Annotated in this window: 72 protein-coding genes and 7 tRNA genes (1 of these 79 running past the window's edge); 21 read left to right on the top strand and 58 right to left on the bottom strand. The window is 68.2% G+C overall.

The window, feature by feature from the left end; translation table 11 throughout:
• From lysS to tatA, 3 genes are all read right to left on the bottom strand, one after another.
• Positions 1-2,057, bottom strand: the 5' portion of a protein-coding gene (gene lysS / locus M5D76_RS02390) for a lysine--tRNA ligase (RefSeq protein WP_248921789.1). The gene continues 187 nt to the left of window position 1, outside the view; the window shows 2,057 of its 2,244 coding nt (coding positions 1-2,057); the start codon lies at positions 2,055-2,057; its stop codon lies off the left edge, out of view.
• A 148-nt stretch (positions 2,058-2,205) separates the two neighbouring features.
• Positions 2,206-2,679, bottom strand: a complete 474-nt coding sequence (gene greA, locus M5D76_RS02385) for a transcription elongation factor GreA (RefSeq protein WP_248921788.1) — start codon at positions 2,677-2,679, stop codon at positions 2,206-2,208.
• Between the two features lie 53 nt (positions 2,680-2,732).
• Positions 2,733-3,053 carry a twin-arginine translocase TatA/TatE family subunit gene (gene tatA, locus M5D76_RS02380; protein ID WP_248921787.1) on the bottom strand — a complete coding sequence of 107 codons (321 nt, stop codon included), beginning with the start codon at positions 3,051-3,053 and terminating at the stop codon, positions 2,733-2,735.
• Positions 3,054-3,221: 168 nt separating this feature from the next.
• Here tatA and M5D76_RS02375 point away from each other — a divergent pair, with 168 nt between their 5' ends.
• From M5D76_RS02375 to epsC, 3 genes are all read left to right on the top strand, one after another.
• A complete protein-coding gene (locus M5D76_RS02375; RefSeq protein ID WP_248921786.1) occupies positions 3,222-4,097 on the top strand; it encodes a spermidine synthase in 876 nt (291 codons plus the stop codon).
• 263 nt (positions 4,098-4,360) lie between these two features.
• Positions 4,361-5,272: a cysteine synthase A gene (cysK, locus tag M5D76_RS02370; RefSeq protein ID WP_248921785.1), complete on the top strand. Its 912-nt coding sequence runs from the start codon at positions 4,361-4,363 to the stop codon at positions 5,270-5,272.
• Positions 5,269-6,021: a serine O-acetyltransferase EpsC gene (epsC, locus tag M5D76_RS02365; protein ID WP_248921784.1), complete on the top strand. Its 753-nt coding sequence runs from the start codon at positions 5,269-5,271 to the stop codon at positions 6,019-6,021. The genes cysK and epsC overlap by 4 nt, the downstream gene beginning before the upstream one ends.
• A gap of 30 nt (positions 6,022-6,051) precedes the next feature.
• On the opposite strand, the gene M5D76_RS02360 is transcribed toward epsC, so the two are convergent.
• The 4 genes from M5D76_RS02360 to M5D76_RS02345 form a co-directional block, all read right to left on the bottom strand.
• Positions 6,052-6,918: an LOG family protein gene (locus M5D76_RS02360; RefSeq protein WP_248921783.1), complete on the bottom strand. Its 867-nt coding sequence runs from the start codon at positions 6,916-6,918 to the stop codon at positions 6,052-6,054.
• A gap of 72 nt (positions 6,919-6,990) precedes the next feature.
• Entirely contained in the window at positions 6,991-7,950 is a 960-nt protein-coding gene (locus tag M5D76_RS02355; protein WP_248921782.1) for a phosphatase PAP2 family protein, read from the bottom strand.
• 185 nt (positions 7,951-8,135) lie between these two features.
• A complete protein-coding gene (locus M5D76_RS02350) occupies positions 8,136-9,005 on the bottom strand; it encodes an NAD(+) diphosphatase (protein ID WP_248921781.1) in 870 nt (289 codons plus the stop codon).
• Positions 9,006-9,086: 81 nt separating this feature from the next.
• On the bottom strand, positions 9,087-9,566 hold the full coding sequence (locus M5D76_RS02345; protein WP_248921780.1) for a macro domain-containing protein: 480 nt from the start codon (positions 9,564-9,566) through the stop codon (positions 9,087-9,089).
• 381 nt (positions 9,567-9,947) lie between these two features.
• Between M5D76_RS02345 and M5D76_RS02340 the strand changes: the two genes are divergently transcribed.
• Positions 9,948-11,111, top strand: a complete 1,164-nt coding sequence (locus tag M5D76_RS02340) for a Fic family protein (RefSeq protein ID WP_248921779.1) — start codon at positions 9,948-9,950, stop codon at positions 11,109-11,111.
• A 110-nt stretch (positions 11,112-11,221) separates the two neighbouring features.
• Here the strand turns inward: M5D76_RS02340 and M5D76_RS02335 are convergent.
• The 9 genes from M5D76_RS02335 to M5D76_RS02295 all read right to left on the bottom strand — a co-directional run bounded on the left by M5D76_RS02335 (position 11,222) and on the right by M5D76_RS02295 (position 19,052).
• Positions 11,222-11,298, bottom strand: a tRNA-Pro gene (locus M5D76_RS02335).
• Positions 11,299-11,437: 139 nt separating this feature from the next.
• Entirely contained in the window at positions 11,438-12,442 is a 1,005-nt protein-coding gene (locus M5D76_RS02330; RefSeq protein WP_248921778.1) for a type I phosphomannose isomerase catalytic subunit, read from the bottom strand.
• A gap of 189 nt (positions 12,443-12,631) precedes the next feature.
• The gene (locus M5D76_RS02325; RefSeq protein WP_248921777.1) at positions 12,632-13,558 is read right to left on the bottom strand and encodes a 4-(cytidine 5'-diphospho)-2-C-methyl-D-erythritol kinase; all 927 of its coding nucleotides are present in this window, start codon (positions 13,556-13,558) and stop codon (positions 12,632-12,634) included.
• A gap of 74 nt (positions 13,559-13,632) precedes the next feature.
• Positions 13,633-13,932: a Veg family protein gene (locus M5D76_RS02320; RefSeq protein ID WP_248921776.1), complete on the bottom strand. Its 300-nt coding sequence runs from the start codon at positions 13,930-13,932 to the stop codon at positions 13,633-13,635.
• Positions 13,933-14,142: 210 nt separating this feature from the next.
• A complete protein-coding gene (nagB, locus tag M5D76_RS02315) occupies positions 14,143-14,877 on the bottom strand; it encodes a glucosamine-6-phosphate deaminase (RefSeq protein WP_248921775.1) in 735 nt (244 codons plus the stop codon).
• A 150-nt stretch (positions 14,878-15,027) separates the two neighbouring features.
• A complete protein-coding gene (gene rdgB / locus M5D76_RS02310) occupies positions 15,028-15,660 on the bottom strand; it encodes an RdgB/HAM1 family non-canonical purine NTP pyrophosphatase (RefSeq protein ID WP_248921774.1) in 633 nt (210 codons plus the stop codon).
• 40 nt (positions 15,661-15,700) lie between these two features.
• Positions 15,701-16,438: a ribonuclease PH gene (rph, locus tag M5D76_RS02305; RefSeq protein WP_248921773.1), complete on the bottom strand. Its 738-nt coding sequence runs from the start codon at positions 16,436-16,438 to the stop codon at positions 15,701-15,703.
• 208 nt (positions 16,439-16,646) lie between these two features.
• Positions 16,647-18,341: a glucose-6-phosphate isomerase gene (pgi, locus tag M5D76_RS02300; RefSeq protein ID WP_248921772.1), complete on the bottom strand. Its 1,695-nt coding sequence runs from the start codon at positions 18,339-18,341 to the stop codon at positions 16,647-16,649.
• Between the two features lie 141 nt (positions 18,342-18,482).
• Entirely contained in the window at positions 18,483-19,052 is a 570-nt protein-coding gene (locus M5D76_RS02295; protein WP_248921771.1) for a hypothetical protein, read from the bottom strand.
• Positions 19,053-19,176: 124 nt separating this feature from the next.
• Between M5D76_RS02295 and trxA the strand changes: the two genes are divergently transcribed.
• On the top strand, positions 19,177-19,494 hold the full coding sequence (gene trxA, locus M5D76_RS02290) for a thioredoxin (protein WP_248921770.1): 318 nt from the start codon (positions 19,177-19,179) through the stop codon (positions 19,492-19,494).
• A 113-nt stretch (positions 19,495-19,607) separates the two neighbouring features.
• On the opposite strand, the gene M5D76_RS02285 is transcribed toward trxA, so the two are convergent.
• From M5D76_RS02285 to M5D76_RS02265, 5 genes are all read right to left on the bottom strand, one after another.
• Positions 19,608-20,072 (bottom strand): metallophosphoesterase family protein, encoded by a 465-nt coding sequence (locus M5D76_RS02285; protein WP_248921769.1) that lies wholly within the window; start codon positions 20,070-20,072, stop codon positions 19,608-19,610.
• 8 nt (positions 20,073-20,080) lie between these two features.
• Complete coding sequence (locus M5D76_RS02280) at positions 20,081-20,812, bottom strand: LytR/AlgR family response regulator transcription factor (protein WP_248921768.1); 732 nt, start codon at positions 20,810-20,812, stop codon at positions 20,081-20,083.
• Between the two features lie 64 nt (positions 20,813-20,876).
• Entirely contained in the window at positions 20,877-22,256 is a 1,380-nt protein-coding gene (locus M5D76_RS02275; protein WP_248921767.1) for a sensor histidine kinase, read from the bottom strand.
• Positions 22,253-23,479, bottom strand: coding sequence for a glycosyltransferase (locus tag M5D76_RS02270; RefSeq protein ID WP_248921766.1), 1,227 nt, complete (start codon positions 23,477-23,479; stop codon positions 22,253-22,255). The genes M5D76_RS02275 and M5D76_RS02270 overlap by 4 nt, the downstream gene beginning before the upstream one ends.
• Before the next feature lie 63 nt (positions 23,480-23,542).
• Complete coding sequence (locus tag M5D76_RS02265) at positions 23,543-24,148, bottom strand: QueT transporter family protein (RefSeq protein WP_487250682.1); 606 nt, start codon at positions 24,146-24,148, stop codon at positions 23,543-23,545.
• Between the two features lie 252 nt (positions 24,149-24,400).
• On the opposite strand from M5D76_RS02265, the gene M5D76_RS02260 reads away from it, so the two are divergent.
• Positions 24,401-25,318 (top strand): YitT family protein, encoded by a 918-nt coding sequence (locus M5D76_RS02260; protein ID WP_248921765.1) that lies wholly within the window; start codon positions 24,401-24,403, stop codon positions 25,316-25,318.
• An 87-nt stretch (positions 25,319-25,405) separates the two neighbouring features.
• On the opposite strand, the gene M5D76_RS02255 is transcribed toward M5D76_RS02260, so the two are convergent.
• The 4 genes from M5D76_RS02255 to arcC all read right to left on the bottom strand — a co-directional run bounded on the left by M5D76_RS02255 (position 25,406) and on the right by arcC (position 34,068).
• Entirely contained in the window at positions 25,406-28,273 is a 2,868-nt protein-coding gene (locus M5D76_RS02255) for a leucine-rich repeat protein (RefSeq protein ID WP_248921764.1), read from the bottom strand.
• A 230-nt stretch (positions 28,274-28,503) separates the two neighbouring features.
• On the bottom strand, positions 28,504-32,034 hold the full coding sequence (gene nifJ, locus M5D76_RS02250) for a pyruvate:ferredoxin (flavodoxin) oxidoreductase (protein WP_248921763.1): 3,531 nt from the start codon (positions 32,032-32,034) through the stop codon (positions 28,504-28,506).
• A gap of 202 nt (positions 32,035-32,236) precedes the next feature.
• Positions 32,237-32,899 carry a hypothetical protein gene (locus M5D76_RS02245; protein WP_248921762.1) on the bottom strand — a complete coding sequence of 221 codons (663 nt, stop codon included), beginning with the start codon at positions 32,897-32,899 and terminating at the stop codon, positions 32,237-32,239.
• A gap of 209 nt (positions 32,900-33,108) precedes the next feature.
• The gene (gene arcC, locus M5D76_RS02240; RefSeq protein WP_248921761.1) at positions 33,109-34,068 is read right to left on the bottom strand and encodes a carbamate kinase; all 960 of its coding nucleotides are present in this window, start codon (positions 34,066-34,068) and stop codon (positions 33,109-33,111) included.
• A gap of 284 nt (positions 34,069-34,352) precedes the next feature.
• Between arcC and gluQRS the strand changes: the two genes are divergently transcribed.
• From gluQRS to M5D76_RS02225, 3 genes are all read left to right on the top strand, one after another.
• Positions 34,353-35,312, top strand: a complete 960-nt coding sequence (gene gluQRS / locus M5D76_RS02235; RefSeq protein WP_248921760.1) for a tRNA glutamyl-Q(34) synthetase GluQRS — start codon at positions 34,353-34,355, stop codon at positions 35,310-35,312.
• 81 nt (positions 35,313-35,393) lie between these two features.
• A tRNA-Ser gene (locus tag M5D76_RS02230) sits at positions 35,394-35,484 on the top strand.
• Between the two features lie 263 nt (positions 35,485-35,747).
• Positions 35,748-35,824 (top strand) — tRNA-Arg (locus M5D76_RS02225).
• Between the two features lie 93 nt (positions 35,825-35,917).
• On the opposite strand, the gene M5D76_RS02220 is transcribed toward M5D76_RS02225, so the two are convergent.
• Positions 35,918-36,283 (bottom strand): hypothetical protein, encoded by a 366-nt coding sequence (locus M5D76_RS02220; protein WP_248921759.1) that lies wholly within the window; start codon positions 36,281-36,283, stop codon positions 35,918-35,920.
• 157 nt (positions 36,284-36,440) lie between these two features.
• Positions 36,441-37,727 (bottom strand): serine--tRNA ligase, encoded by a 1,287-nt coding sequence (serS, locus tag M5D76_RS02215; RefSeq protein ID WP_248921758.1) that lies wholly within the window; start codon positions 37,725-37,727, stop codon positions 36,441-36,443.
• 120 nt (positions 37,728-37,847) lie between these two features.
• Between serS and M5D76_RS02210 the strand changes: the two genes are divergently transcribed.
• On the top strand, positions 37,848-38,066 hold the full coding sequence (locus tag M5D76_RS02210; protein ID WP_248921757.1) for a DUF6724 family protein: 219 nt from the start codon (positions 37,848-37,850) through the stop codon (positions 38,064-38,066).
• 107 nt (positions 38,067-38,173) lie between these two features.
• Here the strand turns inward: M5D76_RS02210 and M5D76_RS02205 are convergent.
• Positions 38,174-38,260: transfer RNA gene (locus tag M5D76_RS02205), tRNA-Leu, on the bottom strand.
• 228 nt (positions 38,261-38,488) lie between these two features.
• On the opposite strand from M5D76_RS02205, the gene M5D76_RS02200 reads away from it, so the two are divergent.
• From M5D76_RS02200 to M5D76_RS02170, 7 genes are all read left to right on the top strand, one after another.
• Positions 38,489-40,405, top strand: coding sequence for a serine/threonine-protein kinase (locus M5D76_RS02200; protein ID WP_248921756.1), 1,917 nt, complete (start codon positions 38,489-38,491; stop codon positions 40,403-40,405).
• Positions 40,392-41,672 carry an FhaA domain-containing protein gene (locus tag M5D76_RS02195; RefSeq protein ID WP_248921755.1) on the top strand — a complete coding sequence of 427 codons (1,281 nt, stop codon included), beginning with the start codon at positions 40,392-40,394 and terminating at the stop codon, positions 41,670-41,672. Before M5D76_RS02200 ends, M5D76_RS02195 begins: the two co-directional genes overlap by 14 nt.
• 1 nt (position 41,673) lies before the next feature.
• The gene (locus M5D76_RS02190) at positions 41,674-42,087 is read left to right on the top strand and encodes an FHA domain-containing protein (protein ID WP_248921754.1); all 414 of its coding nucleotides are present in this window, start codon (positions 41,674-41,676) and stop codon (positions 42,085-42,087) included.
• Positions 42,084-43,388, top strand: coding sequence for a Stp1/IreP family PP2C-type Ser/Thr phosphatase (locus M5D76_RS02185; RefSeq protein ID WP_248921753.1), 1,305 nt, complete (start codon positions 42,084-42,086; stop codon positions 43,386-43,388). Before M5D76_RS02190 ends, M5D76_RS02185 begins: the two co-directional genes overlap by 4 nt.
• A gap of 1 nt (position 43,389) precedes the next feature.
• The gene (locus M5D76_RS02180) at positions 43,390-46,242 is read left to right on the top strand and encodes an FtsW/RodA/SpoVE family cell cycle protein (protein WP_248921752.1); all 2,853 of its coding nucleotides are present in this window, start codon (positions 43,390-43,392) and stop codon (positions 46,240-46,242) included.
• A gap of 73 nt (positions 46,243-46,315) precedes the next feature.
• Positions 46,316-48,277 (top strand): Stk1 family PASTA domain-containing Ser/Thr kinase, encoded by a 1,962-nt coding sequence (gene pknB / locus M5D76_RS02175; protein WP_248921751.1) that lies wholly within the window; start codon positions 46,316-46,318, stop codon positions 48,275-48,277.
• Between the two features lie 183 nt (positions 48,278-48,460).
• On the top strand, positions 48,461-50,356 hold the full coding sequence (locus tag M5D76_RS02170) for an adenine deaminase (protein WP_248921750.1): 1,896 nt from the start codon (positions 48,461-48,463) through the stop codon (positions 50,354-50,356).
• Here the strand turns inward: M5D76_RS02170 and M5D76_RS02165 are convergent.
• The 19 genes from M5D76_RS02165 to M5D76_RS02075 all read right to left on the bottom strand — a co-directional run bounded on the left by M5D76_RS02165 (position 50,353) and on the right by M5D76_RS02075 (position 93,321).
• Positions 50,353-53,394 (bottom strand): ATP-binding response regulator, encoded by a 3,042-nt coding sequence (locus M5D76_RS02165; RefSeq protein WP_248921749.1) that lies wholly within the window; start codon positions 53,392-53,394, stop codon positions 50,353-50,355. The two genes, M5D76_RS02170 and M5D76_RS02165, sit on opposite strands and share 4 nt — an antisense overlap.
• 20 nt (positions 53,395-53,414) lie before the next feature.
• Positions 53,415-53,786, bottom strand: coding sequence for an Hpt domain-containing protein (locus tag M5D76_RS02160; protein ID WP_248921748.1), 372 nt, complete (start codon positions 53,784-53,786; stop codon positions 53,415-53,417).
• Positions 53,787-53,853: 67 nt separating this feature from the next.
• Complete coding sequence (locus M5D76_RS02155; RefSeq protein WP_248921747.1) at positions 53,854-55,521, bottom strand: EAL domain-containing response regulator; 1,668 nt, start codon at positions 55,519-55,521, stop codon at positions 53,854-53,856.
• 299 nt (positions 55,522-55,820) lie between these two features.
• A tRNA-Arg gene (locus M5D76_RS02150) sits at positions 55,821-55,896 on the bottom strand.
• Positions 55,897-55,977: 81 nt separating this feature from the next.
• A complete protein-coding gene (locus M5D76_RS02145; RefSeq protein WP_248921746.1) occupies positions 55,978-56,655 on the bottom strand; it encodes an SUR7/PalI family protein in 678 nt (225 codons plus the stop codon).
• 48 nt (positions 56,656-56,703) lie between these two features.
• A complete protein-coding gene (locus tag M5D76_RS02140; RefSeq protein ID WP_248921745.1) occupies positions 56,704-57,588 on the bottom strand; it encodes a phosphoribosylaminoimidazolesuccinocarboxamide synthase in 885 nt (294 codons plus the stop codon).
• 202 nt (positions 57,589-57,790) lie between these two features.
• Positions 57,791-59,341 (bottom strand): sensor histidine kinase, encoded by a 1,551-nt coding sequence (locus M5D76_RS02135; RefSeq protein WP_346348393.1) that lies wholly within the window; start codon positions 59,339-59,341, stop codon positions 57,791-57,793.
• Positions 59,342-59,415: 74 nt separating this feature from the next.
• On the bottom strand, positions 59,416-60,135 hold the full coding sequence (locus tag M5D76_RS02130; RefSeq protein WP_248921744.1) for a response regulator transcription factor: 720 nt from the start codon (positions 60,133-60,135) through the stop codon (positions 59,416-59,418).
• Positions 60,136-60,358: 223 nt separating this feature from the next.
• Positions 60,359-61,633, bottom strand: coding sequence for a Tat pathway signal protein (locus M5D76_RS02125; RefSeq protein ID WP_248921743.1), 1,275 nt, complete (start codon positions 61,631-61,633; stop codon positions 60,359-60,361).
• 1 nt (position 61,634) lies between these two features.
• The gene (locus tag M5D76_RS02120; protein WP_248921742.1) at positions 61,635-61,913 is read right to left on the bottom strand and encodes a TIGR03905 family TSCPD domain-containing protein; all 279 of its coding nucleotides are present in this window, start codon (positions 61,911-61,913) and stop codon (positions 61,635-61,637) included.
• Positions 61,914-62,040: 127 nt separating this feature from the next.
• Positions 62,041-69,852 (bottom strand): InlB B-repeat-containing protein, encoded by a 7,812-nt coding sequence (locus M5D76_RS02115; protein WP_248921741.1) that lies wholly within the window; start codon positions 69,850-69,852, stop codon positions 62,041-62,043.
• A 218-nt stretch (positions 69,853-70,070) separates the two neighbouring features.
• Entirely contained in the window at positions 70,071-78,059 is a 7,989-nt protein-coding gene (locus M5D76_RS02110) for an InlB B-repeat-containing protein (RefSeq protein WP_248921740.1), read from the bottom strand.
• 293 nt (positions 78,060-78,352) lie between these two features.
• Positions 78,353-86,374 carry an InlB B-repeat-containing protein gene (locus M5D76_RS02105; protein WP_248921739.1) on the bottom strand — a complete coding sequence of 2,674 codons (8,022 nt, stop codon included), beginning with the start codon at positions 86,372-86,374 and terminating at the stop codon, positions 78,353-78,355.
• A gap of 207 nt (positions 86,375-86,581) precedes the next feature.
• Positions 86,582-87,928, bottom strand: coding sequence for an adenylosuccinate lyase (gene purB / locus M5D76_RS02100; RefSeq protein ID WP_248921738.1), 1,347 nt, complete (start codon positions 87,926-87,928; stop codon positions 86,582-86,584).
• Positions 87,929-88,127: 199 nt separating this feature from the next.
• A complete protein-coding gene (gene argH / locus M5D76_RS02095) occupies positions 88,128-89,558 on the bottom strand; it encodes an argininosuccinate lyase (RefSeq protein ID WP_248921737.1) in 1,431 nt (476 codons plus the stop codon).
• Positions 89,559-89,655: 97 nt separating this feature from the next.
• The gene (locus tag M5D76_RS02090) at positions 89,656-91,122 is read right to left on the bottom strand and encodes an argininosuccinate synthase (protein WP_283102006.1); all 1,467 of its coding nucleotides are present in this window, start codon (positions 91,120-91,122) and stop codon (positions 89,656-89,658) included.
• Positions 91,123-91,738: 616 nt separating this feature from the next.
• Positions 91,739-91,814 (bottom strand) — tRNA-Lys (locus tag M5D76_RS02085).
• Positions 91,815-91,897: 83 nt separating this feature from the next.
• Complete coding sequence (locus tag M5D76_RS02080; protein WP_248921736.1) at positions 91,898-93,181, bottom strand: aminopeptidase; 1,284 nt, start codon at positions 93,179-93,181, stop codon at positions 91,898-91,900.
• 66 nt (positions 93,182-93,247) lie between these two features.
• Positions 93,248-93,321 (bottom strand) — tRNA-Gly (locus tag M5D76_RS02075).
• 502 nt (positions 93,322-93,823) lie between these two features.
• Here M5D76_RS02075 and M5D76_RS02070 point away from each other — a divergent pair.
• The gene (locus M5D76_RS02070; RefSeq protein WP_248921735.1) at positions 93,824-94,075 is read left to right on the top strand and encodes a glutaredoxin family protein; all 252 of its coding nucleotides are present in this window, start codon (positions 93,824-93,826) and stop codon (positions 94,073-94,075) included.
• Positions 94,076-94,219: 144 nt separating this feature from the next.
• Here the strand turns inward: M5D76_RS02070 and M5D76_RS02065 are convergent, their stop codons facing one another.
• The 5 genes from M5D76_RS02065 to M5D76_RS02045 all read right to left on the bottom strand — a co-directional run bounded on the left by M5D76_RS02065 (position 94,220) and on the right by M5D76_RS02045 (position 103,758).
• A complete protein-coding gene (locus tag M5D76_RS02065; protein WP_248921734.1) occupies positions 94,220-97,768 on the bottom strand; it encodes a hypothetical protein in 3,549 nt (1,182 codons plus the stop codon).
• A 146-nt stretch (positions 97,769-97,914) separates the two neighbouring features.
• Positions 97,915-101,034, bottom strand: coding sequence for a glycoside hydrolase family 3 protein (locus M5D76_RS09245; RefSeq protein ID WP_248921733.1), 3,120 nt, complete (start codon positions 101,032-101,034; stop codon positions 97,915-97,917).
• 265 nt (positions 101,035-101,299) lie between these two features.
• Positions 101,300-101,581, bottom strand: coding sequence for a PTS sugar transporter subunit IIB (locus tag M5D76_RS02055; protein WP_248921732.1), 282 nt, complete (start codon positions 101,579-101,581; stop codon positions 101,300-101,302).
• 191 nt (positions 101,582-101,772) lie between these two features.
• Positions 101,773-103,245 (bottom strand): PTS ascorbate transporter subunit IIC, encoded by a 1,473-nt coding sequence (gene ulaA / locus M5D76_RS02050; RefSeq protein ID WP_248921731.1) that lies wholly within the window; start codon positions 103,243-103,245, stop codon positions 101,773-101,775.
• Between the two features lie 63 nt (positions 103,246-103,308).
• Entirely contained in the window at positions 103,309-103,758 is a 450-nt protein-coding gene (locus tag M5D76_RS02045) for a PTS sugar transporter subunit IIA (protein WP_248921730.1), read from the bottom strand.
• A 223-nt stretch (positions 103,759-103,981) separates the two neighbouring features.
• On the opposite strand from M5D76_RS02045, the gene M5D76_RS02040 reads away from it, so the two are divergent.
• A complete protein-coding gene (locus M5D76_RS02040; protein ID WP_248921729.1) occupies positions 103,982-104,830 on the top strand; it encodes a DeoR/GlpR family DNA-binding transcription regulator in 849 nt (282 codons plus the stop codon).
• Positions 104,831-104,961: 131 nt separating this feature from the next.
• Here the strand turns inward: M5D76_RS02040 and M5D76_RS02035 are convergent, their stop codons facing one another.
• The gene (locus tag M5D76_RS02035; RefSeq protein ID WP_248921728.1) at positions 104,962-105,639 is read right to left on the bottom strand and encodes a transaldolase family protein; all 678 of its coding nucleotides are present in this window, start codon (positions 105,637-105,639) and stop codon (positions 104,962-104,964) included.
• 355 nt (positions 105,640-105,994) lie between these two features.
• On the opposite strand from M5D76_RS02035, the gene M5D76_RS02030 reads away from it, so the two are divergent.
• Both M5D76_RS02030 and M5D76_RS02025 read left to right on the top strand, forming a co-directional pair.
• Positions 105,995-107,839 carry a magnesium transporter gene (locus M5D76_RS02030; protein ID WP_248921727.1) on the top strand — a complete coding sequence of 615 codons (1,845 nt, stop codon included), beginning with the start codon at positions 105,995-105,997 and terminating at the stop codon, positions 107,837-107,839.
• A 2-nt stretch (positions 107,840-107,841) separates the two neighbouring features.
• Positions 107,842-109,131 (top strand): Nramp family divalent metal transporter, encoded by a 1,290-nt coding sequence (locus M5D76_RS02025; RefSeq protein WP_248921726.1) that lies wholly within the window; start codon positions 107,842-107,844, stop codon positions 109,129-109,131.
• A 149-nt stretch (positions 109,132-109,280) separates the two neighbouring features.
• On the opposite strand, the gene M5D76_RS02020 is transcribed toward M5D76_RS02025, so the two are convergent.
• From M5D76_RS02020 to M5D76_RS02000, 5 genes are all read right to left on the bottom strand, one after another.
• Positions 109,281-110,324, bottom strand: coding sequence for a PRC-barrel domain-containing protein (locus M5D76_RS02020; RefSeq protein WP_248921725.1), 1,044 nt, complete (start codon positions 110,322-110,324; stop codon positions 109,281-109,283).
• A gap of 76 nt (positions 110,325-110,400) precedes the next feature.
• Entirely contained in the window at positions 110,401-110,862 is a 462-nt protein-coding gene (locus M5D76_RS02015) for a YtxH domain-containing protein (protein WP_248921724.1), read from the bottom strand.
• A gap of 75 nt (positions 110,863-110,937) precedes the next feature.
• Positions 110,938-112,299: a cyanophycin synthetase family protein gene (locus M5D76_RS02010; protein ID WP_248921723.1), complete on the bottom strand. Its 1,362-nt coding sequence runs from the start codon at positions 112,297-112,299 to the stop codon at positions 110,938-110,940.
• 89 nt (positions 112,300-112,388) lie between these two features.
• Positions 112,389-113,720, bottom strand: a complete 1,332-nt coding sequence (locus tag M5D76_RS02005) for a hemolysin family protein (RefSeq protein WP_248921722.1) — start codon at positions 113,718-113,720, stop codon at positions 112,389-112,391.
• 428 nt (positions 113,721-114,148) lie between these two features.
• Complete coding sequence (locus M5D76_RS02000) at positions 114,149-115,153, bottom strand: endonuclease domain-containing protein (RefSeq protein ID WP_248921721.1); 1,005 nt, start codon at positions 115,151-115,153, stop codon at positions 114,149-114,151.
• Between the last annotated feature and the right edge of the window lie 190 nt (positions 115,154-115,343).

Below are 115,343 nucleotides of genomic sequence, written 5' to 3'. Positions count from 1 at the left end.
AGCGGCATGTCGCAGACGCTGCCGGAGGGGCGCATGCGGGCGGCGGCCTGGATCAGGCCGGAGAGCTCGTCGCACGCCCAGAGCACCTTCTCCATCTTGAGCGTGGGCTCGGGCAGCTCCTGGTTGAGGTCGCTGTTGTGCGTCTGGATCGACTTGGCGAGCTCGGGGTTGGCGCCGGCCTCCGCGAGGATCTCGGCGGTCTTCACGGTGTGCAGCGAATCGTCCTGCCACTTCTCCCAGTCAAGGTCGTGCAGTAGGCCGACGATGCCCCAGAACTCGACGTTCTCGGGGTCGTGCTTCTCGGCGAAGTGGCGCATGAGGCCCTCGAGGGTCTCGGCGTGGCTCACGTGGAAGGGGTCCTCGTTGTACTTAACGAGAAGGGCATGGGCCTCGTCTCGCGAGATCCCCGCCTCAAGGCGCGTGTCGCGGGTTGCACCCGCAAGCGCGCTCGCGCCGGTCTCGGCGTCCGAGAAGAGCGTGTCGAGGTCGGCCGCGGCGTTGTCGGTCTTGGCGCCGGCAACCTGGGCGGCGATGTCGGCCTTGGTGACGGTCTCGGGCTTCATCTGCGGGAAGAGCAGCACGTCGCGAATGGCGGGCTGGTCGCAGAAGAGCATCACCATGCGGTCGATGCCGTAGCCCACGCCGCCCGCGGGAGGCATGCCGTACTCGAGGGCGCGCACGTAGTCGTAGTCGTAGCCCATGGCCTCGTCGTCGCCGAAGTCCTTGGCCGCGACCTGCTCGGCGAAGCGGCCGGCCTGGTCGACGGGGTCGTTCAGCTCGGAGAACGCGTTGGCGTACTCGTGGCCGCAGATGACGAGCTCGAAGCGGTCGGTCAGGCGCGGGTCGTCGTCCTTGCGCTTCGAGAGCGGGCTGACCTCCTCGGGGTAGTCGCAGACGAAGGTCGGGTTGACCAGCGTGGCCTCACCCAGCTCGTCGTAGATCTCGAACAGGAGCTTGCCGGCGCCCCAGCTCTCCTCCCACTCGATGTCGTGGGCCTCGCAGAGCTCGCGCAGGTGCTCGATGGGCGTGTCCATGTCGATGTGCTCGCCCACGACCTCAGAGGCGACCTCGGACAGCGGCACCGAGCGCCAGGTGCCGCTCATGTCGACCTCCTGGCCCTGGTAGGTGATGACCTCGCGGCCCTCCTCGCAGCCGCAGGCCTCGCGGGCGATCATCTTGAAGAGGCCCTCGGTGAGCTCCTTCATGCCGTCGAGGTCGGAGTAGGCGCAGTAGGCCTCCATCGAGGTGAACTCGGGGTTGTGCGTGAGGTCCATGCCCTCGTTGCGGAACTGGCGGCCGATCTCGAAGACGCGCTCCATGCCGCCGACCATCAGGCGCTTGAGCGGAAGCTCCGTGGCGATGCGCAGGAAGAAGTCGCGGTCGAGCGCGTTGAAGTGCGTGACGAACGGCTTCGCGTTGGCGCCGCCCAGGATGGCGTGCATCATCGGCGTCTCGACCTCGATGTAGCCGTCCGACTCCATGTAGCGGCGGATCAGCGACACGATCTGGCTGCGCTTGCGGAAGACGTCGCGCACCTCGGGGTTCATGATGAGGTCGAGGTAGCGCTGGCGATAGCGCACCTCGCGGTCGGTCAGGCCGTGGAACTTCTCGGGCAGCGGGCGCACCGACTTCGACAGCAGGCTCACCGTGCGGGGCGCGAGCGAGAGCTGGCCGCGCTTCGTGCGCACGACGGGACCCTCCGCCTGGATGATGTCGCCGAGGTCAAGCTGGCCGAGAAGAGCCCAGCTGTCCTCCTCCATGTCGTTCACGCGGCAGAAGAGCTGGAGCTGGCCCGTGACGTCCTCGAGCTGGATGAAGACGAGCTTTCCCTGCTTGCGCAGGGCGCGAACGCGACCGGCGAGCGAGTAGACGTCCTCGGTGTCCTCGCCGTCGGCGAGCCCGGCGTAGCGCTCGTCGATCTCGGCGGCGTGCGCGGTCACCTTGCTCTTGACGGGATAGGGGTTGACGCCCGCGTCGATCAGCGACTGGCGCTTGGCGCGACGCACCTCACGCTCATCGTTGATGTTGACTTCCGATGCCTTGGGCTGGTCGGCCATCGCTCCTCCTTCTTGTGGCTGGGCCGCTCGCGCGGCGGATGCTTGTTTGAAAAGTCACGGGGCTAATCATAGCCCCGCAAACGCAAAAGCGCCCTGTGCCCACGGAAAGACCGTGGACGCAGGGCGCCGCATTGCGAAATCAGGGCAACTAGCGGCTGATGTTGGTGATCTTGTAGGAGCGCTTCTTGCCCATGGGGGTCATGTACTCGACCTTGTCGCCCACCACGTGGCCGATGAGGGCGGAGCCCAGCGGCGACTCGTTGGAGATGCGGTGGTTGATCGAGTCGGTCTCGGTCGTGCCGACGATCGTGAAGGACGTCTTGCCCTTCTTGTCCTCGACCTCGACGGTGGTGCCGATCGAGACGGAGATGTGGGCGTCGTCGGAAGCCTCGACGACCTTGGCGGTCGCGAGGATCTGGCGGATCTCGTTCACGCGAGACTCGTTCTGCGACTGCTCCTCCTTGGCGGCATCATACTCGGCGTTCTCCGAGAGGTCGCCAAAGCCGCGGGCCTCCTTGATGCGCTCGACGATCTCGTCGTGCTTCTCGCCCTCGCGGTACTCGAGCTCCTCGACGAGCTTCTGACGGCCCTCGGGAGTGAGGATGATTTCCTTGTTAGCCATAAGATGCGCTTTCTCTTGGTGGTGAAACGTGGTCGGCTCGGTGCCGAGAAGAGCTACTCGGCGAGCTTGGCGCCGCACTTGGTGCAGAAGTCGGCGTCGGCCTCGTTCTTGGCGCCGCACTTGCTGCAGAAGACGGCCGGGGCCTCGTCGGCGTCGGCGTCAGCGTCGTCCTCGTCGGCGACGGTCTCGACGTCCTCGGCCTCGGCCTCGGGCTCCTTGACGTCCTTCGCCTCGTCGCCCTCCATGCCCTCGCGGACGTTCTTGACGGTCTTGCCAAGGGAGCTGCCGAGCTTCGGGAGGTTCTTCGGCCCGAAGATGAGCAGAACGATGACGAGGATGATGACGATCTCGAGGGGTCCAAGGCCAAGAATCATTGTGAAAGCCTCCAACTGCAAGTCGGTTACTAAGTCTGGTTAGTCCATAACGCCCTATCTTGGACGATGCGGCAACGGTAGTATAGCCGAGACGCCCGATAACTCACAATCTCTACGACCAGCGCCTCGCGCCGCAGCCGCCGGGCCGCCCGACAAAGGACCATCCGCATGCCCACAGCCCTCATCGTCCTCATCGCCATCGCCCTCACGGTCGACCTCTGCCTCCTCGTGGTCGTCCTCGTGCTCCGTGCGCGCGGCGTCATCATCTACCCCAGGACCAAGTTCGGCCCCGCCCTCGTCTTCGACTCGACGGACGACGACGGCACCCCCATCCGCCTGCTGAACGTCAACGGCAAGTTCCAGTCCGTCTGCTACGTCGAGCCCGCGCGCCGCTGGGACCTCGCCTGCATCTACCACCAGTACTTCGCGCAGATCGTCGACATCCAGCGCGACCTCTTCGACGCCGAGGACCCCGCCAAAGACGCCGCCGAGAAGAACACGCCCTCCCCCGCCGCCGCGCGCCAGGCGCTCGTCATCGGCGGTGGCGGCTACTCGTTCCCCAAGTGGCTCGCCGCGAACGCAGCGGATGTCTCGACCACCGTCGTCGAGATCGACCCCAAGGTCACCAAGATCGCGCGCGAGCGCTTCTTCCTCGACGAGGCCCTCGAGCGCTTCGGCGGCCGCCTCGACCTTGCCTGCGACGACGGTTGGGGCTTCCTCGCCTCGAGCGAGAAGCGCTTCGACGTCATCGTGAACGACGCCTTCGGCGGAAAGCGCCCGCTCGGCCCCCTCAAGACCGACGAGGGCGCGGCCGCCGTGGCGGCGCACCTCACCGAGCGCGGCGTCTACCTCGCCAACGTGATCAGCCCCCTCGAGGGGCCGGACACCCAGGTGCTCGACGAGTCCGTGGCAGCCTGCAAGTCGGCCTTCGCCCACGTCTACCTCATCCCGGAGTGCCCGGAGGAGCCCACCACCACGGGCGACAACGTGCTCGTCGCCAGCAACGCGAAACTCGACATCGCGGCAGAGTACGCGCTCGACTAGCCGGCGGGGAGGACGGACGCGCCGCGGGGTGGAGGGGCGCCTCCCGAGGCGCGCGCCCGTGGTGCCGGGCGAGTTCGCGCCACAGGCGCGCTGTCCGAGCCCGGCGCCACGGGCCGCGCCCCAGGCCGTGGCTCCTCTCGCCCGCCCCATGAGACGGGGCTGTAAAATCCTACTTGCAAGGTAGGTTTTGACGTGGCACTCTCTTTACTATGTCAGCGACGGGGCCCGCACGGGGGTGCGGCCGTCGCACCGAGGGAGGAACCATGCACGCATCCAGCAAGATCGAGGACCTCATTGGGTCCACGCCGCTCGTCGACCTGTCCGCGCTCGCGGGAGGCGCCGCCACCATCCTGGGCAAGTGCGAGAGCGCCAACCCCGGCGGCTCGGCCAAGGACCGCATCGCGCGCGCCATGCTCGACGCCGCCGAGCGCAACGGAAGCCTGCGCCCCGGCGGCACCGTGATCGAGCCCACGAGCGGCAACACCGGCGTGGGCCTCGCGATGCTCTGCGCGGCGCGCGGCTACAAGATGACCCTCGTGATGCCCGAGACGATGTCGGTCGAGCGCCGCCGCCTCGCGGCTGCCTACGGCGCGAAGATCGTGCTCACGCCCGGCGACAAGGGCATGTCCGGCGCCGTCGAGCGCGCCGAGGAGCTGTGCCACGAGACGCCCGGCTCGATCGTGGCCGGCCAGTTCACCAACCCCGCCAACCCGCAGGCGCACTACGAGACCACCGGCCCCGAGATCTGGGCCGACACCGACGGCGACGTCGACATCCTGGTCGCGGGCGTCGGCACCGGCGGCACCATCTCGGGCGCGGCGCGCTTCCTCAAGGAGAAGAGCCCGGCCGTTCTCGCCGCGGCCGTCGAGCCCGCGGAGTCTCCCGTGCTCTCGGGAGGGGCGCCCGGGGCCCACGGCATTCAGGGCATCGGAGCCGGCTTCGTGCCGAAGACCTATGACGCCTCGGTCGTCGACGAGGTCATGCCCGTCGAGACCGAGGACGCCTTCCAGATGAAGGACCGCCTCGCGAGCGAGCTCGGCCTGCTCGTGGGCATCTCGTCGGGCGCTGCCGCGAGCGCCGCCGTGGAGCTTGCCGGCCGCGCCGAGAACGCGGGCAAGACCATCGTGTGCATCCTGCCCGACACCGGCGAACGCTACCTCTCGGTGAGGGCATGACGACGCTCGCGGCCGAGCGGCCGCTCGGCAACGCGGCCGACGACGACTTCGACGGAGAGGGAGGCGAGATGACGACGGGCGAGACCAGGCACTCCGGCCTTCGCACGCACGAGGACTCCGGGTCCGCGCCGGAGGGCGGCAGCATGTCGCTCTTCGCGCTCATGCGCGAGGACGCCCAAGCCGCGTTCGAGCGCGACCCCGCGGCGAGCTCCCTGTCGGACATCGTGCTCTTCTCGACCGGCACCCACATCGTGTGGGCGCACCGCCGCCACCACTGGCTATGGACGCACGGCTGGCGCCGCACCGCGCTCTGGCTCGCCAAGCGCATGCGCCGTCGCCTGGGCGCCGACATCCACCCGGCCGCGCAGATCGGCCGGCGCCTCACGATCGACCACGGGTTTGGCGTCGTCATCGGCGGGACGTCCGTCATCGGCGACGACTGCCTCATCTACCAGAACGCGACGCTGGGCATGACCGGCAAGCACGGCGGCAAGCGCCACCCGACGCTCGGCAACGGCGTGATGGTGGGTGCGCACGCGACGCTGCTCGGCGACATCTCCGTCGGCGACCACGCGAAGGTCGCGGCCGGCTCGGTGGTCGTGCATGACGTGCCGAGCGACGTGACCGTGGCCGGCGTGCCCGCCAAGGTCGTGCGCGACCGAAGGTTCTGCGGGTCGTGCCTCGTGCGCTACGGCGTCGACCCGGAGTCGCTCGACAGCGAGGACGTCCGCTGGAGCTGCGGGCTGTAGGCGCGGCTGCGGGCACGCCGCACGGCGGCGCTACTGCCAGCGAACGATCTCGCCTGTGGCGACCTGCACGGCCTCCTCGGGGTCGTCGGTCATGAAGGCGAGGTGGGCGTCCATCTGCGCGACGTTTCCGGCCGCGGCCACGGTGTAGCGCAGCCACTCGAAGAGGCCGGCCCAGTAGTCGCAGCCGAAAAAGGCCACCGGCGTGCGCTTGATCTTGTGGGTCTGGGCCATCGTGAGCAGCTCGAACGCCTCGTCGAGGGTGCCCAGCCCGCCGGGACAGATGATGGCGCCCTGCGAGTACTTGAGGAACATGGTCTTGCGCACGAAGAAGTAGCGGAAGCTCATGCCCAGGTTGACGAAGTCGTTGATGCCCTGCTCGAGCGGGAGCTCGATGCCGAGCCCGACCGAGACGCCACCCTCCTCGGAGGCGCCGCGGTTGGCGGCCTCCATGATGCCGGGGCCGCCGCCGGTGATCGTGGCGACGCCGGCCTTAGCGAGCAGGGAGCCGATGCGCACGCCCTGCTGGTACAGCGGGTCCTCGCGCGACGTGCGCGCCGAACCGAACACGGCCACGGCCGGGCCCAGGCCCGCAAGCGCGTCGAACCCCTCGACGAACTCCGACTGGATGCGCATGGCGCGCCACGGGTCCTGGCTGCGCCAGTTGGCCTGCTCGGGCGCGAACATGCGCTCGCCCGAGGTCTTCTCGGGGACCATCCAGTCGCGGTAGATGACCGAGCCGCGGCGGTACGTCCCGCCGTCGGGCCAGCCGTCGCGCGAGGCCTCGCCGGCGCTCGCGCCGGCGGGCACGCCGGGCTCGCCGGCGAGGTCGGCGCCCTGCCCCGGGCGGGCCTCGGCGGCGGCGCGCGGGCTCTTCTCGTCATGCGTGGTATCAGGCATGGTGACCCCCTTTGCAGAGAGGATTCGTCAAAGACGCGAGGTTGTGCGCCAGGCGGTGCAGCGGGCAGTGCGCTAGGCGGCCTGCTTGGCGGTTCGCCTCTCGATGGCCGAGAAGAGCGCCGGCGCCACGTACATCCCGCCCAGGAACGTGAGGCAGTACCTAACGAAGGTGCCCGCGAAGGGGCCAGGCAGCGCGCCCTGGAGCGCCTTGCCGATGACCACGTGCAGCAAAAGCACGCAGACGACGCCCACGAGGACGCGGACCACGCGCTGGCGCGCGACGAGGCCGTCGGTCGAGAAGCCCACGAAGCGGCGCTCGAGGAACCATCCGACGAGGAAGCCCACGAAGATGCCGCCGGCCTTGTAGCAGTCGACCGTCATCTCGATGGGGTCGACGAGCAGCTTCCCGTCGGCGTAGTCCATGGGATAGGGCTTGACCGTCACGTAGACGAGGAACGCCGCAGCGAAGGCCAGGCCGCAGACGAGCACGATGCGGTCGCGCCCCTCGGCGGCGTCGGCCCAGGAGAGCAGCGCCTGCGAGAGGGCGATCATGAGGCAGCCCTCGACAAGGCCGACGAGGACGTCCTGCGGTGTGTGGCAGCCTAGGAACAGGCGGGAGAATATGACGACCAGCACGAACGTGCCCGTGAGGACGAGGGGCCAGACGAGCTTGCGCCAGGCCCAGCCGAGCGCGCCGATCGCCGTGGTCGCGGTGAGGGTGTGGCCGCTCGGGAAGGAGTAGCCCGTCGCACCCTCGATCGCCTTGCTCGACGCGACGATGCGCGAGTCGCGCACCCAGGGACGATAGGCGCACACGGTGTTCTTCACGAGCTGGTTGACGGTGTTGCCCAGCGCGAACGACGTGATGGCTACCGAGCCCTTCGTCTTGTCGACGCACCAGAAGATCGCGAACGGGATGACGAGGAACAGCGCGTTGACGGCGGCGGCAGAGGCGGTCGCAAAGAAGTTCTCGACGCCGGGGCCGGCGGCCTCGCGCAGGCCCTGCAGCCACAGGAGAATGTTGATGTCCATGTGATACCTCCGGTTGGTAGCACCGCGTGACATGGTGGGGGCCCATGGGCGCCGCGCGCCCTGGCCATGGCTGCATTCTAGCCAAACCCAGGCACCTGACCCGCAGCCTGGGCGCGGAATGCGCGTTCGCGTCGCCGTGCGGAGGGCCGCGAGCATGGCGGGGCCGCGCTCCCCCGAGGCGGCGCCTAGCGCGCGGCGTGCTCGTCTCGCCAGCGGCACATCATCTCGTTGGTGAGACTGAGGTCGTCGCCCTGGCCGGCGATGTCCTCCGGCGCGACCCAGGCCGCGCGGCCGAGCTCCTCGGCGTCCATGTGCAGGGTGGGGTCGCCGTCGACGTCGCACCAGAAGCCGGCCAGGACGTCGCCCGCGACGCCCCAGGGCTGCGACTTGTAGTACTCGATGTTCTTGACGGAGATGCCGAGCTCCTCGCGGACCTCGCGGCGGACGCACTCCTCGAGGGTCTCGCCGATCTCGACGAAGCCCGCGACGAGGGCGTCGATCGGCGCGTAGCGGCCGGCGGCGTAGCGCGTGAGCACGATCCGGTTGCGCTCGGGGTCGCGCACGCACACGATGACGGCGGGGTTGAGCCGCGGGAACACGAGGGCGCCGCAGCTGGGGCACTCCATCGCGCGCAGGGTGTCGTGGCGGCGCAGCGCGGTGCCGCACGTGCCGCAGAAGCGGTTGGACGCGTACCAGCCGGCCAGGTGGACGGCCGTGTAGACGAGGTACATCTGCTCATGGGTGCCGCGGCGCTCGAGGCGAAGCGTCCTGTTGTGGGTGAGCTCGAAGCCGGCCGGGACCTCGGCGCGGCCGCAGTCCGGCGCAAGCCAGACGCGCTCTCCCCCGATCTCGAACAGGTAGGTAAGGTCGGCGAGAAGAGCCTCGCCGACGTCGACGCCCACGCGGGGCAGCTCGAAGGTCGCAGTCGGTGCGTCGCCCACGAGGCGCACGGCGACCTCCTGCCCGCGCACGAAGGCGACGACGTCGCCGAGTTCGGGGGTGGCGTCGGGCAGGTACTCGTTGGCGAGCCTGGCGGGTGCGATGTCCTGGATCATGCGCGGCCTTTCGGGTGGAGGCAAAAGCTATCAGACCAAAGCTTAGCGCTCTGGCCGCGCAAGGGCTGGCGGTGTCGCACGCTAGGCGCCGGCGCCGTACAGGACGAGAATGACGTCCATGTCGGCACCTGCGTCCGTGGCAAGGAAGGACTCGATGGTCTCGGTCGCGACGACAAGGGCCTCGTCCTTGGGGTAACCGTAGATGCCCGCCGAGATGAGGGGAAAGGCTATCGACGCGCAGCCGAGGTCGGCCGCAAGCGCAAGCGACGAGGCATAGCAGCCCGCGAGCAGCTCGCGCTCGCCACGGGAGCCGCCCTGCCAGACGGGACCGACCGCGTGGATCACGTAGCGCGCCGGCAGGTCGAAGGCGGGCGTGGCGACGGCCGACCCCGTGTCGCAGTGGCCTATCTCGTCGCACGCCGCCTGAAGGCGCGCGGCGCCAGCGGCGCGAAAGATGGCGCCGCAGACGCCACCGCCGGCGAGCAGGTGCTCGTTTGCGGCGTTGACGATGGCGTCCGCCTTGGTCCGAACTATGTCGCCGTGCACGATGCGAAGGGGCATGGTTCCTCCAGCAGGTCGTCGCTATCCGAGGGTCTGTCCGTCGGCAGTGTAGTACCAGAACGGGCACATGAAAACAATCAGGTGGAAACCATGACCCCCTCATCAGCTCAGGCCGGCATCCAGGTGGCCGAGGCGAAACGATACGCGGGCGCGAGGGGCCTTGTGACGGATTAGGGTGCTTAAGGTTGCGTTAGCGCGTTGGCGACGGCTCTAATAACAGGTTAATGGTTCTAAAGTTGCGTTAGAGCGTTTTTGAAAGCTCTAATAACAGGTTAGGGGGTCTAAAGTTGCGTTAGAATTGAATTGATTACGCTAATGACAGGTTGAGGCGACTTATCTTGCATTAGCGCTGACGGAGATCGCTCGACCCGAGGAGGGGACATGCGCATAACGGGAACGCGACAGGGAGCCCTGACCACCAACCTGCCCGGGATTGCGGAGTACCAGTCGTTTCGTCCCTCTCGGCTTGACGACGTTCTCCCCCTCTCGCTCGACAGCCAGACCACCGCAACGCTTGCCCTGTGCGCGCGCAGGATCGGCGAGATGGAGGGCATGTCGAGGTTCATTCCCAATGCGGACATGTACCTCACGATGTACGTTCGCAAGGAGGCCCTGCTCTCCTCTCAGATCGAGGGCACGCAATGCACGTTTGACGACGTGCTGGACCCGGCCGCCAAGGATGCGTGGTCGAAGGACGTCGACGAGGTCGTCAATTACGTGCGCGCCGCAGAGCTTGCAGTCAAGGAGATGGACGAGATGCCGCTTTGCGTTCGGCTCTTGCGGATGGTCCATCGCGAGCTGCTTGCGGCCGGCCGCGGCGCAGAGCGACAGCCCGGCGAGATTCGAGATTCGCAGAACTGGATAGGGCCAGCGGGATGCACGATTCAGAACGCGGCGTTTGTTCCGCCGAACGTCGACGACATGAGGGAGGCCCTCGCGGATCTCGAGCGCTTCATACACAGGGAGGACGTCGACCCCGTGATCAAGGCCGCCCTCGTCCACTACCAGTTCGAAACGATCCACCCGTTCCTCGACGGAAACGGGAGGCTTGGCCGCCTTCTCGTCACCCTATCCCTCATGAATGATGGCGTACTCACCCGCCCCATCTTCTATCCGTCCTACCAGCTCAAGCTGAACCGCACCGAGTACTACCGGCGCTTGACGCTCGTCAGGGAGCAGGGCGACTACGAGGGCTGGGTGAAGTTCTTCTGCACCTGCCTGGCGGAGAGCGCGCGTGATGCAGCGCAGTCGCTGCAGGCGCTCGTAGAGCTGCACGCCCACAGTGAGGAGCTCATCGAGAAGAACCTCGTGCGAGGGGCGGCCAATGGACACGCGCTGCTGCGGCTGCTCGAAGCGCATCCCATTGTCACGACGGCCATGGTGCGCGACGAACTCGGCGTAAGCCGAACCACGGCCGCGAGCCTCATCGATGAGTTCAGGAGCCTTGACCTGCTGCGCGAGACCGACGCCCAGAGAAAGCGCTATCGCACGTTCTGCTACGAGCCCTATCTCGAGATCCTCAGGACGGGAAGCGACCCGCTCTGATGCAAGCAGGCAGGGCGCGCGAAAAGGCACACAAACTAAGGTCGCGCCTCAAAAAAAGACAGGCAAAGAGAAAGGCCAGGGGCACGAATCCCCTGGCCTTCTAACAATCGTGGTCGGGTTGACTGGATTTGAACCAGCGACCTCTCGGTCCCGAACCGAGCGCTCTACCAAGCTGAGCCACAACCCGTAGCGTAGACACTTTAGCAGAACTCCGGCCGCGTGCCCCCGACATTGCAAAAAGACAAAAGCCGTTCACGAGAGACGACACCCGCAGCGCGGCGGGGTGCGCGACGGAGGTGCAGGCGGGTGCAGCGCGGCGAGGTGCGCTAGGACTCGGGCACCCAGGAGACGATGAGCTCCATGTCGCCCTCGAGGGTAAGGTCACCGCTTCCCGTCAGCGCGAGGAAGTGGCTGCCGCGGGACAGTTCGCTCTTCTCGGCACGGCAGGCGTCAGAACCCGCGGAGGTGACGGTTCCGCCCTCGCCCTCGATGACGGAGGCGCACATGAAGGGGTGGTCCTGTGCGAGGGTGACGGGCGCGTCGGGACGGACGCGGACGCGCGCGACCTCGAAGTACTTGCAGGTCATGAGCTTGGTGATGCCGTCGACCTCGGGGGCCGTGACCTCGCCGGAGTTCTTGAGCGGAGCGTCGTAGTCGATCACGTCGAGGCATTGCTCCATGTGGAGCTCGCGCAGGGTGCCGTCGGCCTGCGGGCGGTCGAAGTCGTAGACGCGGTAGGTGACGTCGGAGGACTGCTGGGTCTCGAGGATGAGCGCGCCCTTGACGGCGTGGACGGTCCCGGGCTCGATCGCGAAGAAGTCGCCCTTCTTGATCGGGATCTCGTGGAGCAGCTCGCCCCAGCGCTTGTCGGCGACCATCTGCGCGAACTCGTCGCGGTTATGGGCGTGCTGGCCGATCATGACGCGGGCGTCAGGCTCGGCCTCGGCGATGTACCAGCACTCGCTCTTGCCGAGCGAACCGTTCTCGTGGGCGGCGGCGTAGTCGTCGTCGGGGTGGACCTGGACGGAGAGGTAGTCGGCCACGTCGAGGATCTTGATGAGCAGCGGGAAGCGGTCCTGCGCCGGGGCCTCGCCGGCGGTGCCGCCGAAGAGCTGGGGCTCATCGGACCAGAGCTCAGAGAGGGTGCGGCCTGCGAAGTCGCCGCGCGCGACCTTGCAGTCGCCGTTGGGATGGGCGCTGATGGCCCAGCACTCGCCCACGGGGCCGTCGGGGATGGAGTAGCCAAACTCGCGGTCAAGCTTGCGGCCGCCCCATATCTTGGGGACGAAGCAAGGCTCGAAGAAGAGCAGTCCGTCGTGCTGGGTTGCCATGGTCACGTCCTTTCGTCTGCCCGGGTGGCCGGGCGGCTCGTGCTCAAACAGCAACCATGGTAGCGCGGAGCGGCGCGCGCACGCGTCAGGAGATTTCCGCGGGGAGGGAGAAAAGTGAGGGATGTGATGTGGGGCGGCCGAGGCGCGGCCCGAGGGCCGAGCCGAGGGACGGCTCGAGGACGTGCCGGCCTACGCGAGGTCGTGAGCGGAGGCGCCGACCGTGCGCGTGGCGGCGGACCACCAGCCGCGGTCCTTGGCGGCAAGGGCAAGCCCGCTGGCCGTCGACGCGGAGTCGCACAGGGCGAAGACGCAGCTGCCCGAGCCGCAGACCTGGGCGCCGAGCACCCCCGAGGAGGAGGCGAGCCAGGCCATGATCTTCTCGTCGTCGGGAACGAGACGGCAGGCCACGGGACCGAGATTGTTGTAGAGATTGGCGGCGACGGCCTCGACGTCGCGGGCGCGCAGAGCGGCGCACATCGCGTCAGGCGAGGGCGGGGCCGTGGGAGCCTCGTCGAAGGTCGCGTACGCCGTGGCGGTCGAGACGCCGTCGTCGGGACGCACGAGCACGACGGGCACATCGCCCAGCTCGGGGAAGGACTCGCTCAGGACGTCGCCCGCACCGGACAGGTAGGACGGGGTCGGGTCGAGGAAGAACGGGACGTCGGCGCCGACGGAGCGCGCGACGGAGACCACGAGCTCACTGGTGGGGTCGATGCCCCAGCGGCGCGAGAGTGCGATGAGCACGGAGGCCGCATCGGACGACGACCCGCCGAGGCCGCTCTGAGGAAGCACGCCCTTCTCGACAGAGACGACGACGCGGTCCTCGCGACGCAGCGCGGTGCGCAGGCGCGAGGCGGCGAGCCAGGCGGTGTTCTTGCGGAAGGGGATGCCGACGTCCTCGCTCATGCGCAGCTGGACGCCCTCCGCCTCGGCCGGCAGGTCGACGGTGGCGGGCAGGTCGCCCACGCGGACGACGTCGCCGAGGTCGAGTGCGGCCATGACGGAATCGGCCCGGTGGTAGCCGCGGCCATCACGCCCGGGATGGATCCCGAGGTGAAGGTTGACCTTGATCGGCGCCCTGAGCGTCATGGGGTTTGGAATGCGAACGTCAGACATGAGATCCTTGCGAGGAAGCGGCCCGCCGGCGTTCGCGCATGCGCCACGCGACCGGCCGCCTCAACCCTGGCAGCCTACTGCTGCTCCTCCTCGGTGCTGAAGTCGAGAATGCGCTCGCCCGTCTCGGGGTCGTAGATCTCGACGGTGCTCGTGAGGACATCGACGTACTGGTAGGACTGGCGAGCCTTGCGGCCGCGGCGCTCCTCAACCTCGACGACGAACAGGGTGGGATAGGCGCCCATGAGGGTGCCCGTGCGCTCGATGATGCGGGAGCGGCCCATGTTGGCGCGCACCTTGATGCGGCTGCCCTTGAGGGCACCGAGCTCGTCGTGAATCTGGTCTACCCTGTTTGCGGGCGGAACCTCAATCTCCATCTGTACCTCCGGAGTAATTGGCCGAGGGCGCATGGAAACCGCTCAGCCACATGCCATGCAATTTTCCATTATATGCGACACGCCGCGATTTCACGGAAAACTCCTTATACAGGGGCAGGCGCGCGTGCACAGGCAGGCCAGGGGCCGCATACGAAAGCGGGGCCGCAGACAGTCGCCTGCGGCCCCGGCCAGCTTATCGAGCGTGATTCGTTAGGCCTCGGGGCACTGGGAGAGTGCGGCCTCGTCGGCGATCACGACGCAGTTGGTGTGCAGCTGCAGGATCGAGGCGGGGCACTCGGGGTCGACGGGGCCGAAGCACATGCGGCGGACGGCCTCGGCCTTGGCCTCGCCGCTCGCGATCACGAGGATCATGCGCGCGTACATGATGGTCTGCACGCCCATGGTGTAGGCCTGGCGCGGCACGTCCTCCTCGCGGTCGAAGAGGCGGGAGTTGGCCTTGATGGTGCTCTCGGTGAGGTCGACGCAGTGCGTGCCCTTGGAGAAGTACTTGTCGGGCTCGTTGAAGCCGATGTGACCGTTGTTGCCGATGCCGAGGAGCTGCAGGTCGGGGTAGCCGGCGTCATGCACGAGCTTGTCGTAGTCGGCGCAGGCGGCATCGGCGTCGGGGTTGGAGCCGTCGGGCACGTGCGTGCGCGAGAGGTCGATGTTGATGTGGTCGAAGAAGTTCTTGCGCATGAAGTAGTGGTAGCTCTGCGGGTCGTCGTGCGTGAGCCCGCGGTACTCGTCGAGGTTGTAGGTGCTGACCTCGCTGAAGTCGACGTCGCCGCGATCGCACCAGCGAATGAGCTGCTTGTAGGCGGCGAGCGGCGTGGTGCCGGTGGCCAGGCCAAGCACACTGTCGGGCTTGAGGATGACCTGGGCGGAGATGATGTTGGCGGCCTTGCGGCTCATGTCGTCGTAGTCGGTGGTGCGAATGATGCGCATAGCTTCCTCCCTTGTGTCGGGTCGGACCTACGCCAGGCGGCGAAGGATCTCCTTGTCTGTTTGCCCCACATGGTAGCGCCTGGGCCATAGGGGGCAACGACCGTCGGCCGAGGTCACGCTATCCCTACAGCAGCGGCCGCGGACCCTTGGCTAGAGCTTGGAGCGCAGGTCCTCGAGGGCGTGGAAGCGGTGGGAGATCGAGTTCTTCTCGTCGGGCGTGAGCTCGGCCATGGTCTTGCCGGGCGTGTCGTCGGGAAGGAACAGCGGGTCGTAGCCGAAGCCGTTGTCGCCGCGCCGCTCGAAGCCGATGCGCCCCTCGCAGTCGCCGTCGCCGCGAAGCACGCCCTCTCCGTCCTCGTCGCGCTCGACGAGCACGACGGTGGAGTGGAAGCGGGCGCTGCGCTCGGGCTCGGCCACGTCGGCGAGCTCGTGCAGGAGCTTGTCGTTGTTGGCGTCGTCGTTGCCGTGCTCGCCGGCATAGCGCGCCGAGAAGATCCCGGGTGCGCCGTCGAGGGCGTCGACCACGAGGCCCGAGTCGTCCGCGACGGCGAGGGCGAGGCCCGTCTCGTCCAGCGCGGCGCGTGCCTTGATGAGGGCGTTGTCGAAGAAGGTCTCGCCGTCCTCGACGGGGTCGTCGAAGTCGCCGAGCTCGCCGAGGGCGACGAAGCGCACGTCGGAGAGGCTCTTCGAGAGGATCGCCTCGATCTCGGAGAGCTTGTGGGCGTTGCCGGTCGCGACCACGATGGTGCGCGCGGGGTCGAGGGTGTTGATGTCGATGGCCATGGGGCTCCTTTGGTCGGGGTTGGCGTGGGCGGGCGCGAGGCTAGTCGCGGAAGGCGGTCACCTGGTTCTGCAGGTCGCAGAGGCGGGCGATGGCGGCCTGCCCCATGTCGAGCAGGTCGTTCAGCTGGGCGCGGTCGATCGTGGAGCGCTCGCCGGTGCCCTGGACCTCGACGATGCCGCCGGCCTCGGTGCCGACGAGGTTGAGGTCGACCTGGGCGTGGCTGTCCTCGGGGTAGTCGAGGTCGAGCAGGAGCTCGTCGTTGACGAGGCCCATCGAGATGGCCGCGACCTGGCCGGTGAGCGGGTGTCGCTTGATGAGATCACGCTCGAGCATCGAGTCGAGGGCGTCGTGCAGGGCGACCCAGGCGCCGGTGATCGAAGCGGTGCGGGTGCCGCCGTCGGCCTGGATCACGTCGCAGTCGCAGGTGATGGTGTACTCGCCGAGCTTGTTGAGGTCGCACACGGCGCGCAGGCTCCGGCCGATGAGGCGCTCGATCTCCATGGAGCGGCCCTTGCGCTTGCCGATCTCGCGCTTGGTGCGGCGGTTGGTGGACGCGGGGAGCATCGCGTACTCGGCGGTCACCCAGCCGGAGCGGCTGCCCTTGCGCCAGGCGGGCACGCCCTCCTCCACGCTGGCCGTGCACAGGACGCGGGTGTTGCCGAACTCGGCCATGCAGGAGCCGTCGGCGTTCATCATGACGTCGCGGGTGAGCTTGACGGGGCGCATCTCGTTGTTGGCGCGGTCGAACGAGCGCGCGGGGGCGATCTTGTCAGCCATCGGACCTCCGATTGTCGGCGCCGGCGGGCGCCTCGCTTGCATCTTTCTTCTACTGGCATGGTAGTCGCATGCGGCGCACGCGCCGAGGACGCGTCCGCGCGTGCGTAAAACCAACAGTACGAGAAGAGCCGCCTGCCACGCGGCAGACGGCTCGGGATTGCTGGTTCGCCTTGGTTGGGCGCGGGGCCTGGCCCCAGGCTCTTCTCGGCTACTTGCGGTGCTCGCGGTAGTAGGCGATGAGCGCCTTGGTGGAGGCGTCCTGCCCGGCGAGGGCCTCGTCGTCGTGGAAGGCGGGCGTGATCTGCTTGGCGAGCTGCTTGCCGAGCTCGACGCCCCACTGGTCGTAGGAGTCGAGGCCCCAGACCGTGCCCTCGACGAAGGTGATGTGCTCGTAGAGGGCGATGAGCTCGCCGAGCGCGTGGGCGTTGAGCTCGTTGCCGAAGATCGAGGTGGTCGGGCGGTTGCCCTCGAAGACGCGGGCGGGGACCATCCACTCGGGCGTGCCCTCGGCGCGGACCTCCTCGGCGGTCTTGCCGAACGCGAGGGCCTTGGTCTGCGCGAGGAAATTGCCGAGGAAGAGCTCGTGGACGTCCTGCTCGCCGTCCTTGGTGGGGTTGGGCGTGTTGGCGAACGCGATAAAGTCGGCAGGGATCATGCGCGTGCCCTGATGGATGAGCTGGTAGAAGGCGTGCTGGCCGTTGGTGCCGGCCTCGCCCCAGAAGATCTCGCCCGTCTCGGAGGTGACCGGCGTGCCGTCCCAGCGGGTCGACTTGCCGTTGGACTCCATGGTCAGCTGCTGCAGGTAGGCCGGGAAGCGGTGCAGGTACTGGTCGTACGGGAGGACGGCGTGGCTCTCGGCCTTGTGGAAGTTGACGTACCAGACGTTGATGAGGCCCATGAGGGCGACGACGTTCTGCTCGAGCGGCTGCTCGCAGAAGAGTCGGTCCATCTCGTGGAAGCCGGCGAGGAAGTCCTTGAACATCTGGGGGCCGAAGGCGATGATCAGCGACAGGCCGACCGCGGCGTCGACGGAGTAGCGGCCGCCGACCCAGCTCCAGAAGCCGAAGGCGTTGTCGGGGTCGATGCCGAACTCGGAGACGAGCTCGAGGTTGGTGGAGACGGCGACGAAGTGCTTCTTGATCGCGTCGGCGACGGAGGCATCGGAGCCGTCGATGGCGCCCTGGGCCTTGAGGGAGTCGAGCAGCCAGGTCTTGGCCTCGCGCGCGTTGGTCATGGTCTCGAGCGTGGTGAAGGTCTTGGAGACGACGACCATGAGGGTGGTCTCGGGGTCGAGGCCGCGGACCTTCTCGGCCATGTCGTTGGGGTCGATGTTGGAGACGTAGCGCACGGAGATGCCGGCGTCGGCGTAGGGCTTGAGGGCCTCGTACACCATGACCGGGCCGAGGTCGGAGCCGCCGATGCCGATGGAGACGACGTCGGTGATCTTCTTGCCGGTCACGCCGGTCCAGGAGCCGGAGCGAACCTGCTCGGCGAAGGCGTACATGCGGTCGAGCACCTCGTGCACGTCGGCGACGGCGTCCTGGCCGTCGACGATGAGCGAGCCGGCCTCGGAGGCGGGGCGGCGCAGCGCGGTGTGAAGGACGGCGCGGTCCTCGGTGGTGTTGATGTGGACGCCGGAGAACATCTGGTCGCGCCTGGCCTCGAGGCCGACGGCCTTGCCGAGGGCGACGAGCAGCTTGATGGTCTCGTCGTTCACCAGGTTCTTCGAGAGGTCGAAGTGGAGGTCGGACGTGTCGAACGAGAGCTTCTTGACGCGCTGCGGGTCGTTCGCGAACCACGACTTGAGCCCGACGCCCGAGCTCTTGATGCGGTCAAAGTGGTCCTGCAGTGCGCGCCACTCAGGGGTCTGGGTCGCGTCAATCGGTGCGGTGACGTCTGCCATGCTTCTCCTCCTGCACGCGCCGGCCAGCCCGGCGCAACGTGTCCGGTCGCGAGTCAACCGGAGCCAAAACAGTCCGTTGGACATTTTACCGCGACATGCGCCCTTGATGGATACCGCTCGCAAAACAGCAGGGCGGATGTCCTAGTACGGCTCGCCCTGGGGCGGGACCTGCTTGAGGCGGGCCCACATGACCTGCTTCTGCTTGGGGTCGGCCAGCGCGGCGGCGAAGTCGCCCAGGTTGAGGAAGCGCATGCCGAGCACGACCGCGACCACGCCCTCGTCGAGCATGGCCTCGCTCAGGTCGCGCACCTCGGTGAGCTCCTCGACGTACGTCTCGCGCAGCGCCTGCGCAGAGGGCTCGTCGCAGGCGATCACGGTCTGCGGGTCGAGTGCGCAGATCGCACGGCGGAGCAGCGCCGGGGCGATGGCCCCTCCCCCGTCCACGACCGTCGAGAGCGCGACCCAGTCCTGCGGCTGGTAGCCCAGGGCCCGAAGCGACGCGCGCAGGGCGTCGCCGTCCGTGCCGGCGAGCAGCCCCTCGTCGCCGGCCGGCGCCTGCGCCTTGAGGAACAGCACGGGCGAGAAGGCGTTGCCGGCCATGGTGAGGCCGTCCCTGGCAAGGTCCTCGAGCTCGGCCTTGCTCTTCTCGACATAGGCCTGGGTCCTCGGCTGCGTCATGCCGAAGCCGTCCGCGCCCATCCCGTCTGCCATGTGAACCTCCCGCGCTGTGAATTTGTCGTGCACGATGATTCTAGCGCGAGGAGACGTCCCAAGTGGGTATAAGCGACACAACGGAAAAGCCGGGCGCATTGCGTCCAGACGAAAGGAAGCAGCCATGGCAGAGGCAATCACCGCGGCGAACTTCGACGACATCATCAACAACAGCGACAAGGCCGTCCTCGTTGACTTCTGGGCCTCCTGGTGCGGCCCGTGCCGCGCGCTTGGCCCCGTGATCGAGCAGGTCGCGGAGGAGCTCTCCGAGAAGGTCGTCCTCTACAAGTGCAACGTCGACGACGAGGCCGAGCTGGCGCAGCGGTTCCAGATCGTCTCCATCCCGACGATGATGCTCTTCAAGGGCGGCAAGCCCGTCCACACGATGGTCGGCAACATGCCCAAGGCCGAGATCGTGGCCGAGCTCGAGGCGAACGCCTAGCGCCCACCCAGGCACACAACGCGCAAAGAATGGCTGGGGCCATGCGGTCCCAGCCTTTTTCTTGCGCGTGCGAGAAGAGCCCAGCCTTTGCCGCCAGACGCTCGGGTCGCCGCCTACTCCTCGTCGAGGCGGATGATCCTGGCCGAGACGATCTTGTTGTCCTCGACCATGATGCGGCCCATGGTGGGGCCGTCGCTGCTGCGCGGGAAGGTCGGGCTGCCGGGGTTCATCACGAGCACGCCCGTGCGGCGGTCGCGCTCGACGAAGGGCCGGTGCGTGTGGCCGCAGATCGCGACCTCGCAGGTCTCGAGGTCGAGCCGCTCGCGGTAGTGGCAGATCTCCCACCTGAGCCCCTCGGAGTAGAAGCGCGAGAGCTTCGTCACGAATGGCCCGTAGGAGTTGGCGAAGTCGTTGTTGCCCAGGCAGGCGTGGACCTCGTCGGCAAGTCCGCAGAGGGTGCGCCAGTCCGATCCCGAGCAGATGTCGCCCGCGTGGACAATGAAATCGGCCCCCTCGAGCGCCCGAAGGAGCTCGGGCGAGAGGTGGCCGTGCGTGTCAGAGATGATGTCGTAGCGCATGAACGTACTTAGAGGCCGAGGGCTCGCTTGAGCGAGACGACGCGGCGGCGGGACACGGGGATCTTCTTGCCCTCGATGCCCTTGAGGCCGAGCTGGAGGATGCCGCTCGAGATAACCTCGACGTCCTCGACGTGGTCGAGGTTCACGATGTAGCCGCGGTGCACGCGGAAGAAGCCGTGCGGCGTGAGCTTGGCCTCGAGCTTGGCCAGCGAGATGGTCGACAGGTAGCGGTCCTGGTCGGTGTAGATGCAGGAGTAGTCGTCCTTGGCCTCGATGTAGCGGATCTTGTCCACGTCGACGAAGACCTTGCGGCCGCCCTTCTCCACCGGGATGCGCTCCACGGTGTTGCGCTGCGCGCTGGGGGCGAGACGAGCCTCCACCTTGTCGAGGGCCTGCTTCAGGCGCTCGGTCTCGACGGGCTTCATCAGGTAGTCGACGGCGTCGACGCTGAACGCCTCGAGGGCGTACTCGCTGTAGGCGGTCACGAAGACGACCGCGGGCGGGTGCTTGAGCTTGTGGAGCGCGTCGGCGAGCTCCATGCCAGACGTCTTGGGCATCGAGATGTCCAAGAAGATGACGTCGGTGCGAGCCTCGGTCCCCTCCTTGCTCCTCAGCAGCGCCTCGACGGCACCGCGAGCGTTCGATGCCTCGGCAATGTTCTCGACACGTCCGGTCTCCTCGAGCAGGAACCTCAGCTCGGAGCGTGCAGGGGCTTCATCATCGACGATGAGTGCGTTCACGTGGATCACCAGCCTTCCGATGCCCTAACGATCGGGGACAGATTCGACGATAGCTATATTACCTTTAGCGGAGGGTCACGTCTAACTCGTCCTCCAAGTCGGACGGCGCCGCGCCCACGAGGCGCAGCGTGACGCTCGTACCCTCCCCCACCTTGCTCATGATCTCGACGCCCGAGCCGACGCCGTAGAAGCGCTCGATGCGCTCGGCGACGTTGCGCAGGGCGATGCCCGTGCCCTTCGCGGCGCCCGAGGCGCTCTGCGACGAGCCGTCGAGCAGGCGCTCGGCGACCGACTCGTCCATGCCGTTGCCGTCGTCGACGACGGCGAGAAGGACGTCGCCTCCGTCGAAGACCGCCTGGACGTCAATGTGCAACGGGCCCTCGTCACGCATGGCGTGGCGCACGGCGTTCTCGACAATGGGCTGCACGATGAAGCCGGGAACCATGACGTCGGCGCACCCCGGCTCGAGGGTCTCGGTCTCGACGATGCGCTCTTCTCCGAAGCGCGCCTTCTCGATCGCGAGGTAGCGCCTGGTCTGCTCGAGCTCCTCGGAGAGCGGGATGAGCGTCTGGCTGCTGCTCTCGAGCGTGCGACGGTAGAAGGAGGAGAACTCCCTCAGGACGTCGCGGGCGCGGGCCGGGTCGGTGCGCGTGAGCGCCGCTATGGTGTTGAGCGTGTTGAAGAGGAAGTGCGGGTTGATCTGCGCCTGCAGGGCCTTGACCTCGGCACGCGCCGTCAGCTCGGCCTGGCGGTCGAGCTCGTAGACGGACAGCTGCGTCGAGACGAGCTCGGCAAAGCCGCGCGCGATCGTGAGCTGCGTGCGGTCGACCTCGTGGCCGTGGCGGTAGTAGAACTTGATCGTGCCGACCGTGCGGTCGGAGACGCGCAGCGGGACGATCACGCCGATGGGATAGAGGCGCTCGGTCTCGTCCTCGAGGTCCGCCACATCGTCGCGGTCGTTGGCCTGGATCGAGAGCTCGTCCTTGTCGAGGGTGTTGAACGTCTGCATGCGGCCGCTCGCGATGACCTCGCGGGTGGGCGCCGAGATGGGCGCACCCGCGCTCGGGGTCGAGACGTCGGTCCCCACGAACGCGAGGGTCTCGGTCACGTTGGTCATCGCGACCGCCGAGGCCGTGGTCTCGGGCAACAGCAGCTGGCAGACCGAGGCGCAGCTCTCGGGCGTGAGACCGTCGACCATGTGCGAGAGCGTGCCCGACGCGACGCGCAGGGTCCGCTCGGTCGCCTGCGAGCGCAGGTCGTCGGGGATCAGCAGGCTCGACCCCGCGATGACGATGTCGATCGCGAGGCCCGCGCCGGCGAGCACCGCGGCGACGAGGTTGCTCGAGATCAGGCCCCACGAGAGGAGCGCGAGCAGAAGGACGGTCGCCACGGCGAGAAACACGTGCACAGCCGACCCGGGAAACGCCGGGGACTTACGACTCACTTGGACCTCACTTCCTCGATGCGGCGCGGCACCCCCGTGAGCAGCACCCTCTGCGCCAGCAGGCGGTTGTCCCACAGGGTCGACATGACGCGCGGCCAGTGGGTGAGAAACGCGAAGTAGCTCGACGAGACGCTGGCGGCCCAGGTGCGGGCGCGGCGGCGCTCCGAGAAGAGAATCCTCAGGTACGTGGATCGCTCGGGACCGACGATGGCGCGGCGCAGCGCGGTGTGGGCGATGCGGCGGTACGCCTCGTCGGTGAGCCAGGGCGCGGGGTACGGAAGCAGCGAGTCGGCCGAGATCTTGCGCAGGCCCACGCGGGCGTTGGCGCACCTGATCTTCTCGATCTCGTAGCTCCAGCGGTAGACGTTCTGCAGGAAGCGGTCCGCGCGGCTCGGCGTGTCGGGCGGCAGGTGCCGCACGCGCCAGGCGTTGTCGAACCAGACGTCGTAGCCGCTCATGCGCAGGTTCAGCAGGTAGTCGAGGTCCTCTCCCCTGCTGATGGTGGGGTCGAATGGCACCTTGGAGTAGGCGTCCGCGGCAACCACGAAGCAGCCGCCGCACAGGATGTTCGAGCGCGACACGCGCGTGCCCGAGAGCGCCCGGTGCATCCACTGGTTGAACTCGATGCGCTTCGACCAATAGCGCTCCGACCACTTGGCCCTCTTCACGTTGGCGTAGGGGCTGTCCTGAGCGTTCAGGTACACGCCGCTCTTGCACGCGATGGGCAGGCCCTGGCGCGTGACCGAGCCCAGCCCGTAGGCCGCGTTCACGAGGAACTCGTCGTCGAGGACCACCTCGTCGTCGTCGAGAAACACGACCACGTCGTGCCCGAGCACGGCCGCCACGGCAAGCCCCATGTTCCTGATGGCGCCGTAGCCGCGCAGCGAGATCGCGTCGGCGTCGAGGCGCGGCGCCGCCCGCTCGACCACGTCGCGCACGAGGCCGGCCTCGTAGGTGCCGATCACCACCGGGTTGAGGCTCGAGTGCATGCGGCAGATCCCGTCGACGCGCGAGCGCGCGGACTCCTCGCAGCCGGGCTCCGCGACCAGAAGCACCACCACGCGCAGCACCCCGCGGACCTTCTCGAGCGATCCAAGGCAGGTCTCCAGCTCGGGCACCGGCTTGGTGATCGGCGTCACGTGGTCGTAGACGCCGGTCTCGCCGGAGCTCATGGGCGCATCGGTCTTGGCCCAATATGAGGGGATGACGATTACGGGGTTCACCTTGGCAGGACCTCTCGTTCACGCATGGGGCCAAGGCGCCGGCAGGCCGCCTCGGCCCGGGGGCTATACTTCGTCGGACAGCCGCTCCTCGAGCGACGCGCCCTTGAGCGCATGGTAGAGCGGCAACCCCAGCACGTACATGACGACGGCCTCGCCCAGCCCCGTGGCCACCAGGCCGAACAGGAACATGGGCAGGTAGGCCCCGTCGAGCGAGATCGACGTGAAGGGGATGGTGTAGAAGCCCATGCCCTGGAGCATGAGCGGCAGGTACGCGGGCACGATCAGCGCGTTGGAGATCACGGGGCCCAGCACCGCGAGCGCGGGCCTGTCGCGGAAGCGCCACGAGAAGAGCGCGCCCAGCAGGGTCGCGAGCGAGCCGAAGCAGACGTCCAGCAGGCCGAGCGTGCCCGTGCCCGACAGCGCGATGTTGGCGACGTTGGCGATCACGCACCCCAGCGTCAGACCGGGGATCGCGTCAGAGGTGAACAGCGCCAGCACGGTCACGGCCTCCGAGATCCTGAACTGGACCGGTCCCCAGGCGAGCCCGCCCAAGAACAGCATCGCCACCAGCGACAGCGCCGCATACAGCGCGGCGATCATGGCGATGCGCGCGACGCGACGGGCGCCGAGCGCGGACTTGCTTGCAGAAGAGGTGGTGCCCTTGCTCACGAAAGACCTCCGGTGAGGGTAGTGCAGACGCATGAGACGACGTGCTTCCTATAAATCAACGTTGCCATTCTACCCCGTTGCAGCGATTTGTGGAGAAGAGCGACGCATCTCGCCCCCGCCGCCACGCGACCCCCACCGTCGATTTCCCATGAGCTCTCCCATCTCGCGCGCACGGGCCCTCGCGCGTGGTACAAATACGGTCGTCAAAGCCGCCGCGCGCCGGACAAGCCGGCCGCATCAGGAAGGAAGCCCATGCCCACGCTCGAGGAGAAGCTGACCGACAGCGAGATAGAGGAGGCGCAGCGCATCGCGCGCCGCCGCGAGACGCCCTCCAGGCGCCGCTTCTTCGTGGTGCTCAACGCGGGCCTCATCCTGAGCGCCCTCGGCATCGTCGTCTTCAAGTCGCCCAACCACTTCGCCATGGGCGGCACCTCGGGCCTCTCAATCATCCTCTCGTCGCTCTTCCCCACCTACCCGGTGAGCACCTTCATGTGGATCATCAACGGCCTGCTCGTCGTGCTCGGCCTCGTCTTCCTCGACAAGAAGACCATGGGCTGGACCGTCTACTCGTCGCTGGCGCTGTCGGCCTACACCATGGTCCTCGAGTGGCTCATCCCCCTCTCGGCGCCCATGACCAACGACACCCTGCTCGAGCTCGCCTTCGCCGTGCTCCTGCCCGCCATCGGCAGCGCCCTCGTCTTCAACATCGGCGCCTCGACCGGCGGCACCGACATCCTCGCGATGATCCTGCGCAAGTACAGCCCCCTCGAGATCGGCAAGGCCCTCCTCGTCGTGGACGCCTCGATCGTGGGCGCCACCTTCGTGCTCTTCGGGCCGCGAACGGGCCTCTACTGCGTGCTCGGCCTCGTCGGAAAGTCGTTCATCGTCGACATCGTGATCGAGAGCGTCAACCAGCGCAAGGTCTGCACCGTCATCAGCGAGGACCCCGAGATGGTCCTCGAGTACCTCGTGAAGGACCTGCACCGCACCGCCACCATCCGCGAGGAGCGCGGCGGCTTCACCGGCCGGCGCGAGACGGTCCTCGTCAGCGTCCTGTCGCGCAACGAGGCCCGCAAGCTCCGCGTCTTCCTGCGCGAGAACGACCCCAACGCCTTCATCACGATCGTGAGCAGCTCCGAGATCGTCGGCCGCGGCTTCCGCGGCGTCTAGCGCACACCCCTCCCGCACATAACGCAGCCGAGAAGAGCCTGCGCCTTACCCCACGGCGTCACCCATATCGGCGCCACTGGCCTCTTCCTACGCCACGCCGTACCAGCCGATGCCCTCAGCGCGCCAGCCCACCGAGACGAGCGCGTCGTTCTCGCCCTTGCTCGACGTGTAGTTGTGGGTGCCCACCGTTGCGTAGGGGTTGTACTGGCGCCAGAGCGGCACGCCGCGCGCGTCGTCCGAATACCAGCCCACGCCCTCGAAGGACCAGCCGACCGCCGAGAGCGCGTCGCGCTCGCCGGCCGACGTCGTGTAGTGGTGGTCGCCGGCGTAAGGATTGTAGAGGCGATAGACCGGGGTGTTCGACTTCGTGGGTGCCTTCCAGCCCACGCCCTCGTAGTTCCAGCCAATGCCGGAGAGCATGTCGCGCTCGGCGGGCGACGCCGTATAGAAGTGCTCGCCCGAATAGGGGTTGTACAAGCGGTACATCCGAGCCGTGGAGACGGGCGCGGGCGTCGGCGCCGGGGTTGGCTTGGGGGCCGGGGGCGGCGTGGGGTCAGTGCCCGGGTCCGGGTCGGGCGCCGAATCGGGGTTCGGGTCGGGGTCTGGGTCCGGATCGGGGTCAGGGTCGGGGTCTGGGTCCGGATCGGGGTCAGGGTCGGGGTCCGGGGCCGGGTCTGCGTCGCGCCAGGCGATGCCGTAGGGGGAGAACTCGCTCGTCGAGAAGGTCAGCGTCGAGCCGGCGACGGTGCTCTCGACCAGGCGCGGCTCGCCGCCGTGCACGCTCGTCACGGCGAAGCTGCGGCCCTCGGCCGCAAGCTCTTCTCCCAACGTTGCTGAGATCGTGACGGGCGTCAGCGTCTCGTCGACGGCGCGTGCCATGCCCTCGCCCACCTGCACGGTCAGGTCGAACTCGACGGCCGCGCCGAGGGTCCACCCCTCGCCCACGGGCTCGAGCAGCTGTGCGGCCAGGGCGTCGTCGGCCGTCGTCGGGTATGCCGCGAGGGAGACCGTCGCGGGAGTTCCGGCGGCCATGGCACGAAGCTCGTCTGCGGAGAACATGTCAGTCGCACGTACCAGCGAGGCGGGTGCCGCGCTCGAGAGGCGTGCGCCGCCCCAGGCAGCCGGCTCGTCGTCGAGCACGAATTCGCCCCAGGCGGGAGACAGCGTCTCGTCGCCCGAGAGCTGGATCCGCTCGCCCGCCGCATGAATCGATCCGTCCGGCTCGACCCATCCCACGAGCGCATGGCTCGTGCTGGGAGGAGCGATTCCGGTCGTGCGCGGCAGCTCGATCTGGCCGGTCGCGTCGGTCGGCAGCACGGCGCTGCCGTCTCCCTCGCCGAAGGTCACATCATAGTGGTCGACGACCGAAAGCGTGCCGGGCACGTAGGAGATCGCGTAGTTTGCCGTGACGTCCGCGCCGGCCGCGTCGACCACGCGCGCGGCCGAGACGGTCACCGTGCCCGCATCCTCCGACGTCATCTCGCTGGCGACGGTTACCTGGTCGACCCCGTGCCCCGGGGCAAGCCCCTCGGCCACGACCGCATCTGTCCCGGTCGCGAAGTCGTCCATGTTCAGAAGCTTCTGGTCACGGGCGCGCAGCGTCAGGGGCCGCTTCTCGACCGACACGACAAACGCGGGCCAGGCGCCCTCGTCATAGGCATTGCTCAGCTCCCCCAGCCCGCGAACGCTGCAGATGTACGTTCCGACGTCCGTGGCTCCCGCCACAGCCTCGTCCGAGAAGAACCCCCTCTTGACCCACGACAGCTCGAAGTCGCGACCCATCACGAGCGTCTCGCCGGCCTTCGAGCGCACGGTGGGATCGGGCACGAAGGGCACGCCATCATACACGTGCCTTCGCCCGTCTGACGCAGGGGCGTCAGCGGTGAACGCGTGCTCGCGCGACCAGGTGCCGGCCATCGTCTCGCCGTTCCACTTTGAGAGCAGGTCCGACGTCGAGAGCACGCTTCCCACAGGATAGTCGCCGGGCACGGCCCCCTCGGCTGCTCGCACGTACGTCCAGTCCCCCGCCGGCAGGGGCAGAAGCGCGTCGCTCGCCATCCTCGGCGAGAAGTTCGCGCCCATCTCGATGGTGTCGATTCTCCTCGTGCCGTCGAACATCTGGTTCGTCGCCGCGCCCGCGGGAAGGCTCAGTCCCCCAAAGCCGACGTGCCGCAGCGAGTCGCATCTGGCAAACATCCTGACCATGACCGACGCTCTCGGGGCCGTAAAGGAGGAGGGCAGCTTGAGGTACTCGAGCGACCAGCACTCGGCAAAATACCAGTTGAGGTCCGTCGCAGCCGCAAGCCCGTAGGACTCCGGCAGCTCGAGGCGCTCGAGCGAGTGGCACTTGGAGAACATGTACTGCTGCATGCGCACGTTCTCGAACGAGAAGCCGTCGGGAAGCTCGAGTCGCCTCAGCGACTCGCAGTCCGCGAACACGTAGTCCGCCCTGGTGACGCTCGCGGTAGAGAACGAGCCGGGAATGACAAGCTCCTCGAGGGCGTCGCAGTGCCTGAACATGGAGCTCATGTCGGTCGCGCGCGACGTGTCCAGGTTCTCCCACCCCTCGAACGAGACGATGGAGACGCCATCCAAGAACCAGGCGGCCGTGCTGCCGGGAGCAAGCCGGCCCCTGCAGGATTCGTCGAACACGACGTGCTGGGCGCCGCCGTCTCCCCCAAAGACGGACGACCAGGCAGGCAGGTTGTTGGTGGCGCTCACATCGGGCACCGCAAACACGTTCTCCCCCGACTGCTCCTGCTCGGACCAGAAGAACGTGAGCGTGCGCGTGTCCTCGTCGTAGCGCGCGTAGCAACCGTCGACGGCGGCATGCGCGCTCGTCGCGCCCGCGAGCACGACCACAAGCGTGACGAGAAGAGCCGCGGCCATGGCGGCGAGTCGCGTGGGAAGGGTGAGGGCGAAGGGGGACGTGGTGGCTCCGGCGTGAGTGCTCATGGGGCTCGCCAATCGTTCGGGCACGCGAAGCGTGCTCCCAGCATGGTCTTGAAAATGCTATCGTCCCGAGCACATAAGGGTCAATCACGTGCTCTTCTCGCCCGGCACAGGCGGACGCATGGCGCATGCCAGCGGCACGTTTGCGCAGGCGGCACACGAGGCGCACACAAAAAGAGAGGGACCCGAAGGCCCCTCCCCGAAGGTTCGCTCTCGGCTCTCGCCGGCCGCGCTTAGGCGGAGTACATCTCCTTGAGCTTGAGGAGGTGCTTGTAGCGGTCCTGGGCGTTCTTCTCGTTACGCTCGAAGAGCTCGGCCGCGCGCTCCGGGAACTCCCTCGTGAGGCGGCTGTAGCGCGCCTCGTTCATCAGGAACTCCTGGTAGCCGCCCTTCGGCTCCTTCGAGTCGAGCGTGAACTGCTTGCCCTCGTCGGCGGCGGGGTTGAAGCGGAAGAGGTTCCAGTAGCCGCACTCGACGGCCTTCTTCATCTCCTCCTGGCAGTGCATCATGCCGCCCTTCTTGATGGAGTGCATCTCGCAGGGGCTGTAGCCGATGATGAGGGACGGGCCGTCGTAGGCCTCGGCCTCGGCGATCGCCTTGAGCGTCTGCGCGGGGTTGGCGCCCATGGCGACCTGCGCGACGTAGACGTAGCCGTAGCTCATCGCGATCTCGGCGAGGGACTTCTTCTTGGTCTCCTTGCCGGCCGCGGCGAACTGCGCCACCTGGCCGATGTTGGAGGCCTTGGAGGCCTGGCCGCCGGTGTTGGAGTAGACCTCGGTGTCGAAGACGAAGACGTTCACGTTGTTGCCGGAGGCAAGCACGTGGTCCAGGCCGCCGAAGCCGATGTCGTAGGCCCAGCCGTCGCCGCCGAAGATCCAGAAGGACTTCTTGCTCAGGAAGGCCTTGTCGGCGAGAAGAGCCTTCGCCTCGGGCGTGCAGGCAGCCTCGAGCTCGGCGATGAACGCGTCCGCTGCGTTCCTGCTGGCGGCCGTGGTGCGGGCCTCGAGCCAGGCGTTGGCGGCAGCCTTGAGCGAGTCGCTCGCGCCGTTGGCGATCAGCGCCTCGACCGCGGCGACGACGCGCTCCTGCTCGGCCTCGTAGCCGAGGGCGAGACCAAGGCCGTGCTCGGCGTTGTCCTCGAACAGCGAGTTGTTCCACGCGGGGCCGTGGCCGCACGCGTTGACCGTGTAGGGCGAGGTGGCCGCGGGGTTGCCCCAGATGGAGGAGCAGCCGGTGGCGTTCGAGATGAACATGCGGTCACCGAAGAGCTGGGTGACGAGACGCGCGTAGGCGGTCTCGGCGCAGCCGGCGCAGGAGCCGGAGAACTCGAGCAGCGGCGTGTGGAACTGGGAGCCCTTGACGTTCTTGTCGTTGGCAAGCTCGCTCTTCTCGCTCACCTTGTTGACGGCGTAGTCCCAGACCTCCTGCTCGGCGAGCTCCTGCTCCTGCGGCACCATCTCGAGCGCGTTGACGGGGCAGACGGCGAGGCAGTTGTAGCAGCCCATGCAGTCGAGCGGGCTGACGGTGATGCCGAACTTGTAGCCGGTGTCCTTGGGAACCTTGAGGTCGACCATGCGCGTGTTGGCGGGGGCGGCGGCGGCCTCCTCCGCGTTCATCGCGAACGGGCGGATCGTGGCGTGCGGGCAGACGTAGGCGCAGTTGTTGCACTGGATGCACTTGGTCTCGTCCCAGTGGGGAACCATGACCGCGGTGCCGCGCTTCTCGTAGGCGGAGGCGCCGAGCTCCCACTGGCCGTCGGGGTTGGCCATGAAGGCGGAGACGGGCAGGGAGTCGCCATCCATCTTGTTGATCGGGGTGAGGAGCTCCTTCACCTGCTTGACGATGGCCTCGCGACCCTCGAGCTTGACCTCCTTCTCCTCGTCCGTGGCGCTCGCCCAGTCGGCGGGAACCTCGAACTTGTGGAAGGCGGTGGCGCCGGCGTCGATGGCCTTCCAGTTGGCCTCGACGATAGCCTGGCCCTTCTTGGCGTAGCTCTTCTCGGCGGCGTCCTTCATGTACTGCAGCGCCTCCTCGGCGGGCAGCACCTTGGCCAGGGCGAAGAAGGCGGACTGGAGCACCGTGTTGGTGCGCTTGCCCATGCCGACCTTCGCGGCGAGGTCGATGGCGTCGATGAGGTAGACGTTGACGTTGTTCTCGGCGATGTAGCGCTTGGCGTTCGCGGGCATGTGCCTGGCGAACTCCTCGTCGCTCCACTGGCAGTTCACGAGGAACGAGCCGCCCGGCTTGACGTCGCGGACCATCTTGAAGCCCTTGATGATGTAGCTGGGGTTGTGGCAGGCGACGAAGTCGGCCTTGGTGACGTAGTACGGCGAGCGGATCGGGGAGTCACCGAAGCGCAGGTGCGAGATCGTGACGCCGCCGGTCTTCTTGGAGTCGTACTGGAAGTAGGCCTGGACGTACTTGTCGGTGTGGTCGCCGATGATCTTGATCGAGTTCTTGTTGGCGCCGACGGTGCCGTCGCCGCCGAGGCCCCAGAACTTGCACTCGATGGTGCCCTCGGCCGCCGTGTTGGGGACGTCCTCGGCCATCGGGAGGGAGAGGTTGGTGACGTCGTCGACGATGCCCAGGGTGAACTCGCGCTTGGGCTCGTCCTTCTTGAGCTCCTCGAAGACGGAGAACGCGGCCGCGGGAGGCTCGTCCTTGGAGCCGAGGCCGTAGCGTCCACCGACGACGGGGATCTCGGTCATGCCCTCCTCGAAGAGGGCGGTGACGACGTCCTGGTAGAGGGGCTCGCCGATGGAGCCGGGCTCCTTGGTGCGATCGAGGACGGCGATCTTCTTCACGCTCTTGGGCAGGGCGGCGACGAAGTCCTTGACCGACCAGGGGCGGTAGAGGCGGACCTTGACGAGGCCGACCTTCTCGCCGTGGGCGTTGAGGTAGTCGATGACCTCCTCGAGGGTGTCGCAGAAGGAGCCCATGCAGACGACCACGCGGTCCGCGTCAGCGGCGCCGTAGTAGTCGAAGAGGTGGTAGCTGGTGCCGAGCTTCTCGTTGATCTTGTCCATGTAGGACTGGACCACGGCAGGAAGGTCGTTGTAGAGGCTGTTGCAGGCCTCGCGGTGCTGGAAGAAGATGTCGCCGTTCTCGTGGGCGCCGCGCGCGTGCGGGTGCTCGGGGTTGAGGGCGTGGTCGCGGAAGGCCTGGACGGCGTCCATGTCGAGCATGTCGGCGAGGTCGGCGAAGTCCCAGGTGGCGACCTTCTGGATCTCGTGAGAGGTGCGGAAGCCGTCGAAGAAGTTCAGGAACGGCACCTTGCCCTCGATGGCCGCGAGGTGGGCGACGGGAGCGAGGTCCATGACCTCCTGCACGTTGCCCTCGGCGAGCATGGCGAAGCCGGTCTGGCGGCAGGCCATGACGTCGGAGTGGTCACCGAAGATGTTGAGCGCGTGGGAGGCGACGGTACGCGCGGAGACGTGGAAGACGCCCGGCAGGCCCTCGCCCGCGATCTTGTACATGTTCGGGATCATGAGGAGCAGGCCCTGCGACGCCGTGTAGGTGGTCGTGAGGGCGCCGGCGCCAAGGGAGCCGTGGACGGTGCCGGAGGCGCCCGCCTCGGACTCCATCTCGACGATCTTGACCGGGGTGCCGAAGACGTTCTTCAGACCCTTGGCCGCCCACTGGTCGACATGGTCGGCCATGGGGCTCGACGGGGTGATCGGGTAGATGCCCGCCACCTCGGTGAAGGCATACGAGACCCACGCGGCGGCCTCGTTGCCATCCATTGACTTGAATTTACGTGCCATATCCTCTCCTAACGCAATTGCCATCGGACGCATGCGCGCGCCCGCTGTTTACGCAGTTGAGTCCGGCATGCGCAGACGCCGGTCGGACTCGCATACACATACGCGTGCATTATCGCTCAAATGTGGTCACCTTGTGATGAGAATACGGCAGCCGAAGTTACTTTTTTCTCGTACGGAAGCCGCGCCCGCGCGGGCGTCGCACTTACTTTGAAGCCATCTTGTCGAGCAGCTTCTGGTAGCCCTCGGCGAAGCGCGCGCCCGCCTCCCCGGCGCAGTCCTCAGGGACGACGACGCCGAACTCGTCGGAGACGAGGAAGGCCTCGTCGATGCGGAGGCGCTTGCTGCGGACGTCGTCGAGAAGGCCCGGGGCGCGACGGACCGTGAAGCCGACGGTGCGGGCGAGGTCCTCGACGAGCGACGCCGACCCGGAGGGGACGCATGCCTCGTCGAGCCCCCACAGGAGGCCCTCGTCGGTCTTCACCCAGAGCGACTCGGGCGCGACGCCGGTCTCGGCGGCCTCGCGCGCCGCGAGGTCGACGCGGCCGAGGAGCGCAGAGAGGCGCGTCGACTCGAGGGGCTCGAAGGGACCCACGGACATGGCGGCCCTGCCGTGGTCATCGACGACGATCATGAGCACGCCGTCGGGGTGGTCGGCCGCGCCGTCGGTGAGCGTCCACTCGATGTGCTGCTTCGCCCAGGCCACGAGCTCGGTTGAGACCATGCCTCGCGGAAGGGTGCGGCCCTTGAGCGCACGGAGGTGACGGTTCTCGAGCGGGAGTGCGCAGGATGACAGCCTCCAGCGGCAGACGAGCTCGGGCGTGCCGAGCGTGAAGTCGGGGTCCGTCTGGTTGGTGCTCTCGTACATGCGACTCTCCTTGCGAAGGCGCCCGTGCGCCTTGTGGTTCAGGCTCTTCTCGCCCAGGCGGTGCCCGAGGCGAGCGTGGTTCCAACTATATATATCCGTTGCGGCCGGCGCGTTGCGCGGCACAAGAAAAAGCCCGCGACGGCGATGCGTCGCAGGCTTGGTTGAGCTTTCGCTCTCGCGTCTGGCGGATCGGGCTGGGCCCGGGTCTGCTAGGCGTGGATGCGGGTGCCGGAGAGGCCGGCCATGGCCTCGGCGGCCTTCTCGAGGGAGCCGATGATGCAGGTGCGGCCCGGGCGGGACTCGGCGAACTTGATGCCGGCCATGACCTTGGGCTCCATGGAGCCCTTGCCGAACTGGCCCTCCTCGACGTAGCGACGAGCCTCCTCGACGGAGACGTCGACGAGGTCCTCCTGGTTGGGCTTGCCGAAGTTGATGGCAACGTGGTCGACAGCGGTGAGGAGGACGAGGGTGTCGGCGTGGCAGTCCTCAGCGAGGAGCTCGCCGCCCATGTCCTTGTCGATGACGGCCGCGACGCCCTTGTAGGTGCCCTTGTCGGAGTAGTCGCGGATGACGGGGATGCCGCCGCCACCGCAGGCGATGACGATGAACTCGTTGTCGAGGAGGTTCAGGATGCTCTCGTACTCGACGATCTTCTTGGGCTGGGGAGAGGCGACGACGCGACGGTAGCCACGGCCGGAGTCCTCGACGAACTGCATGTCGGGGTGGGCGGCCTTCTCAGCGTCAGCCTGCTCCTTGGTGAGGAAGGCGCCGATGGGCTTGGTGGGGTTCTGGAACGCGGGATCCTCGGGGTCGACCTCGATCTGGGTGACGACGGAGGCGACGTGCCAGCGCTTGTACTCCTTGTGCATGGCAGCGCCGATAGCCTGCTGCAGGTGGTAGCCGATGTAGCCCTGGGACATGGCGCCGCACTCGGGGAGGTCCATGCTCGGGATCTTGGAGTCGGTCTGGTTGGCGAAGGTGAAGGCCTTCTGGATCATGCCGACCTGCGGGCCGTTGCCGTGGGTGATGATGATCTCGTTACCCTGCTCGATGACCTTGAGCAGCGTGGGGGCAGCGGCGCGGACGCGCTCGATCTGCTCCTCGGGGGTGTCGCCGAGGGCGTTGCCGCCGAGGGCGATTACGACACGGTTGGGCTTGCCGTAAGACATGTTCTCTCTCCTTCGGGTGAATCAAACCATGCAGGCGGCGCGGGCCGCCCTTCCAACAAGGCTAAAACTATACTCCAGAGATGAAGCAAGTGTCGCGGTTTTATTGGATTCTACGAACGGTCATTTTTATGTTCCCAAAGGTAGATGCCTCGATTATTTCTCTATTCTGCATGAGATTCTGACTTTATCCAATACGGCGCAATTTCCTCCCAGCATACTTTTTTGGGCCTGCGGCGGACGCCGGACGCCACGGGAGAGACGGGCGGAAGCGACGGAGCGCTACCATGTCAGCCATGAGTGAGACCACCCAACAGATCACCGGACGCTTCGCCCCCTCGCCCTCGGGACGCATGCACCTCGGCAACGCCTTCTCGTCTCTCGTGGCGTGGGCGTCTGCCCGCAGCACGGGCGGGCGCATGGTCCTGAGGATCGAGGACCTCGACCCGCGCACGAAGGACCCCGAGCTGGCTCGCCAGATCATCGACGACCTCGCGTGGCTCGGCCTCGACTGGGACGAGGGCCCGATCCGCCAGAGCGACCGAGGCGAGGTCTACCTCGAGGCGCTCGAGCGGCTCAAGGGTCTGGGGCTGACCTACCCCTGCTTCTGCACGCGCGCCGAGCTGCACGCCGCGAGCGCACCGCACGCCTCCGACGGCGTCTATATATATCAGGGGACGTGCCGCGGCCTTGGCGAGGAGCAGATCGCGAAGCGGCTCGAGACCCGGCCCGCCGCGACGCGCCTCAAGGTGCCCGAGCCCGCAGACGCGCTCGGCGCCATCGACTTCGACGACCTCGGATGGGGTCCCCAGCACGAGGTGCTCGCACGCGACTGTGGCGACTTCCTCGTGAGGCGCAGCGACGGCGTGATCGCCTACCAGCTGGCCGTCGTGGTCGACGACTGCCTCATGGGCGTCAACCAGGTGGTGCGCGGGCGCGACCTGCTCTCGTCGTCGGCACGCCAGATATACATCGCGCACCTGCTCGGATTCACTCCCCCAACCTACGGACACGTGCCCCTGCTGGTCGCTCCCGACGGGAGGCGCCTCGCCAAGCGCGACCGCGACTGCGACCTCGGTGCCCTGCGCGAAGCGGGCGAGACGCCCGAGAAGATCATCGGCCGGCTTGCCGAGCCGCTCGGGCTGGCAGAGAGGGGCGAGCCCGTGAGCGCCCAGGAGTTCGTGGAGCGCTTCTCGTGGGACGCGGTCCGCAGCCACCGGGACGACATCGTCATCGCAAGGGCCTGACGCCTGACAGGTGAATTCCACATTCTTTCGTTGATGTTGTGGTACGAGCGACTTGTGATGTATCATTCGTAAGCACACTTTGGAGAGCTGACCGAGAGGCCGAAGGTGCTCGCCTGCTAAGCGAGTATAGTCCCAAAGACTATCTGGGGTTCGAATCCCCAGCTCTCCGCCAGAGCGCACCGTTGGATCCACGCCAAGCGACCGGATGACCAACGTAGAGATAGAGGGGGATCGACTCAGTCGGTCCCCCTCTTTTTGAGCTCGCGTCACCATCGTGGTGGAGACGTCTTTGCGCGAAGTGTGACGGAGGATTGAACTTCAGGCTCCACAATTCACAAAACACCAGCTTGTATGCAGGAGTCTGAAATCGCCTTCACTTTTTTCAATTTCACGCTTGACGCACCTCCCCAAGAGTGGCATTTTAATTACTGCAACGCGGCGTTACCTCAGCTGGATAGAGGGTCTGACTACGAATCAGAACGTCACAGGTTCGAATCCTGTACGCCGCACCACTGAATCTTCGAGCCCCTTCGGGGCTCTTTTTTTATGCAAGAACGCCCTTGCTCAGAAGGGCGTCTCCAAGGCGCGAAACAGATGGACGGGCGCTAGGCGGACGTGGGCCTGAAGGCGATCACGTCACCCATCCGCGAGACGTAGCCAAAGTCCAGGTTCCGCTCGCTCATCCAATCCTCGAAGTCGAGCAGGGTCGCCTCCCCGCCCCCGAAGAACCCCTCGACAAGATCCTCCACGTACTCGCATCCCGCCGCGTCGGCCGCAGCATCCGCCTCGACGGCGTGCAGGCGCACCTCGTGGGCATGCGCATGGGTGCCGAAGACGGCCATCGTCATGGGGCCGCTCGTGCGCTCGCGCACAATGGCAAGCTCGTCGGAGAGAAGCAGGTCGACGCGACGCATCTCTCCCCCATCCTCGGTGCGACAGAGCACCCTGACGTCAAGCGCCTCGTCTTCCATGCCGCCTCCCCTCGCAGTCCTTCGGCTTTCCCTCATCCTACCCCGTCCCTCATACTAATAGAACACGTGTTCGATGTGCGGCACAATGCCTCGGTAAACGAAGGGGCGCGCATGACCTCGTCGCACGCGCCCCGAAAGAGCAACGATCAGGCGGCCACTACGCCTCGGGCTTGATGACCTCGAGGCCACGCATGTAGGGGCGAAGCACCTCGGGCACCGTGATGGAGCCATCGGCGTTCTGGTAGTTCTCCATAATGGCGGCCATGGTGCGGCCCACGGCGAGGCCGGAGCCGTTGAGGGTGTGCACGTAGCGCGAACCCTTGAACTCGGAGGGGTCCTTGTACTTGATGTTGGCGCGGCGCGCCTGGAAGTCCCAGCAGTTGGAGCAGGAGGAGATCTCCTTGTAGGCGTTGTAGCTCGGCAGCCAGACCTCGAGGTCGTAGCACTTGGTGGCCGAGAAGCCAATGTCGCCGGTGCAGAGGGTGACCACGTGGTACGGAAGCCCAAGCAGCTGGAGGCACTTCTCGGCCTCCGCGACCATGGACTCGAGCTGGTTCATGGAGTCCTCGGGCTTGGCGAACTTGACCATCTCGACCTTGTCGAACTGGTGCACGCGGATGATGCCGCGGGTGTCACGGCCGGCAGAGCCCGCCTCCTCGCGGAAGCACGGGGTGAAGGCCGTGTAGAGCAGCGGCAGCTGCGAGGCGTCGAGGGTCTCGTCGCGGTGGATGTTGGTGAGCATGACCTCGGCCGTCGGGATGAGGTACATGCCGCCGGAGACGTGGAAGAGGTCCTCCTCGAACTTGGGGAGCTGGCCCGTGCCGAACAGCGACTCGGGGTTGGTGATGACGGGAGGCATCCACTCCTTGAAGCCGGCCTTGACGTGCTGGTCGATGAAGAAGTTGATGAGCGCGCGCTCCATGAGGGCGCCGTTGCCGCCCAGCAGGTAGAAGCGGCTGCCCGCGAGCTTGACGCCGCGGTCGAAGTCGATCATGCCGGTGGTCGGGCCCAGGTCCCAGTGGGCCTTGGGCTCGAAGTCGAACTGCGTGGGCTCGCCCCACTTGCGCACCTCGGGGTTGTCGGAGTCGTCCTTGCCGTAGGGAACCGACTCGTGCGGGATGTTGGGGATGGCGGCCACGAGGTCGAAGAGCTGCTGCTCGACGTCCGTACGCTTCTCGCCCAGCTCGGCGATGCGCTCCTTGTTGGCGGTCACCTTGGCCTTGGCGGCCTCGGCCTCGTCCTTCTTGCCCTCGCGCATGAGCTGGCCGATCTGCTTCGAGATCGCGTTGCGGTCGGCCTGGAGCTTCTCCACCTCGGCGATGGTCGAGCGGCGCTCCTCGTCGAGCTCGAAGAACCTCTCGCGGTCCCAGTGCGCGTTCTGCCTGGACTCGCAGGACTTGTCCACGGCGTCGGGATTCTCGCGTACGAACTTGATGTCGAGCATCTTGCTTCCCCTCAGTATCGGCTGCGCGGCCTCTGGCCTGCCGCGAATTTGCCCATCAAGTATATACTTGTGCACGGCAAACGCCCCACTCAGACGACAACGCAACAGAAAGGGCATCGCATGGAGGCTGTCTCCTCGTTCTTCTCATGGCTGTTCGGCACCAGGGCTGGCGTGCTCGCCCTCGTGGTGGGAGGCATCGTCCTGTTCCTGGTCATCGCGATCGTCCTCGAGCGTAGGACCCGCATGAAGTACAAGGAGCACGCCAAGGGCGAGGACGACTGGAGCCTCTTCGACGACGATGATGCCGACGAGGACGCCGACTCCGCCAAGAAGGGCTAGCCCGCCGAGAAGAGCCTGCCCCTTCGCAGGCAATCACCCGTGCGCGCAGGCAAAGCGCGACCCAAACAAAAAGCGCCCCCGGTCTCCCGGGGGCGCTCTCATATGCTTGGTGCGGGCGAAAGGACTTGAACCTTCATGAGATTGCTCTCATACGGACCTGAACCGTACGCGTCTGCCAATTCCGCCACGCCCGCGTGAGACAGGATTCTACTACTAACCGCGCGCGCCGCGCAACGCAAATCTTTCCCGCCTCCACAATCCGACCCAACGCGCTCGCGCACCCCAGCCGCCCACCTGCGCCGCAACCGCGTGACCAACGACGCCCCGCGCGTTAGAATGGGGGCGCACGCACGTTCGTGCGAGCCGCGCCCCACGCGCACACACGCAGATGAAACGCACCGGAACAGACGTCAGGGGCCCTCGTGAGCAGACACTCCCCGCATAGCCAGAGCAACACCATGCGCCAGGACGACGCGTGGCAGGATGCGCCCGGCTACACGGCCGGACCCACGCCCCTGCCCGGCTACGGCCGCGGCGCGGCGACCCGCCCGCTCACGCCCCGCGCGAGCGACGACGACCTCCTGCTCGGCCGCTACCGCGTCATGAGCGCCAACGACACCGGGGGCTTCGGCACGGTGCTCACCTGCTGGGACACGCGCCTCCAGCGCCGCGTGGCGATCAAGCGCATGCCGCTTCTCGCCCTCGGCCCCGACGGCGTCGCCCGCGCCGTCCCCTCGACCATGGACGAGGCCCTCGCCGAGGCGCGCACGTCCAGCATGCTCGCGCACCCCAACATCGTCACGATGTTCGACTTCGAGGTCGACCGCACCTCGGCCTACCTCGTGATGGAGTACGTCGACGGCCTCACCCTCTCCGAGTTCCTGGCCCGCGTCGAAGGCGGCACGCTCACCGGCGACGAGTGCGCCTACCTCGTGCAGTCGGTCGGCAAGGCGCTGCAGTTCGCCCACGACAACGGCGTGCTCCACCTCGACATCAAGCCGTCGAACATCATCATCAACCGAGCCGGCACCATCAAGCTCTGCGACTTCGGCATGGCCTCGCTCGCCTCCGCCACCGGATACGGCGGAGCCCGCGGAGGCACCGTGGGCTACATGCCTCCCGAGCAGATAGAGGGCGACATGGTGGACGAGAGGAGCGACGTCTTCTCGCTGGCGGTCGTCGTCTGGCAGGCGCTCACCGGTGCCTCGCCGTTTGCCGCGCGTAGCGCGGAGGAGTCGCTCAAGAAGATCGAGCGCGGCCCCAAGCCCAAGCTCTCCAAGATCGACCCCGACCTCTCCGGCATGTGCGAGGAGGCCATCATGGGCGCGCTCGAGCCCAACCCCGCCATGCGCCTGCCGTCGGTCGACGCCTTCGTGAACGAGGTGACCTTCGACATGGGCGACCCCGAGGAGGGCGCCGCGTCGATACGCTCGCTCGTCTCGCAGGACGTCGACCTCGAGGGCGAGGAGGACGACTGGAGCCCCTCGGACCTGCCCCTCTCCTACCGCTACCCCTGGCTTCCCGCGGCCATCGACCGCACCGTCGCCGCGGCGGCCACCTTCGCCTGCGTCTTCCCGATGACGCCCTACGTGCTCGCGGCCACGGGCCTCGCCGAACGCGCAGGGCTCGCCTCGGGCCTCGCGGGAAACGCCCTTCTCGCCCTCGCGGCCGCGGCCGTCGCCGCATTGGTTCCCGCGGCGGGTTCTGCCGTCGTCATCGCCGCGATCGCCTGCGCCCTCGCGCTCGGCTCCGAGCCCAGCGCGGCCTCGTTCATGATCCCCGTCGTGCTGGTCGCGACCTGGCTCGTCTGGTGGCTGAAGTCCGGCGTGCGCGAGCGCCTCTCGACGCCCGCGGTCCTGCTCGCCCCGGCCGTCGGCAGCCCGCTCGGGGCGCCGGCCTGCTGCGCCTACGTTTTCGGCCCGGTCCACGCGGCCTGGGCGACCCTCACGTCATTCGTCATCGCAACTATATATATGTGTTCGAGCTCCGCGTCCTTCGACCCGCAGCAGACCGCAGCGCTCCTCGCAGCCTCGCTCTCGCACGTGCAGACCTGGATCACGCTTGGGGGATGCGTCCTCGCCGCGCTCGCGGGCTCGCTCGTCACTCGCCTGGCCGACACGACCACCTCGTCGGTCTTCGGTCAGCTCGCCTGTTGTGCGATAGCCTTGATGTTCCGCGCACTGGCACTCGGAGTGGAAAATGGCCGTATATGGCTATCCCCCAGCTGGGAACAAATCGCACTTGCGCTACTCTTGTGTGTGATTCTGTGCATTACGACTGCAATTCGTGGTCCGCAACACGCAGAAAGGGAAGTTGAGGACTCATATGAATCTGCTTAAGACCTTCGAGAGCCGCGTTGGCGACGCCTTCGGCGCATCGCCCCAGGGCTACGCCGCGCCCATCTCGTTCAAGAAGCTCGCCAAGCGCGCTCTGCGCGAGATGGAGCACGAGACCTACAGCATCGACGGCGTGAACACCGCACCGGCGCTGTTCACGGTTCTCGTCGCACCCGCCGACGACGACACGATGCGTCCCCTCTACGACCAGCTCACCGAGGAGATCGTCGCCTTCGCCGAGGCCCACGCCCAGTCGAAGGGCTACGTCTTCGTCGGCAGGCCCCTCGCACGCTTCATGGTCGACCCCTCCCTCAAGAGCGGCAAGTTCTCTGTCTTCGCCGAGAACGTCGACGCCGTGACCCTCGAGCGCCTGCGCGCCGAGGAGCAGGCCTTCCTCTCCGGCTCCGCGGGCCTCGGCGGTGCCGCCGCCGGCGTCGGCCAGGAGAACATGGATCCCTTCGAGGACGCCCAGGCGCGTCCCATGCGCCCCGTCTCCGCTCCCCACCAGGCCCAGGGCATCCAGGAGATGCGTGCCGTGCCGAGCACCGGCGAGCCGATGCCCGTTCCCGTGGTGACGGCCTCCGCCGACGAGTTCGCCCCCGCGCCCGCCTCGGCCGCCGAGTTCGCGCAGGACGACCTCGCGCCCGTGACGCCCGCCCATATGCCCTCCCACGCGCGCCACGCCTCCGAGCCGGCGCCCGCGCCCGCGACCGACAACTCCGCCGGCCTCGGAGTCATCCCGCCCGAAGTCGTCGACGACGCCCTGGCAAGCAGGGACTACGGCTATACCGACGAACCCCGCTACCAGGCACCCTCCGGCTACGAGGACTCGATCATGATGTCGCCCACGCCGGCCCCCACGCCGGCGCCGGTCTCCATCCCCGCGCCGAGCGCGCAGCAGGTTCCCGCCACGCAGCGCCGCAACGTCCCGCTCGTGAACGCGCGCCACGCCAACCCGGCCGCCCAGGGCCAGCCCATCGACGTGCCGACCTGCCTGCTCATCGACCATCAGACCGGCCGCACCTACACCGGAAACGCGCCTGCCACGGTCATCGGCCGCGAGCGCACGCCGCACGGCATCGTCCTGCGCGACCCCAACGTGAGCCGTCACCACGCCGAGCTCACCTTCGACGGCCGCAACTGGACCATCAGCGACCTCGGCTCCACGAACGGAACCATGGTGAACGACGTCGACGTCGACTCCTGCGTCCTGCAGGACGGCGACCTCATCACCATCGGACTCATGAACCTCGAGTTCAGGAGGAACTAGCATGATCGACCTCGTCCTCTTTGCAGGTCGCATCGCGCTTGTCGTCCTGCTCTACGCCTTCCTCTTCGCGGTCATGCGCACCGGCGTCGGACTCGTCCGCGGCCAGCGCAAGGACGCCGCGATCTGGTCTGTCGACGTCGAGAAGGGCTCGCGCGAGCTCCGCGGCCTTCACGTGGACATGCTCGGCCCCGTCGTCGTGGGGCGCTCCCCGTCCTCGGACATCGTGATCGACGAGCCCTTCGTCTCGGCGACCCACGCTCGCTTCACCCTCCAGGGACCGGCCCTCGTCCTCGAGGACCTTCAGTCGACCAACGGCACCCTTGTCAACGGCCACGGCATCTCGCAGCCGGTCACCCTGCGTGACGGCGACGAGGTCCAGATCGGTGACGCCGTAATGCGCGTGAGTCGCCGATGAAGCCGTTCTCCCTCCATAGGCACAACCGCAGCGCCGACGAGCCGGTCAACAGCCCCGGCCACGACACCGTCGCGGTCGAGAATCGCGCCGGCACCGACGCGAAGAACGGCACCAACGAGACCCTCTCGTGGGGCGCCCGCACCGACATCGGCCTCGTGCGCACCCACAACGAGGACTCCTTCCTCGTCCAGCCGCCCGTCTTCGCCGTCTGCGACGGCATGGGAGGCCATGCCGCGGGCGAGGTGGCGAGCTCCATCGCCGTCGAGACCATCGGCAAGAGGGCACCGCTCCACGCCGACGACGTCCTTCTCGGCGCCGCCGTCGAGGCCGCCAACGCCGAGGTGATCGAGGGCGCACGCGCAGGCAAGGGCAAGCCCGGCATGGGCTGCACCGCCAGCTGCGTCCACATCGAGAAGAACAAGATGGCCATCGCCCACGTGGGCGACTCGCGCATCTACCTGCTGCACGCGGGCACGCTCGTGCGCCTCACGCACGACCACTCCTACGTCGAGGAGCTCGTCGACGCCGGCGAGATCACGGCCGACGAGGCCCGCGTCCACCCGTCGCGCTCCATCATCACGCGCGCGCTCGGGTCCGACCCCGACATGTACGCCGACCACTTCACGCTCGAGGTGACCACCGGCGACCGCATCATCATCTGCTCGGACGGCCTCTCCTCGATGGTGGAGGACTCCGAGATCGAGGCCGTCGCCGTCTCCAGCGCGACGCCGCACGCCGCCGCAGACAACCTCGTCGCCGCGGCGCTCGAGGGCGGCGGGCACGACAACGTGACCGTCGTGGTCGTCGACGTGCTCGACGACGGCGTCGTGGAGGCGCACCGCCAGCTGCGCCGGCGCAAGCTCCTCTCGGCGCTCATCCTCGCACTCGTGATCCTGGCCATCATGACCGCGTTCGGCGCGATTTACATCAACAGCTCGTGGTACCTCGGAAACAACAACGGCACCGTGGGAATCTACCAGGGCATCAACGAGCACTTCCTGGGGATTCCGCTCTCGCACCTCGAGGAGGCGACCTCGGTCTCGATCACCGACCTGCCCATGAACACGCAGGAGAGCCTCAAGCGCGGCCTCCCCGCCGCAAGCGAGAACGAGGCGCGCAAGACCGTCGAGAGCTACCGCGACCAGATCAACTCCGACAAGAGCTCCGCCGCAGTCGCGGCCGACCGCTCGACCGCCGGCATCGACGGCTCCCAGGCCACGTCCCAGTCCGACCAGGCGCCCGGCACCCCGGCCGTGCCCGCGCCCTCGCTCGTGCGAGGCGACAACGAGGCGGGTGAGTAGCATGCCGACGCACCAGGCAAACACCAGGCGCAACACCGAGCTCGCCCTCTTCATCGCGGCGGCCGTCCCCGTGTTCGTCCTCTACGTCATGTACCTCATGAACATGTCGGTCGAGCTCAACCTGACGACCCTCGCCGTGCCCATCGGGCTCACCGCGTCGTTCGCCCTCGCCCACGTCGCGACCCGCAAGTTCGCGCCCGGCGCCGACCCGGCGATCCTGCCCATCGTCTTCCTGCTCTCGGGCATCGGCATCGCGTTCGTGACGAGGCTCGCGCCCGACCTCGCGCTCGGCCAGGTGATCTGGCTCTTCGTCTCGGTCGCGGCCATGATACTCACCCTGGCCCTCGTGCCCTCGGTCGACAAGCTCGCCGAGTACAAGTTCACCATGGGCATCGCCGGCGTGATCCTGCTGCTTCTGCCCATGGTCATCGGCACCGAGCACGGCGGCTCCAAGCTCTGGCTCTCGTTCGGGCCCTTCTCCTTCCAGCCCGGCGAGCTCGCCAAGATCCTCATCGTCCTGTTCCTGGCGTCCTACCTCGCCGAGAATCGCGAGCTCCTCTCGGCGTCCACCCGCAGGATCGGCCCGCTCGCCCTGCCGAGGCCCAAGATGCTCGCGCCGCTGCTCGTCATGTGGGGCATCTCGCTTTTGCTCGTCATCTTCGAGCGCGACCTCGGCTCGGCCCTGCTCTTCTTCACCTTCTTCGTGGTGATGATCTACGTCTGCACGGGACGCGTGAGCTACGTGATCTTCTCCGTCGCGCTGCTCGTCATCGGCGGCGTGGCCTGCTACATGCTCTTCTCGCACGTCCAGGTCCGCATCCAGATCTGGCTCGACCCGTTTGCCGACGCGTCCAACAAGGGCCTCCAGATCGTGCAGTCGCTCTTCTCGCTCGCCGACGGCAAGCTCTTCGGAACGGGCATCGGCAAGGGCCTGCCCACCCTCATCCCCGTGGTCGAGTCCGACTTCATCTTCCCGGCCATGGGAGAAGAGCTTGGCCTCCTTGGTGGCTCGGCGATCCTCATCTGCTACATGCTCTTCGCCGTGCGCGGCTTCGTGACCGCGGCGCGCGCGAAGACCGACATCGCGGCCTTCACCGCGGCCGGCCTCACCGTGGCCATCGCGTTCCAGGCCTTCCTCATCGTGGGCGGCACCACGAGGCTGCTGCCCCTCACGGGCGTCACCCTGCCCTTCATGAGCCAGGGCGGCAGCTCGCTTCTCGCGAGCTTCATCATCGTGGGCCTCCTGCTCAAGACCGGCGACGAGGGCACCGGCCACGGCGCCCAGATCGAGAACGCCGCCACGCCCCAGACCGCGACCTACACCCACGCCGCCGGCGGCGGGCGCGGTCGCGCCGTCGTGCAGGGCGCCCACGCCCGCGGGCGCTTCTCGCTCAACACCGCCGAGTCCGGCGTGCTGGGCCGCGTGGCACTCGGCAAGCGACTCGTCGCGCTCGTGACCGTCTTCACGGTCGCCTTCGCGCTCCTGATCGCCAACCTCACCTACATCCAGGTCATCCAGGCCGAGCACTACCAGACCATGCCCAACAACAACCACACGATCGCCAAGTCGGCCAAGGTCCAGCGCGGCGCCATCATCACCTCCGACGGCGCCACCCTCGCCGAGAGCACCCGCGCCGACGACGGCACCTACGTCCGCAACTACCCGCTCGGCAACGTGGCGACCCACACCGTGGGCTACCTGTCCACGCGCTACGGCGCGACGGGCGTCGAGGCCGCCTTCAACGAGACCCTCACGGGCCACTCCGACTACTCCAGCTGGATGAGCGCGCTCAACGCCATGGCCGGCATCGAGTCGCCGGGCGCAAGCGTCGTGCTCACCCTCAACGCACAGATGCAGCGCGCCGTCGAGGACGTGCTCGCAAGCTACACGGGCGCGATCGTCGTGCTCGACCCGACGACGGGCGCCGTGCTTGCCAAGGCCTCCAACCCCACCTTCGACTACGACGACATCGGCGCCTCGATGACCGGCAGCACCGGCAACCTCGTGGACCGCACGACCCAGACCCTCTACACGCCGGGCTCCACCTTCAAGACCGTGACGCTCGCCGCCGCCCTCGACACCAACAAGGCGACGCTCGACACGCCCTACCCCGCGCCCGCGCAGATCCAGGTCGGCGGCGCCCCGGTCACCAACATCGACAACGAGGAGTGGTCGCAGCTCAGCCTCAAGGACGCCCTCGCCGAGTCGGCCAACACCGTCTTCGGCGTCGTCGGCGGCGAGGTCGGGCCCAACGCCCTCGTGAGCTACGCGCGCGCCTTCGGCTACGGCACCAACCTCGGCCAGGACTTCTCCTGCCAGGCGTCGGTCATGCCCAAGCCCGAGGAGATGACCGAGTGGGAGACGGCCTGGGCGGCCTGCGGTCAGCCCGTCGGCCAGCACGCCTCCCCCGCCGGCCCGCAGGCCACGGTCATGCAGAACGCCGTCATGGCGGCTGCGATCGCCAACGGCGGAATCGCCATGAACCCCTACGTCGTGGGCCACGTCCTCTCGCCCGAGGGCGCCACGACCCACACCACGCAGCCCAAGTCGCTCGGCCAGGCCGTCTCGTCGGCCACGGCGCAGAGCGTGAAGGAGGCCATGCTCGCCGTCGTCGAGAGCGGCACGGGCACGGCCGCGGGAGTCCCCGGCGTCAAGGTCGCCGGCAAGACGGGCACGGCCGAGGTCAGCGAGACCGTGTCCAACTCGCTCTTCGTGGGATTCGCCCCCTACGACCAGCCGACCCTCGCCATCTCCATCTGCCTTGAGGGAGAGGACGTGGGCGAGGCCGCATCCGTGGCAGGCAGGGTGCTTTCCGCCTGCCTGAGCGTCCAGGCGATGGGGGCTGCCGCCTAGGGCGAGAAGAGCCCGCATGCCGGGCATGTACGTGTACTGCTCGCGGGAGACCGCGATTGAGATGGGAGAGACGATGTCAGACAGAGTTTTGGGTGGCCGCTACACGGTTCAGGACAAGATCGGAACGGGTGGCATGGCCATCGTCTACCGCGGTCTCGACGAGGTGCTCGGGCGCACCGTCGCGATCAAGACGATGCTGCCGCAGTATGCCGCCGACCCCTCGTTCGCCGCGCGCTTCAAGCAGGAGGCCCAGGCAGCCGCCGCGCTGCAGAGCCCCTACATCGTGGCGGTCTACGACTGGGGCAAGGACGGCGACACCTACTACATCGCCATGGAGTTCCTCCGCGGCACCGACCTCAAGAGCGGCATCCGCAAGCATGGCGCCCTCGACGGCAAGAAGGTCGCGCAGATCGGCTCGCAGATCGCCCAGGCGCTCTCGGTCGCGCATCGCCACGACATCATCCACCGCGACATCAAGCCGCAGAACATCATGGTGCAGCCCGACGGCAACATCAAGGTGATGGACTTCGGCATCGCCCGCGCAAAGAACAGCCACCTCACGCAGGACAACTCCGTCCTGGGCACTGCCCACTACGTCTCCCCCGAGCAGACCCAGGGCAAGGACCTCGGCCCCACCACCGACATCTACTCCCTCGGCATCGTCATGTACGAGGCCGCCACGGGCAAGGTCCCCTTCGACGGCGACGACGCCATCTCGGTCGCTCTCAAGCAGGTCAACGAGCAGCCCGTCCCGCCCAGCCAGGTCAACCCGGCCGTGGACGCGGCGCTCGAGTCGATCATCCTCAAGTGCATGCAGAAGGACCCCGCCGACCGCTTCCAGACGGCCGACGAGCTCTATCACGTGCTGCGCGACTACCTCTCCGGCCGACTCGCCGCAGTGAGCAACGCCACGGCGATGCTCACGCCCGCCGCTGCGCCGGTCACGACCCCGATCACCCCGATCTCCTCCACCCAGAACATGCCCCGCGTCGACGGCACCGGCCGCATCAGACCCCAGACCGCGACCGAGAAGGCGCAGGAGGAGGAAGCCCAGAAGGCCAAGAAGCGCAAGGGTCGCCTCGCCGCGACCATCGTCATCGGCCTCATCGCGATCGCCACGATCGCCTTCGCCGTCTACTCGATGGTGGGCAACTCCGCCACGAAGGCGGTGCCGAACCTCCTCAACCTGACCCAGGAGCAGGCGCTCTCCGAGATCGACAAGAGCGGCTTCTTCCAGAGGGGCTCCGTCAAGGAGGAATACTCCTCGACCGTGGCCAAGGGCCTCGTCATCGACCAGGACCCCGACCCCAACCGCAACGTCTCCAAGGGCACCCAGATCAACCTCGTCATCTCCAAGGGACAGCAGCCCGCGGCCACGGTGACCGTGCCTGACCTCAAGGGCATGACCCCGAGCGAGGCGCAGGCCGCCCTCACCAAGGTGGGCCTCGTCGCGCAGGCCGGTGACTCCGTCTACGACAGCGAGGTCGAGAACGGCAAGATCGCCAAGCAGTCCCCGCGCGCCGGCTCCTCCGCCAAGGCGGGCGACACGATCACCTACCAGCTCTCCAAGGGCGTCGAGAGCGTCGACGTCCCGAACGTGGCGGGCTACGGCGAGCAGGAGGCGCGCTCCGCGCTCGAGGGCGCGGGCTTCGCCGTCAAGGTCAGCTACTCCGAGAGCAACTCGGTCGACAAGGGCTACGTCATCAGCCAGTCCCCCACCGGCAAGGCCGAGAAGGGCTCGACCATCACGCTGACCGTCTCCTCCGGCTCCGCCCAGGTGACCGTCCCCTCCGTCGTCGGCGAGACCGAGTCGAGCGCGAGCGCCGCGCTGCGCAACAGCGGCTTCGGCGTGAGCGTGGGCTACGACTACAGCAGCACCGTCGCCGAGGGCGTCGTCATCAGCCAGTCCGTCACGGGCACGGCCGACAAGGGCACGACCGTGACGATCACCGTCTCGGCCGGCAAGGATCCGTCGAGCGGCGGCGGAACGAGCGGCGGCACCACGCCGTCCAACAACGGGGGCACCCAGAGCTAGCCCCCGCGCCATGCACCACGTCCGGGGGCGCCGCGCTGCGGCGCCCCCTCTTGTACGCGCAGACGCCCGCGCGTGAGATAAGTCTGGCAGGGCGTGACGCGCATGTTTCGAAACGGGTAGCACGCGCCCGCGCGGCGCTACCATCGAAGCCGAAGAGCGGCACCCGAGAACACGAGGAGAGAGATGCTTAACACGTTCTGCAAGACGCCCCTGTGGGAGTGCAACAAGGAGCTCGTTCGCATCGCGCTCGGCCAGAGGCCGGCCGACGTGGTCATCAAGCACGCCAACTACGTGAGCGTCGCCACCGGCGAGATCCTCCCGGACACCGACATCGCCATCGGCTGCGGACGCGTCGCTTTTCTCGGCATCGGGCACCACACGGCCGACCGCTGCATCGGGCCGGACACCAAGGTGATCGACGCGACGGGCCTCTTTGCGTCGCCGGGCCTCATGGACAGCCACATCCACGTAGAGAGCTCGATGATCGGCGTGGGCGAGTACGGCCGCGCCGTCGTGCCGCGCGGCACCACGGCGATCTTCGCGGACCCGCACGAGGTGGGCAACGTCCGCGGGCTCAAGGGCACCCGTTGCATGTTCGACGACAAGAGCTCGCCGCTCAAGGCGATGATGACGCCGCCGTCGTGCGTGCCGGCGGTGCACGACGTGGAGGACACCGGCGCCACCATCGATGCGGCCGACATCGCCGAGTCGATGCAGTGGGACGACGTCGTCGCGCTCGGCGAGATGATGAACTTCCCGGGCGTCTTCGCGGCCGACGAGAACCTGCTCGACGAGATCGGCGAGACCCTCAAGGCCGACCACGTGGTGACCGGCCACCTGCCGCTGGGCAACCACTCCGACAAGCTCTCGGCCTACGTGGCCGCGGGCGTCACCTCGGACCACGAGTGCAACACCTGGAAGGACGTCCAGACCGAGCTGCGCATGGGCGTCTACGTCCAGCTGCGCTTCGGCTCGGCATGGCTCAGCATGCCCGAGTACCTGCCGCAGCTCATCGAGAGCGGCATGGACACCTCGCACTGCCTCCTGTGCACCGACGACTGCCACCCCAACACGCTCGTGAGCGACGGCCACCTCGACCGCGTGCTGCGTGAGGCCGTCGCGCTCGGCCTCGACCCCGTGCGCGCCCTGCAGATGTGCACCATCAACTGCGCGCAGTACTTCGGCCTCGGCCGCGAGATGGGCTCACTCACGCCGGGCCAGTGCGCCGACCTCGTGCTCTTCGACGACCTGCGCGACTTCAACGCGCGCCTCGTCATGATCGACGGCGACGTCGTGGCCAAGGACGGCAAGCCCTGCTTCGACCCCGAGCCCTATGCCTGGCCCGACTGGATGACGCACACGATGAACCTGGGCTTCGAACCCACGCCCGAGACCTTCGAGATCCCCGCGCTGGCCGACGCCCGACTTGGCGTGTCGGTCCCCAACGGCAAGACCTGCGCCGAGGCGCTCGCCGAGAAGGGCGTGGACATCTCGGCGACGCTTCCCGACGGGACCGCCCGCGTGCGCGTGCTTGGCGCCGAGTCGGGCGCGACCGTGACCGACGACCTCGTGCTCGACGTGCCCGTCAAGGACGGCCTGATCGTGGCCGACAAGGAGGGCGACATCCTCAAGATGTGCGTGTTCGACCGTCACCACGGGACGGACGGCGTCCACTCCTTCGGCTTCGTAAAGGGCTTCGGCATCCACGGCGCGTTCGCGCAGACCGTGAGCCACGACGCCCACAACCTGCTGGTCATGGGCGACAACGACGAGGACATGGCGCTCGCTGCGAAGACGCTGCTCGAGTGCGAGGGCGGCGAGGTCGCCGTCGCCGACGGCAAGGTGGTCGCCCTCGTGGAGCTTCCCGTGTGCGGCCTCATGGGCACGGGGCACGTGGACGACGTGGCCGCGCAGGTCGCCAAGGTCGAGCAGGCCTGGCGCGACCTTGGCTGCACGATGCCGTCGCCGTTCATGACGATGGGCATCACGTCGCTCGCCTGCGTGCCGGAGCTGCGCCTCACCAACCGCGGCTACGTGAACTGCGTCAGCTTCGAGATGGAGCCGCTGATCGAGGCCTAGTCCGACGGCGTGCGCAAGGCCTCGTCGGAGGCAACAACGGAAGACCCTGCCACACCCCGGTTCGCGTCATGCGAGGCGGGGTGCTCTTCTCCCGCGGCCTCCCTTGCGGCGCCGCGGCCGTCGAGCAGCTCGCCCAGGACGTCGACGAGCATGGGGACGTCGAGCGGCTTGGGCAGATGGGCGTCCATGCCGGCGTCGAGCGCGACCTGGACGTCCTCCACGAAGACGTTGGCCGTGACGGCCACGATCGGCACGGCCGCACGCACGGGGTCGTCGAGGGCGCGGATGGCGCGGGTCGCCTCGAAGCCGTCCATGACGGGCATCTGCACGTCCATGAGGACCACGTCGAAGTGGCCCGGCTCTGCCGCGGCCATCGCGTCGAGCGCAATGCGTCCGTTCTCGGCGCTCTCGACCTCAAAGCCAAGGTCGCGCAGGATAAGCGTCGCGATGTCGCGGTTGATCTCGTTGTCCTCCACGAGCAGGACGCGCCTGCCGGAGAAGTCCGTGGGCGCGCTCGCGGACGCCTCGGCGGGAGCCATGGCGAGGTCGGGCTCAGGCGCAAGCTCGAGGTCGAGCTCGACGACGAACTCGGTGCCCTTGCCGGGCGCGGTCGTCACGTCGATCGTGCCGCCCATGAGGTCGACGATGCTCTTGGTGATCGCCATGCCGAGGCCCGTGCCCTCGACGCCGCTCACGGTGCTGGTCTGCTCGCGCTCGAAGGGCTCGAAGACGCGGCGGGCGAACTCCTCGCTCATGCCGATGCCCGTGTCGCGCACGCGGACCTCGAAGCGGGCGCGACCCTCGTGGGCGCGGCCGATCTGGGAGAGCGTGACGGTGACCGAGCCGCCCTCGGGCGTGAACTTGTAGGCGTTGCTCACGAGGTTGAGCAGGACGCGGTCGAGGCGGCTCGCGTCGCACAGCACGTGAGGGTCGCGGACGTCGGTGGCGTCGACGACGAAGGCTATGCTCTTCTCGGCCATTTGCTCGCTGAACATGTCGCGGACGTCGCCCATGACGGACGTGAGGTCGCACTCGGAGGCGACGAGCTCCATCTTGCCGCTCTCGACGCGGCTCATCTCGAGGACGTCGTTGATGAGGCTGAGCAGGTGCTTGCTCGAGGAGTCGATCTTGTCGAGGTAGGAGCGGACCTCGGGCAGGGTGAGCGAGTCGCGGCGCGCGATGTTGGTGTAGCCGATGATCGCGTTCATGGGCGTGCGGATGTCGTGCGACATGTTGGAGAGGAAGATGGTCTTGGCGCGCGAGGTCTGCTCGGCGGCGAGGCGGCGCGTGTCGGTCTCGCGCTCGCGGCGGCGCATGAGCGAGTAGATGCTGAACATGATCGCGAGGCTGGCGACGAGGAGGACGACCTGGACGAGGTAGCTGCTGAGGTGCGAGGAGCGGATGGCCTCGGTCTCCTGCTGGAGGAAGAGGGCCTCGTCGGTGAGCTCGCGCTCGGTCAGCTTGAGGCCGTGGTCGCTGTGCTCCTTGCGGTAGAAGGCGTCGACCTCGGCGACGGTCTGCTCGGCGGCGGTGTGCGTGGACTGGCGGACCCACATGGTCGACGAGAAGAAGATGAGCGACAGCATGACCATCCACACGATCGTGGAGTGGCCGAAGCGGCCGCGCCGGTCGCGCTGGAAGATGATGCGGAAGAAGCCGAGGCCGAGGATGCACCAGGCCGCGAGGATGAGGTAGGACTCGGGCGCGAGGACGGAGATGTTCCAGAAGTTGGGGATGAGCGGGTGGATGAAGAACGCGGCCGACAGGACGATGCCGAGGACGGCCATGACGGCCGAGAAGGGCCTGTGCTCTTCTCGGGCGGTGCGCAGCGCGCAGGCCGAGACGTAGGCGTAGGCGATGGAGGCGGCGACGGTGGTGACGTCGACGATCCAGCCGATGGCGGCGCGGCCGACGAAGGGTGCGACGAGCGAGGCGCCCACGACGAAGACGATCGCGTTCTTGGGGACGCCGTCGTCGTCGGTGCGGGCGAGCCAGGGAGGCAGCAGGCCGTCGTCGGCGATGTGGTAGATGAGGCGGCTCGCGGCACGGTTGAGCCCGATGAGGCTCGTGGCGATGGCCGAGAAGACGGTCGCGGCGAGCAGCATGAGGCCGCCCTCGCCCATGGTGACGCGAACGGCGTGGAAGACGGGAAGGCCGACGAGGGCCTGAAGGTTTCCGAGGTCGAGCATGTAGTCGACCCAGGAGCCGTAGACCGCGGGCGTGGCCACGACCGAGATGAGCGAGGTCATGACGTAGATTGCGGCGCCGGCGAGGATGGCGAGCACGAGGGGGCGCAGGAGGCGGCGGGGCGAGAAGGTGATCTCGCCCACGGCATGGGAGACCGACTCGAAGCCGATGAAGGCCCAGGGCGCAATCGCCACGATGCCCACGATGCCGCTGACGGGGTCGTCAAGGGGCGAGAGGCGCGGCTCGAAGGTGAGCGGCGTGGCATGGGAGAGCACGAGCACGCCGACGAAGCAGGCGACGGTGCCGAGGAGCAGGACGAGGGCGAAGATGGTGTTGAGCGTCTTCACGACGCGCTTGCGCTTGGTGGTCAGGTAGCCGAAGAGGACCAGGACGCAGATCGTGACGATGATCTCGCCGAGGTAGACGTCGTAGCCGGCGACCTTGTAGCTGAAGCCGAACTGCAGGACGGGGCCGAGGAGGTAGCGGGCGATGAGGATGAGGGCCGTCGCGTTGGCCCAGATGATCGAGATGTAGGCGAGGACGAGCGACCACGAGCAGAGGAAGGAGTGGTCGTAGCCGAAGACGCGCTTGGTGTAGGTGAAGGCGCCGCCCGAGTCGGGGTAGCGCTTCGCCATGGCCTGGATGTTGAAGGCGACGACGCACATGGCGGCCGCGCCGATGGCGAGGGCGATGACGGTCCCGAGGGGACCCGCCATGGGCAGCAGCTGCACGCCCGGCATGACGAAGGCGCCCCAGCCCACGATGCAGCCGAGCGAGAGCGCCCAGACGTTGAGAGACGAGAGGTAGCGCGTGAGGCCGCCTCGGGGCCCTGTGGCTTGTTCGGTCTGCACGGGACGAGCTCCCCTCTGGCCTAACGGCCCCTCTCGAAGGCGTCGATGGCGTCGATGGCGCGCTCGTATGCGTCGCGAAGCTCGCCGATGCGGGCGTCAACGTCCGTGGCGGCGCGCAGGTCGTCGTTGCCGGGCCGGAGCGCCTCGCAGATGGCGGAGGCCGGCTCGCCGAGCGAGGTGAGCGCGAGGTTCTGGCAGACGCCCTTGGCGGCGTGGGCAGCCTCGAAGGCGGCCTGCTCGTCGCCGCGCGACCAGGCGTTGAGCAGGTTCGGGATCGAGGGGTCCGCGGCGAAGCGCACGACGAAGGTGCCGACGAGCGACTCGGTCCGCAGGCGGCCGATGGCCTCGTCGTACGAGCCGCCGATCTGGTCGTAAAGCTCTCTCAGGTCCATGTGGCCTCCCCTTTGGCGTGCGGGCCGCGCGCGAGGGCGCGGCTCTTCTCGGCTGCGCGGGGCGCCGCTAGCCCCGTGCAAGGTAGCGCTCGAAGGCCTCGCGGCGCAGCGGCTTCGAGAAGTAGTAGCCCTGGACGAGGTCGCAGCCGACCTGCCTGAGGCGGTCGACCTCGCTGGCGGTCTCGACGCCCTCGACGACGGTCGTGAAGCCGAGGGCCTGCGCGAGGCGGATGGTCGAGTCGACGATGCGGAAGTCGTCGAGCTCGCTTGCTTGGCGGATCATGCTCATGTCGAGCTTCATGACGTCGATGGGCAGGACGTTGAGCGACGAGAGCGACGAGAAGCCGGCGCCGAAGTCGTCGAGCTCGACGCCGAAGCCGAGGGCGCGCAGCTCGCGCAGGACGCGGGCGACGGTCTCGGGGCCGTCGGAGTAGATGGTCTCGGTCAGCTCGATGTGGAGCAGGTCGTGCGGGACCTCGTGGCGGTCGGCGATGGCGGCGATCCTGGCGGGCAGCTCGGCGTCGTCGAAGTCGAGGCGCGAGGCGTTGAAGGAGATCGGGACGACCGGCAGGCCCAGATCGCGGCAGCGCCGGACCTCGCGGCAGGCCTCCTCGCAGATGTAGAGGTCGAGCCTCGTGATTATGCCGTTGCTCTCGAAGAGGGGGATGAACTCGGCCGGCGAGATGAAGCCTAGCTCGGGGTGGGTCCAACGCGCGAGCGCCTCGGCGCCGCAGGTGGCGTCTGCGCCGAGGCCGTGCTTGGGCTGGTAGAAGACGACGAACTGGCGCTGGGCCAGGGCCTCGTCGAAGTCCTCGACGATCATGTGCTGGCGGATCTGCTGGACGCGCAGCTCGTCGGTGTAGAAGGCGGCACCGCTGCCGATGGTGCCCTTGAGCTTGTCGAGGGCGATGAGGCCGCGGTCGCACGTGAGCGCGACCGGCAGCTCGGGGCTCACGCGGGGCACGATGCCGAACTTGACGCTCACGCTCGTCGCGAAGATGTCGTCGGCAATGGTCTCGAACATGCCGGTCCAGTCGCCCTCCTGGTGCTCGATGAGGAAGGCGAGGGTGTCGCTGCCCAGGCGGCCGCCGGCCACGCACGCGGGCAGAACGTCGGCGAGGCGCGCGGCGAGGTCGTGCAGGAGGACGTCGCAGGCGGCCTTGCCGTAGCGGTCGCTGAGGGACTTGTACTTCTCGACGTCGCAGCAGACCATGTCGAAGTCCTTGTCGGGATAGGCCCTGAACACGGTCTCGACGCGGCGGTAGAAGAACTCGCGCGTGTAGAGGTCGGTCACGTCATCCCAAGTCAGCTGGTTGACGATGGACGCCGACTCGCGCAGGCGGATGATGTTGTTGATGCGGTTCATCATGATCTCGACGTTGTACGGCTTCACGACGAAGTCGTTCGCGCCAAGCTTGAGGCAGGCGATCTCGTCCTCCGCGGCATCGCTCGCGGTGGCGACGATGACCGGGACGGCGGCGAAGCGCTCGTCGGCGCCCTTGCGGCGCAGGAACTCGAAGCCGTCGCACTCGGGCATGTAGACGTCGAGCAGGACGAGCGAGAGGTCCTCGTAGTTCTGCTCGAGCTGTTCGAGCCCGACGAGGCCGTTCTCGGCCTGGATGATGTCGAAGTCGTCCGAGAGGAAAGCACAGAGCATCTCGCGGTTGAGCTCGTTGTCCTCGACGACGAGTATCGTCCGCTTGACGCCACTGAGGTTGATTGGTCGGCTGTGCATCATAGGCGCGTCATCCCCCGAGGGGCGCGACGGCCGGCGCGGACGGGTGTCCGGCGCGAGGACGGTCGCGCCCGGACACATGCTACGCATGCCCAACAGGCACCAACGTCTTGCTCATCAAATGCTAGCATGTGGCGCCCGAGGTCGGCGCCCTTGCCTCGGCAATCGGCCGCAGGCCACACGCTCGGGTGCAAGGGGCAAAAGGCGCGCGTGGGCGAGGTTGGTGGCCGCGAAGGGGCAGGCTCTTCTCGCAAACAAAAGCAGGCCAGAGACTGACTGCCTCTGGCCTGCGATCTTTCTGGTGACCCCGATTGGATTCGAACCAACGACACCAGGTTTAGGAAACCTGTGCTCTATCCCCTGAGCTACGGGGCCGTGCTCACATATTCTAGCATCACTCCCCCACGGCATGCACCAGAGTTTCGCGTGCATGCGCGGGTGAGTGAGCCGAATTGGCTACTTGTGCTGCTCGTGCCTCTGCGACTTGGAGCCACGGCGGGCGGCCTTGGCCTTGTCCTTCTCGGACTGCTTGCGGGCGGCCTCGTCTGCCTCGTTGCGCAGCACCTGGTTGATCTTCTTGTCGGTGAGGGAGTTGGCCTGGGCGTCGGCGGCCTTGCGCATGGGGCGCACGGTACGCCAGTCGTAGATGAAGGCGGCGATGATCACGACGTAGGCCAGGACCATGAGCGCGATCATGACGATGCCCTCGGGCGAGGTCGGGTTGGAGAGCGCCGTGGGGATGTACTGGCCCATGAGCCAGCTGATGAGGGTGGCGACCAGGCCGATGCCGAGGAGGATCCACCAGACGCGCTGGGTCTTCTTGTAGCCGGGCATCTGGTTGAGGAGGGCGCGCTGCGCGGCTGCGCGGCGGTCCGCGGCGTCACGCTCTTCTCGGCGTGCCGCCTTCTTCTCCTCCTTGGTCATCTCGCTCGCGGGCTTGCCGGACGAGTGGGACCCGGACTTGGCGACGCGGACGCCGGCCGCGGCCTCGCGGGCGGGCTTGGCGCCGGCGGCGGAGCGCTTGTTATTGCGGGGCTTCTTGGCGTCGTCGTTGGCGTCGGCGCCCTTGTCGGTGCGGACGGAGTTGGCCTCCGCCTCCTTCTTCGCACCGTTGATGGTGTCAATGAGCGACATGGTTCTCCTTCTAGTTCGGGCCCGCGTACATGGGCCTTCTTGCAAGCGCTAGCGCGCGCCCATCGGGGCGAACGGCTTGGCGCAGATGATCTCGAACGCCTCCTGGTAGCGCTCGGACGTACCCTTAATGATATCAGCCGGGAGGTGCGGCGGCTCGCCGACCATGTCCCAGTTCGCCTTGAGCCAGTCGCGGACGAACTGCTTGTCGTAGCTCGGCTGGACGTGGCCGGGCGCGTAGCCCTCGGCCGGCCAGAAGCGGCTGGAGTCGGGCGTGAGGCACTCGTCGATGAGCGTGAGCTGGCCGTCGATGAGGCCGAACTCGAACTTGGTGTCGGCGATGATGATGCCACGGGTGGCGGCGTAGTCGGCCGCGGCGGCGTAGATCCTGAGCGACGCGTCGCGGAGCTGCTCGGCCATGTCGCGGCCGACGATGTCGCAGCAGCGTTCGAACGAGATGTTCTCGTCGTGGTCGCCGAGCTCGGCCTTGGTGGACGGGGTGAAGATCGGCTCGGCGATCTTGGAGGCCTCGGTCAGGCCGTCGGGCAGGGTGATGCCGCAGACCGTGCGGTCGACGTCGTAGGTCTTCTTGCCGGAGCCGGTGAGGTAGCCGCGGACGATGCACTCGATGGGCAGCGGCTCGGCCTTCTTGACGAGCATGGAGCGGCCGGCCAGGTAGGTGGCGTAGCGCTGGTACTCCTCCGGGTACTCCGAGACGTCCATGGTGATGAGGTGGTTAGGGATGATGTCGGCGAACTTCTCGAACCAGAAGGCCGACACGCGCGTGAGGACCTCGCCCTTGCTCGGAATCTCGTCAGGCAGGATGTAGTCGAACGCGCTGATGCGGTCGCTTGCGACCATCAGCAGGCTGTCGCCGCAATCGTAGATGTCGCGGACCTTGCCGTGCGAATCGGGCCTGAGCTCCATGGCTCCCATGTTGGTCTCTCCCCTCGTGGATGTAACCGTCGCTCTCGCGAGGCCCGCACTGCCGGGCGGCAGCCAGCCCTCGCGACACAGCAAGGTAGATTGTAGTGTATGAGCACGGCGCCGCAGCTGAGGATACATGCATGTAAAGAAAAGAACGGGAAGCCAAGGGCGTGCGCGCAGGGCAGCCCCGAGGCCCGCTCGGGCTGCAGCTCTAGCCGATGAGCTCCTCGCCGGAGGCGTCGCGGGTCGTCGCGGAGGTGCGCTTGCGGCTCAGGGGGATGCGAAGGGTGAAGGTCGTGCCCTTGCCCAGCTCGCTCTCGACGTTGATCGAACCGTTGTGCTTGTCGACGATTTCCTTGGTGAGGGCGAGGCCGACGCCGAGGCCGCCGGACACGCGCTCGCGGCTGGCGTCGGAGCGCCAGAAGCGCGAGAAGATGCGCGGGATGTCCTCCTTAGCGATGCCGATGCCGGTGTCGCGCACCGAGATGATCATCTCGGTGCGGTTTCGGTCGAGCGTCACGATGACCCAGCCGCCCTCGGGGGTGTAGCGCATGGCGTTCGACATGATGTTCGTGATGGCCTCGCGGATGAGGTCGGGGTTCACGTCGGCGTAGAGCTCGTGCGACGGGATCTTGTCGTCGAAGCGCAGGCGCAGGTCGCGGTCGGCGAAGAGCTGCTCCTGCATGGCGACGAGGCTCTTCACGACGTAGACCATCTCGGTGCGCTCGGTCTTGAAGTCGTTGTTGTTCTCGACGCGCGAGAGGTGCAGCATCGCGTCGACGAGACGGGAGAGGCGCCTGACCTCGCTGGCAACGACCTCGAAGTTCTCGTTGCTCGCCGGCATGACGCCGTCCTGCATGGCCTCGACCGTGGCCTGCATCGCCATGAGCGGCGTGCGCAGCTCGTGCGCGACGTCGGAGGTGAGGCGGTGCTCGAACTTAATGTCGCGCTCGAGCTCGGAGGCCATGGAGTCGAAGGTCTCGCCGAGGCGGCCGATCTCGTCGTCGCCCGTAAGGCCCGTGCGGGCGGTGAGGTTGCCGTTGCGGATGTCGTTGGCCGTCGAGGTCACCTTCGAGAGCGGTCGCGTGAGCGAGCGGGAGGCGGCGAACCCGATGACCGAGGCGAGGCCGATCGCGATGATCGCGGCCAGGCCCATGCCGTAGTAGGAGTTCTTGCGGAAGGCGAGGTCGGCCTTCGTGAAGAGCGTGTCGGCCTCGAACGACCAGAGCCGGACGGTGCCGATCTTGACGCCGCCGGACGAGTAGATCTCGGACGAGACGAGCACCTCCGAGCCCGAGCCCGGGAACTTGCGCTCTCCGTCCTCCTGGTCGTCGGCGATGGTGGCGTTCGGGTCGCGGTAGATGACGTTGCCCGACCCGTCGAGGATCAGCATGCCCATGCCGGGGTAGGGCTCCGTGATGGCACGTCCCGACGAGATGACGCCCTCCGTCCAGCCACCCACGTCACCGTAGGCCGAGGCGAGCGAGATAGACGCCTGCTGGGCGAGGCGCTGCATGTTCTGGCGGGTGTAGCCCTGGAACTCCTGCTCCCAGATGGTGGCAAGCACGAGCGAGAAGACACCCACGCACATGATCGCCGTGAGCGCGAAGTAGAGCGCGGTGCGGCCGGCAAAGGTCTTGGCCGGACGCACCGGCGAGGAGTCGCGGCGCAGCGTGTTGAACGAGGCCTTGCTCGAGTCGCTGCCGCCATGGCCGATCTGCTCGTCATAGGAGCGCATCGCCTCGTCGATGTAGAACGCCACAGGTACCCCCTACTAAGAGGGCGCCGGACCTGGCCCGACGCCCCATCTGGTCTTGCGTTGTGCGAGCGTCGGGCCTACTTGCCCTCGGCCTCGTTCTTGTTGGCCGACTCGAAGCGGTAGCCAACGCCGTGGACGGTGTAGAGCCAGCGCGGGTTGCGCGGGTCGTCGCCGAGCTTGGCGCGCAGGTTCTTGACGTGCGAGTCGATGGTGCGCTCGTAGCCCTCGAAGTCGTAGCCGAGGACCTTCTCGACGAGCTCCATGCGCGTGTAGACGCGGCCCGGGTAGCGCGCGAGGGTGGTGAGCAGCTTGAACTCGGACGCCGTGAGGTCGATCTCGGTGCCCTCGACCGTGACCTTGTGGCCGGAGATGTCGATCACGAGGTCGCCGAAGTCCAGGACCTCGAGCACCGGCTCGCTCTCGGTGTGGGCGCGGCGGAGAAGAGCACGCACGCGGGCCACGAGCTCGCGCGGGCTGAAGGGCTTGATCAGGTAGTCGTCGGCGCCGAGCTCGAGGCCGATGATGCGGTCCTCGACCTCGCCCTTGGCGGTCAGCATGATGATGGGCACGTTCGACGTCTCGCGAACGGCGCGGCAGACGCGCTCGCCGGAGAGCTTGGGGAGCATGAGGTCGAGAATGATCAGGTCGAAGGAGTGCTTCTCGAACTCCTCGAGGGCGCTCTGGCCGTCGCCGACGCCGCGAACGATGTAGCCTTCGCGCTCGAGGTAGGCCGCGACCGCGTCGCGGATCGTCTTCTCGTCCTCAACCAGCAGAATTCGCTTCTCGTCCGATGACATCGGCACTCCCTCCTATCAGCAGTCACACGCAGAAAGCCCCAAGGCGGACGCGTGCGACACGGGACGACCGTCTAGGCGCCGTGTGCCACGCACACGGGCAAACTATCCAAACATACACACTGTAGCGCGATATTTCCATAGTAAGTCCGAAAAAACCACGCACGGTCAGGTCAGGGCCCCGCGCGGGCGAGAAGAGCGTCCCTCGCAGGCGAGAAGAGCGTGCCTACAGGGCGAAGGCGCGGACCGTGACCGACGTCGGCCGTCCCGTCGACTCGTGCTTGACGGTGGAGTACGTCACGAACAGAGAGCCCTCGCCCACCGAGGCGGGGTACTCGCCGTAGTCGACGCTGCGGTTCTGGGCGGCAAGCACCTGGTAGGAGCGCTCCTTCGTGTCGATCACGAAGTAGGACGTCGAGCTCTTGACGAAGTAGAGCCCGTCCTTGCCCGACACGTCGGCAAAGGGCTCGCGCGACAGCGCGACGAACTTGCCGTCGGAGGACCCGATGTAGGTGCCCATCTGCCCGAGCAGGCCGCCGGTGGCGTAGTTGGCCTCGATCGAGAAGGCGAACTTCTCGCCCATGCGCACCGCCGAGAGCGGCTTGACCGTGGCCGGAAGTACGAGCTGGTCGACCTGGTTCGAGAGGTTGTCGAGCGAGAGCGCCGTGATGCCGTAGAAGACGCCCGAGTCGGAGTTGACGCGCGGCACCACCGTGACGGTCGAGCCCGACGGGGCGGGCGAGCCGGCGAAGCGGCCCGGCGAGTCGATCACGGCGTGCGCCTTGTCGTCGCCCACGCGCCACTGGTAGCAGAAGGAGCGCTCGCCGGACTTGCCGCCCGAGGCGCTCGGCATCACGTACCAGATGACGAGCGTGCCCGCGACCGCGAAGCGCGGCGGGTCGTAGTCGGCGCTGGCCTCCCAGAGGGTCGTGGTCGAGCCGGTGATCTCGCCGCCCTCGAAGCGCGCGGCGTACAGGCGCCAGGCGCGCGTCAGCAGGTTGAGCTCGGCCCAGGCGTAGACGCTGTCGGAGCAGCGCACGTCGTAGATGACCACGTTGTCGGCAGGCTCGGTGTGCGGCGTGGCGACCACGTCCACAACGGCGCCCGTCGTGATCGAGAGCGCCGACGCCCTGACCATCGGCATGGCGCTCGAACCGGCGCACGTCATGGGGATCCACGTCGAGTCGCTCGTGGGGTGCAGCACGCTCCCGAGCGCGATGTCCCAGGTGTAGGCCGGCGAGAGGCTGCTCTCCTTGGAGTCGAAGCGGCTCTCGTTGGTGTTGGGGTCGATCACGTAGTCGGCGGCGCTCGAATCGACCATCACGGGCTCGTTGGCGCCCTCGTCGCTCGAGCGGCAGCCCGCCAGCACGCTCGCCACGGCGGCGGTGGCGCCCACGGCCGCCGTCCCCTTGATGAGCCCGCGGCGCGTGACGGTGTGCCGCCCGCCCGCGTTCGCGAGCCTCGCGCCACGTCCTTCTCGCAGGTCGCGAAGGAGCCCCATGCTAGGCCCCCGCCCCCGCGCGCAGCGCCTCCTGCGCCTCGCGAAGGCCCAGCGTCAGCTGGTCGGCGCACGACGTCTTGCGCGGCCCGCAGGTGTTGCCCGCGAGCACCTCGACGACCTCGTCCACGGGACGCCCCTCGATCAGCAGGCCGATCGCCTTGAGGTTGCCGTTGCAGCCGCCGTCAAACGTGACGCCCTCGACGACCTCGCCCGCGTCGTCCAGGTCGATGTGAATCGCGCGCGAGCACACGCCGCGCGGCTTGAAGTCATGGTGGAACATCGTGCCCCTCTCTCGGTTTCCTGCAGACAGTATACCCAGCCAGACATCCGGGCGCCCCCGGCCGCGCGTGCGGTCGAGGGCGCCCACAAGGAGTCCTCATGAGCCGAGAAGAGCCTGCCCCTCTCCCCTAGCGCACCCGGCGCCGCCTGCGCAGCGCCGCCGCAACGAAGGCGACGCCCCCAATCAGCGCCACGAGGGCGCTCGCCCAGGGCGTCACGTCCCCGGTGCCGGCGAGCGGCGCGCGGCGGGCGGGCTCGGCTCCCGCCGGCAGCTCCTCCCAGACGGCGCGCGCCACGTACGAGGCCGACTCGCTCGCGGCGGGTGCGACCTCGGCCGCACCTCCGGGCGCCACATGGCCCACGCTGCGGTCCACGTCCCAGCCGGCGAGCGAGAAGCCCTCGCGCGTCGGGGCGCCCTCGGGGGTCGCGAGCGAGACGGAGGTCACGGCGCCGGCAGCCGAGAGGAGCTGCTCCGCGGTTGCGGGGCTGGGCGTGCCCTCGGCGCCCTCGCCGCCGTCGAAGGACAGGGTCACGTCGCGGGATTGGATCGCCCAGAACTCGGCCACCTCGGGGACGAACGACTCGCCCGGCGTGGCAACGAGAGCGGAGGCCGGGTCGGGCGAGGACGACCAGCCGAAGGCGGCCCAGCCCTCGCGCGCGGCCACCATGGGCGCGTCGACGGGACCGAGCACGCCGCCGTTGGCGTACTGGGTGAGCACTCCCTCTGCCTGGGGCGCGAGCGCGCCCTCGGACTGCGCGGAGAGGTCGGCCGCCTGCGGAGCACTCGCCTCGGCCGCACCGTGGAAGGCGACCGGGCGCGACCACAGCGCATGCAGCTCGACCGCGGTGCCGGGCCCTGCCACAGGCGGCAGGCCGCCGTCGGGAACGGACGTCTCGAGCGAGTCCGCGGAGGCGGCCCAGCCGGCGAAGGCCCAGCCCTCCCGCGAGAGGCCGAGGTCTGACGCGGCGGGAAGCAGGGCGGGGTCGGACGGGTCGACGCGCATGGCGGCGACCTCGCGATCTGCGTCCATGAGTCGCAGGTCGTAGCGGGTCGGCCTCACCGTGAGCGCCGCGGCCTCGCAGGTCACCTCGTAGTCGGGGCCGGCGTCGGCCGCGCAGAACACGTCCCAGGTGCCCGGCGCGTCGGTGGTGGGCTCGGCCGCCTCCCCTCCCCTGCCGTAGGAGAGCGAGACCTCGACGGAGTCGCCGGGCATGAGTCCGTCGAGCAGGTAGTCGACGCCCTCGGCGGGCGAGTCGGTGGCCGGCACCTCGCCGAGCTCGTCGGCGACGCGGTCGAGGGCGCGGACCACGAGCTGGGCGCGGGAGACCTCGAGGGACGTCGTCGACTCGGCGCCCTCCCAGTCGGCGGTCTCGGCGACCCTGGCGCGGACGACGTAGGAACCGGCGTGGGTGGGCGGGTCGGCCGTGAAGTCGGAGGTGCCCGCCGGGGCGTACTCGACGACGGGCGAGCCGAAGCGGGCGGAGGCGTCGGCCGGGCGCGGGTCCTGGCCGTAGGTCCAGCCCGTCGCGGATACCGCGCACTCGTTGGAGGCACGGCGCACCTCCCAAGCGTGGGTTGCGTCAGCGGGAAGGCGGTAGCTCGCGGCGTCTGCGCCCGCAAGCGACGTGACGACGGCGAGGTAGGACCCCGCACCCACGGCGCGGTTGCCCGCCTGCAGACCGACCGACACGTCGTCGCCAAAGAGCACCGACGCGGAGTCGACGGAGGCACCGGCGTAGGCGAGCTCCTCTCCGCTGTACTCGAGGGAATCATCCGCGGACCACGCGAGCGCGACCTCGCGCGGGCCGACGGAGAGTGTTCCGGGAACGAACGAGACGTCGTAGTCGGCGGCCGCGAGCCCTGCAGGGGTGATGCGGTAGGAGCCGACGAGATCGCCCGGCGCATAGGGGTCGCCGGACGGAGAGGCGAAGGAGTACGAGGCCTCGCCCCAGACCACGCCCTCGCGTGCGCCCGTCGGCGAGGAGGCGTCGACGTCCGGGGCACAGAGCCCCTCGAGGACGTAGCCGGGGTCGGCCGGTGCGCCCTCTCCGTAGGTGGTCGAGCAGTCCCTCGCGCGGGCCGCGAGCGCGGCGCGGGCGACGGCCACCGAGACGGCGCCGCAGACCACGTCGGGCGCGTCCTGCTCGGAGACGACGAGGAAGTGCACGGGATGGTCGCCGGCGCGCGCGAACGTCGGGCTTGTCTCAAAGACGTCGCCGGCGGCAAGGTGGTCGTCGATCGCAGACTCGAGCCTCGCCCAGGCGGCCCTGAACCCATCGGACTCGACGTCCTCGGCCGTTGCGAGCGTGGCCAGGTCCTCGACCGGGAGGAACTCCCCAGAGGAGAAGTCGATCGTCGCGCTGAACAGGACGCGGGCCTTGCCAGCCGGGTACGCCTCGCCCGTAGACTTCGAGAGGGCGACCGATGCCGCCTTGCCGTCGTCCGTCCCGTCGTAGGTGCCGGACCAGCCGGAGGCGGCAACCCTGACGTCTCCGCGGGTCACGGTATAGGTGCCCTCGGAGAAGGTCAGCTCATAGTCGGGATGGGAGGTGACTCCCTCGGCCCAGCCCGCGTACGTAGCGTAGTGCCCAGCCGTCGAGGCGACGGCGTCGGTCCACGTCCGGACGAAGGAGGCGACTTTCTCGGGGCCGTCGCCGGCGGCGAGGCCGTAGGCGTCCCAGCCGACCGCGGCAAGGCCATCGCCCTTCTTCGACTGGGCGTCGCGGGCCGCGACGCGCGCGGGCCTCTTGTTGACCGTGAGCGTGCCCGCCTCGTACGTCACGTCGTAGTCGGCCGCGACGAGGCCGGAGGGCACGGCGTAGTAGATGCGGGCGGCGGTGAAACCGGCCTCGTAGGCCGCGCCCGTGCCGTCGGCGGACTCGTTGAAGGCGATGGTCACCGTCGTCGTGCCGACAGAGGCAGGCGTGTCGCCGGCGACCAGTCCGATGAGGTCGACCCCGGCAGGCACGGCGTTCTCGCCGTAGGTGGTCGAGCAGTCGCGGGCGCGGACCGTGAGCGGGGCGCGCGCGATCCGGAAGGCCCTCGCCGCGCTCGTGGCGCCGTCCCAGTCGGCGCACCCGGGCACGACGGCGCGGACGTAGTGGGTGCCCGCATGGGCCGGCGGCGTCGGCGACCAGGGGCCGTCGGCCGACTCGGCGTACTCGAAGGAGGCCGTCGACGCGCCGAAGCCGGCGACGCAGACGGGGTCGGCCGGCGCCTCGCCGTAGCGCCAGCCGTCGATCGCGACCGTGCAGGAGTTGGCTGCGCGCTCGACCGACCAGGCGTGCGAGAGGCCGGTGGAAGGCAGCCGGTAGTTTCGCGCGGCAGCGCCGGAGAGGCCGGATGCGACGGCGACGTAGGAGCCCGCGTGGGTGGCCGAGGCCGTGCCCGCGACGTCGACCGAGACGTCGTCGCCCGCGAGGGCGTTGGCGACGGAGGGCGCGGCGCAGGCGCGCGGGGAGCCCGTGTAGGGAAGCGCGTCGGGGCCGGGCCACGAGAGCTCGGCGATGCGCCGGCCCACCGTGAGCGTGCCCGGCAGGAACGTGATCGCATAGTCGGGCGAGGAGGCGCCCGAGGGAGTGACGCGGTAGGCCGCGGCGGGGCTGCCCGCGCGGTAGGACTCGCCCGCGGCTGACGCGAAGGAGTAGGACAGGGAACCCGAGAGCGAGGAGGGCCCCTCGCCCGCGACGAAGCCGATCCACGTCACGCCGGGGTCGGCCGGAGCCTCGTCGCCGTAGGTGGCGGAGCAGTCGTTGGCCCTCGCGCTGAGCGGGGCGGGCGCGACGGAGAGCTCGACCGAGCCGGACTGGGACTCGGGGTCGGGGCGGTGCGTCTCGGTGCCCTCGACCCAGTACCAGGCCGTCGTCGAGCCGGCATGCGAGCGCGAGGGCGGCTCGAGGGAGCCCTTCGAGGAGAAGTCGGACCCCGTGAGCGGGCCCTCCGCCGACCACCAGACGCGGGCGCCGGTGCCCGCGGGCGAGAGCGTCGCCGAGGCGGCGTGGGAGGCCCCGTCGTAGGTGCCCGAATAGCCCCGTGCCGTGACGGAGAGCGTCGCCGCGCTCACGCGGTAGGTGCCGTCGACCGTCGTCACCGCGTAGTTGGGGCTGGGCGTGAAGGACACCGTCGTGGGCCAGGTGCCGACCGCCGTGCCGTCGGCCGCCGTCGTGGCGCGCACCTCGCCGAGGTCGCCGGCGGCCACGAGCGAGCCGGAGGAGACCGACCAGGGGACCTGCGCGACCGGCTCGCCCACCCTGCTCGAGCCGCCGCCGGCCGCGAGCGTCACGGCGCGGGGGACCACCTCGTAGGCGAGCGTGACCGGGTCGGAGAGCGCGTAGGCGCCGCGGCCCGAGACGGTGACGCCCTTCTCGCCCGCCGAGGTGGCGTCCTCGCTCCAGGAGAGCTCGTAGTCGCGGCCGCGCTCGAGGGCCGAGCCGTCCCAGCCCGAGACCGTGGGCTCGGGGCGGTGGGGCGCGCCGTCGTAGGCGAAGGAGGCCGAGAGCTCGGCCGAGAGCTGGTTCCTCCCCCAGACCGCGTAGAGGTCGGTGTCGGAGGCCACGGCGACCGACTCGCCGCTGGCGTGGTCGGGCTCGGCGGCGGGGGCGCCGGCGGCCCAGCCCACGACGTGCCAGCCGGGGGCGTCGGCGCCGGCGACCGAGGAGGGCAGCGTCACGGCGGCGTTGGCGCGCTCGGCGCGCAGCGTCACCGGCGAGGCCTCGCCGGCCGAGCCCTCAGGGTAGTTGGGGTGCAGGGTCACGGCCGGGCCCGAGCCCTCGGGGGCGTCGCCAAAGACGGCGAACAGGTCGGTGTCGTGCTCGATCACGAATGACTGGCCCACCAGGCGCGAGGCGTCGTCGCGCACCATAGACCAGCCGAGGAAGTCTGCGGGTGCGGAGGCTGGTGCGGGAGGCACGGCCACGCGCGCGCCGTAGCGGTAGGTGCCGGGGGCCGTCGAGGACGCGTCGCCGTCGTGGTAGGTCACGGAGTACTCCCTGCCCTTGACCCACTTGGCGTAGAGGGTGAGGTCCTTGTTCGTCACCGTGTCCGCGGTGAAGTTCCAGGGCTGGGTGAGCTCTGCGTCCTCGTACCAGCCCACGAACGTGTAGTCCACGCCGCCGACCCTCTTGGTGGGCGTCTCTGGCTCGGCCACGAAAGAACCTGCCTTGAGGCCGGTCTGGGACGCCACCTCGGTGCCGCCGTCGGAGTTGAAGCTGACCGTGAACGTCGGGTCAATCCAGCCCGCATAGAGGACCATGTTGCCGGCATGCATCGTCTTGCCAGCGGGATCGAAGCTCTTCTCGGGGTGGTCGGCCGCATGCTCTGCATCGGCCACACTCTCGAACCAGCCGCCGAAGGTCTGGGTCTCACCGTAGCTTCCGACCTTCGTCATGCCCGTGGTGTCGGGCATGACGTCGATGATGGGATAGGTGAACTTGATGCTTCGCGCGCCGATCGCCTCTCCGCCGCGCGTGTCGAACGAGATGCTGTAGGTCTTGAGCTTGTAGAAGACCTGGACGCCATTCTTCTTGTTGCCGTTGACGTCGTATATGGTGCCAGCGGCCATTCGCTGTGACCCGTTATCGCCGTCTCCGATGTAACGAACACCGCCCTTGTGGTTCATGCGATAGGCATGGTAGCCGGTGTAGTTGTCGAACTGGAGGCTGATGTCTTTTGCCATCGTGGTCGAGCTGTAGAGCTTGACGTTGTATGATCTGCCGGCGCTGTCGGTGACCTGCTTGTCATAGGCGCCGCCCGGGGAGGCCTCGCGATAGAACTCGAGGAGGTTCGCCGTCTCCCACCCGGCGGGAAAGTTGCGATAGTGCGTGCCCGTTCCGTCGTTGCTGTAGGGCATCTCGACGTACTTCGAAATGTGGCCCGAGAGGCCGTACATGAGATCACTTTTTCCGTTCAGGAAGCGGAGGTGCGTGTTGCAGCCCCTGTACCAGTTCCCATACGCCGAGGCATTCATCTCATCGGCGATGTACTGGCCCCACTTGAACTTCCCGACATGGAGATCCGCGCCGCCAGAGCTCGAGCGGAAGTGGATGACCCACCAGCGACGCGAGTAGTAAAGGTTGAGGATGGTTGAGCCGTCGTTCTCGATGACGGCCGAGGCGTCGCTCTTCTCGGGAACGGGATCGTACCTACCGACAGCGTAGTTGCTCGAAGTGCCGCCGTAGGCGACGTTGAAGTTGCTGCCCGAGCGCGTAACCGTCGCCGTGGCGCCGGTGGTTCCCTGGATCGTGGTGGAGTCGAGGAAAGTATAGATGCCCTCGCCGGGGCCGCCCTCGGCGCCCTCGACCCAGCGGACGACCTTGAAGGGCGAGGTGGACTGGACCCACTTGGCGTAGAGCGTGATGTCTGAGGTGAGCGTGAGGTCCTCAGTCACCTGGTCGGAGTAGGTGTAACCAGTCTCTGCGTCGCCCGTGCGCGTGCGAAACCACCCCTCGAGGGCATAGCCGGCGTACGTCGCCTCGGGAAGGTCCGCGACCGGGACCGTGGCGCCCTCGCCCGTATCGACGAAGAACTCGGAGCCGACCCTGGGCGCGTCGCCCGTGTCGAAGTAGACCCAGAAGCCCTCGGCGAGGTGCGGGTAGAAGTCCGTCTCGCCCGAGACCGTGATCTTCTCGTCCACGCCGTAGGACTGCGACGGCTCCGTCGCGCCGTCGCTCCAGAGCTCCCACTTGGTGATCTGCACGCTGGCCGACGCGGAGATGGGCGAGTACGTGACCGTGGAGAGGTCGACGGAATAGCCGCCGTCGCCGTTGCTCTGGGCGAGCATGGAGGACGCGACGACGCCCTGGTGCTCGACGTCGGCGTGGGGGTACTGGTGGAAGCGCACGGTGCGCGCGTCTGAGAAGCTCGCCTCGGCCGTGACCTGAGCGACGTTGTAGCCGTCGAAGGCGGCAGAGCCCGCGGCGGCGATGGCGTGGATGTCGTCGACCGAAAGCGCGCGGCCGAGGTAGCCGGTGAGGTCGAGGCTGCCGACCTGCCAGTGGTCGAAGATCTTGTCGGCGTCAGACGCCGTGGGCGGGATAGGCGCCTCGAGCGTGTCGCCAAGGCGGACCGACTGGGTGGAGACGACGGAGCCGGCCGCGCGGAAGGAGACACAGACGCGCTCGAAAACGTTGACGTTGTCGGCCTCGCCGACGATTGCGTAGACGGAAAAGTCGGTCGCGTCGAAGTCGGCGCGGCTCGCGGTGGCGGAGGCCACGGGTTCGGCGGTGCCGTCGTCGCGAAGGTGGATGGCCGAGAAGGACTCGCCACGAACCGCGGAGATGGGCCTCAGCGAGACGCGCACGGGGATGCCGCCGGCCGGCTCGAGCTCGCGGCCGTCGCGCACGAAGGAGACGTCGACGGCTCGGGCGTCTACGGCGCGTCCGTCGGTGATGCCCGCGGCGTCAGCGGCGGCCATGGCCGTGGGCGTGTCGGCCTCGCGCACGACGAGCGTGGTGCCCTCGGGGAAGGCGCCCTCGGGAGCATGGACCTCGACTACGACGCCGTTGGCGGCGATGAGGGTCTCGTCGATCGCGGGGGCGGCAGGGGTAGCGGGCTCGGTGGCGGAGGAGGGGTCCACGAGGGCCGCCGGCTGCGCCGCGGGGTCAGGGCTCGCGGCCGCGGCGGGCGTGCCGTCAGCAGGCGCTGGCTCGGAAGGCGGCGCGCTCTTCTCGGCGGCGGAAACGTCCGGGGCAGGAGCGGTGGCGTCGGTGGCGTCGGCGGGTTGCGCGTCGTCCGGGGACTGCGCGTCGTCCGTTGTGGTGACGTCCGCGGTGGGGGTAGCCTCGTCGGCAGGGACGGGCTCCGCGGCGGTGGCCTGCTCGGCGGCCGTGGGATCGGGCGAGGCATCGGCGGCGCGCACGGCACCCTGCGGCCAGAGGCTCGCGACCATCGCCACGGCGAGGACCGCAGCGAGGAGCCTTGATGTGGTCGTATCGCGCTTCATGGCACGTACCTCCATGCGTCAGCGTGTGGGATGGGCAGCGTGTTCCCATTCTGACTATATGTTCCCATGGAGGTCACGCATTGGTCGAGAATGCGCAGCGTGGGCGGCATGATAGGGGCAGCTGGCGGAACGGCAATCGGCCAACGCGCGCAGAACGTGACGGGGCGGGGCACCGTGGTGGCACCCCGCCCCGAAGGACGCGCGGATGTCGCGCTCCCCTACTGCTCGCGACGCCTCGCGCGGAGTGCCGCCGCGAGCGCCGCGACGGCGAGGGCGGCGAGCGCCACGGGGACGGCGGGCGCGGTCGCGTCGCCGGTCTTGGCGAGCGGGCGAGCGCCCCTCGCGTCGGGGGAGACGGCGACCTCGAAGATCGAGAAGCGGTCGGAGGAGGCGCGCAGCGCGGCGCCGTCGGACTCGAAGTCGATCGCCTGGACCGTGCCGTCGTGCTCGCGGACCACCGCCGCGACCGCGGATCCGGAGAGGCCGCCAGGGAGCGAGAGCTCGACGGTCAGGGGGCTTGCGAGCTCGTGTACCTCGCGCGCCTCGCCGTCGCCCACGCGGACGCGGACGCGGACGTCGAGGAAGGCGCCGGGCTGGGTCGCCTCGCCTGCGGCCGCGTGGATGCGGGCGGCGTCGGCGGGGGCGATCGATTTGGTCACGTCGGTGACCGAGACGCTCACGTAGGCCGTCGCGCCGGCGCCGACCTGGGCCGCCTCTTCGCGGGTCAGCGGGACCGCGGCCGCGATCGCCTCGTCGCCCTGGCCGATGCGGGCGCCGCCCCAGTTGGAGGGAACCTCCTCCTGCACGACGCGGCCGAGGGAGCGCGGGATCTCGAAGTCGAGGGTGACCGGCTCGGAGAGCTCGTACTGGCCGCCCTTGAGCGGCGTCACCGTGACGCGGGCGGGCCGGCCGGGCTCGGTGGGTGCGGCGTTGCCCTCCCAGGAGAGCGCGTAGTCGACGCCCTCGACAGGGGCGGGGCCGTCGCCCGCGGCGTCGGTCACGGCCGGCCTGGGCTCGGCGGGAAGGACTCCCGGCGCCACCGCGCCCTCGGGCAGTGTCGCGGCGAGCTGGCGCGGCGCCCACTGGGCGTAGAGAATGTTGCCGCTGATGGCGAGCTCGAGCGGCTCGCCCGGGGAGAGGGCGCGGCCGGACCCGTCGGCAGCCGTGTTCCAGCCGGTGAAGCGCCAGGCGCGGCGCACGAAGCCGTTGGCCGCTGCCGGCACGGAGTCGCCCGCTCGGCCGAGGCGCGGCTCGACGGAGCCGGAGTCGGCGCCGTTACCGTCGTAGGCGAGCTCGCCCACGGGGTCCCACTGGGCGTAGAGCACGTCGTCGCCGGCCGTGAGCGTGAAGGGGTCGCCCGGCTGGTACGAGGCGCCGGAGCCGTCGGGTGCGGTGTTCCATCCCTTGAAGCGGTGCTGCGGCCAGGTGAAGTCGCAGCCGGCGGCCGCGACGGCATCGCCGGTCTTGCCCTCGGTCGCGGCAGTGGAGCCCATCGCGATGATCGAGTTGGGAAGGTAGGTGAGGGCGTCGGCTGCGACCGTGAGGGGCGCCTGCCAGTCGAGCCCGAAGTAGTTGGGCGTGCCGTCGACCGCCGCGCGCACGACGTACTCGCCCGGCTCGGTGGGCGGCGTGGCGACGAACTCGTCGGAGCCGGCGGGGGCGTACCAGAAGGAGGCGTTGCCGAACCTGGCCGTGGCCGTGTGCGCGGGACGCTCCTGGCCGGCGACCCAGCCGGGCGCGGTAGGGCCGTCGGTCCAGGCGTTGTCGGCGCGGACGATCTCGCCCTGGACGACGACGACCTCGTCCTCGTGGATGTCGTCTCCCACGAACCAGACGCGCACCGGGTAGGTGCCCACGACGGTCTCCTGCGGAGGCTCGTCCACATAGCCCATGTCGTCATCGCTTCCGACGCCGTATTTGACCTCGACGCACCCCTCGGGCGCCTGGGCGACCTCAACCAGGTGCTGTGGCTCGCCGCTATAGGTGTGATAAAGCGCCTCCGGAGTCGTGACGTCAAGCTTCAGCAGGGGCAGCTCGACCTTGTCTTCGGGGCTCGCGGGAGAGGGATAGGCGTCGTCCGTCTCGGCGAGACGGGTCACGACGTGCTGCTCGGTGCCGGGAGTGAGGCCCTCGAAGACGTGGGTGGCCGCGCCGGCCGCGGGCGTGACCCAGTGGGCACCGGCGTCGACGCTGTACTGCTGGCCGTCCTCGACGCGAACGACGAGGGTGGTCGCGGTCGCGGAGTCGACGATGGGGGCAGGCGGGGCGTCGGGCAGGGACTTGGCCGAAACCACGACCTCTGCGGGCTCGCCGACGTTGCGCGCCCAGGCGGCGTCGGTCGCCTCGGTGGCGGCGTAGCGCACCTGGTAGGTGTCGGCCGAGAGGCCGGCGACGCTCTTCTCGCCCGCGCCCACGCGCGTCCACGCGTCGGGCCAGGTGCCGTCGTCTGCGCGGCGGCGCCACTCCATCGCGTCGGTCACGCCGGTGATGGTGCCGTCGTCGTTGGTGAGCGGCGCACCGGAGCCGTCGGTGAGGACCGCGTCGTTGGCGGGGTCGCGCTGGGCCGTGAGGCGCGTGGCGGCGAGGCCCTCGGGCACGCCCTGGTTCTCGGACCAGTGTGCGTAGAGGGTCTTCCTGGAGGCGAGGCCCTCGACGTCTGCCGCGAGGCGGTCGGTGGCCGTGGGGCTCGCGCTCTCGAACCAACCCTCGAACTCGTGGCCGTCCCACGCGGGACGGGCGGCCTCGACGGCGGTGCGGGCGACGCGCCAGGCGGTGGCGGGCGCGGCCTCGGGGCTGCCGAGGACGTGGTTGGCGACGCCCTCGGGAAGCGCGGCCGCCGGGGTGGCGCCGCCGTCGTTGAGGTCGAGGGCGACCATCGGGACGGCGAGGCCCGAGACGGTGACGCGCATGGGGTCCTGGCCCTGCGTGGAGCCGTCGTCCTTCTCGGCGTCGTAGTAGAGCGGGCTCTCGAGCGAGGAGAGGAAGTCCTGGGCGCAGGGATAGTCGACGCCCCCGACGCGGAAGCCCATGATGCGGGCGCGGTAGCGCGAGGGGAAGCCGTCGGTGTTGAGCTTCCAGACGGGGAGGCTGCCCGTGGCCGCGCGAGCGGCGCCGGAGCCCGACACGGCGCAGTAGGTGCCGAGCGTGGCGTCGTTCTGCTGGCTGACGACCTCGTAGAGGGAGGCGTCCTGCTGCTCCGCCTCGTCCCTCGAGGCCCAGAAGACCTTGACGTAGACGCCCTCGAGGTCGGCGTAGCCGTCGGCCTCGGTCGACTCGACCGAGACGGCCCACTTGCCGTCGAAGTTGCCGACGCCGACGTAGTTGACGTCGAAGTCGTCGCCGCGCTGCGTGGCGGCGTAGGAGCCGGTCTCGATCTGGCTCGTTCCGGCGGAGTTGGCGACCGTGGGCTTGAGCGAGAGGGTGTAGCTGACCCTCTTGGAGAGCCCGTCGAGCGAGTAGGTGCCATAGGCGTGCGTGAGCGTGGCGTCGCGGCCGGGGTCGGTCGCGCCGGTGACGGTGACGGGATAGCCCGTCTGCGCCGCGCCGCCCGCGAGGAGGTAGAGCATGCCCGCGCTCGAGCGCTCCTGCGGCGTGTCGTTCACGACGGCCGAGTGCATGGACGCGCCCTCGACGTAGGCGTAGTTGTAGTCCCACGTGACGTTGCCGCGCACGCCGTAGAGGACCTCGACGACCGTCGGCGCGCTCGCGAAGTGGTTGTCGTCCTCCTTGTAGCGCAGGGAGACGTCGCCTGCGGCGAGGCCGGAGAGCCTGCCGTCGGCAGGCAGGTCCTGCCAGGTCGCGCCCGCGTCGGTCGAGTACTCGACGGGCTTCGCGCCGTCGTAGTCGGTGAGGGCGAGGGTGCCGCTCTTCTCGTCTGTTGGCGCCGACGCCTCGCCGGAGAGCGTGGCGGTCACGATCGACTGGGTGGTGGTCGCCTTGGTCGCGTCGACGGGGTCCCACGTGGCCTTGCCGATGGTGAAGTGGAGCGTGACGTCGGGGGCGAACTGGTAGTCGCCGCCGGCCTTGGCGCAGACGGTCACGGTCGGCGCGGCGGCATCGGTCGCGGCGGCGGCGTTGACGTTGTTGCTGTAGACGAGCTCGTAGTCGACGTCCTTGGTGAGGACGGTCCCGCCCTCGCCCGTGACGCGCGGCTCCGGGGTGTGGGCGCCGCCGTCGTAGGTGAAGGCGCCCTCGATCGGGGCGGCCTGGAAGGTGTTGTCGCCCCAGGTCGCGTACAGGTCGACGGTGGCGTCGTTCTCGGTCGTGAGGTTCTGGACGCTCGCCTTGTCGGCGTACGCGGAGGCCCCGCCGGCCTCGGTCGCCCAGCCGGCGAAGTGGCGGCCCTTGTTGGAGAACGCGTTGGCCGAGAGCGGCGTGGCCGCGGCGTCGTAGGTGAGGTCCTGGGTGGCCATGGTGCCCGACGCGGCGTCGGCGCCCTTGTTGAAGCTCACGTGGTAGGGGTTCGCCTCCCACGTCGCGAAGAGCGTGACCGTGGCACCGTCCGTGGCGGTGAGGTTGGTGACGGGCGCCTTGTCGGCGTAGGCGGCGTCGCCCGCGGCGGTCGTGGCCCAGCCGTCGAAGTGGTAGCCGGCCTTGGAGTAGCCGAGGGGCGAAAGCGGTTTCGCGATGTCGTACTCGAAGTCCTCGGGCGCCATCTCCCCGGTGGCGAGGGCGTCGTTCTTGTCGAAGGCTACCTTGTAGGCGTTTCTGGTCCAGCCGGCAAAGACCCTGTTCTCGCCGGCGGCCGAGGAGGCGTCGACGATGACGTCGCCGAGCCTGCTCGTGCGGGCGGCGTCGGCGTACCAGCCGGAGAAGGCGTAGCCCACGGGCGTGGCGCCCGAGACGTCGGGGTAGCCGACCTCGTCGAGGTCCATGGCCTGGTTGACGTAGACCTCGCGCGTCGCGGAGCCGTCGGCCGTGAGGGAGGCGAGCGAGGTGTTGGGGGACATCGAGCCGTAGTTGTAGTCGTAGGTCAGGCCGGTCCTGCCGGACGCGGCGTCGGCCTCGGTGGAGTAGACCGCCGTGAGCGTGGCGTCGCCGCTCACGGTGTAGCGGCTGCCCGCGTAGTGGGCGTCGCCGGAGGCGTCGCGCCAGTAGAGGAAGGGCCTGCCGTCCTTGCGGAGCGCGGCACCGCTCGGCATGAAGGCCGTCGCGCCCTTGAGGTAGGTGTTGTCGTCGGTCGGTGCGGTGCCCGTCGCGTCCTCGCCGGCAGCGTAGGTGATCTTGTAGGACTTGGTGGTCGCGCCCTCAGGGGCATAGACCGCCTTGAGGGTGACGTCGGAGTGGACCTCGTTGGCGAAGCTCCAGGTGACGTCCTGCCCCGCGCTCTCATAGGTCCAGCCGAGCAGGTCGCCGCTTCCCTCGGGAGGCGTGATCTGCGCGGACGAGAGACTCGTCGCCTGCTCGCCGTACTTGAGCACGTCGGTCGCGCTCTTCTCGCCTGCCGATGCACTGCGGTTCTTGAGTTCGGCATCCTTTGCGAGCGTCCCTCCCGCGAGGTCGTAGGTGACCTTGCAGCGCGCGTCGGTCCAGTCGGCGTAGAGCACGATGTCGCTGTCAGGCATGGTCACGCCGTCGAAGGAGTACGTTTGGTCGACGAGAGTGTTCACCTTATGCCAGCCGTTGAACCAGTGGTCTCCCGTGGCGTCCGTCATGACCGTGGGACGTACGAAGCCCTCCTCGTCGGGGTCCTTGTCGTAGGCGACGTAGGAGCCGCTGCCACCGGCGAGCGGGGCGGCCGTGCCCGTAAGGTTCCTCTGGTACGGAATCGCCGTCAGGTCACTCGCGTCGGGCCCGCCGTTCTCGTTCCACAGGATGTTGTGTTTGTTGCGCGTGTACCAGAGATAGTATTGCTGGCTTCTCTTGCTTCCTTTGAAGGTGCAAACGAGGCGCCTGCCGCCTCCGCTAAAATTGATCCAGCGAACGTTACTGCTCCAACGCAGCAGGGTGAAGCCCTCATAGCCCGGATTACACGCCCACTCGCCATGGTCTCCCCAGAAGATGGGCTGGGGCGACACTGTGTCGTAGTTCGACTGGACGTCCTCGCCGGTGGAGTCGAGCTTTTCCAGGTAGACGTTGCGGTTGTACTTCCATTCGAGATTGGTCGCGTTGACCACGCTAAAGCTAAATGTGGCACCGCAATATAACAAACTGGGATCCTTCGCGCCGTAGCCCGCCATAGATCCGTATATTCCACTGGGCGTGGCGCTCGCAAAGTTTCCGGGATAGTCCATCCACAGAATGGTGTAGCCCGCGCATTGGAACTTCAGGCGTTTCTTGTTGTTGAAGTTGCTGGGCGAAAGGCCCCTGAACACACCCTCCAGGCTCTGGCCCCAGCGCCGCTTGAAGTTCGCGTTGCCCCAGTAGTAGTACATGCGGTCGAGATACACGGTGAACTCTGTCGACCCGTCGGCTGCAACCGTGAGGCCCTTGGCATTCTCGAGCTGAAGCTGGGCATCGTTGACGAAATAGTAGGCAAAACCAGAGACGGTGTAGTGATCCGCGATAGCCTGGACAACGGCGGGGTCATCAGCCGAGAGTGAGAGGGTCTGGCCCGTGGTAGCCGTCACCTCGAAGTGGTAGTTGGCATCGAACGAGTAATCCTCCTCGATCGTGTCCTTCGGCTCGGCTCCCTGCAGGTAGAAGCGCAGGCGGTAGGTCGTCTCCGCCTCAGTCCACGTTGCGCGGAGAGTGGTCGCGGTGGTGATGGGCGTCTTGAAGTCGAAGGCCTCGCCCTTCTCATCCACCCAGCCCGTGAAGGCATAGCCCTTGCGCGTGGGGTCGGAAGGACTCTTGGCCGTCTTGCCCTCGGAGACGAACTGGCTGTCGATGCCCGTGCCGCCGGCCGAGTCGAAGGTGACCCAGTAGCCGCCCTCGATGACCGGGTAGAGGTCCGTGTCGGCGTCGACGGTGAGCTTCGACTCGCCTCCGTAGCCGTAGACGTCGGAGTCCGATGAGGCCGCGCCGTTGCGCGTGGACCAGCCGACGTTCGCGGTGCCGGCCGGCGTGACGAAGAGCGGGGTGCCCGCGCTGACGGCGAGGTTCTCGCCTGCGTTGACCTCGACCACGTGGATGATCGGGAACTTGTCGAAGGTTCCGTCGGCGTCGGAGTCGACCGCGCTGTGGTAGGAGACGTAATGCTTCTTGTCGCGGTACTTGGCGTAGACCCTCGTGACGCTGCCGTCGAAGGAGACCGTGTCGGGATAGCCCGCCCAGGCGTCGCCCCATGCACCGTCGTCGCCCTTCAGATACCAGCCGACGAACTCCGTGGTGTCGTCGCCGGCGAAGACGGCAGGCACGCCCGTCGCCGCCAGGCGCTGCGCCGCCTGGGACTCCTTGTCGGCCCCCTCGTAGTCGGTGGTCTTGACGCTCACGGCAAAGTGGAGCTCGCCCGCGGCGTTGTAGAACTCCCACGACTGGTACTTGATGTCCTCGCCGACGATCGCGTAGACGGAGAAGTCGGTCGCGTCGAAGTCGGCGCGGCTCGCGGTGGCGCCCTTGTCCACGACCTCGGCCTGGCCGTCGTCCCTCACGTGGATTGCTGAGAACGCCTCGCCGCGGACGGCGTTGATTGCCCTCAGCGAGACGCGGACGGGGGCGGTGCCGGCAGGCTCGAGCTCGCGGCCGTCGCGCACGAAGGAGACGTCGACGGCGCGGGCGTCGGTGGCGCGCCCGCGCACGGCGCCGGCGGCCTCGGCGGCGGCCATCGCGTCGCGCGCGTCGGCCTCGCGCACGACGAGCATGGTGCCCTCGGGGAAGGCTCCCTCGGGGGCGTGCACCTCGACGGCGACGCCGTTCTCGGAGATGCGCGTCTCGTCGATCGCGGGCGCAGCGGGGGCGGAGGGCTCGTTGGCGGAGTCGCCGACAGAGGCGGCGTCGGAGGTGCAGCCGGCGGACGGGGTCGCGGTGGACTCGCCTTCCCCGGACGTCGCGTCGGCAGAGGGCGCGCTCTTCTCGGCAGCGCTATCCTGGGGCGCGGGCTCAGTTGCGGCAGGTTCCTCGGGCGAAGGCTCCGTCGGCTCGGCCGAGGGTTCGGCGGCCGCGGGCTCCGCCGGCGAAGATGCCTCTGCGGGGAGCGTGGCGGCATCCGCGGCCGGGGCCGGGTCCGTCTCGGCGGCACCCACCGCGCCCTGCGGCCAAAAGCCGACGACCAGCGCGGCGGCAAGCGTCACGGCAAGGAACTTGCTCGAGGTGGAGTGGCGTTTCATGGCACGTACCTCCCGGCTCGCCCGTCGGGGGCGAGGCGCAGTTCACCCATTGTTGTCTTAATGATGCCATGCGGGTGGCAACTGGGTCTACATAACGGGAGCTAGGCGGCATGTTTCGGCCGATGACGTGCGAGGTGTGGGCGGTATGAAGCGGGGCCCGGCGACTGGATCGCCGGGCCCCGCGCGCCATCGGATTGTTGGTCGCGCCTACTCGAAGCTCAGCTCCTGCAGGCGGTCGAACACGACGCCGTGGTGGCACCCCGCCCCGAAGGACGCGCGGATGTCGCGCTCCCCTACTGCTCGCGACGCCTCGCGCGGAGTGCCGCCGCGAGCGCGGCGAGCGCCAGGGCGGCGAGCGCCACGGGGACGGCGGGCGCGGTCGAGTCGCCGGTCTTGGCGAGCGGGCGAGCGCCCCTCGCGTCGGGGGAGACGGCGACCTCGAAGATCGAGAAGCGGTCGGAGGAGGCGCGCAGCGCGGCGCCGTCGGCCTCGAAGTCGATCGCCTGGACCGTGCCGTCGTGCTCGCGGACCACGGCCGCGACCGTGGAACCGGAGAGTTCGTCGGGGAGCGAGAGGTCGACGGTCAGCGGGCTTGCGAGCTCGTGGACCTCGCGCGCCTCGCCGTCGTCGAGGCGGACGCGGACGCGGACGTCGAGGTAGGCCCCGGGGCTTGCGGTCGCGGGCGCCGCGGCGTGGATGCGCTCGGCGAGGGCGGCGTCGATCGTGTCGGTCACGTCGGCGACCGTGACGCTGACGTAGGCGGTCGCGCCGGCGCCGACGCGCTCCGCCTCGTCGCGGGTCAGGGGGACCGCGGCCGCGATGGCGTCGTCGCCCTGGCCGATGCGGGCGCCGCCCCAGTTGGAGGGGACCTCCTCCTGCACGACGCGGCCGAGCGAGCGCGGGATCTCGAACTCGAGCGTGACGGGGTCGGAGAGGGCGTAGGCTCCGTCGGGCGTGGGCGTCACCGTGACGCGTGCCGGGCGCGCGCCCTCGGTGGGGGCGGCGTTGCCCTCCCAGGAGAGGGTGTAGTCGACGCCCTCCACGGGGGTCGGGCCGTCGCCCGCGGCGTCGCGCACGGTCGGTCTGGGCTCTGCCGGCAGCACCCCTGGGATGACGGCGCCCTCGGGGAGCTCCGCCGCGAGCTGGCGCGTCCCCCACTGGGCGTAGAGGATGTCGCCGCCGATGGCGAGCTCGAAGGGGTCGCCCGGCGCGAGGGCGCGGCCGGAGCCGTCGGCGGCCGTGTTCCAGCCGACGAAGCGCCACGCGCGGCGCGCGAAGCCGTTGGCCGCGACCGTGACGGAGTCGCCCGCGCGGCCCGGCTGCGGCGCGACGGAGCCCGAGTCGGCGCCGTTGCCGTCGTAGGCGAGCTCGCCGACGGGGTCCCACTGGGCGTAGAGCACGTCGTCGCCGGCCGTGAGGGTGAAGTCGGCGCCCGGCGCGAAGGAGTCGCCCGAGCCGTCCGGTGCGGTGTTCCACCCGGCGAAGCGGTGCTGCTTCCACGAGAAGCCGCAGCCGGCGACCTTGGCGACGTCTCCGGTCTTTCCCTCGGTGGGATCGGTCGAGCCCGACGCGAGGATCGAGTTGGGCAGGTAGGTGATGGTGTCTGCCTGGACCTTGAGCGGCGAGGACCAGTCGAGCCCGAAGTAGTTGGGCGTGCCGTCGACCGTGGCGCGCACGGTGTAGTCGCCCGGCTCGGTGGGAGGCGTCGGGGTGAACTCGTCGGAGCCGGCCGGCGCGTACCAGAAGGAGGGGGCGCCGAACCTGGCCGTGGCCGTGGGCGCGGGCTGCTCCTGGCCGGCGACCCAGCCGGGGGCCGTGGGGCCGTCGACCCAGGCGTTGTCGGCGCGGACGATCTCGCCCTGGACGACGACGACCTTGTCCTCGTGGGTCTCGTCGGCCACGAACCAGACGCGCACCGGGTAGTCGCCCACCACGATTGCGGAGGGCGGGTCTGGCATGTAGCCGAGGTCGTCGTCGACCCCGACGCCGTAGCGGACCTCGGTGCAGCCCTCAGGCTTGCTAGCCGTCTCGACTATCTGCTGCTCCTCTCCGCTGTAGGTGCGGCGGTAGCCCTCGGGCTCTGTGACGTCGAGCTTCAGCAGGGGCAGGTCGACCTTGGTGTCGGGGCTCGCGGGAGAGGGATAGGCGTCGTCCGTCTCGGTGAGACGGGTCACGACGCGCTGCTCGGTGCCGGGAGTGAGGCCCTCGAAGACGTGGGTGGCCGCGCCGGCCGCGGGCGTGACCCAGTGGGCACCGGCGTCGACGCTGTACTGCTGGCCGTCCTCGACGCGAACGACGAGGGTGGTCGCGGTCGCGGAGTCGACGATGGGGGCAGGCGGGGCGTCGGGCAGGGACTTGGCCGAGACTACGACCTCTGCGGGCTCGCCGACGTTGCGCGCCCAGGCGGCGTCCGTTGCCGTGGTGGCGGCGTAGCGCACCTGGTAGGTGCCGGCCGAGAGGCCGGAGACGCTCTTCTCGCCCGCGCCCACGCGCGTCCACGCGTCCGGCCAGGTGCCGTCGTCTGCGCGGCGGCGCCACTCCATGGCGTCGGTCACGCCGGTGATGGTGCCGTCGTCGTTGGTGAGCGGCGCGCCGGAGCCGTCGGTGAGGACCGCGTCGTTGGCGGGGTCGCGCTGGGCGGTGAGTCGGGTGGTCGTGAGGCCCTCGGGCGCGCCCTGGTTCTCGGACCAGTGTGCGTAGAGCGTCTTCCTGGAGGCGAGGCCCTCGACGTCTCCGGCGAGGCGGTCGCCTGCCGTGGGGTTCGCGCTCTCGTACCACCCCTCGAACTCGTGGCCCTCCCACGCGGGTCGGATGGCCTCGACGGCCGCCTGCGCGACCCGCCAGCCCGTTGCGGGGGCGGTGGCGGGGCTGCCGAGGACGTGGTTGGCGGTTCCCTCGGGGAGCGCTGCCGCCGGCGTGGCGCCGCCGTCGTTGAGGTCGAGGGCGACCATCGGGACCTGGAGGCCGGAGACGGTGACGCGCATGGGGTCCTGGCCCTGCGTGGAGCCGTCGTCCTTCTCGGCGTCGTAGTAGAGCGGGCTCTCGAGCGAGGAGAGGAAGTACTGCGAGCATGGGTAGTCGACGCCGCCGACGCGGAAGCCCATGACGCGGGCGCGGTAGCGCGAGGGGAAGCCGTCGGTGTTGAGCTTCCAGACGGGGAGGCTGCCCGTGGCCGCGCGAGCGGCGCCGGAGCCCGACACGGCGCAGTAGGTGCCGAGCGTGGCGTCGTTCTGCTGGCTGACGACCTCGTAGAGGGAGGCGTCCTGCTGCTCCGCCTCGTCCCTCGAGGCCCAGAAGACCTTGACGTAGACGCCCTCGAGGTCGGCGTATCCGTCGGCCTCGGTCGACTCGACCGAGACGGACCACTTGCCGTCGAAGTTGCCGACGCCGACGTAGGCGACGTCGAAGTCGTCGCCCCTCTGCGTGGCGGCATACGAGCCGGTCTCGATCTGGGCCGTGCCGGCGGAGTTGGCGACCGTGGGCTTGAGCGAGAGGGTGTAGCTGACCCTCTTGGAGAGCCCGTCGAGCGCGTAGGTGCCGTAGGCGTGCGTGAGCGTGTCGTCGCGGCCGGCGTCGGTCGCGCCGGTGACGGTGATGGGGTAGCCCGCCTGCGCCGCGCCGTTCGCGAGGAGGTAGAGCATGCCCGCGCTCGAGCGTTCCTGCGGCGTGTCGTTCACCACGGCCTCGCGTATGGACGCGCCCTCGACGTAGGCGTAGTTGTAGTCCCACGTGACGTTGCCGCGCACGCCGTAGAGGACCTCGGCGACGATTGGCGCGCTCGCGAAGTGGTTGGCGTCCTCCTTGTAGCGCAGGGAGACGTCGCCGGCGGCGAGGCCGGAGAGCCTGCCGTCGGCAGGCAGGTCCTGCCAGGTCGCGCCCGCGTCGAGGGAGTACTCGACGGGCTTCGCGCTGTCGTAGCCGGCCAGGGCGAGGGTGCCGCTCCTCTCGTCCGTGGACGTGGGGGCGGCGGTGGGAGACTCGCCGGAGAGCGTGGTGGTCACGACGGACTGGGTGGTGGTCGCCTTGGTCGCGTCGACTGCGTCCCACGTGGCCTTGCCGATGGTGAAGTGGAGCGTGACGTCGGGCGCGTACTGGTAGTCGCCGCCGGCCTTGGCGCGCACGGTCACCGTCGGCGCGGCGTCCGCGGTCGCGTCGGCGGCGTTGACGTTGTTGCTGTAGACGAGCTCGTAGTCGACGTCCTTGGTGAGAACGGCCCCGCCCTCGCCCGTGACGCGCGGCTCGGGCGTGTGGGCGCCGCCGTCGTAGGTGAAGCTGCCCTCTATCGGGGCGGCCTGGAAGGTGTTGGCGTCCCAGGTCGCGAACAGTTCGACGGTGCCGTCGTTCTCGCTCGTGAGGTTCTGGACGCTCTCCTCGTCGGCGTACGCGGAGGCCCCGCCGGCCTCGGTCGCCCAGCCGGCGAAGTGGCGGCCCTTGTTGGAGAACTCGTTGGCCGAGAGCGGCGTGGCCGCGGCGTCGTAGGTGAGGTCCTGGGTGGCCATGGTGCCCGACGCGGCGTCGGCGCCCTTGTTGAAGCTCACGTGGTAGGGGTTCGCCTCCCACGTCGCGAAGAGCGTGACCGTGGCACCGTCCGTGGCGGTGAGGTTGGTGACGGGCGCCTTGTCGGCGTAGACGGCGTCGCCCGAGGCGGTCGTGGCCCAGCCGCCGAAGTGGTAGCCGGTCTTGGAGAAGCCGGTCTCGGAGAAGTCGAGAGGCGTGAGGCCGGCCTCGATGTCGTACTGGAAGTCCTCGGGCGGCATCTCCCCGGTGGCGAGGTCGTCGTTCTTGTCGAAGGCCACCTGGTAGGCGTTCCTGGTCCAGCCGGCAAAGACCCTGTTCTCGCCGGCGGCCGAGGATGCGTCGACGATGACGTCGGCGAGCCTGCTCGTGCGGTCGGCGTCGGCGTACCAGCCGGAGAAGGTGTAGCCCACGGGCGTGGCGCCCGAGACGTCGTGGTAGCCGACCTCGTCGAGGTCCATGGCCTGGTTGACGTAGACCTCGCGCGTCGCGGAGCCGTCGGGCGTGAGGGCGGCGAGCGAGGTGTTGGGGGACATCGAGCCGTAGTTGTAGTCGTAGGTCAGGTCGGTCCTGCCGCTCGCTGCGTCGGCCGTGGAAGAGTAGACCGCCGTGAGCGTGGCGTCGCCGCTCACGGTGTAGCGGCTGCCCGCGTAGTGGGCGTCGCCGGAGGCGTCGCGCCAGTAGAGGAAGGGCCTGCCGCCCTGGGAGAGTGCGGCCCCGCTCGGCATGAACGCCGTGGCGCCCTTGAGGTAGGCGTTGCCGTCGGTCGGGGCGACTCCCGCATCGCCCCCGCCGGCGTCGTAGGCGAGGTGGTAGGACGTGGTGGTCGCGCCCTCGGGTGCGTAGACCGCCCTGAGGGTCACGTCGGAGTGGACCTCGTTGGCGAAGCTCCAGGTGACGTCCTGCCCGTCGCGCTCGTAGGTCCAGCCGAGGAGCTCGCCGGAACCCTCGGGAGGCGTGATCTGCGCGGACGAGAGACTCGTCGCCTGCTCGCCGTACTTGAGCACGTCGGTCGCGCTCTTCTCGCCCGCCGAGGCATCGCGGTTGCGCAGTGTGACGTCCTGCGCGAGCGACCCGCCCGCGAGGTCGTAGGTGACCTTGCAACGCGCGTCGGTCCAGGCGGCATAGAGCACGATATCCTTGTCGGGCATGGTCACGCCGTCGAAGGAATATAGGCTATCCACGAGCGTGTTTACTTTATGCCAGCCCTCAAACCAATGCTCACCGGTCGAATCAGTCATCGTCGTAGGTCGCACAAAGCCATCTTGATCTGGATCTTTGTCATACGCTACATAGGTAGTGCCGTCAGCAAGCGTGGCCTGAGTATCCGTTATGTCTGTTCCAAAATAAATGCTCTTGAGGTCTTGCGCCTCTGGCCCGCCATTTTCATTCCAAATCACGTCATGTTTATTGCGGGAATACCAGATGTGATACGGTTCGCTCGTTTTACCGTTAAATTTTTTGGGGACGATACGATTCTTAATTGATGAGTCTGAGTACAGCCCAGTGTTTGTGCTCCTAAGGTAGCTAAACCCCGTGTAGTTTAAAACGACATTTGCATGGTTATGAACGCTCTTATACGGCATGTGCACGACTTCGAAGTCGCTGTCCGCGCCCGTTCCCGTTGTATCAAGCTTTTCGTAGTGATGATAAGCGTCGTATGTCCAGTCAGTAGAGTCAACCTTGCTTTCACCAGTCGTTAGCGTGGTTCCGCACGGAATGCCGGTCGCGGGTGGGTTTGCAGAGTACTGCCTGCAACATTGATAGAGACCAAACGGTGACGATAGCACCGCGCCATTGCGCGCAGCCCTGTATTCTACGTATTGAGCGGTTTTTCCAGCATATTGAAGCATGATCCGCATGTCGTCTGCGCGGGCGCTTTGGTACTTGTGCTGATAGTAGTCATACAGGCTCTGACCCCAGCGCCAGGCATAGCTTTTGTTTCCGCCTTTGCCTCCTGTCTTGAGGTAGTACCAGATGCGGTCAAGATACACCGTGAACACTGTCGAGCCGTCCGAGGCCACGGTAATGTTCTTCGCGTTTTCCGCACTAAGAAGATTTACGTTGACGTAGTAGTCGGGGATGGCACCACCATTCTCCGAATAACTCGCTCTAATGGCGGCGCTAATGTTGGAATCGTTCTGACTCAGCGAGATCACATCGCCCGTTGTTGCGGGGACCTCATAGTAATAGTTGGCGTCGAGGGCATAGTCCTCTTCCACCGTGGCCTTGGGCTCGGCGCCCTGCAGGTAGAAGTGCAGGCGATAGGTGGTCTGGGCCTCCTCCCACGTTGCCGTGAGCGTCGTGGCGGCCGTGACGGGCGTGGCAAAGTCGAACGGCGCGCCCTCGCCGTTCACCCAACCCGTGAAGGCATAGCCCTTGCGCGTGGGGTCGGCGGGACGCCTGGCCGTCTTGCCCTCGGAGACGAACTGGCTGTCGACGCCCGTGCCGCCGGCCGAGTCGAAGGAGACCCAGTAGCCGCCCTCGATGATCGGGTAGAGGTCCGTGTCGGCGTTGACGGCGAGCTGCGACTCGCCTCCGTAGCCGTAGACGTCGGTGTCCGATGAGGCCGCGCCGTTGCGCGTGGACCAACCGACGTTGGCCGTGCCGGCGGGCGTGACGAAGAGCGGGGTGCCCGCGCTGACGGCGAGGTTCTCGCCCGCGTTTACCTCCACCACGTGGATGATCGGGAACGTGTCGAAGGTTCCGTCGGCGTCGGAGTCGACCGCGCTGTGGTAGGAGACGTAGTGCTTCTTGTCGCGGTACTTGGCGTAGACCCTCGTGACGCTGCCGTCGAAGGAGACCGTGTCGGGGTAGCCCGACCAGGCCTCGCCCCAGGATCCGTCGGCGCCCTTCAGGTACCAGCCGACGAACTCCGTGGTGTCGTCGCCGGCGAAGACGGCAGGCACGCCCGTCGCCGCCAGGCGCTGCGCCGCCTGGGACTCCTTGTCGGCCCCCTCGTAGTCGGTGGTCTTGACGCTCACGGCAAAGTGAAGCTCACCCGCGGCGTTGTAGAACTCCCACGACTGGTACTTGATGTTCTCGCCGACGATCGCGTAGACGGAGAAGTCGGTCGCGTCGAAGTCGGCGCGGCTCGCGGTGGCGCCCTTGTCCACGACCTCGGCCTGGCCGTCGTCCCTCACGTGGATCGCGGAGAACGCCTCGCCGCGGACGGCGTTGATTGCCCTCAGCGAGACGCGGACGGGGGCGGTGCCGGCAGGCTCGAGCTCGCGGCCGTCGCGCACGAAGGAGACGTCGACGGCGCGGGCGTCGGTGGCGCGCCCGCGCACGGCGCCGGCGGCCTCGGCGGCGGCCATCGCGTCGCGGGAGTCGGCCTCGCGGACGACGAGGGTGGTGCCCTCGGGGAAGGCGCCGGCCGGGGCGTGGACCTCGACGGCGACGCCGTTCTCGGCGACGCGCGTCTCGTCGATCGCGGGAGACGCCGGCTGGGCGTCGGCGACGGGCGCGGGCTCGGGGGCCGCGGCGGGCTGCGCGAGGTCGGGGGTCGCGGCCGCGGCGGCCTTGTCGTCAGCAGGCGCCTCCTCGGCAGGGGGCGCGCTCTTCTCGGCGGGCGCCTCGTCCGGGGCCGGCGTCGATGCGTCGCCCGCTGTGGGCGCCGCCTGATCCGTTGGCGCGGCGCCATCAGGCGTCGCGGGCGCGGGCAGGGCCACGGCGGCGTCGGCTGGGGGCGCGCCCGCTGGCTCGGCGGCACCCGCGGCGCCCTGGGGCCACAGGCCGCCGACGAGCGCGACGGCGAGCGCGATGGCGAGCAGCTTGCTCGAGGTGGAGTTGCGTTTCATGGCACGTACCTCCCGGCTCGCCCGTCGGGGGCGAGGCGCAGTTCACCCATTGTTGTCTTAATGATGCCATGCGGGTGGCAACTGGGTCTACATAACGGGAGCTAGGCGGCATGTTTCGGCCGATGACGTGCGAGGTGTGGGCGATATGAAGCGGGGCCCGACGACTGGGTCGCCGGGTCTCGCGCGCCATCGGATTGTTGGTCGCGCCTACTCGAATCTCAGCTCCTGCAGGCGGTCGAACACGACGTCGATGCGACCGAGGAAGCTCCAGGGGTCGAAGATGCGGTCGAGCTCGGCCTCGCTCAGGGTGCAGCGCTCGTCGGCCGAGAGCTTCTCGCGGTAGGTCGTGCCCTGCTCGCCCGCCTGGATCTCGTGCCAGGTGGCCATGGCGTTCTCCTGCACGATCTTGTAGGCGTCCTCGCGCGTGATGCCGGTGTCGACGAGGGCGAGCAGCACCTTGGACGAGAAGATCAGGCCGCGGGTCTTGTTGAGGTTCGCGAGCATCTGGGCGGGATAGAGCTGCAGGCCGTCGACGATGCGGATCAGGCACTGGAACATGTGGTCGAGCGCGATGAAGCTGTCGGCCTGGGCGACCCGCTCGGCGGAGCTGTGGCTGATGTCGCGCTCGTGCCAGAGGGCTACGTTGTCGAAGGCGACCTGGGCGTTGGCCTTGACCACGCGAGAGAGGCCGCAGACCTTCTCGACGGTGATGGGGTTGCGCTTGTGCGGCATGGCCGAGCTGCCCTTCTGGCCCTTGCGGAAGGGCTCCTCGGCCTCGAGGGTGTCGGTCTTCTGGAGGTTGCGGATCTCGGTCGCGATGCGCTCGCAGGTGGCCGCCGTCGTGGCGAGCACGCCGGCGAGGTAGGCGTGGTGGTCGCGGGAGATGACCTGCGTGGACAGCGGGTCGTGCGCGAGCCCGAGGTGCTCGCAGACGTAGGACTCGACGCGCGGGTCGATGGAGGAGTAGGTGCCGACGGCGCCCGAGATCGCGCCGCACGCCACGTTGGCGCGGGCGTCGCGCAGGCGGTCGAGGTCGCGCTTGAGCTCCCAGGCCCAGCTGCCGAACTTCATGCCGAAGGTCATGGGCTCGGCGTGGATGCCGTGGGTGCGCCCGACGCAGAGGGTCTCGCGCTCCTCGAAGGCGCGGCGGCGGCAGATCTCGCCGAGCCTCTTGCAGTCCTCGATCAGGATGTCGGTCGCCTGGACGAGCTGGTAGCACAGGGCCGTGTCGCCGAGGTCGGAGCTGGTCATGCCGTAGTGGACCCAGCGGCTCGGCTTGGGCTCTCCCTCGGGCACGTCGGCGTCGATGTAGGAGCCCATGTTCGTCAGGAACGCGATGACGTCGTGGTTGGTGACGGCCTCGATCTCGTCGACCTCGGCGCGGTCGAAGGCGGCGTGCTCGCGGATCCACGCGGCCTCCTCGGCCGTGATGCCGCTCTCGCCGATCTGGGCGTGGGCCTCGCAGGCCAGCACCTCGATCTCCTGCCAGATGGCGTACTTGTTCTCGAGCGAGAAGATGTTGCCCATCTCCGGTCGGGTGTAGCGATCGATCATGGAGCGGTCCTTTCGTGACGCGCGCGCCGGCGGCCGGGCCGCCGCGCCAGTTCATCTGCCACGGAAGATTCTACACGCTCGCCCACGGGCGCCGCCCCACTCGTAAAGCGCAGGCAACGTGCGGGTGCGCCCACGGGCGGCGCACGGCCGAGAGGAGCGCTCTTCTCGGCCGCCAACGTGGCCGTGGGCTGCGGGCGCGCTACGCCTGGCGACGCACGGCCTCGCGCTTGTCGAGGATCGCCTTGGTCTGGCGACGGTCGCGCTTGAGCGACTTGGACGCCTCGCGGATCTGCTCGCGCACGGCGTCGTGGCCGGTCCCGCCGTAGGTCTCGCGGGCGCGCGCGATGCCCTCGGGGTCGAGCTCGCCGACGATGTCCTTGCCAAACAGCGGGCTCGCCTGCTGGAACTCCTCGAGTGTGAGGTCCTCGAGCCCGACCTTGTGCTTCTCGCAGTACAGCACGAGCTCGCCCACGATCTCGTGCGCCTTGCGGAACGGGATGCCGCGCTTGGCAAGGTAGTCGGCCACGTCGGTCGCCGCGGTGAACCCCAGCGACGCCTCCTCGAGCATCCGGCGCGGGTGCACCTCCCAGGTGTCGATCATCCCCTCCATCAGGATCATGCAGTCGCGCAGCGTGTCGGCCGCGTCGATGGCGCCCTCCTTGCACTCCTGCAGGTCCTTGTTGTACGCGAGCGGGAGCCCCTTCATCGTGACGAGCAGCGAGACCAGGTCGCCCACCACGCGCCCGGTCTTGCCGCGCGTGAGCTCCGCGAAGTCGGGGTTCTTCTTCTGCGGCATGATCGACGAGCCGGTCGAGTACGAGTCGCTCAGTGTGATGAAGCCGAACTCCGTGGTCGACCACGTGATGATCTCCTCGCACAGGCGCGAGAGGTGCATCATGCTCACGCTGCACGCGTACTCGAGGTCAAGCAGGTAGTCGCGATCCGACACCGCGTCCATCGAGTTCGGGATCGGGTGGTCGAACCCCAGCAGCTCCGACGTGTAGTGCCGGTCGAGCGGGTAGGTCGTGCCGGCAAGCGCGGCAGAGCCCAGCGGGTTTGCGTCGGCCGCCACGAAGGCGTCGTGCAGCCGCTTGAAGTCGCGCGTGAACATCCAGAAGTACGCGAGCAGGTGGTGCGAGAAGAGCACGGGCTGTGCATGCTGCATGTGCGTGTACCCCGGCATCACCGTGCCGAAGTTCTTGCGCGCGGCGCGCAGCACGACCTTGCGCAGCGAGTAGTTCTCCGTGAGCAGCGACGTGATGAGGTCCTTGGCCAGCAGGCGGATGTCGGTCGCCACCTGGTCGTTGCGCGAGCGCCCCGTGTGCAGGCGGGCGCCGGCCGCGCCGATGTCGTCGATGAGGGACCCCTCCACGGCCATGTGGATGTCCTCGTCGTTCACGTCCCACTTGAAGCGCCCGAGGTCGATCTCGTGCTTGATCTCCAGAAGCCCGACCTCGATGCGCTCGACGTCCGACTCCGAAAGCACGCCCTGCCGCGCGAGCATCTTCGCATGCGCGATCGAGCCCGCGATGTCCTGGCTGTACATCTTCTTGTCGACCTCGAGCGAGGCGCCAAAGCGCTGGGTGAACCTGTCAACGCTCTGTTCGAACCTGCCGGACCAGAGTGCCATCCTGTCGCCTTTCTCGCGCCGCGCGCCCCGTCGGCGTGCGCCCCGCCGTCATCTGAATAGTAGCGAGCGCATCGCCCACCCGCAAAGGCCCGTCGGCCTACGCGGCCGCATGCTCCTTGTCCGCCGCGGCCTCATGGCTTTCGCACGCGTCGCCCTTGCCCTCGCACGCACCGCCCTCGGCGGCCGCCCTGTCCATGTCAGCCACGTCCGCTGGGTCACCCTCCGCGGAGTCGCCGTCATTCGCCTCGCGAGAAGAGCCTACGCCTTCCCCCGCGACGCCGCCGTGCGCCGCCGGCCCCTGCTTGGTCGACCACGTCTTGCTCGGCAGGCTGTGCAGGTCGATGAAGCCCTTCGACGCGGTGCGGTCGAAGGTGTCGCCGTCGCCGTAGGTGGCGAGGCCGTACTCGTAGAGCGAGTAGGCGCTCCTGCGGCCGATCACCGTGAGGCTGCCCTTGTAGAGCTTCGCCTTGACCTCGCCGGTCACGCACTTCTGCGTGTCGGCGCAGAACGCGTCGAGGGCCTCCTTCAGCTGCGAGAACCACAGGCCGTCATAGACGATCTTGGCCCACTGCTGGTCGATGCCGTGCTTGAACTGGAGCGTCGCGGCGTCGAGGCAGAGCGTCTCGAGCGCGTGGTGCATGTTGATGAGCGCGAGCGACGCGGGGCACTCGTAGCACTCATGGCTCTTGATGCCCACCACGCGGTCCTCGATCATGTCGAGGCGGCCGTAGCCGTGCTTGCCGCAGATCTCGTTGAGCTTCACGATGAGCGGCAGCAGGTCCATCGCCTCGCCGTTGAGCGAGACGGGCTTGCCCTGCTCGAAGCCGACCACGATCTCCTCGGGCGCGTCAGGCGCGTCCTCCGGCGACGCCGTCATCGTCCAGATGTCTGCGGGCGGCTCGTTCCAGGGGTTCTCGAGGACGCCGCACTCGATCGCGCGGCCCCAGAGGTTGTCGTCGATCGAGTAGGGCTTGGCCGCCGTCGTCGGGACGGGAACGCCGTGGCGCTTGGCCCAGTCCATCTCCTGCTCGCGCGTGAGGAGGTCCCACTCGCGCACGGGTGCCAGGATCTTGAGGCTGGGGTCGAGCGCGTGGATGCACGACTCGAAGCGGACCTGGTCGTTGCCCTTGCCCGTACAGCCGTGCGCGATGTAGGCGGCGCCGGTCTCGTGCGCGATCTGGACGAGCTTCTCGACGATCATCGGGCGCGACAGCGCCGACAGCAGCGGGTAGGTGTCCTCGTAGAGAGCGTTGGCCGCAATCGCCTTGGTCAGGATCTTCTCGGCGTACTCCTCGCGCATGTCGAGCGCCTTGGAGTAGATGGCCCCCATGTCGAGCGCCTTCTTCTCGACCCACGCGAGGTCCTCGGCGTCCTGTCCCACGTTGCCGCAGATCGCGACGACGTCGAGGTTCTTCTCGGTCTGCAGCCACTTGACCATAACCGAGGTGTCGAGGCCGCCGGAGTAGGCGAGAACGACCTTCTCCCTCTCGGCGGACCCTGCGGACTTCGCGGCTGCCGCCGCGGTCGTGGCGTAGTTCGTCTTGGTGGTTGCGGTCTCTGCCATTTCAATCACTCCCATGTCGTGCGCTTTGCTTGGGTTTGTTCGCTTAGCGGGTTGGTGCGATGGCGGCCTTGCGCGCCGCCGGTCAATCGGGTGCGCTGCCGATGTATGGCAGAGGGGCACCCAGCGATGCCGGGTGCCCCTCGGTCCGTCCTCTGGGCTGTAGCTACCCTGGACCTACGTCAGCACGCGCTGGCATCGCAGCGTGATTCGTCGGTCCTGGCGTCGGAGGGAGAGCATGGAGTCGTACGTGTGAGGTGCGAGCTGCAACATGTCATCCCCCTTCCAAGTCCGCGCCGCTTGGGCGCTGGTGAGCAATCGTGACGCCGGGTGCGCGTCTGTTGGTGAGTACTTTAGCCGATATGCGCTCAGCTGCAAATAATTTCGGTTAGCAGATATTTTCTTGAAACACTACCCTAACAAAGCGCAGCTCTACGCCATGCCTATTCATTCACCTTTCCCCCGTGCGGCACGGCTCGCAACGGGAACGGCATGTCACGCGGCCAAGCCATGTAGTTCATGTGCGCAAACCCCGTCGAAACCACCCCGAACTTCCTGGCCGCACTCGGCGCGCGGGCACAAAAAAGCCGGGGGCACGTGCCCCCGGCTGCATGTTCGGTGGTGAGCCGTGTGGGGGTCGAACCCACGACCTTGGGATTAAAAGTCCCCTGCTCTGCCAACTGAGCTAACGGCCCAACTATGTTGCAAGGCGGCTCCAGGAGCGCCTCACGTGCGCGAATGCATCATACCATGCGCGCTGCGTCAGTGGCGCACCCGCCTACTCGATCTCCCAGGCCCACTGCCCGTTCTCGAACACGGGCACCTCCTCGCCCTCCGCGGTGACGCCCCAGATGTTGAGGTCCTCGGCGCCGATCATGAAGTCGACGTGGGTGTGCGACTGGTTGACGCCATGCGCGACCAGCTCGTCCTTGCTCATCTCCATGCCGTGCTCAAGGCACTCGGGGAAGCCGAGGCCCAGTGCCAGGTGGCAGCTCGCGTTCTCGTCGTACAGGGTGCTGTAGAAGAGCATGCCGCCCTGCCTGATGGGCGTGTTCTTCGAGATGAGCGCGACCTCGCCCAGGCGGCACGAGTTCTCGTCAGCCTCGATGATGCTTCGCAGCACGTCCTTGCCGCGCTTCGCGCCGAAGTCGACCACGCGACCGCCCTCGAACCTCAGCCAGAAGCCGTCGACGATCTGGCCGGAGTACACCAAAGGCATCGCCGAGTACACGATGCCGTCGCAGCGCATGCGGTCCGGCGACGTGAAGACCTCCTCGGTCGGGATGTTGGGGAAGAACATGCGCCCGTCCACGGCCTGCTCGGCGCCGCCGGCCCAGACGTGGCCCTTCGGAAGGCCCACGGTGAGGTCGGTTCCGTTCTTCGCCACGTAGTGCAGGCGGTCGAAGGCAGCCTCGTTCAGCTGGCGCTTGTTCTTCTCGAAGCTCGCGTTGTGCGTCTCCCAGACGCCCTGCGGGTCCTCGCCGTCGGCGCGGGCGGTCGAGAGGATCGCACACCACAGGTGATAGACGGCCTCAAGCTCACCCTCGTGCGGGTAGAGCTTCTTGGCCCACGCGGCCACGGGCGCGCCGGCGATGCACCAGGGGTTGCGACCGAAGTCGAGGCCGTCGCGGAAGGTGCGGCAGTCGGTGTTGCGGGCGAGGCGAGCCGCGGCGGGCTTGGCGGCGTCGATGCCCTCGAGGGCCGACGGGTCGGTCGCCTCCACGAACAGGAAGCTCGCGCCCTCCTCGGCCAGCGAGTTCAGCTGCTCGCGCTTCCAGCTCGGCGTGTGCCTGAAGTACTCGACGTCCACGTTCTCGTAGTCCATGCGCGAGACCGCGTCGTCGAACCAGATGACGGTCACGTGGCCGGCGCCGGCGGCGTAGGCGTGGCGCACGAGGATCCTCGCGAAGTCGGCACGCTCGACGGGCACCTGGATGACGACCTCCTGGCCCTCCTGGACGGCGAGGCCCTTGCGCACGATCAGCTCGGCGTACGCCTCGATCTTGGGCTCGAGGTTGCGGATGGCGCGCACAGCCTCCTCGTTTGACATGGCACTGCTCATTGTCGTTCCTTTCGACTCGAACGCACAAAAAAGCGAGGCCCCGTGGGACCTCGCCGCGTTTCGGATTGGAGCGGGCGATGGGAGTCGAACCCACCTCATCAGCTTGGGAAGCTGAGGTTCTACCGATGAACTACGCCCGCGCGCACGCGTAATGCTAACACAGATGCACGATTCGCGCGAGGCGTGTCCGCGAGCCTCGCGCCCGCGCCGCCGAGGATGCGCACGCGGGCGCGCAAAACTGTGCCTCCGTGGAAAGATTGGCGATCGCGCCGCGCAAAAGTGGGCCTCCGTGGCAAAGTCTCGTCCCCCGATTTACGCGAGCCGCACCATCGGCTTGCATAGCAGACGGTACGCAACTGGACAAACCCCAAAGTCTATGCAGACTTTTCCATGCCTCCCCCGCCGAGGGGCTTAGCGAGTTGTACACAGAGGGGCAGAATCGCGCATCCGAATCGGAAATCTTTCCACGGAGGGGTGCTTTTGCGTACGCGACGCGCTCCCAAGCTGCTCTAAGTTGCTCGCGTGAACTCCACAGGCCCCGCGCCGCCGAGCGCCGCCGCGCATGGCGCGGCCGGCCACATGGGTAGAATGCCCACAAGGCACAGCCAACCACGAGCGGCCGCGGCCGCACAAGGAGGAACCATGGCCACAGCAACCGAGCCCGAGCTCACGCTCTACTACCGACCCACCTGCCCCTACTGCAAGAAGGTCCTCGCCTACATGGAGCAGGACGGCATCGAGCTGCCGCTGCGCGACATCAGCGCCGACGAGGACGCCCGTGCCACCCTCGTCGAGGTCGGCGGCAAGCAGCAGGTCCCCTGCCTCTTCGTCGACGGCACCGCGCTCTACGAGTCCGACGACATCATCGCCTACCTCAAGGAGCACTGCGCCTAGCCACGCACCCGCGGGCACGCCCCGCAGGCGCGCCCGCGCAATCACCACGCACAACCACCCCGCACGAAAGGAGGCTCGCGACGCCATGTCGCGAGCCTCTCTGCATCTATATAAGACGTGCCGAGAAGAGCCTGGCCGTCCTCGCTATGCGCGGCGGATGAGCTCTGCCACCATCTCCGCGACGCGGGTCGGGCGGTCGGGGTCGACATTGACCTCGACGTCGGTGGGCGTGTGCGAGAGCGCGGGCACGCCATTCTCGTCCAGGCCCATGATCGTGGTCGCGCGCATGCGGGCGCGCATGGCCGGCGTCGCCTCGGTGTCGGCCCAGTCGAAGCGCGCGTGGTCGAGGTTGAGGTGCAGGTCCTTGGCGATGTTCAGCAGCAGGCGGCCCATGCGGCGGTCGGCGCGGCGCGGCGCGCCCTCGCCCTCCTGGCTCAGGATGTTGAGCGAGCCGGCTCCGATGCACTCGAGGTTCACGACGAAGGCGCCGCGGACGTCCTTGCGGTGCTCGTCGAGGAAGGTCTTGATGCCGGCGTGGTCGAGGCTCGAGGCGCCGGTTGCGACGAACCAGATGTCATGGGCGAGCAGCTCGTCGTCGCTCATGCCGAGGATGGCCTCGCGGAGGTCGTCGTCGGTGGGCGCCGGGGTGAGCTCGCCGTCGGCCTGGGCCGCGGCCTCCTCGGGCGTGAGGTACTCGGCCTGGGCCGGCTGCTGAGCCGGCTCGGGCTCGGCCGGGGCGGCGTCGATGACCTCGTCGAAGGGTGCGGCCTCGAAGCCCTGCTCGTCATACGGGGCGTCGACGTAGGCGTCCATGTGGGCCTCGTCGAGGGGCGTGCCCTCGGCGATGGGCTCGGCCTCGGCGTCGTCGCGCAGGCCCGAGCGGCGCGCGGCGCCACCCTTCCAGCCGCCGTTGTCGTCGTTCTCGAAGTTCTTCCAGTTGCCGATCTCGCGACCGTTCTTCTTCGCGTCGTAGTCGTCCTCGACGCCGAGCCAGTCGCTCATGGACTCGACCTCGTTGGACTTCTTGCGGCCGAAGAGCGAGCGCAGGCCGTGGCCCTTACCGGGCTGCGGGGCGGCAGGGGTTGCGGGCGCGGGGGCCGCATCGCCGTGGATGACCTCGAGGCCGTCAGGCTGGGGCGCGGCAGGCTCGGGCGCAGGTGCGGGAGCAGGCGTGGGCTCGGGAGCCACGGGCTGCTGCGGCATGGGCGGGACGGAGACGACCCGCCCCTCCGGGGTCGTGGAGTCGGGGTCGGAGAGGAAGGGGTCCGTCGCGTCGCGCGAGGGATCGGGAAGGTCGAAGAGGATGGCGCGGCGGCCGAGGCTCTGCTGGGGAGGGGTGAAGTCGGACCTGCCCCAGGAGGGGTCCTCGATCGCGGCGGGCTTCACGCGCTCCTCGGCGGGGCGCTTGAGGTTGAGCCCGTCGACAGAGAGCGTGTCGAGGCCGGTGACGTCCTTGCTGGCGAGCTCCTCCTCCGGAACGTCCTGCTCGGTGGAGAAGGTCAGTGCGGACATGGCGATCGTCGCATGGGGATCGACGCTCTTCTCGGCGGAGGGGGCGTCGTCTGAGGTGGGGATGGACTCGACCGCGCGCGCGTCGGACGCGAACTGGTCGACGAGGGTCTTGGAGGCGTTGGCGCTCGCGGCCGCCGTCGTTCCGGCGGAGGGGTCGACCTCGATGCCGGCGGCCGGCATGGGGCGGGTCGCGTCGGGCTCGGGCGCGTCGTCGGTCGTCGCGGCGGCATCGGCGGCAGCGGCGGCGGTAGACGAGAAGGGCACGACCTCGCCGGTGCCGTCTGCGTCAGATGCGGGCGCGGCGGTCTCGGGCGCGTCGTCGGTCGCGGGTGCGGCGTCGGCGGGTGCGGCGTCGGCGGGCGCGGCGTCAGCGTCGGCGTCCTGGGCGGCGTTGCCCCTGTTCTTGAAGCCGTCGACCACGCGACCCCAGGCAGCCTTGAGGCCAGCGAGGGGAGAGCCGTCGGCGGGGGCGTCCGTAGTTGCGGCAGCGTCAGTCGAGACGGACTCGTCGGAGCCGTCGAAGGGCTCGACCTCGGCGATGGGGACCTGCTCGTCGTAGGTCACGTAGTGGATGTACCTGCCGTCGTAGCGCTGCTCGGCGAAGTCGTCGTAGTCGTACGGCTCGTCGCCGTGCTCGTCGTACTCGGCGTCGCGCGCGTCGGCGGCGAGGTCGTCGGGCGTGATGGTGTCAAGCGGCGCGTCCTGCGCGGGCGGCTGCATCACGCCGGACTCGCCGTGGGCCATAGCCTCCGGGTCGAACACGGGCATCTCGGGGACCTCGGGGAGGCCGGAGAGGTCGAGCTCGGGGAGCTCGGGCTCGGCGTAGACGATGTCGCAGCCCTCGGGCAGGATCGACAGACCGCGCACGAAGTCGGCGCCGCGGCGGACGTTGCCGCCGAAGGGGTCGCCGTGCTCGGCGGCGGGCGCCGCGGCGGGCGCGAGGGCCTCGGCGGGCTCGGCCGTGACGGCAGGGTCGATCGTGGGAATCTCGGTCAGGCCGGGCATGAGATCGGACTCGGGCTCGGCGGCAGGCTCGGTCGCGATGGGCTCATCGGCGACGGGCGCGGGCGCAGGCTCGGGCTCAGCGGCGGGCGCGGGCTCGGGCGCGAGACCGTCCTCGGCGGCCGGCTGGGACTCGGGGTCGGCGGAAGGCTCGAGGGACTCGCCCTCGGGCTGCACCTCGGCGACGGGGGCGTCCTCCGCGGGCAGCGGCTGGCCCTCATAGGCGGACCCGTCGTCGAGGGCGGGCATGCTCTTCTCGGCGAAGTCGTCCTCGGGGAGGGCGTCCGCGGCGCCGGGCTCGGCGGGAAGGTCGTCGACCGGGGCGTCGGCGGCGAGCGCGTCGGCGTCGTCCGCGGGAGCCTCGTCGTAGCCGGTGGGGACGTAGGAGGCGGGGTCGAGGTCGCGCTCGGGCGCGACGTGCGGGTGGAGCGCGAGGTAGCGCTTGGCCTCGTCGTTGGCAGGACGGACCATGTCCATGACGCCGAGCAGGGCGGCGACGGAGGACTTGTTGTCGTTGGCGCCCTCGGTGCAGGGGGCGAAGCGCGCGTAGATGGCGGCGACGCCGGTCGCGAGGAGAGGCAGGCCGGAGACGAGGCCGATGAGCAGCAGGAAGTGGCGGAAGCCCTCGGGAACGAAGCCGAGGACCTGGAAGAAGGCGCAGACCGCGACGGCCACCGAGCAGGGGAAGCAGAGGCGGTAGACGAGCGGCTGGTACTTGCTGACCTGCGGGCGGTAGAGCAGGCCCTCGTTGGGCGTGTCGTAGTGGGCGACGATGACGACGGGGCGGTTGCCCTTCATCACGAGCGGGCCGCTGGCGCGGTGCACGCCGATGACGTTCTGGCTGCGGGCGCGCGGGCCGAGGTTGGAGAGGTAGTCGCGGCCGTTGCGCTCGAGCATGAGCAGGGCGAAGGCGGCGACGGCGAGCAGCATGCCGATGAGGCCGACGGGCGTGTTGATGAAGCCGGAGAGGAGCATGCCGACGAACATGACGACGTGGAGCCCGTAGTGCGCGAGCTTGCCCGAGGCGGAGGTGTCGAAGTCCTGCATCTGGACCTCGAGCCCATGCTCCTGCATGAGGGAGCCGAGCATCTCAGCTGCCTCGAGCTCCTCCTGGCTGTTTGCGGGTGCGATGTCGACCTTCTCGTTGAGGTAGTCGAGGTAGGTGCGCGTTGTTGGCATGCTGATACGTCCTTTGTCGGGGACCGTAAGGGTGTCTATAAATATACAGCCTCAAAGTATAGCCCTATCGCACGCAAATCCACACATACTGGGCTATTGAGCGGCCAAAGGGCGCGCGCGGCCCGTGCGGGCTCATTCAGGGCGGCTTACTTCAGGCCAAGCTCCTTGCGCTTGCGGACGCGATGGACGACGTGCAGCAGGACCGCCATGAGGACGACGGCGTCGATCAGCGAGACAGCGACGATCACGGCCGAGGTGCCGTGCGTCTTGATGGGACGGTCGAGCGTCGGCAGGCCGGCGGCCTGGGCGGTCTCGTTGTAGGCGAGGTTCTTCGCGCGGGCGTTGAGCCAGATGTAGATGATGTCCTTGGTGGCGCGGCGCAGCTGCAGGTCGAAGTTCTTGCTCGACGTGTCGAAGGCGAAGTTGCCGTCGGCGAAGACCCCGTCCATGAAGATGCTGCCGCCGGCGCGGATCATCTGGTCCGCGTTCATGTACTTGTGGTGGTCTGAGTAGTCGGTGATGACCGAGCCATGGAAGCCCCACTCGCCGCGCAGGACCGTCGTGAGCAGCGCGTGCGAGCCGCCGGACCAGACGGCCCCGAGGCGGTTATAGGAACTCATGATGCCCGAGCAGCCGCCGTGCTCGACGGCGATGCGGAAGGGCTCGAGGTAGAGCTCGCGCAGGGTCTGCTCGGTAAGCCACGTGTAGAGGGAGTCGCGGTAGCTGTCCATCTCGTTGCAGACGAGGTGCTTGAGGTAGCAGAAGGTGCCCGTCTCGTTCGAGCCGGAGATGGTCTCTGCGCCGAAGACGCCCGAGAGGAGCGGGTCCTCGGAGTAGAACTCGTAGTTCCTGCCACCCAGGGGACTGCGGTGCAGGTTGACGCCGGGGGCGTACCAGCCGTCGATGCCGAGCATGGCGCACTCCATGCCGCAGGCGCGGCCGAACTCGTGCGCGAGGGAGCGGTTCCAGGTCTGCGCGATCGTGGTCGGGTTGGGATAGCCGATGCCGCAGACGATCTGGTTGAAGGACGAGACCTGGGCCGGCCCGTCGAGGTCCTTGGTGCGCGGCTTGCCGATCGACTCGATGACCGCGGAGCTCGTGTAGCCGTGCAGGACGATCCTCTTCATCTCGAGTGGCGTGAGGCTGTCGAGCAGGCTGATCCAGCGGACATCGTTGTAGTTGGAACCGAGCGCGCGGCCGAGGGGCGTGATCTTGCCCGCCTGGCAGACCTTCTCCACGTGCATGCCAGAGGAGTCACCGGAGGACGCGTTGCCCTCGGAAGACGTGTCGGAGGAGGAGGCGTCCCTGTCCGTCGCGGCGGGGGGAACCTGGGCGCCGGACGCAAGCGCGCTCGCGCCGAGGGCCACGTCGTGCGCCGGAGCCCCCGCCGTGGCCTGGGCCACGGTCGCGCTCTTATCGGCGGCGGAGTCTGCCGCGGCCGCGAGGTCCGCGTCGTAGATGTTGAGGATCTTGATGGCGTCGTCCATCTCGCGGTCGGCGGCGCGGTTGGACGGGAAGGTGCCCTTGAAGTCGGCGCGCGTGAGGTAGGTGATGCCGGCGCCGGTGGTCCTTCCGTCGATGGAGACGCCGCCCTCGGCCGCCGCGCCCGTGAAGCGGTTCTTGACCTGGCTGCCGGTCACGGGGTCCGTGGCGAAGTGGATGTCCTCGTCGACGCGGAAGGGCGTGACGGCATCGTCGCAGTCGGCGAGGTTGTGGGCGTCGCGTTTGAGCTGGAGCTCGTAGGCGCCAGCCTCGAGCTCCCAGCCGGTGAGGCCGTCATGGTTCGCGTCATAGCAGTCGTAGGAGGCCATCGAGCGCACGGGGACCGACAGCGCGACCTCCTGGCTCTCGCCCGGCTGGAGCAGGTCGGTCTTGGCGAAGTCGGCGAGCACGGTCGAGCTCTTCTCGATGCCGCCCTTGGTGTAGGGAGGCGCGAAGTAGAGCTGGACGACGTCCTTGCCGGCGACCTCGCCGGTGTTGGTCACCTTGACCTTGAGCTCGAGGGTCTCTCCCTCGGCGACCGCGGAGCGGGGGCGGAAGTTGCGCTCGGCGACCTCCCAGTCGAAGCTCGTGTACGAGAGGCCGTAGCCGAAGGGGTACTGCACGACGCCGGCGTAACCCGAGCCGAAGCCGTTGTTGCGGTCGGCCCAGTAGCCCTCCGCGTCGGCCGTCTCGAACCAGCGGTAGCCGACGTAGATGCCCTCGACGTAGTCGACGTAGCGCACGGCGTCGTAGGGGGTGAGGCCGCCCACGTTGGGGTCGATGGTGCCGTCGGCGGGATAGCATCCCGCCCCATCGGTGTAGCTGCCCTCGCCGTCGCGGCCGGAGTTGGCCCAGCTCGCGTCCGTCTCGAACGCGTAGGGGTAGGTGTCGGCCGTACGACCGGAGGGGTTGACCGTGCCCCAGAGCGCGTCGACCACGCCAGTCGCGGCGCTCGTCCCCGTGGTGCCCGCGAGCATGCAGGCGTCGACGCCCTGGATGCGCCGGACGATGCCGAGCTCCATCGGGTTGGTCGAGTTGACGAGCACGATCACCTTGTCGTAGGTGCTCGCGACGTAGCTGATGAGGTCCTCCTCCTCGGGCGTGGGCTCGAGGTAGTGGTGGCCGAGCGTCACCTTGGGCTTGCCGCCGCGCTCGGTTATGCGGTACTGCGCCCGCGGGCAGTCGATGCTCTCGCCGCAGATGCGCGACAGCACGACGATGGCGGTGTCGGAGTAGTCGCGCGCCTGCTGCAGTAGGTTGTCGCTGTAGTAGCGGTCGTCGTCGATGCTCGGCTCGTACAGCTGGCAGAAGTCGGTGTCGAGCGTCTTGAGCGAGCCGGCCGCGAGGAACGGGCGCGAGTCCTGGAAGCCGCGGTACATCTTGGCGAGGTCCTCGTTGTAGGAGATGCCGCGCGCGGCGAGCGCGTCGAGGATGCCCGAGGTGTCGCCGGAGACGCCACCCGAGCCGGAGCCGCCCGTGACCCACTGCGTCGAGCCCCAGCCGAACACGTTGACGCGGTCTACCGCGCCGTCCAGCGGCAGCGTGCGGCCCTTGTTCTCGAGAAGCACGACGCCTTCGCCCTCGATCGTCTCGGCGAGGGCGGTGCTCGCGGCCTTCTGGGTCTCGATGCGCACAGGCGTCGCGTCGACGCGATCCGAGTTGAGGTAGGAGTCGATGGTCTCGCCGAAACGCACGGCGGCAACGTTGGCCACGACGACCACGGCGAGAAGGATCACGGCAAGCGTCCAGCCCACGACCCTGAGAATGCGCGCCCTCTTGTTCACGTGGCACCCCCTCGAACCCGTCGCACCTGCGCGGCGGTGGTGCCGCCGCGGACCACTACGTCATTTCATTCTATGCGGCGAGGGTCGCCCGGTGAACGTCGGGGCAGGAAGGCGCACCAATCCGTCGACAGGCGCGACGATATGGGCGCCGCGCGGCATGGCAGCCGGCGGGCCGGTTGCGCCAGACGCACAAAAAGGCGGGCGCCCACAGGGGACGCCCGCCAAGATCTGTTGGAGCAAAGAGGAGCTGCCGAGAAGAGCGTGCCTAGGCGAGGCGCTCGGCCAGCTTCTGCTGAAGCTCGTCCTTGTCGAGGATGTTGTCGAGGATGACCTTCTGCTCGTCAGGGATGTTGCTGACGAAGTCCCTGAGGTCGCCGGCGACGACGAAGAGGTCGGCAGCCGTGGGGTTGATGTCGGAGATCGTGGTGTGATCGACCTCGATCTCGGGGTGGCCGAGGGCCTTGACGACGTCCTCGGTGTTCATGTGGACGATGAGGCTGGAGCCGAGGCCGGAACCGCAGCAGCAGAGAATCTTGTTGATGGCCACGTTCTTCTCCTTACGTAAGGCCCGTCGCACGTGCGCGGCGGCCGATGGATAACACCTAGTGCAAGTCTACTCGCCAGGGGCTGCGGGCGCCCGCGTTGGTCGCCGAGCGTCTTGTGCCGCGCGCCGCGGGAGGGCAGACCGATGCGGCCGGCCAACCCGCGGCGCAGCAAGGCGAGAGGGGGTCGAGCGGACTACTCCTGCTCGGCGCTCTTCTTGGGAGCGACGAAGTTGTAGACGATCGGCAGGAGGTACACGATGACGCAGATCGCGAGCAGGACGGCGCCGCTGGTGAAGTTCACGACGTTGCCGAAGACGATGCCCATCCAGGAGAAGTCGGCGTCAGAGAAGGTCGTGCCGACGTAGCCGAGGGCCGTGAAGACGGGCATGCAGATCGCGGGCAGGAAGGTGATGAGCAGGCCGTGGGCGAAGGCGCCGGCGATGCAGCCCTTGAGGCCACCCTCGGCGTTGCCGAAGACGCCCGCGGTGGCACCGCAGAAGAAGTGGGGCACGACGCCCGGGAGGATGAGGGCGACGGGGATCGCGGTGTTGACGCCGTTGAGGATGAGCAGGCCGAGGATGCCACCGACGAAGGAGCTCAGGAAGCCGATGATGACGGCGTTGGGAGCGTAGGTGAAGGCGACGGGGCAGTCGAGGGCGGGCTTGGCGCCGGGGACGAGCTTGTCAGCGATGCCCTTGAAGGCGGGGACGATCTCGCCGATGATCAGGCGCACGCCGGAGAGGATGATGTAGACGCCGCCGGCGAAGCTCATGCCAGAGGTGATGGCCCACACGATCCAGTTGGTCTTGGTCTCGGTGCCGATGTTGAGCAGGGTGGCGCAGTTGTCGACGGTCAGGCCGTAGGGCTCGAGGATGGCCTGGGCGGCAACGGGGTCGGTGCCGGCGGGAACGAGGCCGAGCAGGCCCTTGGCGACCGCGACGCCCACGACGATGAGGAAGAAGACCATCATCGTGAGGGAGATGGAGACGGTGGTGTCACGCAGGAAGACGAGGCGCTTGGGGAAGTTGATCTCCTCGGTGCTCTTGCGCTTCGGGTCCTTGGCGAAGAGCTTGCCGACGAGACCGGCGAACCAGTAGCCGATGCCGCCGAAGTGGCCGAGGGCCACGGAATCGCTCTTGGTGACCTTGCGGAAGGTGACCTGGCAGTACGCCGGGGACAGGACCATGATCAGGCCGAGCAGGCAGCCGCCGGCGATGTAGAGCATCCAGCCCTCGAGGTGGCCGGCGCCGCCGAGGATGACGGCGATCATGCACGCCATGTACAGGGTGTGGTGGCCGGTGAGGAAGATGTACGGCATGCGCGAGAAGCGAGCCAGCACGATGTTGAAGACCATGCCGAGGGCCATGATGATGGCCGAGCTGGTGCCGAAGTTCTGGAGGGCGTCGGCGACGACGGCCTCGTTGTTGGGAACGACGCCCTGCATGTTGAAGGCGTAGTTGAAGAGCTCGCCGAAGGCGAGGAGCGAGCCGGACTGCAGGAAGGCCGCGCCGGCGGACAGGACCAGGAAGCCGACGATGGTCTTGATGGTGCCCTTCATGACGTCCTCAACGGGCTTGCCCTGAAGACAAAGGCCGAGTAGCGCCAGAAGGCCGACGAGAATTGCCGGCGTAGACAGGATGTTGACGATGAAGTCGAGTACTGCCATGTTTCCCCCTTAGTTGATTGCTTACCGGTTGTTCTTGTTTGCTTGTCTCTCTACGGACCCCGCCTAGGCGGAGAAGTCGACGAAGAAGCGGTAGATGTCGTCGGCCGACTCGGCGGTCGCGACCTTCTCGATGTTCGAGGGGTCGGCGAACATGGCCGCCAGGACCCTCATGACGTCGATGTGCGAGTTCGAGTCCTCGGCCGCCAGCGTGACCAGCACGCGGCAGGGCTCGCCGGGCTTGAACTCCGTCCCCTCGCGCAGCACCGTGACGGCAAGCTGCCTCTTGATGGCACCCTGCTCGGGGCGGGCGTGAAGAAGGGCCAGATCTGGAACAAGCACGAAATACGGGCCGAGCTCGTGCGCGTTCTCGATGATGCCGTCAATGTAGGCGGGCTTGACGTAACCGCCGTCGACCAGCGGCTGAACGGCCACGTGAACGGCCTCTTCCCAATCGGCGCACGACTGAACGATCTGCACGTTCTCGCGCTTGAGCATGCTCTTGACTGCTCCCATATGCACCTCCATCCTGGAGGGCCTCGGCGCGAGATGGCGTTCTGCCTCGCGTTTCTCGCACATAGTGACCCTGTGATTCAACGAGCGAACCTATCCTATTCCAGTTTTTTCCAGTTTTGCAAGAAGAAATTAGGAAATTTCTTCCAGATTGTTCCAAGAGGTCGATTTTTGGGCACAAACGTCGTATATCCTTTTGGGCAAAGGTTTGAGGGGAGGTGTGACGTTGTTCCGCAGAGAGAGAAGAAAGAGAATCGTCGAGCTCGTAGAGCGAGACGGCCGCGTTGAGGTCGAGGCCCTCGCGACCATGTTCAACGTGGGCGTGGACAGCATCCGCAAGGACCTCCAGGACCTTTCGAAGGAGGGAAAGCTCGTTCGCGTCTATGGCGGAGCCACGCGCATCGAGAAGAGCGAACCCTCGCCCGCCGCCGCCTCGGCAGCCGCCAATCCCATCCCCTCCCTCACGGAGCGCAGGGGCGACCTTCGCACGGCGGACGACCTCGCCGGCGAGTCCGCGCACGACGCCGACTACGCAAGCCGCCTCGCAGTCGCCAAGCGCGCCTACTTCGAGATCAACGACGGCGACTCGATCTTCCTCGACGTCTCAGACACAAACGTGCTGCTTGCCGACCTGATCGCCGAGGGCGACAAGAAGGTCATCGTCACGACCAACATGATCGACGTGATGCGCAGGCTCGGGAACGCGCCCCACGTGACCGTGCTCGGAACGGGCGGATACCTCAACGTTCAGCTCAGCGGGTTCGTGGGCTCGGCGACTGTCAGCCTGCTCGAGCCCCTGCTGTTCGCGAAGGCCTTCGTCGGCACAAGCGGCATCGACCTCAAGAACACGGCCGTCATGTCGGACAACATCGACAGCGGCTCGGTAAAGGAGCGCGTCATCCGCAACGCCTCGTACAAGTTCCTCCTCGCCGACGAGCAGAAGTTCAACAGGCACGACGCGTTCCGCTTCGCCTCGCTGACCGACTTCTCCGGCATCATCACGGACGCCGAGGACCCCGAGATCCTGCGCAGGCTCCAGGAGCTTGCCATACCCACGCTCAGGGCCGCGAGGTAGGGGCAGGTTCTTCTCGGCGTGCCCTACGTGGCCGCCCTTCTTGGCGTGCTTTACTCGGCGTGCCTTTCTTGGCATGCCTTACTTGGCGTGATTGTATTGGTGCGCGACCGCCGCGGTGCGGGCGCCGTGCCTTAGGCGAGCAGGGTGTCGCGGCCGTAGGCCTTCTTCCAGTTTGCGCTGAACTCGTCGACGGCGACCTGGGTGCCGGGGTGGCCGACCATCGCGAGGGCGACGTCGGGCGGCAGGGTGAGCGCCTGCGCGCCGGCGCGGATCAGCTTGTGCGCCTGGTCGACGCTCTTGAACGAGGCCGCGAGCAGCTTGGACGTGGAATGCTGGGCCGCGAGCATGTCGATCAGGTCGATCACGTCCTGCACGCCGTCGCCGTAGTTGCACATGCGGTTCACGTACGTCGCGAGGTAGTCGGCGCCGTTGTGCGCCGCCATGAACGCGGCATCGGAGCTGTAGATGGCCGTCGCGAGCGTGGGAATGCCCTCGGCGCAGCACTGCTTGATCGCGCGCAGGCCCGCGTGGGTCACCGGGATCTTGGGGTAGGTGTTCTCGGGGCGCAGGCTCGCGATGTGGCGCGCCTCGGACATGATGCCGTCGAAGTCGGTGGCCACCACCTGGACGAAGAGCTTCTGGTCGGGGCGCAGGTACGCCACGAGGTCGGCGATCGCCTGCTCGGCGGGCTTGCCCGTGCGCGTGATGATGGTGGGGTTGGTGGTGACCCCCTGCACGTCGAGCACCTCGTCGCACAGCCTGATGCTGTCGAGGTCCGCCGTGTCGATGATGAGCTCGAAGTCGTCCATGGTCGCACTCCCCCTCTGACTGATGCGGATGCGCGGCGCCCGGCTGCGCGCCAGTGCCGACCCTAGGGCACATGATGGCACAGCGCGCGTGCGCTCATGGGGCAAACGCGGCGCATTTGTGCACGTTGCGTAACTGCCGCGCGTCCGAAGTGGTACATTTCCCGTGGCGTGTACAATACACGGGGCGCGCTGAGGGCGCGCCGCCAGAGCGTTATCACGTACTACCTAAGAGAAGGGTCATTGATGAAACCTCGACCTCACAGTCGATGACCCCCGGCGTCTCCTTCGAGCGCGTCGCGGGGTACCCCAAGACGCCCCGCACGCGGGGCCTGTCACAATGCGCTAAGGAGCACCCATGATTTACCTGTCCCAGATGCTGGGCGAACCCGTTTATGACGTTAACGGCGAGAAGATCGGTCGCGTGAACGACCTGGGCATCGCCACCGGCGAGGTCTTCCCCCGCGTGACCGCGCTCGCGGTCGAGGGGCCCGGCAAGACCCCCTTCATGATCTCGTGGCGCAAGTACGTCGGCTCGTTCGACGACTGCGAGGTCCGCCTCAAGGTGGTCGACACCGACATCCGCTTCTCGTACCTGCAGCCCGACGAGGTCCTGATCCGCCGCGACCTCCTCAACAAGCAGATCGTCGACACGCGCGGCATGCGCGTCGTTCGCGTCAACGACCTGAAGCTCTCGGACACAAGCTCTTCTCAGCTGCGCCTGCTTGGTGCCGAGGTGGGCGCGCGAGGCATCCTGCGCTCGCTGTCTCCGCACCTCGAGCGCATCGTGACCAGGTGCGCCCGCGCGCTCGGCAAGCCCATCCCCGAGCGCATCATCGCGTGGAACTACATGGACCTGCTCGACCGCGACCTGTCGAGCGTGAAGCTCTCCGTCACGCACAAGACCCTCGACGAGCTGCACCCCGCCGACATCGCCGACATCCTCGAGCGGCTCGACCCGCGCCTGCGCGGCCAGGTGTTCGCGCAGCTCGAGAGCGAGCAGGCGGCCGAGGCCATGGCCGAGTTCGACGACGACGCGATGGCCGCCGAGATCATGGGCGACATGGAGGAGTCCGAGGCGTCGCGCATGCTGTCCGAGATGGACCCCGACGACGCTGCCGAGCTCGTCTCGGAGCTCGACTACGAGAAGGCCGAGAAGCTCCTGCGCCTCATGGGCGTGAAGGAGCGCAAGGCGATCCGCCAGCTGCTGGGATACCGCGAGAACACCGCGGGCCGCATCATGACGTCCGAGGCGCTCATCATGGACGAGGGCGCCACCGTGGGCGACGCCGTCGAGCGCCTGCGCAACCTCGACGACGACTTCGAGACCGTCCACTACGTCTACCTGAAGGACGACGAGAAGAGACTCTCCGGCATCGTCACCCTCCAGAGGCTCGTCAAGGCCGAGCCCGACGAGCGCCTGAGCGACATCTCGATCGAGGACGAGCTCATCACCGCGAACCCCGACGACGACCAGGAGGACGTGGCCGAGAACATCGCCAAGTACAACCTGCTGGCCATGCCCGTCGTCGACGACAACGGCGTGCTGCTCGGCATCGTCACGGTCGACGACGCGCTTGACGTACTGGAGGAGGAGCACGCCGAGGACCTCCAGATAGCCGGCGGCAGCACCGACGGCGACCAGTCCGGCAACGGCCACGACCTCATGTGGCTGCTGCGCCGCAACGCCTGGTTCTTCATCTGGATGCTCGGCGCCGTCGTGATGGCCATCGTCACGCTGGGCCGCGTTTCCCTCGAGTCGGTCCTGCTCGCGAGCGCCGGCCTGCCCATCGCGCTCATCGTCGCGGACGACTCCATCACCTACGTCACGAACTTCTTCCTCGAGAACGACCCCGACGACGAGGACTCCCCGTCGCTCGCGGGCTTCGCGGTGCGAAGCCTGGGCATCGGCCTCGTGTTTGCTCTTCTCGTCCTGCTCATGCTCATGGTGTTCAACACCATCGTGCGCACGCAGTACGGCATGGGCTCGATCTCGTCGTCGCTCACCTACGGCTTCATCGCGGCGGCCGCCTCGACCCTCGCGTCGTTCGCGACCGCGCCCATCTACCTGCACATCCTGCACAGGCGCGACGAGCAGAACAAGGAGACCTCGGGCTTCTCGCTGTCGCTCGTGGCCATGTTCGTGGCGCTCGCGGTGTTCGCCGTCGTCTGCTACGTCGTCGCGCGGATTGTGATGGTGTAGGCATGGCAGACGTCACCGAGAAGAGCACCCCCACGGCCGCGGCCGAGTCCGGGCAGCAGCAGGGGCGCCGCAGGCTGGACCCCAAGCGCGTGCTCGCGGCGCTCGGCCCCGGCATGGTCGCCGCACTCGCCGGCGCCGATGCGGGTGGCGTGGCAACCTACTCGAACGCCGGCGCCATGTTCGGCTTCGGCCAGCTCTGGACCGTGCCCGTCATGTGCTTCCTGCTGATCGTCGTGCAGGAGACCGCCGCGCGCATGGGCTGCGTCACGGGCAAGGGCTTCGCGTCGCTCATCCGCGAGCGCTTCGGGGTGCGCGGCAGCGCCCTGGCCATGCTCGCGCTGCTGATCTCCAACACCACGGTCACGCTCTCCGAGTTCGCCGGCATCGCCTCGGGCCTCGGCCTCTTCGGCGTGCCCACCTACCTCTCGGTCCCCGTGGCCGCCCTCGCGATCTGGCTGCTCACCATGAGCGGCTCCTACAACCGCATCGAGAAGATCCTGCTCGCGATCAGCTGCGTGTTCGTTACCTACATCGTCGCGGGCTTCATGGTCAAGCCCGACTGGGCGCAGGCCGCCCACGACACCGTCGTGCCCCAGTTCGCCAACGACCCGCGGTTCTTCTCGCTGCTCGTCGCCAACATCGGCACCACCATCGCGCCCTGGATGATCTTCCTGGCCCAGTCCAACGTCGTCGAGAAGAACGCGCGCGAGGAGGACATCCCCTACCAGCGCATCGACACCGTCACGGGCTCCGTCGTCGCGAGCATCATCTCGTGGTTCATCATCCTCGTGACCGGCCACGTCCTCTTCCCGGCCGGCATCGCCGTCAACGGAGCCGAGGACGCGGCCGCGGCGCTCGCCCCGCTCGCCGGCCCCTACGCGCAGGTCCTCTTCGGCGTGGGCCTCGTGGGCGCGTCGTTCCTCGCGGCGTGCGTCCTGCCCGGCATCACCGCGAGCGCTGTCTGCGAGGCCTTCGGATGGGAGCGCGGCGCCGACCGCAGCTGGGCCGAGGCGCCCACCTACCGCGGCATCATCTCGGCGATCCTGTTCGTCTCCGCCGCCGTGGTGCTCATCCCCAACGTGAACCTCTTCGGCATCATGATGCTCGCGCAGGTGGTCAACGGCGTGCTTCTGCCGGTCCTCCTCGTGTGCATGATCGTCATCGCGCGCGACCGCCACATCATGGGCGCGCACGCAAACGGCCGCATCTGGAACGCCCTGACCTGGGTCACGGTCATCGCGGTCACGGTCTTCACCGTAATCATGTTCGTCCTCCAGGCCCTCGGTTTCTAGCAGCCGAGAAGAGCCTCTCCGTGGCGCGGCACCGTGGCGCCAGGCTCGAACGGCGCGCCTGCGGCGCGAACTCGCCTGGCGCCACGGCGGCCCCGCGCATGCCGACGCCTCAGCCCGCACGCCCGACGGCCCGGGCCCGAGACGCGAACCTACTTGCTCGCCTTCTTGTACTCGTCCATGAACGAGCCGAACATGCCGCCCATCTTGGAGACCTGCTTGCCCACGGCGCGCGCCGCGGCGTCGCTCGAGGACGCCTTCTTCTTGGCGGCGGGCTTCTTGGTCGCGGCCGGCTTGCTAGTGGCCTTCTTGGTGGTGGCCTTCGCGCCCGAAGTCTTCTTGGCGGCGGACTTGGCCTGGCCGGGCTTCTTCTCGACCGGCGCGTAGGTCACCTTCTTGGCGGACTTGGTGCCGCTCTTGATCTCGCCGGCCGTGGCCGGGGGCGCGACCTTCACGTCCTGGGCGGCGACCGGCGCGCTCTTCTGGGCAGGCTCGTCGTCCTCGGTGGCGCTTGCAATCGCGCGCTTGGCCTTGCCGAGGGCGCGGCCGAGCGCGAGCGAGCCCTTGTCGACCGCGGAGGCAGCGGCCTCGTCGGCCTTGGCCGCGGCGCGGCGGCCCGTGGCCTTGGCGCGCGCATAGCCCTCGCCGGCTGCTGCGGCGACGCCGCCGGAGAGCGCGAGCGAGGTGGCCTCGTCGTCGACGACCATGAAGCCCTTGTCGTAGCCCTTGAGCATGTCGATGGGGATCTCGATGGCGCCGACCAGCGACTCCGCAACGCCGCCGTCCCCGACGCAGAGGCGAGCGACGTCGCCGCTCTTCTCGTCGAAGACCGCGTCGCTCACGAAGCCAAGGTCCTTGCCCGACTGCGTGCGTGCGTCCATGCCGGCCCACATGATGCAGGCGTCCCAGTCGAGCGCCAGGCGCTCGCGGGCCGCGTCGTCGAAGGCGGCTTCGGGGTTCGCGACGTGGAAGCCGTCGTCGGCGGGCGCGATGGCGTCGAGGGCCACGAAGCGGTCGGGGCGCTTCACCATGCCCGCGATGTCGGGCAGGCTCACCATGAAGCCGACCAGGCGGCGGCCGTCGGGCGAGAAGACCGCCATGTGCAGGCGGCCGATGCGGGAGGCCTTGACCTTGCCCTTGCGGTCGGTCTTCTCCTCGAAGAGGCGCTTGTTGACGAGGTTGGAGATGCGCTGCATCGTGGGTCCCCTCACGCTTGAAGAAGGGGCGCGGTGCCCGAGCACCACGCCCCTTGCCGGAAACTATGTTCGAGTGCTACTCGGCGTCGGCCTCGGCGTCTGCGTCGGCCTCCACGACCTCGACGTGGACGCCCTCGGCGGGAGCCGAGTCAACGTCGGCGGCGTTGTCAGCCGCGGCGGCCACCTTGTCGGCGACGGAGTTGACGGCGTCGGAGACCTGGGTGGAGGTGGTGGTCACCGTGTCGGAGAGGGTCTCGCGAAGCTGGTCCATGCGCTCGCGGGCAAGGTCCACCTTGGCGCGGAGCTCGTCGGTCGTGGCGTCGACGCCGGGACGGACGGAGTCGATCTTGTCGCTCACGACGCGGGCGCCGCGCTCGTAGGAGTCAACCGCGGTGTCCCATGCGTCGTTCATGGCGTCGGCGGCCATGGCGCGGCTCTCGGCGCCAGAACGCGGCGCGAGCATGATGCCAGCGAATGCGCCGGCAGCGGCACCAACGACGGTTCCAACGACAAACCCAACTGCTCCCCTTGCGCTCATTTCAATCCTCCTGTCAGTCTGGCTCATGCCAGCTACTACACGTCACGACGCGACCAGGCCGGTCGCGAATTACACCTATCGTACCCTTCGCGGGCCGGGAATATGCTCGGGCGCCGCGTCGGCACCACTCGCGGAATCGTCGTTGTCGGAAGGCGCGCCCCCTGCAACGGGGAAGAGCGTGTCCATCGGCGTACCAGCCGCGAAGCCATGCTGGTGCTCGGCGGTGGGCTCGGCCTCGGAGACGGACTCGGGCTCGGGCGCAGGCTCCTCGGCAGGAGCGGGCTCGGCAACGGGCTCGGCGACGGGCTCAGTCGCAGGCTCCTCGGCAGGAGCGGGCTCGGCGACGGGCTCGGGCGCCTCGGCGACGACGGGATCGGACCCCGGCTCGACTGCCGGCTCCTCGACAGGCGCCGGCTCAGGCTCGGGCTCGACGACGGGCTCGGGGTCAGCCGCGGGTGCGGGCTGCCCCTCGGTGGGAACGTGCTCGGTCTCGATGGCGGGCGCGTTGACCACGGTCGAGCCGAGGTTCATGGTCGCAGAGATGGTGGCGCCGGGATCGAGGGGCGTGACAACGGTGGAACCGAGGTCGTCCTGCGGGGCGTCGGGCTCTGCGCCCTCGGCAAGGTCGACGGCCTGGTGGGTCTCCTCGATGAGGCGCTCGACCTCGGCCTTGTTGGCAGCCTCGCGGGCGTTGCGCATCTCGGCCTCGGCGCGCAGGCGTGCCTCGTCGGCCTCGCGACGCTCCCGCTCGATGCGGGCGGCCTCGGCGGCCTCGCGCTCGCGCTCCTCGCGGGCGACGATCTGCGCGGCCTGCGCCTCGGCGTTGGCTCGCGCAGTCTCGATCTCGCGGAGGCGAATGCCGATCTCCTGGCGGCGGGCGGCCAGGATCTGGTCGTACTTCTCGGAGAGGGCGGCGTCGATGTCACCCTCGACCTGCTCGACGTAACGCTCCGCGGGCTCGGTGCCCAGGGAGTCGACGAGACGGCAAAGGCCGTCGACGATCGCGGCCACGTCGGGCGCGGGGTCGCCGCCGCCGGTGAAGGCCCAGTCGACGATCCAGACGGCGCTCGCGAGGGCGGCTGCGGTGAGCACGTCGTCCTTGCAGGAGAGCTGGATCTCGAAAACGCGGGGGTCGTCCGCGACGGGATAGGTCTTGCCGGACGTGATGTCGCCGGCGATGTTGGTCTGGGCGAGAAGCTCGACGGTCATGTGCTCGAGCAAGTGGGCAAGCTCGGTCGCGCCCATGCAGTCCTTGAAGGTCTCGCCGGCATCACCCAGACAGACGTGGTCGACGATGTGCGGAAGCAGATTGTACACAAGCGTGGTCGCACGAAGGTCTCCGCTCGTCATGAGCGGCGCGTCATCCGCGACGCGGACGCGTGCGGTTAGGTATTCGGGGCCGACCTCGACCCGCTGAATCTCGATGACCTGAGCCATATAACTGCCTTCCGCCTAAATACAGGTGCTTGCAACATTGTAGACAAACCGCGAGCGCGGGACGCCACTGGGACTGTTAGCGGCGCGGCCTACTCGCCCTCGCCCTTCGCGTCCGCCTCTCCGTCGCCCTCGGCGGCGGGCTCGGGCGCCGTCACGCGCAGAAGCGCGACGCGCCGGCCGCGCATCGACTGAACGCGGAACGTATAGCCCTCGACCTCGAAGGCCTCGCCCGGCTTGGGCAGGCCGTCGGCCGTCTCGAGCACGAAGCCCGCGACGGTCTCGTACTCCTCGCTGTCACGGATGGGCCAGCCGAGCTCGATGGCGTCGTCGAGCGAGAAGCGGCCGTCGACGAGCCACTCGCGCTCGGAGAGCTTGGTGAGGTACTTGTTGTCGGGATCGAACTCATCCTCGATCTCGCCGACGACCTCCTCGACGATGTCCTCGACCGTGATGACGCCAGCCGTCCCGCCGTACTCGTCCACGACGATGACCATCTGCTCGTGGCTTGTCTGCATCTCGGAGAGTAGCGGGATGATGTCCTTGGTGTCGGGGACGAAGCTCGCGGAGTGCATGTAGCGCGAGATGGGCTTGGAGCCGGCGCCGTCATCGATCATGGGGCCGATGAGGTCCTTGATGTGCGCGATGCCGACGATGCGGTCGACGTCCTCGTGGAAGATCGGGATGCGCGAGAAGCCGGTGGCGCGCATGACCTCGAGGACCTCGGAGACGGTCGAGGTGTCCTCGAGGGCGGTCGTGTCGACGCGCGGAATCATGACCTCGCGGGCCTTGGCGTCACCGAGCTCGAAGATCTCGTGGATCATCGACTTCTCCTCCTCGGAGAGCTCGTCAGAGTCGGTGACCATGTAGCGGATCTCGTCCTCGGAGACGTCGAGGCGATCGTCTGCGCCCTTGATGCCGAGCAACGCTGACAGAGCGTCGGCGCTCGCGGAGGTGAGCCAGACCAGCGGGCGCGTGATCTTGGCGAAGGCGCTGACGGGTCCGGCGACCGACTTGGCGATCTTCTCCGCGTCGGCCATTGCGATGCGCTTGGGCACCAGCTCGCCCACGACGATGGAGACGTAGGAGACGATGAGGGTGATGAGCACGGTCGCGAGACCACCAGCGAAGGAGCGCTCGAGCCCGAGACCCGCGAGCCATGCACCGAAGGGCTCGGAGAGGCTCGTCGCCGCGAACGCGGACGAGAAGAATCCGAGCAGGGTGATGGCAACCTGGATGGCCGCAAGGAACGCGGTGGGGTTTTCCATGACGCGGGCAGCCTTGGCCGCGCGCCTGTCGCCCTCGTCGGCCTCGTGGTCGAGGACGACCTTCTTTGCGACGGAGAGCGACATCTCCGACATAGAGAAGTAGCCGTTGGCGATCGTCAGAAGCAGGGTTACGAAGATAGAGAGTGCTATGTCCATGCGCCGGTGCGCGACCTCCTCGGTCAGTGCAGATACGTATGTGCAGATGATAGCAAACCCCGCAGGTAGCCGTCTCATTCAGCCGCTGGGGCGGACAGCGGCGACCCGCCGAGGCGTGGCGCCTCTAAAGCGTCTTGCTCGAGTGGCTGCGCCTCACGCAAAACGCTCCCACCGTGCGAAGAATTCATCCTCCCGATTGAAAAAATGGCCCTCCGTGGCAACTCAAACGCCTCCACCACTTGAGCGAGAGGCCAAGGCACTGCATAAATTCGTGTCTTTGCCCAGTTAGGGCCATTATGTTATGCAGGCAAGCTCCGGCCAAGACCTGCATGGCCAGCGATCGAGTTGCCACAGGGGCTCGTTTTTGCACACCAGGTCTCGGAATCTTTCCACGGAGCACCACTTTTTCATGCGCCGGCGGGCGCAGGCTACGCTCGGCCCTCCTTCAGGCCAACGCCAGACCCAAAGGCGATCTTGTCATGCACGAAGGCGTAGCGGTCCAGCATGCGCTTCGAGGGGCGATGCCGATTGCGACCAAGCTCGCACGCAATCTCCTCCGCCAGCGTAAGGAGATGCCCCGCGTCAAGCAGCTGCTCGTTGGTAATGCGATGCACCGCGTAGCCAGAGGACACAACAGCCTCGCGGCGTCGTGCGTCGCGGTCGATTGCCTTGCTCGTAAGATGCCATTCGTTGCTCTCGTACTCGGCCATGACATCCCTTCGCCCTCCCCTCCCCTTCCAAAGAAAGTCGGCCCGGATGGAGGGGTGCCCCAGAAGCTCGGCGGCACGGCCGGCAAGTTCGACCTCCTTGTTCAGCCGGAAGCCATCAAGTCCCAGGCCCCCGCGCACCCTCGGCAGGGCGAACATAATCGCAAGGTCCGTCTCGCGAGGCGAAGCCGAACCCTCCCGTACGAACGGCAGCAGCCTCAGGGCACGCGCGGCCCCTCGGCTCTCCACAGCGCGGGCCGCCATCACATACCCCGCCAACTCCTCGACGGTCGTGAGGGGCTCGATGCCATAGACACAGGAACGTTCCGACCATGGCGCAAGGCAGTAGCTCCCCGTGATCTCGTAAGCCACGGCAATGAGGTCAAGGTCATCGACCGAGGTCGATGCCAGTTGCACGAAGGTCGGCGCCATCGAACAGACCTCCACCCCGTTCACGCGATCGATCTGCGCCGCTGGCGCGCCTGGCCCGCGCCACACATGGTCACGGAGGAGCTTTCGGCGGTGCCTTTCGCCGGCGGCTGAGGAAACCACATCGAGCGGCGCGTCGATGTGACACGCCCGAAGCGTGCGATCCAGGATCTCATGGCTACCCCAGGCCGCCCGGCCATAGATGTGCGTCTCGCTGAGGTCCAGGTCCCCCGCGCGCACCGCCCTCCAGAACGCGAGCGCCGACTCGAACCCAACCAGCATCTCCGCATTGCGCATATCGGTTCCCCTCTCGTGGTCGCATTGCACCGTTCGTACACGCGAGGGTAGCCACAAATCTCTTGGGATGAAAGACTGTTTTCGCCGAATAAGCCCAGTTCAGAGGGGCAGTTTTCTGCCAGCTAAGGGCCAGCTTCAAAAGGGAGGGCGCCCACCGCAGCTGCGGCGAGCGCCCCCAACACCTCTGTCA

Origin of the sequence: Olsenella intestinalis (assembly GCF_023276655.1) — a bacterium.
GTDB lineage: Bacteria > Actinomycetota > Coriobacteriia > Coriobacteriales > Atopobiaceae > Olsenella_J > Olsenella_J intestinalis.
This window is presented reverse-complemented; position numbering and strand designations above follow the sequence as displayed.

What these genes read in the sequence shown, in the direction of transcription:
- greA (WP_248921788.1), bottom strand. Translation starts at nt 2,679, where the DNA reads ATGGCTAACAAGGAAATCATCCTCACTCCCGAGGGCCGTCAGAAGCTC.
- tatA (WP_248921787.1), bottom strand. Translation starts at nt 3,053, where the DNA reads ATGATTCTTGGCCTTGGACCCCTCGAGATCGTCATCATCCTCGTCATC.
- M5D76_RS02375 (WP_248921786.1), top strand. Translation starts at nt 3,222, where the DNA reads ATGCCCACAGCCCTCATCGTCCTCATCGCCATCGCCCTCACGGTCGAC.
- cysK (WP_248921785.1), top strand. Translation starts at nt 4,361, where the DNA reads ATGCACGCATCCAGCAAGATCGAGGACCTCATTGGGTCCACGCCGCTC.
- epsC (WP_248921784.1), top strand. Translation starts at nt 5,269, where the DNA reads ATGACGACGCTCGCGGCCGAGCGGCCGCTCGGCAACGCGGCCGACGAC.
- M5D76_RS02360 (WP_248921783.1), bottom strand. Translation starts at nt 6,918, where the DNA reads ATGCCTGATACCACGCATGACGAGAAGAGCCCGCGCGCCGCCGCCGAG.
- M5D76_RS02355 (WP_248921782.1), bottom strand. Translation starts at nt 7,950, where the DNA reads ATGGACATCAACATTCTCCTGTGGCTGCAGGGCCTGCGCGAGGCCGCC.
- M5D76_RS02350 (WP_248921781.1), bottom strand. Translation starts at nt 9,005, where the DNA reads ATGATCCAGGACATCGCACCCGCCAGGCTCGCCAACGAGTACCTGCCC.
- M5D76_RS02345 (WP_248921780.1), bottom strand. Translation starts at nt 9,566, where the DNA reads ATGCCCCTTCGCATCGTGCACGGCGACATAGTTCGGACCAAGGCGGAC.
- M5D76_RS02340 (WP_248921779.1), top strand. Translation starts at nt 9,948, where the DNA reads ATGCGCATAACGGGAACGCGACAGGGAGCCCTGACCACCAACCTGCCC.
- M5D76_RS02330 (WP_248921778.1), bottom strand. Translation starts at nt 12,442, where the DNA reads ATGGCAACCCAGCACGACGGACTGCTCTTCTTCGAGCCTTGCTTCGTC.
- M5D76_RS02325 (WP_248921777.1), bottom strand. Translation starts at nt 13,558, where the DNA reads ATGTCTGACGTTCGCATTCCAAACCCCATGACGCTCAGGGCGCCGATC.
- M5D76_RS02320 (WP_248921776.1), bottom strand. Translation starts at nt 13,932, where the DNA reads ATGGAGATTGAGGTTCCGCCCGCAAACAGGGTAGACCAGATTCACGAC.
- nagB (WP_248921775.1), bottom strand. Translation starts at nt 14,877, where the DNA reads ATGCGCATCATTCGCACCACCGACTACGACGACATGAGCCGCAAGGCC.
- rdgB (WP_248921774.1), bottom strand. Translation starts at nt 15,660, where the DNA reads ATGGCCATCGACATCAACACCCTCGACCCCGCGCGCACCATCGTGGTC.
- rph (WP_248921773.1), bottom strand. Translation starts at nt 16,438, where the DNA reads ATGGCTGACAAGATCGCCCCCGCGCGCTCGTTCGACCGCGCCAACAAC.
- pgi (WP_248921772.1), bottom strand. Translation starts at nt 18,341, where the DNA reads ATGGCAGACGTCACCGCACCGATTGACGCGACCCAGACCCCTGAGTGG.
- M5D76_RS02295 (WP_248921771.1), bottom strand. Translation starts at nt 19,052, where the DNA reads ATGGCAGACGGGATGGGCGCGGACGGCTTCGGCATGACGCAGCCGAGG.
- trxA (WP_248921770.1), top strand. Translation starts at nt 19,177, where the DNA reads ATGGCAGAGGCAATCACCGCGGCGAACTTCGACGACATCATCAACAAC.
- M5D76_RS02285 (WP_248921769.1), bottom strand. Translation starts at nt 20,072, where the DNA reads ATGCGCTACGACATCATCTCTGACACGCACGGCCACCTCTCGCCCGAG.
- M5D76_RS02260 (WP_248921765.1), top strand. Translation starts at nt 24,401, where the DNA reads ATGCCCACGCTCGAGGAGAAGCTGACCGACAGCGAGATAGAGGAGGCG.
- M5D76_RS02255 (WP_248921764.1), bottom strand. Translation starts at nt 28,273, where the DNA reads ATGAGCACTCACGCCGGAGCCACCACGTCCCCCTTCGCCCTCACCCTT.
- nifJ (WP_248921763.1), bottom strand. Translation starts at nt 32,034, where the DNA reads ATGGCACGTAAATTCAAGTCAATGGATGGCAACGAGGCCGCCGCGTGG.
- M5D76_RS02245 (WP_248921762.1), bottom strand. Translation starts at nt 32,899, where the DNA reads ATGTACGAGAGCACCAACCAGACGGACCCCGACTTCACGCTCGGCACG.
- arcC (WP_248921761.1), bottom strand. Translation starts at nt 34,068, where the DNA reads ATGTCTTACGGCAAGCCCAACCGTGTCGTAATCGCCCTCGGCGGCAAC.
- gluQRS (WP_248921760.1), top strand. Translation starts at nt 34,353, where the DNA reads ATGTCAGCCATGAGTGAGACCACCCAACAGATCACCGGACGCTTCGCC.
- M5D76_RS02220 (WP_248921759.1), bottom strand. Translation starts at nt 36,283, where the DNA reads ATGGAAGACGAGGCGCTTGACGTCAGGGTGCTCTGTCGCACCGAGGAT.
- serS (WP_248921758.1), bottom strand. Translation starts at nt 37,727, where the DNA reads ATGCTCGACATCAAGTTCGTACGCGAGAATCCCGACGCCGTGGACAAG.
- M5D76_RS02210 (WP_248921757.1), top strand. Translation starts at nt 37,848, where the DNA reads ATGGAGGCTGTCTCCTCGTTCTTCTCATGGCTGTTCGGCACCAGGGCT.
- M5D76_RS02195 (WP_248921755.1), top strand. Translation starts at nt 40,392, where the DNA reads ATGAATCTGCTTAAGACCTTCGAGAGCCGCGTTGGCGACGCCTTCGGC.
- M5D76_RS02190 (WP_248921754.1), top strand. Translation starts at nt 41,674, where the DNA reads ATGATCGACCTCGTCCTCTTTGCAGGTCGCATCGCGCTTGTCGTCCTG.
- M5D76_RS02185 (WP_248921753.1), top strand. Translation starts at nt 42,084, where the DNA reads ATGAAGCCGTTCTCCCTCCATAGGCACAACCGCAGCGCCGACGAGCCG.
- M5D76_RS02180 (WP_248921752.1), top strand. Translation starts at nt 43,390, where the DNA reads ATGCCGACGCACCAGGCAAACACCAGGCGCAACACCGAGCTCGCCCTC.
- pknB (WP_248921751.1), top strand. Translation starts at nt 46,316, where the DNA reads ATGTCAGACAGAGTTTTGGGTGGCCGCTACACGGTTCAGGACAAGATC.
- M5D76_RS02170 (WP_248921750.1), top strand. Translation starts at nt 48,461, where the DNA reads ATGCTTAACACGTTCTGCAAGACGCCCCTGTGGGAGTGCAACAAGGAG.
- M5D76_RS02160 (WP_248921748.1), bottom strand. Translation starts at nt 53,786, where the DNA reads ATGGACCTGAGAGAGCTTTACGACCAGATCGGCGGCTCGTACGACGAG.
- M5D76_RS02155 (WP_248921747.1), bottom strand. Translation starts at nt 55,521, where the DNA reads ATGCACAGCCGACCAATCAACCTCAGTGGCGTCAAGCGGACGATACTC.
- M5D76_RS02145 (WP_248921746.1), bottom strand. Translation starts at nt 56,655, where the DNA reads ATGTCGCTCATTGACACCATCAACGGTGCGAAGAAGGAGGCGGAGGCC.
- M5D76_RS02140 (WP_248921745.1), bottom strand. Translation starts at nt 57,588, where the DNA reads ATGGGAGCCATGGAGCTCAGGCCCGATTCGCACGGCAAGGTCCGCGAC.
- M5D76_RS02130 (WP_248921744.1), bottom strand. Translation starts at nt 60,135, where the DNA reads ATGTCATCGGACGAGAAGCGAATTCTGCTGGTTGAGGACGAGAAGACG.
- M5D76_RS02125 (WP_248921743.1), bottom strand. Translation starts at nt 61,633, where the DNA reads ATGGGGCTCCTTCGCGACCTGCGAGAAGGACGTGGCGCGAGGCTCGCG.
- M5D76_RS02120 (WP_248921742.1), bottom strand. Translation starts at nt 61,913, where the DNA reads ATGTTCCACCATGACTTCAAGCCGCGCGGCGTGTGCTCGCGCGCGATT.
- M5D76_RS02115 (WP_248921741.1), bottom strand. Translation starts at nt 69,852, where the DNA reads ATGAAGCGCGATACGACCACATCAAGGCTCCTCGCTGCGGTCCTCGCC.
- M5D76_RS02110 (WP_248921740.1), bottom strand. Translation starts at nt 78,059, where the DNA reads ATGAAACGCCACTCCACCTCGAGCAAGTTCCTTGCCGTGACGCTTGCC.
- M5D76_RS02105 (WP_248921739.1), bottom strand. Translation starts at nt 86,374, where the DNA reads ATGAAACGCAACTCCACCTCGAGCAAGCTGCTCGCCATCGCGCTCGCC.
- purB (WP_248921738.1), bottom strand. Translation starts at nt 87,928, where the DNA reads ATGATCGATCGCTACACCCGACCGGAGATGGGCAACATCTTCTCGCTC.
- argH (WP_248921737.1), bottom strand. Translation starts at nt 89,558, where the DNA reads ATGGCACTCTGGTCCGGCAGGTTCGAACAGAGCGTTGACAGGTTCACC.
- M5D76_RS02090 (WP_283102006.1), bottom strand. Translation starts at nt 91,122, where the DNA reads ATGGCAGAGACCGCAACCACCAAGACGAACTACGCCACGACCGCGGCG.
- M5D76_RS02080 (WP_248921736.1), bottom strand. Translation starts at nt 93,181, where the DNA reads ATGAGCAGTGCCATGTCAAACGAGGAGGCTGTGCGCGCCATCCGCAAC.
- M5D76_RS02070 (WP_248921735.1), top strand. Translation starts at nt 93,824, where the DNA reads ATGGCCACAGCAACCGAGCCCGAGCTCACGCTCTACTACCGACCCACC.
- M5D76_RS02065 (WP_248921734.1), bottom strand. Translation starts at nt 97,768, where the DNA reads ATGCCAACAACGCGCACCTACCTCGACTACCTCAACGAGAAGGTCGAC.
- ulaA (WP_248921731.1), bottom strand. Translation starts at nt 103,245, where the DNA reads ATGGCAGTACTCGACTTCATCGTCAACATCCTGTCTACGCCGGCAATT.
- M5D76_RS02045 (WP_248921730.1), bottom strand. Translation starts at nt 103,758, where the DNA reads ATGGGAGCAGTCAAGAGCATGCTCAAGCGCGAGAACGTGCAGATCGTT.
- M5D76_RS02035 (WP_248921728.1), bottom strand. Translation starts at nt 105,639, where the DNA reads ATGGACGACTTCGAGCTCATCATCGACACGGCGGACCTCGACAGCATC.
- M5D76_RS02030 (WP_248921727.1), top strand. Translation starts at nt 105,995, where the DNA reads ATGATTTACCTGTCCCAGATGCTGGGCGAACCCGTTTATGACGTTAAC.
- M5D76_RS02025 (WP_248921726.1), top strand. Translation starts at nt 107,842, where the DNA reads ATGGCAGACGTCACCGAGAAGAGCACCCCCACGGCCGCGGCCGAGTCC.
- M5D76_RS02020 (WP_248921725.1), bottom strand. Translation starts at nt 110,324, where the DNA reads ATGCAGCGCATCTCCAACCTCGTCAACAAGCGCCTCTTCGAGGAGAAG.
- M5D76_RS02015 (WP_248921724.1), bottom strand. Translation starts at nt 110,862, where the DNA reads ATGAGCGCAAGGGGAGCAGTTGGGTTTGTCGTTGGAACCGTCGTTGGT.
- M5D76_RS02010 (WP_248921723.1), bottom strand. Translation starts at nt 112,299, where the DNA reads ATGGCTCAGGTCATCGAGATTCAGCGGGTCGAGGTCGGCCCCGAATAC.
- M5D76_RS02005 (WP_248921722.1), bottom strand. Translation starts at nt 113,720, where the DNA reads ATGGACATAGCACTCTCTATCTTCGTAACCCTGCTTCTGACGATCGCC.
- M5D76_RS02000 (WP_248921721.1), bottom strand. Translation starts at nt 115,153, where the DNA reads ATGCGCAATGCGGAGATGCTGGTTGGGTTCGAGTCGGCGCTCGCGTTC.